At 30.5% G+C, this 105,290-nt stretch carries 88 protein-coding genes, 6 tRNA genes, 2 rRNA genes, 1 pseudogene and 3 riboswitches; of the genes and pseudogenes, 9 read left to right on the forward strand and 88 right to left on the reverse strand.

Annotation, left to right across the window (positions count from 1 at the left end):
- A 16S ribosomal RNA gene (locus ACUSRV_RS13275) occupies positions 1–59 on the reverse strand; the annotation flags it as partial.
- Between the two features lie 273 nt (positions 60–332).
- Here ACUSRV_RS13275 and ACUSRV_RS13280 point away from each other — a divergent pair.
- Both ACUSRV_RS13280 and ACUSRV_RS13285 read left to right on the forward strand, forming a co-directional pair.
- Entirely contained in the window at positions 333–530 is a 198-nt protein-coding gene (locus tag ACUSRV_RS13280; RefSeq protein WP_490142455.1) for a hypothetical protein, read from the forward strand.
- Positions 531–788: 258 nt separating this feature from the next.
- Positions 789–1,571 carry a hypothetical protein gene (locus ACUSRV_RS13285; protein WP_490142456.1) on the forward strand — a complete coding sequence of 261 codons (783 nt, stop codon included), beginning with the start codon at positions 789–791 and terminating at the stop codon, positions 1,569–1,571.
- Positions 1,572–1,701: 130 nt separating this feature from the next.
- Here the strand turns inward: ACUSRV_RS13285 and ACUSRV_RS13290 are convergent, their stop codons facing one another.
- Entirely contained in the window at positions 1,702–2,793 is a 1,092-nt protein-coding gene (locus tag ACUSRV_RS13290) for a hypothetical protein (protein ID WP_490142457.1), read from the reverse strand.
- Between the two features lie 146 nt (positions 2,794–2,939).
- Between ACUSRV_RS13290 and ACUSRV_RS13295 the strand changes: the two genes are divergently transcribed.
- Positions 2,940–3,668 (forward strand): HAD family hydrolase, encoded by a 729-nt coding sequence (locus tag ACUSRV_RS13295; RefSeq protein ID WP_490142458.1) that lies wholly within the window; start codon positions 2,940–2,942, stop codon positions 3,666–3,668.
- 34 nt (positions 3,669–3,702) lie between these two features.
- Here the strand turns inward: ACUSRV_RS13295 and ACUSRV_RS13300 are convergent, their stop codons facing one another.
- The 25 genes and pseudogenes from ACUSRV_RS13300 to ACUSRV_RS13420 form a co-directional block, all read right to left on the reverse strand.
- Positions 3,703–5,463: an NADH-dependent [FeFe] hydrogenase, group A6 gene (locus ACUSRV_RS13300; RefSeq protein ID WP_490142459.1), complete on the reverse strand. Its 1,761-nt coding sequence runs from the start codon at positions 5,461–5,463 to the stop codon at positions 3,703–3,705.
- Between the two features lie 20 nt (positions 5,464–5,483).
- Complete coding sequence (locus ACUSRV_RS13305) at positions 5,484–7,361, reverse strand: NADH-ubiquinone oxidoreductase-F iron-sulfur binding region domain-containing protein (RefSeq protein WP_490142460.1); 1,878 nt, start codon at positions 7,359–7,361, stop codon at positions 5,484–5,486.
- 23 nt (positions 7,362–7,384) lie between these two features.
- Positions 7,385–7,867, reverse strand: coding sequence for an NADH-quinone oxidoreductase subunit NuoE (nuoE, locus tag ACUSRV_RS13310; RefSeq protein WP_490142461.1), 483 nt, complete (start codon positions 7,865–7,867; stop codon positions 7,385–7,387).
- Between the two features lie 324 nt (positions 7,868–8,191).
- The gene (locus ACUSRV_RS13315; RefSeq protein ID WP_490142462.1) at positions 8,192–8,680 is read right to left on the reverse strand and encodes a hypothetical protein; all 489 of its coding nucleotides are present in this window, start codon (positions 8,678–8,680) and stop codon (positions 8,192–8,194) included.
- A gap of 10 nt (positions 8,681–8,690) precedes the next feature.
- Positions 8,691–9,140 carry a tetratricopeptide repeat protein gene (locus ACUSRV_RS13320; RefSeq protein WP_490142463.1) on the reverse strand — a complete coding sequence of 150 codons (450 nt, stop codon included), beginning with the start codon at positions 9,138–9,140 and terminating at the stop codon, positions 8,691–8,693.
- Entirely contained in the window at positions 9,115–9,966 is an 852-nt protein-coding gene (locus ACUSRV_RS13325) for a DUF5685 family protein (protein WP_490142464.1), read from the reverse strand. Before ACUSRV_RS13325 ends, ACUSRV_RS13320 begins: the two co-directional genes overlap by 26 nt.
- A gap of 12 nt (positions 9,967–9,978) precedes the next feature.
- Complete coding sequence (locus ACUSRV_RS13330) at positions 9,979–10,440, reverse strand: metallophosphoesterase family protein (RefSeq protein ID WP_490142465.1); 462 nt, start codon at positions 10,438–10,440, stop codon at positions 9,979–9,981.
- Between the two features lie 166 nt (positions 10,441–10,606).
- Positions 10,607–14,374: a phosphoribosylformylglycinamidine synthase gene (locus tag ACUSRV_RS13335; protein ID WP_490142466.1), complete on the reverse strand. Its 3,768-nt coding sequence runs from the start codon at positions 14,372–14,374 to the stop codon at positions 10,607–10,609.
- Between the two features lie 19 nt (positions 14,375–14,393).
- Positions 14,394–15,647, reverse strand: a complete 1,254-nt coding sequence (gene purD / locus ACUSRV_RS13340) for a phosphoribosylamine--glycine ligase (protein WP_490142467.1) — start codon at positions 15,645–15,647, stop codon at positions 14,394–14,396.
- Between the two features lie 10 nt (positions 15,648–15,657).
- The gene (gene purH, locus ACUSRV_RS13345; protein WP_490142468.1) at positions 15,658–17,190 is read right to left on the reverse strand and encodes a bifunctional phosphoribosylaminoimidazolecarboxamide formyltransferase/IMP cyclohydrolase; all 1,533 of its coding nucleotides are present in this window, start codon (positions 17,188–17,190) and stop codon (positions 15,658–15,660) included.
- On the reverse strand, positions 17,183–17,776 hold the full coding sequence (purN, locus tag ACUSRV_RS13350; RefSeq protein WP_490142469.1) for a phosphoribosylglycinamide formyltransferase: 594 nt from the start codon (positions 17,774–17,776) through the stop codon (positions 17,183–17,185). Before purN ends, purH begins: the two co-directional genes overlap by 8 nt.
- Positions 17,770–18,801, reverse strand: a complete 1,032-nt coding sequence (purM, locus tag ACUSRV_RS13355) for a phosphoribosylformylglycinamidine cyclo-ligase (RefSeq protein WP_490142470.1) — start codon at positions 18,799–18,801, stop codon at positions 17,770–17,772. Before purM ends, purN begins: the two co-directional genes overlap by 7 nt.
- On the reverse strand, positions 18,794–20,161 hold the full coding sequence (gene purF / locus ACUSRV_RS13360; RefSeq protein WP_490142471.1) for an amidophosphoribosyltransferase: 1,368 nt from the start codon (positions 20,159–20,161) through the stop codon (positions 18,794–18,796). Before purF ends, purM begins: the two co-directional genes overlap by 8 nt.
- A 14-nt stretch (positions 20,162–20,175) precedes the next feature.
- On the reverse strand, positions 20,176–20,874 hold the full coding sequence (purC, locus tag ACUSRV_RS13365) for a phosphoribosylaminoimidazolesuccinocarboxamide synthase (protein WP_490142472.1): 699 nt from the start codon (positions 20,872–20,874) through the stop codon (positions 20,176–20,178).
- A gap of 5 nt (positions 20,875–20,879) precedes the next feature.
- Complete coding sequence (gene purE, locus ACUSRV_RS13370) at positions 20,880–21,356, reverse strand: 5-(carboxyamino)imidazole ribonucleotide mutase (RefSeq protein WP_490142473.1); 477 nt, start codon at positions 21,354–21,356, stop codon at positions 20,880–20,882.
- A gap of 243 nt (positions 21,357–21,599) precedes the next feature.
- A complete protein-coding gene (locus tag ACUSRV_RS13375; protein ID WP_490142474.1) occupies positions 21,600–22,928 on the reverse strand; it encodes an NCS2 family permease in 1,329 nt (442 codons plus the stop codon).
- Between the two features lie 208 nt (positions 22,929–23,136).
- A complete protein-coding gene (locus tag ACUSRV_RS13380) occupies positions 23,137–24,477 on the reverse strand; it encodes an NCS2 family permease (RefSeq protein WP_490142475.1) in 1,341 nt (446 codons plus the stop codon).
- 15 nt (positions 24,478–24,492) lie between these two features.
- Entirely contained in the window at positions 24,493–26,028 is a 1,536-nt protein-coding gene (gene guaA / locus ACUSRV_RS13385) for a glutamine-hydrolyzing GMP synthase (protein WP_490142476.1), read from the reverse strand.
- 1 nt (position 26,029) lies between these two features.
- Positions 26,030–27,493, reverse strand: coding sequence for an IMP dehydrogenase (gene guaB / locus ACUSRV_RS13390; RefSeq protein ID WP_490142477.1), 1,464 nt, complete (start codon positions 27,491–27,493; stop codon positions 26,030–26,032).
- Positions 27,494–27,762: 269 nt separating this feature from the next.
- Positions 27,763–27,864, reverse strand: a riboswitch (purine riboswitch).
- Positions 27,865–27,903: 39 nt separating this feature from the next.
- A pseudogene (larC, locus tag ACUSRV_RS13395) lies at positions 27,904–29,096 on the reverse strand (nickel pincer cofactor biosynthesis protein LarC).
- 13 nt (positions 29,097–29,109) lie between these two features.
- Positions 29,110–29,859, reverse strand: coding sequence for a nickel pincer cofactor biosynthesis protein LarB (gene larB, locus ACUSRV_RS13400; RefSeq protein WP_490142478.1), 750 nt, complete (start codon positions 29,857–29,859; stop codon positions 29,110–29,112).
- A gap of 97 nt (positions 29,860–29,956) precedes the next feature.
- Positions 29,957–31,579 (reverse strand): chaperonin GroEL, encoded by a 1,623-nt coding sequence (groL, locus tag ACUSRV_RS13405; protein WP_490142479.1) that lies wholly within the window; start codon positions 31,577–31,579, stop codon positions 29,957–29,959.
- A 60-nt stretch (positions 31,580–31,639) separates the two neighbouring features.
- Entirely contained in the window at positions 31,640–31,924 is a 285-nt protein-coding gene (groES, locus tag ACUSRV_RS13410; RefSeq protein ID WP_490142480.1) for a co-chaperone GroES, read from the reverse strand.
- Between the two features lie 235 nt (positions 31,925–32,159).
- The gene (cls, locus tag ACUSRV_RS13415) at positions 32,160–33,650 is read right to left on the reverse strand and encodes a cardiolipin synthase (protein ID WP_490142481.1); all 1,491 of its coding nucleotides are present in this window, start codon (positions 33,648–33,650) and stop codon (positions 32,160–32,162) included.
- Between the two features lie 8 nt (positions 33,651–33,658).
- Positions 33,659–34,537 (reverse strand): DNA-3-methyladenine glycosylase family protein, encoded by an 879-nt coding sequence (locus tag ACUSRV_RS13420; protein ID WP_490142482.1) that lies wholly within the window; start codon positions 34,535–34,537, stop codon positions 33,659–33,661.
- A gap of 168 nt (positions 34,538–34,705) precedes the next feature.
- On the opposite strand from ACUSRV_RS13420, the gene ACUSRV_RS13425 reads away from it, so the two are divergent.
- Together ACUSRV_RS13425 and ACUSRV_RS13430 are read left to right on the forward strand one after the other, a co-directional pair.
- Positions 34,706–35,365 carry a deoxynucleoside kinase gene (locus ACUSRV_RS13425; RefSeq protein WP_490142483.1) on the forward strand — a complete coding sequence of 220 codons (660 nt, stop codon included), beginning with the start codon at positions 34,706–34,708 and terminating at the stop codon, positions 35,363–35,365.
- A complete protein-coding gene (locus ACUSRV_RS13430; protein WP_490142484.1) occupies positions 35,358–36,026 on the forward strand; it encodes a deoxynucleoside kinase in 669 nt (222 codons plus the stop codon). The genes ACUSRV_RS13425 and ACUSRV_RS13430 overlap by 8 nt, the downstream gene beginning before the upstream one ends.
- A gap of 60 nt (positions 36,027–36,086) precedes the next feature.
- Here ACUSRV_RS13430 and carB read toward each other — a convergent pair whose 3' ends face one another.
- The 13 genes from carB to ACUSRV_RS13495 all read right to left on the reverse strand — a co-directional run bounded on the left by carB (position 36,087) and on the right by ACUSRV_RS13495 (position 51,440).
- Entirely contained in the window at positions 36,087–39,293 is a 3,207-nt protein-coding gene (gene carB / locus ACUSRV_RS13435) for a carbamoyl-phosphate synthase large subunit (RefSeq protein ID WP_490142485.1), read from the reverse strand.
- Between the two features lie 16 nt (positions 39,294–39,309).
- Positions 39,310–40,356: a glutamine-hydrolyzing carbamoyl-phosphate synthase small subunit gene (gene carA / locus ACUSRV_RS13440; protein ID WP_490142486.1), complete on the reverse strand. Its 1,047-nt coding sequence runs from the start codon at positions 40,354–40,356 to the stop codon at positions 39,310–39,312.
- A 10-nt stretch (positions 40,357–40,366) separates the two neighbouring features.
- Complete coding sequence (pyrF, locus tag ACUSRV_RS13445; protein ID WP_490142487.1) at positions 40,367–41,080, reverse strand: orotidine-5'-phosphate decarboxylase; 714 nt, start codon at positions 41,078–41,080, stop codon at positions 40,367–40,369.
- A 148-nt stretch (positions 41,081–41,228) separates the two neighbouring features.
- Positions 41,229–41,801 (reverse strand): orotate phosphoribosyltransferase, encoded by a 573-nt coding sequence (pyrE, locus tag ACUSRV_RS13450; RefSeq protein WP_490142488.1) that lies wholly within the window; start codon positions 41,799–41,801, stop codon positions 41,229–41,231.
- A 12-nt stretch (positions 41,802–41,813) separates the two neighbouring features.
- Entirely contained in the window at positions 41,814–42,716 is a 903-nt protein-coding gene (locus ACUSRV_RS13455) for a dihydroorotate dehydrogenase (RefSeq protein WP_490142489.1), read from the reverse strand.
- A complete protein-coding gene (locus ACUSRV_RS13460) occupies positions 42,709–43,401 on the reverse strand; it encodes a dihydroorotate dehydrogenase electron transfer subunit (RefSeq protein ID WP_490142490.1) in 693 nt (230 codons plus the stop codon). Before ACUSRV_RS13460 ends, ACUSRV_RS13455 begins: the two co-directional genes overlap by 8 nt.
- A complete protein-coding gene (locus tag ACUSRV_RS13465) occupies positions 43,394–44,563 on the reverse strand; it encodes a dihydroorotase (protein WP_490142491.1) in 1,170 nt (389 codons plus the stop codon). The genes ACUSRV_RS13460 and ACUSRV_RS13465 overlap by 8 nt, the downstream gene beginning before the upstream one ends.
- On the reverse strand, positions 44,556–45,479 hold the full coding sequence (gene pyrB / locus ACUSRV_RS13470; protein WP_490142492.1) for an aspartate carbamoyltransferase: 924 nt from the start codon (positions 45,477–45,479) through the stop codon (positions 44,556–44,558). Before pyrB ends, ACUSRV_RS13465 begins: the two co-directional genes overlap by 8 nt.
- A 190-nt stretch (positions 45,480–45,669) precedes the next feature.
- Positions 45,670–46,701, reverse strand: a complete 1,032-nt coding sequence (locus ACUSRV_RS13475) for a C40 family peptidase (protein ID WP_490142493.1) — start codon at positions 46,699–46,701, stop codon at positions 45,670–45,672.
- A gap of 294 nt (positions 46,702–46,995) precedes the next feature.
- Positions 46,996–47,859 carry an amidohydrolase family protein gene (locus ACUSRV_RS13480; RefSeq protein WP_490142494.1) on the reverse strand — a complete coding sequence of 288 codons (864 nt, stop codon included), beginning with the start codon at positions 47,857–47,859 and terminating at the stop codon, positions 46,996–46,998.
- Between the two features lie 84 nt (positions 47,860–47,943).
- Entirely contained in the window at positions 47,944–49,191 is a 1,248-nt protein-coding gene (locus ACUSRV_RS13485; RefSeq protein ID WP_490142495.1) for a Glu/Leu/Phe/Val family dehydrogenase, read from the reverse strand.
- Between the two features lie 143 nt (positions 49,192–49,334).
- Entirely contained in the window at positions 49,335–50,141 is an 807-nt protein-coding gene (locus ACUSRV_RS13490) for an ATP-binding protein (RefSeq protein ID WP_490142496.1), read from the reverse strand.
- 198 nt (positions 50,142–50,339) lie between these two features.
- On the reverse strand, positions 50,340–51,440 hold the full coding sequence (locus ACUSRV_RS13495) for a CapA family protein (RefSeq protein ID WP_490142497.1): 1,101 nt from the start codon (positions 51,438–51,440) through the stop codon (positions 50,340–50,342).
- Between the two features lie 194 nt (positions 51,441–51,634).
- On the opposite strand from ACUSRV_RS13495, the gene fdxA reads away from it, so the two are divergent.
- A complete protein-coding gene (gene fdxA, locus ACUSRV_RS13500) occupies positions 51,635–51,805 on the forward strand; it encodes a 4Fe-4S ferredoxin (protein ID WP_490142498.1) in 171 nt (56 codons plus the stop codon).
- A gap of 33 nt (positions 51,806–51,838) precedes the next feature.
- On the opposite strand, the gene ACUSRV_RS13505 is transcribed toward fdxA, so the two are convergent.
- Complete coding sequence (locus ACUSRV_RS13505) at positions 51,839–52,468, reverse strand: redox-sensing transcriptional repressor Rex (protein WP_490142499.1); 630 nt, start codon at positions 52,466–52,468, stop codon at positions 51,839–51,841.
- A gap of 153 nt (positions 52,469–52,621) precedes the next feature.
- On the opposite strand from ACUSRV_RS13505, the gene abc-f reads away from it, so the two are divergent.
- Positions 52,622–54,538: a ribosomal protection-like ABC-F family protein gene (gene abc-f / locus ACUSRV_RS13510; RefSeq protein ID WP_490142500.1), complete on the forward strand. Its 1,917-nt coding sequence runs from the start codon at positions 52,622–52,624 to the stop codon at positions 54,536–54,538.
- Between the two features lie 105 nt (positions 54,539–54,643).
- A complete protein-coding gene (locus tag ACUSRV_RS13515; protein ID WP_490142501.1) occupies positions 54,644–56,017 on the forward strand; it encodes an MATE family efflux transporter in 1,374 nt (457 codons plus the stop codon).
- A gap of 102 nt (positions 56,018–56,119) precedes the next feature.
- On the opposite strand, the gene ACUSRV_RS13520 is transcribed toward ACUSRV_RS13515, so the two are convergent.
- The 21 genes from ACUSRV_RS13520 to ACUSRV_RS13620 all read right to left on the reverse strand — a co-directional run bounded on the left by ACUSRV_RS13520 (position 56,120) and on the right by ACUSRV_RS13620 (position 85,429).
- Positions 56,120–57,826, reverse strand: coding sequence for a phospho-sugar mutase (locus tag ACUSRV_RS13520; protein WP_490142502.1), 1,707 nt, complete (start codon positions 57,824–57,826; stop codon positions 56,120–56,122).
- A gap of 20 nt (positions 57,827–57,846) precedes the next feature.
- Positions 57,847–59,691 carry an alpha-amylase family glycosyl hydrolase gene (locus ACUSRV_RS13525; protein ID WP_490142503.1) on the reverse strand — a complete coding sequence of 615 codons (1,845 nt, stop codon included), beginning with the start codon at positions 59,689–59,691 and terminating at the stop codon, positions 57,847–57,849.
- 25 nt (positions 59,692–59,716) lie between these two features.
- Positions 59,717–62,167 (reverse strand): glycogen/starch/alpha-glucan phosphorylase, encoded by a 2,451-nt coding sequence (locus tag ACUSRV_RS13530; RefSeq protein WP_490142504.1) that lies wholly within the window; start codon positions 62,165–62,167, stop codon positions 59,717–59,719.
- 34 nt (positions 62,168–62,201) lie between these two features.
- Positions 62,202–63,647, reverse strand: a complete 1,446-nt coding sequence (gene glgA / locus ACUSRV_RS13535; protein WP_490142505.1) for a glycogen synthase GlgA — start codon at positions 63,645–63,647, stop codon at positions 62,202–62,204.
- A 13-nt stretch (positions 63,648–63,660) separates the two neighbouring features.
- Positions 63,661–64,788, reverse strand: coding sequence for a glucose-1-phosphate adenylyltransferase subunit GlgD (gene glgD, locus ACUSRV_RS13540; protein WP_490142506.1), 1,128 nt, complete (start codon positions 64,786–64,788; stop codon positions 63,661–63,663).
- A gap of 12 nt (positions 64,789–64,800) precedes the next feature.
- Positions 64,801–65,946 carry a glucose-1-phosphate adenylyltransferase gene (locus ACUSRV_RS13545; protein ID WP_490142541.1) on the reverse strand — a complete coding sequence of 382 codons (1,146 nt, stop codon included), beginning with the start codon at positions 65,944–65,946 and terminating at the stop codon, positions 64,801–64,803.
- Positions 65,947–65,952: 6 nt separating this feature from the next.
- On the reverse strand, positions 65,953–67,848 hold the full coding sequence (glgB, locus tag ACUSRV_RS13550) for a 1,4-alpha-glucan branching protein GlgB (RefSeq protein WP_490142507.1): 1,896 nt from the start codon (positions 67,846–67,848) through the stop codon (positions 65,953–65,955).
- Positions 67,849–68,009: 161 nt separating this feature from the next.
- Complete coding sequence (gene tsaD, locus ACUSRV_RS13555) at positions 68,010–69,023, reverse strand: tRNA (adenosine(37)-N6)-threonylcarbamoyltransferase complex transferase subunit TsaD (RefSeq protein ID WP_490142508.1); 1,014 nt, start codon at positions 69,021–69,023, stop codon at positions 68,010–68,012.
- 15 nt (positions 69,024–69,038) lie between these two features.
- Positions 69,039–69,485, reverse strand: coding sequence for a ribosomal protein S18-alanine N-acetyltransferase (gene rimI, locus ACUSRV_RS13560; RefSeq protein WP_490142509.1), 447 nt, complete (start codon positions 69,483–69,485; stop codon positions 69,039–69,041).
- Positions 69,475–70,194, reverse strand: a complete 720-nt coding sequence (gene tsaB, locus ACUSRV_RS13565; protein ID WP_490142510.1) for a tRNA (adenosine(37)-N6)-threonylcarbamoyltransferase complex dimerization subunit type 1 TsaB — start codon at positions 70,192–70,194, stop codon at positions 69,475–69,477. The genes rimI and tsaB overlap by 11 nt, the downstream gene beginning before the upstream one ends.
- Positions 70,194–70,646 carry a tRNA (adenosine(37)-N6)-threonylcarbamoyltransferase complex ATPase subunit type 1 TsaE gene (gene tsaE, locus ACUSRV_RS13570; RefSeq protein ID WP_490142511.1) on the reverse strand — a complete coding sequence of 151 codons (453 nt, stop codon included), beginning with the start codon at positions 70,644–70,646 and terminating at the stop codon, positions 70,194–70,196. Before tsaE ends, tsaB begins: the two co-directional genes overlap by 1 nt.
- Before the next feature lie 107 nt (positions 70,647–70,753).
- Positions 70,754–71,368 (reverse strand): ECF transporter S component, encoded by a 615-nt coding sequence (locus tag ACUSRV_RS13575; protein WP_490142512.1) that lies wholly within the window; start codon positions 71,366–71,368, stop codon positions 70,754–70,756.
- A 110-nt stretch (positions 71,369–71,478) separates the two neighbouring features.
- Positions 71,479–71,595, reverse strand: a riboswitch (FMN riboswitch).
- A 60-nt stretch (positions 71,596–71,655) separates the two neighbouring features.
- Complete coding sequence (locus ACUSRV_RS13580) at positions 71,656–72,816, reverse strand: amidohydrolase (RefSeq protein ID WP_490142513.1); 1,161 nt, start codon at positions 72,814–72,816, stop codon at positions 71,656–71,658.
- Between the two features lie 64 nt (positions 72,817–72,880).
- Positions 72,881–75,022, reverse strand: coding sequence for a Tex family protein (locus ACUSRV_RS13585; RefSeq protein WP_490142514.1), 2,142 nt, complete (start codon positions 75,020–75,022; stop codon positions 72,881–72,883).
- Between the two features lie 63 nt (positions 75,023–75,085).
- A protein-coding gene (gene prfB, locus ACUSRV_RS13590) for a peptide chain release factor 2 (protein ID WP_490142515.1) occupies positions 75,086–76,190 on the reverse strand; the annotation gives its coding sequence in 2 pieces (ribosomal slippage) (positions 75,086–76,114 and positions 76,116–76,190; 1,104 coding nt in all).
- Between the two features lie 18 nt (positions 76,191–76,208).
- On the reverse strand, positions 76,209–78,887 hold the full coding sequence (gene secA / locus ACUSRV_RS13595) for a preprotein translocase subunit SecA (RefSeq protein WP_490142516.1): 2,679 nt from the start codon (positions 78,885–78,887) through the stop codon (positions 76,209–76,211).
- A 188-nt stretch (positions 78,888–79,075) separates the two neighbouring features.
- The gene (gene hpf, locus ACUSRV_RS13600; protein ID WP_490142517.1) at positions 79,076–79,645 is read right to left on the reverse strand and encodes a ribosome hibernation-promoting factor, HPF/YfiA family; all 570 of its coding nucleotides are present in this window, start codon (positions 79,643–79,645) and stop codon (positions 79,076–79,078) included.
- 711 nt (positions 79,646–80,356) lie between these two features.
- Positions 80,357–81,091 (reverse strand): ComF family protein, encoded by a 735-nt coding sequence (locus tag ACUSRV_RS13605; protein ID WP_490142542.1) that lies wholly within the window; start codon positions 81,089–81,091, stop codon positions 80,357–80,359.
- Positions 81,087–83,312, reverse strand: a complete 2,226-nt coding sequence (gene recD2 / locus ACUSRV_RS13610; protein WP_490142518.1) for an SF1B family DNA helicase RecD2 — start codon at positions 83,310–83,312, stop codon at positions 81,087–81,089. The genes ACUSRV_RS13605 and recD2 overlap by 5 nt, the downstream gene beginning before the upstream one ends.
- Positions 83,313–83,431: 119 nt before the next feature.
- Complete coding sequence (gene metK, locus ACUSRV_RS13615) at positions 83,432–84,625, reverse strand: methionine adenosyltransferase (RefSeq protein ID WP_490142519.1); 1,194 nt, start codon at positions 84,623–84,625, stop codon at positions 83,432–83,434.
- 161 nt (positions 84,626–84,786) lie between these two features.
- A riboswitch (SAM riboswitch) is annotated at positions 84,787–84,889 on the reverse strand.
- 102 nt (positions 84,890–84,991) lie between these two features.
- Positions 84,992–85,429 (reverse strand): COG2426 family protein, encoded by a 438-nt coding sequence (locus tag ACUSRV_RS13620; RefSeq protein ID WP_490142520.1) that lies wholly within the window; start codon positions 85,427–85,429, stop codon positions 84,992–84,994.
- Positions 85,430–85,588: 159 nt separating this feature from the next.
- Between ACUSRV_RS13620 and yyaC the strand changes: the two genes are divergently transcribed.
- Complete coding sequence (yyaC, locus tag ACUSRV_RS13625) at positions 85,589–86,098, forward strand: spore protease YyaC (protein ID WP_490142521.1); 510 nt, start codon at positions 85,589–85,591, stop codon at positions 86,096–86,098.
- Positions 86,099–86,164: 66 nt separating this feature from the next.
- Here yyaC and fabZ read toward each other — a convergent pair whose 3' ends face one another.
- The 26 genes from fabZ to rrf form a co-directional block, all read right to left on the reverse strand.
- Complete coding sequence (gene fabZ, locus ACUSRV_RS13630) at positions 86,165–86,599, reverse strand: 3-hydroxyacyl-ACP dehydratase FabZ (RefSeq protein ID WP_490142522.1); 435 nt, start codon at positions 86,597–86,599, stop codon at positions 86,165–86,167.
- A gap of 33 nt (positions 86,600–86,632) precedes the next feature.
- Complete coding sequence (locus ACUSRV_RS13635) at positions 86,633–87,658, reverse strand: rod shape-determining protein (protein ID WP_490142523.1); 1,026 nt, start codon at positions 87,656–87,658, stop codon at positions 86,633–86,635.
- 126 nt (positions 87,659–87,784) lie between these two features.
- A complete protein-coding gene (gene spoIIID / locus ACUSRV_RS13640) occupies positions 87,785–88,051 on the reverse strand; it encodes a sporulation transcriptional regulator SpoIIID (protein WP_490142524.1) in 267 nt (88 codons plus the stop codon).
- 99 nt (positions 88,052–88,150) lie between these two features.
- Positions 88,151–88,831 (reverse strand): peptidoglycan DD-metalloendopeptidase family protein, encoded by a 681-nt coding sequence (locus tag ACUSRV_RS13645; protein ID WP_490142525.1) that lies wholly within the window; start codon positions 88,829–88,831, stop codon positions 88,151–88,153.
- 130 nt (positions 88,832–88,961) lie between these two features.
- Positions 88,962–89,999, reverse strand: a complete 1,038-nt coding sequence (gene spoIID / locus ACUSRV_RS13650; RefSeq protein ID WP_490142526.1) for a stage II sporulation protein D — start codon at positions 89,997–89,999, stop codon at positions 88,962–88,964.
- A gap of 68 nt (positions 90,000–90,067) precedes the next feature.
- A complete protein-coding gene (murA, locus tag ACUSRV_RS13655) occupies positions 90,068–91,321 on the reverse strand; it encodes a UDP-N-acetylglucosamine 1-carboxyvinyltransferase (protein ID WP_490142527.1) in 1,254 nt (417 codons plus the stop codon).
- Positions 91,322–91,338: 17 nt separating this feature from the next.
- Complete coding sequence (locus ACUSRV_RS13660; protein WP_490142528.1) at positions 91,339–92,082, reverse strand: YwmB family TATA-box binding protein; 744 nt, start codon at positions 92,080–92,082, stop codon at positions 91,339–91,341.
- A 113-nt stretch (positions 92,083–92,195) separates the two neighbouring features.
- Complete coding sequence (gene glmS, locus ACUSRV_RS13665; protein ID WP_490142529.1) at positions 92,196–94,022, reverse strand: glutamine--fructose-6-phosphate transaminase (isomerizing); 1,827 nt, start codon at positions 94,020–94,022, stop codon at positions 92,196–92,198.
- 240 nt (positions 94,023–94,262) lie between these two features.
- Positions 94,263–95,609, reverse strand: coding sequence for a phosphoglucosamine mutase (gene glmM, locus ACUSRV_RS13670; RefSeq protein WP_490142530.1), 1,347 nt, complete (start codon positions 95,607–95,609; stop codon positions 94,263–94,265).
- A gap of 166 nt (positions 95,610–95,775) precedes the next feature.
- The gene (locus tag ACUSRV_RS13675; RefSeq protein WP_490142531.1) at positions 95,776–96,321 is read right to left on the reverse strand and encodes a 2-oxoacid:ferredoxin oxidoreductase subunit gamma family protein; all 546 of its coding nucleotides are present in this window, start codon (positions 96,319–96,321) and stop codon (positions 95,776–95,778) included.
- Position 96,322: 1 nt separating this feature from the next.
- Complete coding sequence (locus tag ACUSRV_RS13680) at positions 96,323–97,075, reverse strand: thiamine pyrophosphate-dependent enzyme (RefSeq protein WP_490142532.1); 753 nt, start codon at positions 97,073–97,075, stop codon at positions 96,323–96,325.
- Positions 97,075–98,142 (reverse strand): 3-methyl-2-oxobutanoate dehydrogenase subunit VorB, encoded by a 1,068-nt coding sequence (locus ACUSRV_RS13685; protein WP_490142533.1) that lies wholly within the window; start codon positions 98,140–98,142, stop codon positions 97,075–97,077. The genes ACUSRV_RS13680 and ACUSRV_RS13685 overlap by 1 nt, the downstream gene beginning before the upstream one ends.
- Positions 98,143–98,164: 22 nt before the next feature.
- On the reverse strand, positions 98,165–98,380 hold the full coding sequence (locus ACUSRV_RS13690; protein WP_490142534.1) for a 4Fe-4S dicluster domain-containing protein: 216 nt from the start codon (positions 98,378–98,380) through the stop codon (positions 98,165–98,167).
- Positions 98,381–98,422: 42 nt separating this feature from the next.
- Positions 98,423–99,100 carry an ATP-binding protein gene (locus ACUSRV_RS13695; RefSeq protein WP_490142535.1) on the reverse strand — a complete coding sequence of 226 codons (678 nt, stop codon included), beginning with the start codon at positions 99,098–99,100 and terminating at the stop codon, positions 98,423–98,425.
- 37 nt (positions 99,101–99,137) lie between these two features.
- Complete coding sequence (buk, locus tag ACUSRV_RS13700; protein WP_490142536.1) at positions 99,138–100,217, reverse strand: butyrate kinase; 1,080 nt, start codon at positions 100,215–100,217, stop codon at positions 99,138–99,140.
- A gap of 26 nt (positions 100,218–100,243) precedes the next feature.
- On the reverse strand, positions 100,244–101,152 hold the full coding sequence (ptb, locus tag ACUSRV_RS13705; protein ID WP_490142537.1) for a phosphate butyryltransferase: 909 nt from the start codon (positions 101,150–101,152) through the stop codon (positions 100,244–100,246).
- Entirely contained in the window at positions 101,152–102,240 is a 1,089-nt protein-coding gene (gene buk / locus ACUSRV_RS13710) for a butyrate kinase (protein WP_490142538.1), read from the reverse strand. Before buk (ACUSRV_RS13710) ends, ptb begins: the two co-directional genes overlap by 1 nt.
- Before the next feature lie 131 nt (positions 102,241–102,371).
- Positions 102,372–103,559, reverse strand: coding sequence for a CdaR family protein (locus ACUSRV_RS13715; protein ID WP_490142539.1), 1,188 nt, complete (start codon positions 103,557–103,559; stop codon positions 102,372–102,374).
- The gene (cdaA, locus tag ACUSRV_RS13720; RefSeq protein ID WP_490142540.1) at positions 103,556–104,395 is read right to left on the reverse strand and encodes a diadenylate cyclase CdaA; all 840 of its coding nucleotides are present in this window, start codon (positions 104,393–104,395) and stop codon (positions 103,556–103,558) included. The genes ACUSRV_RS13715 and cdaA overlap by 4 nt, the downstream gene beginning before the upstream one ends.
- A 266-nt stretch (positions 104,396–104,661) precedes the next feature.
- Positions 104,662–104,738, reverse strand: a tRNA-Arg gene (locus ACUSRV_RS13725).
- Between the two features lie 11 nt (positions 104,739–104,749).
- Positions 104,750–104,824, reverse strand: a tRNA-Gly gene (locus ACUSRV_RS13730).
- A 5-nt stretch (positions 104,825–104,829) separates the two neighbouring features.
- A tRNA-Asp gene (locus ACUSRV_RS13735) sits at positions 104,830–104,906 on the reverse strand.
- Positions 104,907–104,911: 5 nt separating this feature from the next.
- Positions 104,912–104,987, reverse strand: a tRNA-Val gene (locus ACUSRV_RS13740).
- A 6-nt stretch (positions 104,988–104,993) separates the two neighbouring features.
- Positions 104,994–105,068 (reverse strand) — tRNA-Glu (locus ACUSRV_RS13745).
- A 12-nt stretch (positions 105,069–105,080) separates the two neighbouring features.
- Positions 105,081–105,155: transfer RNA gene (locus ACUSRV_RS13750), tRNA-Asn, on the reverse strand.
- Positions 105,156–105,160: 5 nt separating this feature from the next.
- Positions 105,161–105,277: ribosomal RNA gene (gene rrf / locus ACUSRV_RS13755) — 5S ribosomal RNA — on the reverse strand.
- Positions 105,278–105,290 lie beyond the last annotated feature (13 nt).

Here is a 105,290-nt window from a genome sequence, read left to right on the forward strand (position 1 = left end):
TGCATGTGTTAGGCACGCCGCCAGCGTTCATCCTGAGCCAGGATCAAACTCTCATGATAAACTTGGCATTACTTTTAAATAAATGGTGTTTAATTATCCTACTGTTTAATTTTCAAAGTTCAATTTTTTGCCCTTTTCGAGGACAAGTATTATATTATCATTTATAAATTGTTTTGTCAACTTATTTTTTAACTTCTTTATCCTTTTCTCGAGGACAAGTAATACTATAACATGCTATTTTATATCCGTCAATATTTTTTTGAATTTTTTTCTTGGATACAAAAAACTTTTTTACAAATAATATATATAAATAATTCTTAGGAGGTTTTAAAATGAAACATTTAAAAGCTAAAAATGCTGGTGTTCAATTAGAAAAGACTATAGACGTTGACCAATATAAAGATTGGTCAAGAGAACTAAGAGACTCTTCAGTTATGCCTCTTGATATGAAAAAAGATGTAGATTATATAGATCCATCTCATTTTTACGATGCACCTGTAGAAAACGACACTCATAATACTTCAAAATAGCATTTCATTTGACATTTCGTGTTAAATTTTCATTTTTAAAGACATATTTCCCGAGAAATATTCATATCTAGAAATAAAAATCGACCTGTTATAACAGGTCGATTAATTTTATAATCAAATATTTACCCATAACCTATACAAAATCTCAAAGTACATTAAAATTACATAAAAACATGCACATAATATTCCTTAAATTAATATATATATTATAAAGGCTTTGCATAAGTACTTAAATTTTTTTTGGGAGGTAATATTAATATGAAGTGTGATAAAAAGTACATGAATTGCAATTATAATAATATGTACAGCGATAATAATTACATGTATCCAATGCCTTATATAAATCCTATGATGTATAATATGATGAATCCTATGATGGATATGGATACGCACCAAGATATGGATATGGACGACGCAGTAATGCATAACATGATGATGAATCCTTATATGATGTATATGAACCCTTACATGATGCAACCAATGCCTAATATGGCTCAACATGTAAATATGCAGATGCCTGGTATGCAAATGCCTATGCCTAACATGAATATGGTTCCAAATATGAGCATGCAGATGCCTGGTATGCAAATGCCTATGCCTAATATGGATATGGCTCCAAATATGAGCATGCAGATGCCTGGTATGCAAATGCCTATGCCTAATATGGATATGATGCCAAATATGAACATGCAGATGCCTGGTATGCAAATGCCTATGCCTAATATGGATATGATGCCAAATATGAACATGCAGATGCCTGGTATGCAAATGCCTATGCCTAATATGGATATGAACGAAATGACGATGCAACAACCTATGGGTAATCCTTTTATGATGCAACCTTTCATGCATCCAGCCATGTTATATAATATGATGGGTCTAAATCCTTCTTGGTTTAACTGTATGTCTGGGTCGGGTGGGGCACCATTTGGAATGCCATCTAATATGCCTAATATGAATATGATGCCAAACATGATGCCTCCAAATATGAATATGATGCCAAACATAAATATGGAAGAACAAGACGAAGAGGAAATGTAAAAAGTTCTAAAAAATTTCTAAATTAATGTATATATTTATAATATCGGTTAATAATAACATATGTATTCTTCATAATATTCCCCCAATATTATAAATACCAATAGATAAAGCCGTGATATTAATCACGGCTTTATAGGTTTTTGTCTATAAAATTATAAAAATCATTTTCTTGAGATTCTACAAATTCATATAACATACTCCCCTCAAATAAATATTCATTTTCTTTTTTTATATAATTCTCGTATTTGACATTTAATATCTTATCTATATATATTTTGTCTCTTTCATTATAACTAGCAACTAAGAATTTATCATTTGTTACATAATAAAGTGACTTTATATCATCACTAATTAAATATGTATCTTTTTGCACATGATTATTATTGAAATTAAATCTAGTAAATAATACTCCATTTTCTAGACTACTTTTCAGGGTAAAAGGATTATCATTATAAAATTTATCTGAAAATCGGTTTTGATTATTTATATTGTATACAACTAGGTATTCATTTTTTATCATTTCATCTAAAACATATATATGATCTACATATTCTCTATCAACAACTATCAACGATCTTATTTTATATTCTTCATCTATTATATCTATATTAAATGCCAGTTTGCACTTATAATATCCATCATTATCTTCATACATAGATTCACATATATATTTATTATTTTCTTTTGATATAACCTTATTTTTTAACAATACTCCATTTATATTAGTTATGTGCATATTAGCTATATCTTTATTAACAGAAAAATATCGTAAAGCCTCTTTATCTCTTGCTATAAATCTCATGGTCATATAATTTATAAACTCTATATCAGTTTCAATAGCTTTACATAACTTAGGAAATATATGTTCAAATGTTATATCTGACTTATATTCTTCTATTATATAACTATATTCCTCTATTTGACCTGGCAATTCCTTATCATATATGATTGTTTTATTTCCAAAGTGATTAACTAAAAACAACGCCTCTTCTTTAGATATATAAATTCTATCGGCTCCAAGGCCACCCATTAAACGTTCTTGTTCCATGTATAGTTTATGTTCGCTGGCATTTTCTAAGCTAACATAATCTGCTATTCCTATTCCTTCAGCATCTAATAAAAAATATTGATTATAAGCATGTCCACCTTTATCCCAAGATATTATAAGTCCCATACTTCCCATTAGCCTAGAATTAGTTATTTTTGCATACATAAATTTCATTGTACCACTTCCTTTATCTGTACATACTATATTAATATACTATCAAATTTATCTAAAAATAATTATAAATTTATATGATATATATTAACAAAATTGGATAAATTTATAATATAATGTATTAAACTATTAATCTGAGGTGATTTTAAATGAAAAAAATAGCAGCTTTCTTTGATATAGATGGAACATTATATAGAGATTCCCTCATGGTAGAACATTTCAAAAAATTGATAAGGTATGAAATAATTGACCCCAAACTGTGGCATGAACATGCCAAGGATACATTTTTGAATTGGGATAAAAGACAAGGGAATTACGATGACTATCTTCTTGAAATATGCGATATATATGTAAAATCTATTATAGGATTAGATAAGTCCTGTATAGAATTTACTAGCGAACAGGTTATAAAGTTAAGAGCAGATAGAGTATATAAATATACTAGATCTCAAATACAGTGGCATAAGGACCAAGGTCATATAGTTATATTTATATCTGGAAGTCCAGATTTTTTGGTAAACAAAATGGCACAAAAGTACAATGTAACAGATCGTATAGGAAGCCAGTATATCCTTGAGAATGGAGTATTTAATGGTACAGTTATCCCAATGTGGGATTCAGCAAGTAAAAATGTAGCAATTGATAAATTTATCGAAAAATATAATATAGACTTATCTAAATCCTATGCTTATGGAGATACAAATGGAGATATAAATATGTTAAGAAGGGTTGGAAATCCTGTTGCTATAAACCCTACAAAAGAACTACTTGCAAATATAAATAACGACCCTATTATATCTAATACTGCTAAAATCATAGTTGAAAGAAAAGATATAATATATGAATTACCTACAAATATAAGTATATATGATATATAAAAAATAAAGGTGTGCATTTTGCACACCTTTATTCTTATAGTTTATCTTTAGGAGAATATGATGTATGCAGTAAATGATGAGCTTTTTCACTCATTGGTTTTCCTAAAAATGTTTCGTATAACTCTATTACCGCTGGATTTTCATGTGATTTTCTTATATGCTTATTATCATCTTCTTTTAATAATGCTTCTCTACGTTTAGCAACTATATCTATATTGTTATTGTAGAATGGTTGACCTCCACCACCTACACATCCTCCAGGACATGCCATTATTTCTATAACATGTAAATTACGAGGATTTCCATTTCTTATTTCTTCTAATAATGTTCTTGCATTACCTAGACCATGAGATATTCCGACGTTTATTTGTAAATCTCCAAAATCTACAGTTGAAACTCTTATACCGTCTAAGCCTCTTACGGATTCAAATTCAACCTTTTTTAAGCTTTTACCCGTATATACTTCATATGCTGTTCTTAATGCAGCCTCAGCGACCCCACCTGTTTGGCCAAATATAACAGCAGCACCAGTTGACTCTCCTAGTGGTTTATCAAAATCTTCATCTTTTAATTCACGGAAATTTATATTAGCCATTTTTATCAACTGAGCTAATTCTCTAGTTGATATAGAATAATCAACATCAGGATTTCCATCCACTGAAAATTCCTCTCTTGAACATTCAAACTTTTTAGCCAAACATGGCATTATAGATACAACTACCATTTTTTCTCTATCTATTTTTAACTTTTCAGCAAAATAAGTTTTAGCAATAGATCCAAACATTTGTTGAGGAGATCTTGCTGTCGATGGTATATTTAATAAGTCTGGAAATTGACTTTCAAAAAAGTTTACCCATGCTGGACAACAAGATGTTAATATAGGAAGTTTAGTTTCATCTCCTTTTAAAAACTTATCTAACCTACCAAGTAATTCTGCGCCTTCTTCCATTATTGTTACATCTGCAGCGAAATCTGTGTCAAATACATAATTAAATCCTAAATTCCTTAGAGCGGCTACCATCTTACCCGTTACTAAAGTCCCTGGTTTCATGCCAAATTCTTCACCTAAAGCTGCTCTTACTGCTGGTGCTGTTTGAACTACAACAACCTTTTCTGGATCTGCTAAATCTTGTATAGCTCTCATAATATGGCTATTTTCACTTAACGCACCAACAGGACATACAGAAACACACTGTCCACAGTGAACGCATACTGAATCGTCTAAATTTACTTCAAATGCAGGTGCTATGGCTGAGCTAAATCCTCTATTTATAGCAGATAGCGCTCCAACAGTTTGAACTTTGTTACACATAGTTTCGCATCTTCTACACATTATGCACTTTTCCATGTCTCTTATTATTGATGATGAAAACTCTTTTCTAAATTCCATCCTTCCGCCTTCGTCGTATCTTACCTGTGTTACCCCAAGTTGTTGTGATAGATATTGAAGTTCACATTCTCCTGACTTAGAACATGTTAAGCAATCTTTTGGATGATTAGATAATAATAATTCTAAAACTGTATTTCTTGCATTCATAACTTCCATTGTATTGGTTTTTATAACCATTCCATCCTGAACTGGAGTTGCACACGCTGGCACTAGAGTTTTTCTTCCTTCAACATGCACAACACAGATTCTACATGAAGCACTGTTATTTACTAATTTTATGTTGTGTAAGTTTAGATGACAAAGAGTTGGTATATTTATTTCTACTTTTTTTGCTGCATCTAATATAGTTGTACCCATCGGCACTTTTACTTCTCTTCCATCTATAGTTACTTTAAATTTTTTCATTCCTATTGCCCTCCTTTAGACTATCCTCTTGTAATAGCAGAGAACTTACATTTATCTATACATGCACCACATTTTATACACTTATCTTGATCTATAATATGCGTTTTCTTAACTTCTCCAGATATAGCACCTGTTGGACATATTCTAGCACAAGCTGTACACCCTATACACGTCTCTAGTGTTTCATACTTTAATAAGTTAGTACATTGTCCCGCTGGACACTTATGATCTCTTATATGAGCTATATATTCTTCTTCAAATTCTCTAATGGTAGACAATATTGGATTTGGAGCTGTTTGTCCTAATCCACATAAAGACGTCTTTATTATAACTTGTGACAAATCTTTAAGTTTTTTAAGATCTTCCATTGTACCATTGCCTTCTGTTATCTTATCTAACATTTTAGATAGCCTTCTAGTACCTACTCTACAAGGAGTACATTTACCACAAGATTCTTCTTCTATAAACTCTAGATAGAACTTAGCAATACTTGGCATGCAGTCATCTTCATCCATAACTATCATACCACCTGATCCCATCATAGAACCTTTAGATACTAATGTATCAAAATCTATTGGTGTATCCAAATCCTTTTCTGTTAAACACCCTCCAGATGGCCCTCCTGTTTGTACTGCTTTAAATTTCTTGCCATCCGGTATTCCTCCACCTATATCAAATATTACATCTCTTAAAGTTGTTCCCATAGGTACTTCTACAAGGCCTATATTATTTATTTTACCTGCTAGTGCAAAAACCTTTGTGCCTGATGATTTTTCTGTCCCTATAGACTTAAACCATTCTGCACCTTTTAATATTATTTCAGGAATATTTGCTAAAGTTTCTACATTGTTTACATTTGTAGGTTTGCCTTTATATCCCTGTTCTGCTGGAAATGGAGGCTTGCTAGATGGTTCCCCTCTTTCACCTTCCATAGAGTGTATTAATGCAGTTTCTTCTCCACAAACAAATGCTCCAGCTCCATATTTTATATCTATCTTAAAATTAAATCCTGTTCCTAATATGTTTTCACCTAATAATCCATATTCTTTAGCTTGTTTTATAGCTATTTTCAAACGATTTATCGCCAATGGATATTCTGCACGTATATACACTTTGCCTTCATCTGCCCCTATAGCATACCCACAAAGAGCCATAGCTTCGATAATAGAATGTGGATCTCCCTCTAATATAGATCTATCCATGAATGCACCTGGATCTCCTTCGTCTGCATTACAAACTACATATTTCTTGTCGGATTTATTTTTATATGCAAATTCCCATTTTAATCCTGTTGGAAATCCTGCTCCACCTCTACCTCTAAGCCCAGAATTCTTAATAATATCTATAAGTTCCTGTTCTTTCATATTTGTTAAAACTTGACCTAGGGCTCTATATCCATCATTACCTAAGTATTCGTCAATATTTTCAGGGTTTATTAATCCGCAGTTTCTTAATGCTATACGCATTTGCTTTTTATAAAAAGACATATCATGATGTTTTTGAACTTTTTTATGTTCAGATGGTTCTTCGAATAAAAGCCTTTCTATAACTCTATTATTTATAATATGTTCGTTTATTATTTCACTAACATCTTCAGGCTTTACTTTTACATAAAATACATCGTCTGGCATAACCTTAACTATAGGACCTTGTGCACAAAAGCCAAAACATCCTGTTAGGTCAACTGCAACTCTATCTGCAATTCCAGCGCTTTTTATATGTTCATTAAAATTTTCTATTATTTCTTTACTTCTAGATGCTTGACATCCTGTTCCACCACAAACTAGTAATTGTTTTTTATTATCTTTTACATCATTATTTTCATGTCTTAAAGCTAGTAAAGGCTTACATTTATCTATAACCTGAGTAAGTTCATCAAAGGATTTTATCTTAGCCATTTCCTATACCTCCATGTTTATTTTTATTTATACTCATCTATAATAGCAGCAACATCTTTAGGAGTTACATGTCCATAAACCTTTTCGTTAACCATAACAACTGGAGCTAATCCACATGCCCCTACACAACGCACTGTATCAAGTGAAAAGTTTCCATCTTCAGTAACTTTGCCAACTTCTATATTAAGATGTCGCTTAAATTCATCTACTACTTTTTGTGCTCCCTTTACATAACAAGCAGTACCTGTACATACGGACACTTGATATTTTCCTCTTGGAACCATCGTGAAATATGAATAAAAACTTACAACTCCATATACCTTTGATGTAGGAACATTTAAATTTGCTCCAACAAATTTTTGTACTTCTAAAGGAAGATATCCGAATATACTTTGAGCTTTATGTAGACACTCTATCAAAGCACCTTCTTTATCTTCTAAACTATCTATAAATGCTTCTAATTCTTTAAACTTCTCTTCACATAAAAAGTCATTTCTAGCAGTCATAATACACCCTCCTCGTAGTTTAATAATTATATCTAACTATAGTAAATTATTATCTGTTTTTTAATTTTCATTCAGTTTATAGAGTTATTTTATTTATTATTAGTTATTTGTTGTTAGTTATTTATTTAACGAATCTTTTCTTGTATACATTATACTACATGATTCTTTCTAAAACAACAAAATTTTGCAAAAACAATAAATTTTTCAAAAAATCTTATTGTTTAGATTTTAATTTGTATTCTTATAATTCAAATTATGTTTTATCTTAGTTACGACACATAAAAAAGACTACTTGTTGAAGTAGTCTTTTTTATTTAGAAGATCTTATTTTATTATGTTTTTTCTTATTTTTTCATAGTAATAATTTATAGCCAAGCTATAAGAATAATCGTATATAAGAAATACTACCTGGGCAAGTAATGCTGTAATTATATTGAAAGGTATATTAATAAATTCTTTTATAAAGAAATATCCTGTACCTATTATTATATTAAAGATTGCTAACTTTAATATATATTCTATAAGTAGATTTCTATCTCTTTCAATAAAATACTTTATTATCCCATATAATCCAAAAGTAAAAGTATAAGTAATCCAATTTAATTTATCTGGCATAAACAAAAAACTCAGTATACCAGATGCTATATAAAAAACTATCCCCCATTTAATTCCTTGTTCTATTATAACTATTGATATAGGAAGCGATGCCAATCCCATAAAAAATAAGGTATTTGTAGGTATAACAAAAGACAGTATTAAAAGAACTATGTTAAGCGCTAATAACAAACCACTATAAGCCATATTTTTACTCATAAAATTTCTCCTAACAACAGTCTATAAAGTCTCCTCCAAAGGATTCACATAAACAATCAGCACAATATAATTTGCCGCATACTCCACAACAGTCATCACCTGGACAACAACAGTCACAACATGAATCAGCACAACAGCAACAAGCAAAGTCATTGTAATGATTTCTACGACTTCTATGGTAATTATTAGACCTGCTTCTATAAGCCTTATGTGTATTTTTTAGGTCATTAAACCTAGTAGTATATTCTAAGTTATTAGGATCCATAAAATGTGCCCTTTTTACATAATCCTCGCCTTGTTCATAATATCCTAAATTCATAGAACATAGACCCATTAAGTAATTCCATTCAGCATTTCTATTATTGATATAATTGAGAACCTCATAAGCACCCTTATAATCTCCTCTATTTATCTTATCTCTTGCAGCACGGAAATCATTGTATTGATGGTTGTTGTACACCTTTATCACTTCCTTTTAATATGTTTTTATATCTTAAATACATACCAGAATATACTATATTATCTATTATACTTATATTATTTTTTATATGTAGTTTATCTATTTCTTGTGATAAAAATCCTAATATATACATCATTAAATTATCTACTTTAAGTTTAAGTTCATCTTTATTATTTATATATTCTATAAATGGATTATATCTTCCCTTTTTATGATCTTTTTCTAAGTCTTCATACGCATCTAAAATATATACATATTTTCCTATATTAAATCCTATATTCTTAAGCATATTAGTATGCTCATCTTCTTTATAATTAAATATTTCACTCATTATATATCCAAATACATTTGATACCTCATCTATATTCCTTACTTTATCTTTTTCTAATTTATGAAGTTCCTCTAGTCTATTTTTTATATAATTTGATTTATCAGTATATTTACTATATGATTTTTTAAATATAGGTTTATATAAGTAATATGCTATTTTATCTCTTAATCTTTTATCATCATTAATATTATCTTCTAATTTATAGTATGTTAGTAATATATTCATATCAGCTGCATATTCTGTTATTTCATTTGTTATTTTCATTTTTTTCTTAAGCGGATTTGCTAAGCACCGTTCATTAACAACACTTGACTTTGTTTTATATAATGAAGATAGCAATAATATTAAAAATGTTATATCATAATTTAGAGACAAAGTCGACGTTCTTCCTCTACTTTCCTTTAAGTTTTTGCAGAGTCCACAGTAATACCCTTTATATATGTCAAATTCTCTAAACGTTAAATCCATTTTATTTATTCTCACATAACCAAACATACTATTTCCTTTCTAATTTATATTTATAAATTCAATATAATAATTATTATAATTTTCTATTTTTAAAATAGCTATAGTAATAGGTAGCTTGAATCTTTTGCGACCTGCTCCTCCTGGATTTATATATAGTATACCACTTTTTTCATATTTATCGTATTTATGAGAATGCCCATATACAACTATATTTATATCTTCTCTTTTTAAATCTATGTCTATAGTTTTTATATCATGTACAATATAAATATTTGTATTATTAATATTAATTATTTGACTAAATGGCAAACTTTCTAACTTTTTATCTTTATCACAATTTCCTTTAACTGCAAATACATTTGATATATTTCTTAATTCTTCAAGAACTTCTACTTTTCCTATGTCTCCAGCATGAATAATTAAGTCACAATCTTTTAAATTTTCTATAGCCTCTTTTCTTAATAACCCATGGGTATCTGATATAAGCCCTATTTTTTTCATATTTAATCATCCTTAAATTCATAATTAAAATTTTTCTTCTCTCATGCCGCCAACAACCTTGAGATGCAGGGGTCTCGTTCAAGTTTATTAGTTAGATATTATAATTTATCCATAGACTGATTAAATTATAATATCATTGTAATTAAAAAAGCTAGGTTTATAAAACCTAGCTTTTAAAATAGTTTACTCCACATTCAAATATTTTTTGATCTTTTTCCCCTATTATATTCTTTATAACGTTTTGCCCTAGTCTTTCTGAATGACCCATTTTACCTAATATTCTTCCGTCAAGGCTGGTTATACCCTCAACAGCATAGAATGAACCATTAGGATTAAATTCTATATCATAAGATGCATTTCCATCAAAATCTACATATTGAGTAGCTATTTGCCCTTTTGATATTAGTTTATCCATCACATCTTGTTCACATACAAATCTTCCTTCTCCATGAGATATGGCTATACTGTGTATATCCCCTACATTGGTATTAGAAAGCCATGGAGATAAATTAGAAGCTATTCTAGTTTGAACTATTTTAGATTGATGTCTTCCTATCTTATTGTAGGTTAAAGTTGGAGCATTTTCATCTATATCTCTTATTTCCCCATAAGGAAGTAATCCTAATTTTATAAGAGCTTGGAATCCATTACATACACCTAACATTAACCCATCTTTATTTTTCAAGAAATTCATAACTGCTTCTGCAACTTTTGGATTTCTAAATATAGTTGCTATGAATTTTCCTGAACCATCAGGTTCATCCCCTGCACTAAATCCACCTGGAAGCATTATTATTTGAGATGAATTTATTTCTTTTACTATTGTATCTATCGAATCCTCTATATCCTTATAATTTAAGTTTTTAAACACTTGTATACTAGTTTTTGCACCTGTCTTTTCAAAGACTCTAGCACAGTCATACTCACAGTTAGTTCCTGGGAATGCTGGAATAAATACCTTCGGAGAGCTTAAATTTAATCCTGATGAATTTTTGTTATTCCTAGTCATAAATGTTATATTTTCTATCTTTTCTTTTAATTCATCAGCTTTTGTTGGAAATACTGATTCAAGAGGTTCACAGTATTTTCTATAAATTTCATCTATGTTTATAGAAATATCATTAACTTTTATATTATTTTCGCTAGTAGTTATACCTAATAATTTGTAGTTATATGATGCTAATTCACTTTCCATATCTACATCATTAGATAATTCCAATATTATAGATCCATACTTAGCCTCAAATATTTCTGTATTATTTATTTTATTAAACTCAAATCCTATCTTATTTCCAAAAGCCATTTTACTTATAGCCTCACATATTCCACCATTAGTTACTACATAAGATGATAAAACATTTTTATCCTTTATCATTTGATTTATCTTTTCTAAATTTTTCTTTAATTCATCAAAATCCAAAGTCTCATCTTCATTCTTTGAAGTATTGATTATTACTACTTTAGAGTTTACATTCTTAAATTCAGGAGATATAACATTATTAGCATCTACTATATTTACTGCAAATGATACTAATGTAGGTGGAACATCTATATCCTTAAATGTACCAGACATACTGTCTTTCCCACCTATAGCTGGTATATCTAGTTTATTTTGGGCATAGTACGCACCTAATAATGCGCTAAATGGTTTACCCCATTTTTCTGGATTACTGCCTAATTTTTCAAAATACTCTTGTAGTGTTAACCTTGTTGTTTTATAGTCTCCGCCTATAGCCACTATTTTACATACAGATTCGACTACTGCATACATAGCGCCATGGAAAGGACTCCATTTACCTATTTTAGGATTATATCCATAAGTCATTATTGTAGATGTATTAGTTTCTCCATTTAGTACAGGTATTTTAGCGACCATCCCCTGTACTTCAGTGGCCTGATACTTACCTCCAAATGGCATTAATACAGTATTCCCGCCTATTGTACTATCAAATCTTTCTACTAATCCTTTTTTAGAACATACATTTAAATCTTGTAATGTATTTATCCAATTTTCTTCTATATCAATATATTCTTTATTTCTAAAACATTTTACATTTTCTGAAGGAGATTTTACGGAAACCTCTGCGCTTTGTTTTATTCCATTAGTATCTAAAAATTCTCTACTTATATCTACTATAGCTTTATCATTCCAAAACATTCTCATTCTACCATTATCTGTAACCTTCGCCACAGCTGTTGCTTCTAGATTTTCAGATTTTGAAATTTCTATAACCCTATCTGCATTTTTAGGACTTACAACTACGGCCATACGTTCTTGAGATTCTGATATAGCAAGTTCAGTTCCATCTAACCCATTATATTTTTTAGGCACTAAATTTAAATTTATGTCAATACTATCGGCTATTTCACCTATAGCAACGCAAACTCCTCCAGCTCCAAAGTCATTACATCTTTTTATCATCTGCGCTAATTCTTTATTTCTAAACAATCTTTGGATTTTTCTTTCCGTTGGAGCATCTCCTTTTTGAACTTCTGCAGAGCAAGTAAGTATTGACTCTTCGCTATGTTCTTTAGATGAACCTGTAGCTCCTCCACATCCATCTCTTCCTGTTTTTCCGCCTAATAATATTATAATATCGCCTTGAGACGGAACTTCTCTTACAACATTTTCTTTTGGAGTTGCTGCTATAACAGCTCCAATTTCCATTCTCTTTGCTACAAAGTCCTCATCATAAAGTTCTGCAACTTGTCCCGTAGTAAGTCCTATTTGATTTCCGTATGAACTGTATCCATGTGCAGCTCCTGTTGTTATTTTCTTTTGCATAAGCTTGCCCGGTAAAGTGTCTTCTATAGATGTTCTAGGATCTCCACTGCCAGTAACACGCATGGCTTGATATACATAACTTCTTCCTGATAATGGGTCCCTTATCGCTCCACCTAAACAAGTAGCTGCCCCTCCAAAAGGTTCTATTTCTGTTGGATGGTTATGAGTTTCATTTTTAAACATAACTAGATACTTTTCTATTTTCCCATCTATTTCAACATCTACATTTATACTACAGGCATTGATTTCTTCTGATACATCTAAGTCTTCTAATAACCCTTTTTTTCTTAGCTCTTTCATAGCCATAGTAGCTATATCCATTAAGCATATATCTCTATCTTGATTGCCATATACATATTCCCTTGAATTTATATACATATCATAAGCTTGTTTAACTATGTCACTGTATTTCCCTGATTCTATTGTTATATTTCTTATATTAGTTAAAAATGTAGTGTGACGACAATGATCCGACCAATAAGTATCTACAACTTTTATTTCTGTTATAGTAGGATTTCTTTTTTCTATATTATTAAAATAATTTTGAATATGTTTTAAGTCATCAAATGTCATAGCTAAATTATTTACTTTCATAAAATCTAGTAACTCTTCATCAGTATAATCTATAAAACCATCTAAAATTTTAACTTCTGTTGGTATATCTGTTCTCATTATTAAAGTATCTGGTTTTTGAAGGCTAGCTTCTTTAGAGTCTACTGGATTTATACAATATGATTTTATTTTATTAAATTCTTCATCAGTTATATCTCCACTTAATACTATTACCTTTGCTGTATTTATATTAGGTCGTACTCCATCGTTTACAATTTGTATACATTGAGAAGCCCAATCTCCTCTTTGATCATATTGGCCAGGAAGATATTCTACTCCAAACACTTTAGTATTATCTTCAAATTGCATTTCTTCATAATATATATTGTCTACATTGGGTTCCGAAAATATTGTTATAGCTGCCTTTTTATATACTTCATCTGATATACCTTCAATGTCATATCTATTTATAATCCTAACTTTAGTTAAGCTATTTATATTTAATCCCTCTGCTATATCTTTATATAGACCAGTTGCTTCAACATCAAATCCAGGTTTTTTTTCTATTAATATTCTTCTTACTATATTATTAATCATTATCCCCACCTGCCTTAATTTATTTTAGTCCTATATCATTTCTATAGTGAGCACCTTCAAATTTAATTTTTGCTACATTCTTATAAGCCTTTTCAGTTGCTTCCTCAAGAGTTTTTCCCTTAGCTGTAATTCCTATTACCCTTCCTCCATTAGTAACTAAGTTATCATTTACTAATTTAGTTCCACTATGAAATACCATTATATCTTCGTCGACAGAATCAACATCACTTATAATTTTTCCCTTTTCATAATTATCTGGATACCCTTTTGATGTAAGCATTACACATACAGTAGCACAATCCTCATATTTTATATCTATATTTTTCAAATCATTATTTAATATAGAATCTATAATATCTGTTAAATTTGTTTTAAGCCTTGTGAGTACAACTTGAGTCTCAGGATCTCCAAATCTAACGTTATATTCCAATACCTTGGGTCCATCATTTGTCATCATTAAGCCTATAAATATAACTCCCTTATAGTTTAATTTATCCTTTTTTAGACCATCTAATGTTCTTTGTAATACTTGTTCTTTTATAATACTTGATAATTCCTCAGTATATATGCTACTTGGAGAAAACGTACCCATTCCTCCTGTATTAGGCCCTTCTTCATTATCATATATTCTCTTGTGATCTTTAGCACTTACCATAGGAACTATGGTGTCACTATCTACAAAAGCTAGTATAGAGGTCTCTATTCCACTTAAGTATTCTTCTATAACTACTTTATTTCCAGCTTCTCCAAACTTTTTTTCTTCCATCATTTCTTTTAAAGTATTTAATGCCTCTTCCCTATTCTGAGCTATAACTACTCCTTTTCCAGCAGCTAACCCATCTGCTTTTAAAACCACAGGGTATCCAAAGTTATCAATATCTTTTATAGCACCATTTATATCAATATATTCTCCATATTTTGCCGTTGGAATATTATGTCTTATCATAAAATCTTTTGAAAATGATTTACTGCCTTCTAACTGTGCACATTGTTTATTCGGTCCAAATATTTTAAGACCAAGAGCTTGAAACTTATCAACTATTCCATTAACTAACGGAACTTCTGGTCCAACTATAGTTAAATCTATATTATTAGTTAAAGCAAAATTCGATAATCGTTCAATTTCATTGTCACCTATATTTACACACTCAGCTATTCTAGATATTCCCGCATTACCCGGTGCACAATATATCTCTTTTACCTTGTCTTCAGCCTTTAATTTCCATATTATGGTGTGTTCTCTTCCTCCACTGCCTATAACTAAAATCCTCATATTGACCCCCTTAGTGTTTGAAGTGTCTTATTCCTGTAAATACCATAGATATATTATTCTTATCACAGGCCTTTATAGAATTTTCATCTCTCATTGATCCGCCAGGTTGTATTATCCCTTTTATTCCATATCTAGCCGCTAAAGTTACACAATCTTCGAATGGAAAAAATGCATCAGATGCCAGTATTGCACCTTCAAAATTCTTATCAATATTATTTTCTATAGCATTTTTAAGTGCCCATATTCTAGATGTTTGCCCACATCCTAGTGCTAATGTTTGCCCATCTTTAACTATTGCTATAGCATTAGACTTCATATGTTTAACTATTTTAAGTCCAAATTCCATATCCTTTATTTGCTTAGAAGTTGGAGCATTTACTGTAACTACCTTATAACTTTGTGCTAAAGATTCATTTTTATCTTGTGCTAGCAATTTACCATCTAAATATTTAAAGTCATAATTTTGATTACTTCCTTCTAGATTGTTTATCTTTAATATCCTTAGGTTTTTCTTTTGTTTTAATATTTCTAAAGCCTCTTCTGTAAAGTCATACGCTACTATTATCTCTAAAAATATCTCATTCATTTTTTGTGCCGTTTTTTCATCTATGCTATCTGTAATTCCTACTATGCCTCCGAATATAGATGTTTTATCACCTTCATAACACTTTTGATAAGCTTCAAAAGAATCGACACCCATTCCAACACCACATGGATTTGTATGTTTTATTGCAATACAAGCTATTTCTTCATCATTTTTAAATTCTTTCATAATTTCTAATACTGAGTTCAAGTCGTTTATATTATTAAAAGATAGTTCTTTTCCATTTAATTGTTCAAAATTTAATATAGAATTTTGTGCATTGCTTTGTTTATATAAAACAGCATCTTGGTGTGGATTTTCTCCATATCTTAAATTACATTCTTTTTCAAACGTTAAGTTTAAGTACTCTGGATATTTTTCATTTAGTACATTTGCAAAGTAGCTAGATATTAAAGCATCATAGCGTCCAGTTAGAGAGAATGCTTTAAACGCAAGTCTCTTTCTATCTTCTAAAGTTAATCCCCCATTTTCTAGCTTTTCTATTATAAAATTATAATCTTTTACATCTACAACTACTGTTACATCTTTATAATTTTTAGCAGCCGATCTTATAAGCGTTGGCCCACCTATATCTATATTTTCTATCATTCCATTGTGATCTTTTCCGCTTTTTAATGCCCCTTCAAAATCGTATAAGTTTACAACTACCATGTCTATAGGAATTATTCCATGTTTTTGTATAGTTTGTAAATGCTCTTCTTTATCTCTTTTATATAATATACCTCCATGTATATATGGGTTTAGAGTCTTAACTCTTCCATCTAACATTTCTGGGAAATTTGTAACTTCGTCAACTTGTATAACATCTATATTGTTTTCTTTTAATATTTTGTATGTGTTTCCTGTAGATATTATTTCATATCCAAGTCTATTTAGGTTCTTAGCAAAATCAACTACTCCATCTTTATTTGTAAGACTTATTAGTGCTCTTTTATTCATTTATAAACACTCTCCCACTATGAAAATTTATTTTATTATCACAGAAAAGTTTAACTGATTTTTTAAGTATTTCATGTTCTATATCCAAAACTTTCTTTGCCAAAGTATCTACTGTGTCATCTTCTAAAACGTCTATACATTTTTGCATTATTATAGGTCCAGCATCCGCTTTCTCATTTACAAAATGCACTGTAGCTCCTGTTATTTTTACACCGTAATCAAGGACAGCTTTATGAACTTTTTTACCATAGTATCCTTCTCCACAAAAAGATGGTATAAGTGATGGATGTATATTTATTATTTTATTTCTAAATTCATCAACAAACTTAGGACTTATAATTTTTAGATATCCTGCTAATACAACCAGTTCTATGTTTTTTTCTTTCAATAAACTTATTACCTTTTCCTCATCACCTTCACATATAGCTTCTATATTGTTTTTCCTAGCACGTTCGAGTCCATAAGCATCTTTCTTATTAGATATTACTAATTTTATTTCTCCGTTTATTTCATTCTTAATACTAGCATCAATAAGAGATTGTAAGTTTGTTCCCCCTCCAGACACAAGAACCGCTATATTTAGCATAATTCAACTCCGACCTGGCTTTTAGTAACATGACCTATTATATATCCTTTATCCATAGAGTTTATACATTTCAGTATTTCATCAGCATTTTCTTGTTTTACTACAATAACTAAACCTATCCCCATATTGAAGCTCTTGTGTAACTCTTTTTCTCCAATGTTATTAATACTTTCTATAAGATTAAATATAGCTGGTTTATCCCATGATTTTTTGTTTATACTTACTCCTAATCCCTTTGGTATAACTCTAGGTATATTTTCTATAAGTCCCCCTCCAGTTATATGAGCTATTGCTTTTATATCATATTTACTTAATAAATCCATAACTAGTTTTACATATATTTTAGTTGGTTCTAATAATGTTTCTCCTAGTGTTTTTCCTAATTCAGGTACATATCTATTTAAATCCCACTTAAGTGTCTCTAAAAAAATCTTTCTTACAAATGAGTATCCATTGCTGTGTATACCACTTGAGGATATCCCTATTAATACATCTCCTTCTTTAACATCACTTCCTGTAACTATCTTTTCTTTATCACATATTCCAACTGAAAACCCAGCTAAGTCATATTCTCCATTAGAATACATTCCTGGCATTTCAGCCGTTTCTCCACCTATTAAAGCACAATTTGCAAGTTTACATCCATCTACTATTCCACCTACTATGCTTTCTACCTTCTCAGCCTTTAATTGCCCTGTTGCTATATAATCTAAGAAAAATAAAGGTCTTGCTCCTTGACATATAAGATCATTAACACACATTGCAACCAAATCTACACCTACAGTATTGTGTATATCCATCATTTGAGCAATTTTTAATTTAGTCCCAACTCCATCAGTTGAAGAAAGCAATACTGGTTCTTTCATTCCTACAAATTCTTTTAAACTATATAACCCACTAAAGTTACCCAAATCTCCTATTACATTGCTGTCATAAGTAGATTTTATTTTATTTTTGATTAAATCTACCGCCTTATTTCCTTCATCTATATCAACACCTGAATCTCTATAAGTTATATTAAGCATCGACATCTTCCCCCTTATCTGTAATTTCTACTGGATAGCTTCCATCGAAACATGCTTTACAGAATATATTTTGATTATTTCCTGCTTCTAAAATTCCATCTATATCTATAAACTTAAGACTATCGGCTCCTATAGATTTACAAATCTCATCCACCGAATTATTAGCTGCAATTAGATGTTTGCGATTTGGAGTATCTATTCCATAGAAACATGGATACTTTACAGGAGGAGATATTATTCTTACGTGAACTTCTCTAGCTCCTGAATTTTTTAGTGAATCTATTATTTTTTTAGAAGTAGTTCCTCTAACTATCGAATCATCTACTAATATTATAGATTTACCTTTAACTACTGAAGTTAACGGGTTGAGCTTTATTTTAACACCTATTTCACGTTCAGCCTGAGTAGGCTTTATAAAAGTTCTTCCAACATATCTATTCTTTACTAATCCTTCAGCTAGCGGTACATTACTAGCTCTTGAATATCCAATTGCTCCCGACCAACCTGAATCTGGAACAGGAACTACTATATCCGCATCTATATCGTCTTCCTTTGCAAGTATTTCTCCACACCTAACTCTAAATTCATAAGCATTTATCCCATCTAAAGTTGCGTCATTTCTAGCAAAGTATATATGCTCAAATATACAAGTTTTCTTTAATTCCTTGTAATTTTCCCTATAATTATAAGATTTCAATTCATTATTTTTTATAACTACTATTTCTCCAGGCTCTATATCTCTAATTATTTCTCCACCTATTATATCTATTGCACAAGTTTCAGATGCGACTATATAAGTATCTCCTTTTTTACCTAAAACTAGTGGTCTAAATCCATGAGGGTCTCTTACAGCTACCATTTCATCTTCGCTCATTATAACTAGAGAATAAGCTCCCTTTATATAATCCATTGTTATTTTTATACTTTCTACAATATCACCTTTATAATACCTAGCTAGTATATATAATATAACCTCAGAATCTATATTAGTTTGGAACATAAAACCTTCATCTTCTAGAGTTGTTCTTAAATATTTTTCATTTACCAAATTCCCATTGTGTGCTAATGCCAACTTTCGCCCTCTACATATACCAACTAAAGGTTGACAATTAGATACATGACTTCCACCGGCTGTTGAATATCTAACATGGCCTATCCCAAAATTACCATTTAACTTTTCTAACTCTTCTGCCTTAAATACTTCTCCAACTAATCCCATATCTTTTTTGTATTCTATTCCGTTATCTGATGATACAGCCATTCCGCAGCTTTCTTGACCTCTGTGTTGTATTGAATATAAAGCATAATATAGCTCTTTTGAAACATCCTTATTTGAATATACACCCACTATACCGCACATATTTATTCCCCCTATTAGCAACCCATTCTAGTTAAGACTTCTTTGTAACCTTCTATTACATTTCCTAAGTCCCTTCTAAATCTATCCTTATCATATTTTTCGTTAGTATTAGCATCCCATAACCTACAAGTATCAGGTGATACTTCATCTGCAAGTATTACTTTTCCATCTGATGTTTTTCCAAATTCTAATTTAAAATCAACTAATTTTAGATTCATATCTTTGAAAAACTTCTTCATAACATTATTTATTCTAAAAGTTTGCTGTTTTATATAATCTATTTCTTCTTTAGTGGCTAGCTTCATAGCTATAGCATGATCATCATTTATTAATGGATCTCCATATTCATCATTTTTATAGCATAATTCAAATACAGGTTCTTCAAATTGCATTCCTTCTTCTAATCCTAACCTCTTACACATAGACCCTGCTGATATGTTTCTAACTATAACTTCAAGAGGAAGTATTTCTACCTTTTTCACTAACATTTCTCTATCAGATATGTTTTTAATATAGTGTGTTTCTACTCCCTCTTTTTCTAGCATTTCGAATACTATAGAAGATATCTTATTGTTTATTATACCTTTTTCATATATTTCATCTTTTTTAATTCCATTAAAAGCAGTTGCATCATCTTTAAAATAAACTATATATTCATTGTTGTTTTCTGTTATAAATACTCTTTTTGCTTTTCCCTCGTATAGTAATTTCATTTTAATTACCCCCTTAATTTTTCATCATCTTCTAATACCTTGTTTTCCATTTCAATTCTATAGCTTTTTAGTTTTTGTTTTAATTCTGGGTATTTTATAGACATTATTTGAATTGCCATAAGAGCTGCATTTAACCCTGAATCTATTGTTACCGTTGCAACAGGTATTCCTTTAGGCATTTGAACTATCGAAAGAAGTGAATCTAATCCATCTAGAGTAGATGACTTTATAGGCAACCCTACAACCGGGATTAACGTGTGTGAAGCTATTACCCCTGGAAGATGTGCTGCTTTTCCAGCTGCCGCTATTATAACATCTGTATCATTTTCTATCTCGTTTAAAAAATTCATTAATTGTTTTGGGGTTCTATGCGCTGACAATGCTCTAACCTCAGTTTCTATTCCAAATTCTTTAATTAGCGCTATCCCTTCTTCTAACTTCGGATAATCTGATTTAGATCCCATAATTATTGATATTTTCATGTTTCTACCTCCTTTTAAATTTGATTCTATTATTTTTTAAATCATATGCACAATTTTTAATATTATAGTTCGCTTTATTCCTAACGTTTATAACTATATGTTATTACATTATACGTATATAGTCAACAATAAATGCGTATATTTTTTATAAATAAATAAATATAATTCGCTATATATAGGAGTATAAAAAAATAACATACATTAAATAATGTATGTTATTTCAAGTTTAAACTATTAGTTTGTTTACAATAAAGCAAATTTGGCTATAAATAAAATCGATAGTACAATTAATGAAATTTGAACTTCTTTAGTTCTTTTAGTCAATAATTTTATAACTGTATAAGATACTATTCCAAACATTATTCCATCAGCTATACTATAAGCAAATGGCATAATTACAACTGTTAAAAATGCTGGTACTGCATCTGTGAAATCATCAAAGTTTATATTAAGCAATGAACTTGCCATCATAACGCCTACTAGTATTAATACTGAAGCTGTTGCTTGAGCTGGTATTGCTATAAATATTGGAGCAAAGAATAATGATATTAAGAACAATATTCCTGTTGTTAAAGCTGTAAGTCCTGTTCTCCCACCTTCAGCTATGCCTGAAGCACTTTCTATATAAGAAACTACTGTAGATGTTCCTAAAACTCCAGCTGTTGTAGTCCCTATTGCATCTGCAAGTAATGCTTCTTTCGCTCTAGGCAATTTTCCATTTTCATCTAACATACCTGCTCTACTAGCTAATCCAACTAAACATCCTACTGTGTCAAATAAGTTAACAAATAAGAATGTAAATACTATTATTACCATATCTAAGCTAAATAGCTTCGACTGTTCTACGTCCATAAATTGCATAAATACTGGCTTTAAAGATGGTACTGACGACACTATTCCTGTAGGTAATCCTACTATATTTATTGCCATTCCAATTGCTGAAGTTACTAATATTGATATTAAAAATGCACCTTTAATATTTTTTGCTAATAATATCGAAGCTAATATTAATCCGAATATTGCTAATAATACAAGTGGTGACTTTATATCTCCTAATGTAACTATTGCTCCACCTTGTTTAATTATTCCTGCATTTACTAATCCTATAAATGCTATAAAGAATCCTATTCCGCCTGTAATTGCGTGTTTTAAAACTGTTGGTATACAATTTATTATTTTCTCACGAACATTTGTAAGACTCAGTACAATAAATATTATTCCTTCTATAAAAACTGCGCATAAAGCAAATTGCCAGCTATATCCCATTCCTAAAACTACTGTATAAGCAAAGAATGCATTTAGTCCCATACCTGGAGCTAGCGCTATTGGATAATTCGCAATAAGTGCCATGGCTACAGATCCAATAAATGAAACCAATGCTGTAGCTGTAAATACAGCTCCTTTATCCATACCAGTTTCTCCTAATATCATCGGATTTACAACTAGTATATATGCCATTGTCATAAATGTAGTTATTCCAGCTAATACTTCTGTTTTAACATTTGTATTGTTGGCTGATAACTTAAATAACTTCTCTAATAATCCATTTTGAGTTCTAGATACTTGAGACATTTTTGTTTACCTCCTAGTAATATCGTTTTTTATTTTTATGATCTTAATATTCATATTATATCTAACGTTTATATTTCAATTATACAATATCATACGTACATTTTCAATATAAATTACGAATATTTTTCACAAATTTCAATAAATAATTCGAATGTGCACATAAAAAAATTGATATATATTAGGTTTCCCAATATATATCAATTTCATTTTAAAGAAATATAAATTTTAATACAAACAATACAGATAGTATCATTAAAGTTAAGTTAACTTCTTTTCTTTTATTAGCTAAGACTTTTATAATCGTATAAGATATTATACCTAACATGATTCCATCAGCTACACTATAACTTAATGGCATTAATATAAATGTTAAAAATGCCGGTATTGCATCTGTGAAATCATCAAAGTTTATTTTTATTAATGAACTAGCCATCATTACTCCTACTAATATAAGTACTGGAGCTGTTGCTTGTGCTGGTATAGATATAAATATTGGAGCAAAGAATAATGATATTAAGAACATTAATCCTGCTACACAAGCCGTAAGACCTGTTCTTCCTCCCTCTGCTATACCTGCTCCACTTTCAACAGTTGTTGCTAGCGTAGATGTTCCTAAAAGAGCCGCTGTGGTAGTTGCAACAGATTCAGCTAATAAGGCCTTTTCTACTCTTGGCAGTTTTCCATTTTCATCTAATAAATTAGCTTTACTAGCTATACCTAATAAAAATCCTATAGAATCAAACATATTAACGAATAATAAAACAAGAACTACAACAGCCATATCTAAGCTAAATAATTGAGCTTTATCTACATTAAATAGCTGCATAAATACTGGCTTTATGGATGGTACTGATGATACTATACTACTTGGCATAGGCACTATACTAACAATTACACCTATGATAGTTGTCACTATCATAGATATTAAAAATGCACCCTTTACATTTCTCGCTAATAATACAGATGCCAATATGAGCCCGAATAAAGAAAGTAATACAAGTGGAGATGATAATTTACCTAATGATATTATAGCTCCTCCACTAACTATTATACCTGCGTTTACAAATCCAATAAAAGCTATAAATAATCCTATACCTGCTGTAATTGCATGTTTTAAAACATCTGGCATGCAATTTATTATTTTTTCACGAACATTAGTTACAGTTAATAATATAAATATACAACCTTCTATAAATGCTGCACACAAGGCAAATTGCCAGCTATAACCCATAGTTAAAACTACTGTATAAGCAAAGAATGCATTTAGTCCCATACTAGGCGCTAATACTATAGGATAATTAGCAAGAAGACCCATAACAAGACACCCTATAAACGAAGCAACAGCAGTAGCTGTAAATACAGCTTCTTTATTCATTCCTGCTTCTCCTAGTATTGTAGGATTTACAACTAATATATATGCTATAGTCATAAAAGTAGTTATACCTGCTAATACCTCAGTCTTAACATTTGTGTTGCTTTCCGATAACTTAAATACTTTATCCAGTATACCTTTTTCATTTTGGGTTTTATTTTCTTGAGATAAACTCATTTATATTACCTCCTTTTATTCCCACTCTATAGTTCCAGGTGGTTTAGAAGTTATATCATATACAACTCTGTTTACCCCATCAACTTCATTCACTATTCTATTTGATATTTTTTCTAACACTTCATAAGGCATCTTATACCAATCTGATGTCATTCCATCTGAAGAAGTAACGGCTCTTAAACCTACTAGATATGCATAAGTTCTTTCATCTCCCATAACTCCTACAGTTTTTACATCTGGTAATGTAGCAAATGCCTGCCATATTTCTCTATATAATCCTACATTTTTTAATTCTTCCATATATACAGCATCTGCTTCTCTTAATATATCTAATTTTTCTTTTGTAACATCTCCTATAACCCTTATACCAAGTCCTGGGCCTGGGAATGGATGTCTAAATATTAATCCTTCTTCTATTCCAAGTTCTAATCCTATTTTTCTAACTTCATCTTTGAATAGTTCTCTTAAAGGTTCTACTATTTCAAACTCTATATCTTCAGGTATTCCACCAACATTGTGATGCGATTTTATAGTAGATGCTCCACCTTCGCCATGTCCGCTTTCTATAACATCTGGATATATAGTTCCTTGAACTAGGAAATCCATTTTTCCTAATTTATTTGATTCTTCTTCAAATACTCTAATAAATTCTTCACCTATTATTTTTCTCTTAGCTTCTGGTTCACTAACTCCAGCTAATTTGCTTAAAAACCTATCTTCGCAGTTAACTCTTATTAAATTTATATCAAATTTTTCTCTAAATATTCTTTCTACATCGTTACCTTCATTTTTCCTAAGCAATCCATGATCCACAAATATACAAGTTAAATTATCTCCTATTGCTCTATGAACAAGAACTGCTGCAACAGATGAGTCTACTCCACCACTTAAAGCACATAATACTTTTTTGTCTCCAACCTTTTCTTTTATTTCTTTAATTTTTTGATTTATAAAAGAATCAGAAGTCCAATCTCCACTAACTTTACAAACATTGTATAAGAAATTTCTTAATATCTTATCTCCTTCTATACTATGTTCAACTTCTGGATGGAATTGTACTCCATATAGACCTAATTCTTCATTTTCCATAGCTGCAATAGGACATTCAGAAGTTTTTGCACTTACTTTAAATCCTTCTGGCATTTTATCTATTAAATCGGTATGACTCATCCACACTATATTGTCCGTTTTTATATCATTAAATATTGGAGATTGTTCGTAGTTTATTGTTGTTTTTCCGTATTCTCTTTTATCTCCTCTTCTTACATTTCCACCTAGTTTATAAGCCATAAGTTGAGCTCCATAGCATATCCCCAGTATAGGTACTCCTAATTCAAAGATTTCTTTAGATATAGTTGGAGCATCTTCTGCATAAACACTGTTAGGTCCACCTGTGAAAATTATGCCTTTAGGATTTTTTTCTTTTATTTTTTCTATTTTATAAGTATGTGGTATTATCTCACAATACGTATTATTTTCTCTAACTCTTCTAGCTATTAATTGGTTGTATTGCCCACCAAAATCTATTATAAGTATTAATTCCTTTTTCATATTACATTTCGCCTCCCGTACTGTAATTTGGTGCTTCCTTAGTTATAGTTATATCATGAGGATGACTTTCTTTTAAAGCTGCAGCTGTTATTTTTATAAATCTTGAGTTTTCTATTAAGTCTTTTATAGTTGCTGTACCACAATATCCCATACCGGCTCTTAATCCACCGATTAACTGGTATATTATATCTTCAACCTTTCCTTTATATGGGACCATACCTTCTACACCTTCTGGAACTAACTTCTTAGCATCATTTTGGAAGTATCTATCTTTAGATCCTTGTTCCATAGCTCCTATAGACCCCATACCTCTATAAGATTTAAATGCTCTTCCTTTATATATTATTCTTTCTCCTGGACTTTCTTCTGTTCCAGCAAACATAGATCCCATCATACAAACAGATCCACCTGCAGCTATTGACTTTACAACATCACCAGAGTATTTTATTCCTCCATCAGCTATTATAGGTACTCCATATTTACTAGCAGCTTCAGCACAATCCATAACTGCAGTTACTTGAGGAACTCCTATACCAGCTACTACTCTTGTTGTACATATAGATCCCGGACCTATACCAACTTTCACACAATCAGCTCCAGCAAGTATAAGTTCTTCAGTAGCCTCATAAGTAGCAACATTTCCTGCTATAATTTGAAGATCAGGATAACTTTCTTTTACTTTCTTTACTGCATCTATAACCCCTTTTGAATGACCATGTGCTGTATCTAAAACTATAACGTCAACTTGAGTTTTAACTAGGGCAGCAACTCTATCCATCATATCAGCTGTTATACCTACTGCAGCCCCACATAACAGTCTTCCACCTTGATCTGTAGCTGAATTAGGATATAATATTTTCTTTTCTATATCTTTTATTGTTATAAGTCCTTTTAAGTAACCTTCATCGTCTACTAAAGGTAACTTTTCTATTTTATTTCGTTTTAATATATCTTGAGCATCTTCTAAACTTATACCTTCTTTAGCTGTTATTAAATTATCTTTTGTCATAACCTCATCTATTTTTTTATTAAAATTCTCTTCAAATCTCATATCTCTATTTGTTATTATTCCTATTAGCTTATTATTTTCATCTACTATAGGTACCCCAGATATTTTATATCTTCCCATTATTGCATCTGCATCTGCTATAGTATGTTCTTTAGATAAGTAAAAAGGGTCTACTATAACTCCACTTTCACTTCTTTTAACCTTGTCCACTTCTAGCGCTTGTTCTTCTATACTCATATTTTTGTGTATTATTCCTATACCACCTTGTCTAGCCATAGATATAGCCATTTTTGACTGTGTAACAGTATCCATTCCAGCACTCATTAACGGTATATTTAACTTTATATTTTTTGTAAGATTAGTTGTTAAGTCTACGTCCTTTGGTAATACTTCAGATTTCTGTGGTACTAATAGAACATCGTCAAATGTTAAACCTTCTTTTAGTATCTTAGCCATTTTATTTCCTCCTTAGTATTATAATATATAGTATGAACCAATTAATAACACTTTATAAAAATATAAATTAACGAACTTTCATGCATTAATTTTATATTGTAGTTCGTATTTCAAAAAAGTTAAAAAAAATAATTATTTATACAAAAAGACCTATATAATAATTTCTATAAGTGAAATTATTATATAGGTCTTTTAATATCTATATCGAAAGCAAACCCTTAGGGATTTATAATCAGCCTAAGAACTCACTTTTTATATAATAGATATTATCCTATAATAACTTCACTCATAGTCAGTACATTTACGGTGTACCGGTAGATACTCTCAGCCCATATCGCTGAGTATATATGAGTGATATTAAATTTTATATCTTTCGAGTTGTTGTATACTAGATTATCAAAATTTGTCGACTATGTCAACATATTTGATTTAAAATATTCATGTATGGCAACATTTACATCATTGTATACTTTGTTCAGAGGTAAGTTTGATTTTTTAGCTATTAATTTACAATCTTCATATTCTGGAGTAATTTTTATCAATTTTTCATCATAGTATCCTAATTTAACTTTTACCTTACCATATATTGTGTTTATCATTTTTATTTTTCTATAAAGTATCTTTCTATTATATTTATTAAATCTAACTCCAAATGTGCTAGTTTCCTTCAAAATAACTTCTATGATATTTTCTAAGTCATCTTCAATACATATTACAGATAATTTAACAGCAGGTCTATTTTTTTTCATATATATACTTTGAGTATATATATCTAGTGCTCCTATCGATAGTATTTCTTCGTATAAATACGAAAATATTTCTGATGACATATCATCTATATTCGCACTTACTTCATATATTATTTCCTCTTTTTTTTTACTCCAATTATAGCCCTTAGCATATTTGGCACTTCAAATTCCTTTTTACCCATCCCATAACCTATTTTCTTAACTTCAAATTCTATATCATCTACAAATTCAGATACTAATGTCTTTGCTATTGCTGCTCCTGTGGGAGTTGTGCATTCTCCACGCACACTATTTAATTTAACTCTTGCTCCTTTTAATATTTCTATAGTTGCCGGTGCTGGAACAGGCATTATTCCATGGTCACACTTTACAAACCCAGATCCTAATGGAATTGTTGATGCATAAATTTTATCTACGTTTAATAAATCTATAAGAATACAAGAACCCACTATATCCACTATAGAATCTATAGCTCCAACCTCATGAAAATGAACTTTATCTATAGTTGTTCCATGCACCTTGGCCTCTGCCTTAGCTATAGTCATAAACATGTTCTTAGATAATTCTTTTATGTTTTCATCCAACTGGCTTTTGTCTACGATATCATATATGTCGATTAAGTTCCTGTGATTATGACTTATATTATTATTTTTAATTATAACTTCTACATTTTTTCCAATTATACCATTTACCTCTTTGGAAGTTAATTTTATATCATATTCATTGGCTAAATTTAACTTAGATAATTCCTCTAAAAATATTTCTTCTGGTATTCCTAAATCTAGTAGAGATGCCAATGTCATATCTCCTGAGATTCCGTTTACCATATCTAAATACAATATTCTTTCTTCCATGTTTATCTCCTATCTACAACTTATTTATCATACTGGCTAAGTATCCTGCTCCAAAACCATTATCTATATTAACAACAGATATCCCTGATGCGCAGCTATTTAACATAGTAAGTAAAGCCGATATTCCACTAAAATTTGCTCCATATCCTACAGATGTAGGAACTGCTATAACAGGAACATCTACAAGACCTCCTACTACACTAGGTAAAGCCCCTTCCATGCCCGCTACAGCTACTATCACTCTAGCAGAATTTAAAACATCTGAATTATTCAATAATCTATGTATACCCGCTACTCCTACATCATATAATCTTTCTACATCATTTCCTAGAAAGTGTGCTGTATGATATGCTTCTTCTGCTACTGGTATATCAGATGTCCCTCCTGTTACTACTAGTATTTTTCCCTTGCCCTTTATTTGAATTGGTTCACTTTGTAATTTTATTATTCTAGCAGGTTCATCATATTCTAGATTAGTATATATTTTGCTTAATTTTTCATATGATTCTTTTCTACACCTAGTCCCTAATACATTGGAGCCCTTTTCAATCATCTTTCCTATTATACCTATTATCTGCTCATCTGTTTTTCCTTCGCAGTATATAACTTCAGGATATCCAGTTCTTAGTTTTCTATGATGATCTACTTTTGCATACCCTATGTCTTCAAAAGGAAGGGTTTTCAGTTTATTTAATGCATCATCTAGATTTATATTATCATCCTTAACATTTTGAAGTATGTCCTTTATATATTCAATATTCATTAAGTCTTCACTCCCTAAAAGTATGGCGTATATTAATTTTACCATATTTTATATATATTATATATTAAAAAAGAGTGACCAAGTCACTCTCTCTTCATTACATCATTGGCATTCCGCCGCCCATTCCAGGCATTGGCTCTTCTTTTCCTGGTATATCAACTACAGCAGCTTCTGTTGTTAAGAATACAGCAGCTATAGATGCAGCATTTTGTAAAGCTGTTCTTGTTACCTTAGTTGGATCAACTATACCAGATTCTATCATATTTACATATTTTTCGTTTAATGCATCAAATCCCATTTCTGGATCAGAATTCATAACGTTTTGTACTATAACAGCACCTTCAAGGCCTGCATTTGTAGCTATTTGTCTTAATGGCTCTTCTAATGATTTTCTTATTATTTGAGCACCTATTTTAATTTCTGCTTCTAATGATTGAACTACAGATTCTAATGCCGGTATTACACTAACAAGTGCTGTACCTCCACCTGCTACTATACCTTCTTCAACAGCAGCTCTAGTAGCGTTTAGTGCATCTTCTATTCTTAGTTTTCTTTCTTTTAATTCAGTTTCAGTAGCTGCCCCAACTTTTATAACAGCTACTCCTCCAGCAAGTTTAGCTAATCTTTCTTGTAATTTTTCTTTATCAAATTCAGAAGTAGTTCCCTCTATTTGAACTTTTATTTGGTTTACTCTATCTTCTATAGCCTTTTCATCTCCAGCACCACCTATTATAGTAGTGTTGTCTTTATTTACCTTAACAGTACTAGCTCTACCTAACATAGATAAATTAGCTTCTTTTAAATCTAATCCAACTTCTTCAGATATAACTTGACCACCTGTTAAAATAGCTATATCTTCTAACATAGCTTTTCTTCTATCACCAAATCCTGGAGCTTTAACACCTACGACTTCAAAAGTACCTCTTAACTTATTAACTACTAATGTAGATAAAGCTTCACCTTCAACATCTTCTGCTATTATTAATAATCTTCTTCCTTGTTGTACTATTTGTTCAAGTAGTGGTAATAATTCTTGTATATTAGATATCTTTTTATCAGTTATCAATATGTAAGGATCGCTCAATACAGCTTCCATTTTTTCAACATCTGTTACCATATATGCAGAAACATATCCTCTATCAAATTGCATACCTTCTACAGCATCTAACTCAGTATGCATTGTCTTAGACTCTTCTACAGTTATAACTCCATCTTTTCCTACTATTTCCATAGCCTCAGCTATTAAATTTCCTACTTCTTCATCTCCAGCAGATATAGAAGCAACCTGAGCTATAGCTTCCTTAGTTTCTACGATTCTTGATTGTTTCTTTAGTTCTTCAACTGCTACATCAACAGCTTTTTGTATACCTTTTCTTAGTAATATTGGATTAGCTCCAGCTGTTACATTTTTTAATCCTTCTCTTATTATAGCTTGAGCAAGAACTGTAGCTGTTGTTGTCCCATCTCCAGCTACATCATTAGTTTTAGTAGCAACTTCTTTAACTAATTGAGCTCCCATATTTTCGTATGGATCTTCTAATTCTATTTCTTTAGCTATAGTAACACCATCATTAGTTATAAGTGGTGAACCAAATTTTTTATCTAATATAACATTTCTTCCTTTTGGTCCTAATGTAACCTTAACTGTATCTGCTAATTTATTAACACCAGTTTCTAAAGCTTTTCTTGTAGCTTCTGAAAATCTAATTTCCTTAGCCATAACAAACCCCTCCTATTGTTAATTTCTCAATATTTTTATATATGCATAAGTTAAATTTTATTATTCTACAACTGCTAATATGTCACTTTGTTTTAATATAGTGTATTCTTCTCCATCTAGCTTAACTTCTGTTCCAGCATATTTAGAGAATATAACTTTATCTCCAACTTTTAATTCCATTGTAACTTCTTTACCGTCTATTAATCCTCCAGCTCCTACTTCTACAACCTCAGCCATTTGCGGTTGTTCTTTAGCTGTTCCTGGTAATACTATACCACTTCTAGTTTTCTCTTCAGCTTCTACCTTTTTAATAACAACTCTGTCCCCTAATGGTCTTATTTTCATATTTATCCCTCCTATTAATATTTTATATTTTTATGTAAATTCTTATCATTTAATACGATTTTGTGTTAGCACTCCTTAGCATCGAGTGCTAATAATTATTATATTATATTAATTGGTTATTTTTTGCAAGTATTTTTTGATTTTTTTACCATAAAAAATTCGCTTCACTCATGTCACCAACAACCTTAAAAGAGTGGTCTGTTGCTCAAAAAAAACTGCTTATAATAGCAGTTTTTTATAAGAGCGGAGAAAATAATCTGGCTGCAGATTCCTTTATCTTCTTTATAGTAGGCCTATTATAATATTTGTCAATTGTAATTTCCTCGCTATTTTTTAAGTCCTCATTGAAGTCGTTTATCACCCATTTCACTGTTCTTTCATCATATAAAAATGCATTAACTTCAAAATTTAACATAAAGCTTCTTAAATCCATATTAGCAGAGCCTATAGATGCCAATTTATTATCTATTATTATAACTTTGGAATGTATAAATCCTTTGTTATATAGATACACCCTGCCACCAGCCTTTAGTATATCTCCAAAATAGGAGTACGATGCTTCATGAACTATCCTATGATCTGCAACCTTTGGAAATATTATTCTAACATCTACTCCACTTAAAGCTGCAGATTTCAATGCCTTTAGTATGCTTTCGTCTGGTATAAAATAAGGTGTTTCTATATATATTTTTTCTTTTGCTTCACATATAGCTGTAAAATATGCATAGTGTATAGCTTCCCAGTCGCTATCAGGTCCACTAGGCACTACTTGAACCATACTGTTACCTTTATTGTTCATACTTGGAAAATATTTTTCTTCAAATATAGCTTCTTTCGTTGTAAAATACCAATCCATTAAAAATGCCATTTGAAGCATATAAACAGATGTTCCTTCTATTCTTATATGGGTATCTCTCCAATAGCCAAATTTATTATTCTTTCCTAGATATTCATCTCCAATATTAATTCCACCTGTGTAACCTATACATCCATCTATAACAGCAATTTTTCTGTGATTTCTATAGTTTAATTGACTACATATAACAGGAAATTTAGCTGGTAAAAAAGGGTACACTAGTATACCTTGCTTCCTCATATCATAAAAAAATTTCCTGTTAAACCAAAGTCTCCAACACCCAACATCATCGTATAGTATTTTTACCTCTATACCTTCTTGTGCTTTTTGGATTAAGATTTCTTTTATTATATTTCCAACATCGCTATATTTTATTATGAAATATTCAAGATGTATATGAGATTTTGCATTTTTCAAGTCTTCTATAAGTGCAGTGAATTTTTCATTTCCGTCTCTGAATATTTTCACATCATTGTTTATAGTAAATGGAAATCTACCTGTATTTAAAAGCAAATTCACAACTCTTCTCTTTGTATCGCAACTATCTTCACTACTTAATAGTTTTTTTTCTGCTATAGCCTTTTTTTCCATCATAACCAATTCTTCAAACTCTTGAAGGTTTTTAAATAAGTTAGCCTCTCTAATATCATCTACCATTTGCTTTGTTTTAAATATCTTTCTTTGTCTTATGTTTCTTCCAAAGAAGATATATACTATTAAACCAGCTATAGGAATCAATATAAATATAAGTAGCCACGCTATAGTTTTGGACGGATCTCTATTTTCCAAAATTATACTTATAGATACAAATATTGCAGATATATAAGATAAAATTATCATTGTCATAAATATAGTTTCTACAATATTCATGTAACCTCCTATCCCCTTCCTATGCCTAACTCCCTAGCATAGTAAAAAAGGTATTGTTGTGCAAATCCTGATAACCCTCCAAATTTTTCTATTGCATATTCTCTCATTTTCTTTAAACTCATATCTTCAGATACATAAAATTCTTGCATAACTCTTTTCACCCAGATATCAACCGGAAAAGTGTCATACTTTTGCATAGAAAATAACGCTATACAATCACAAACTTTTGGACCTACTCCACTAAATTTAAGTAGCTCTTTTCTACACATATCCGTATCTAAGTTTTTGTATTTATATAAATCATAATTGTAAGAAATTACAGCATAAGCTGTATCTTTTATATATTGTGCTCTAAATCCAGTTTTACAAGCCCTGATGTCTTCTTCACTTATTTTATTTATTTCATCTGGGGTCGGAAATGCATAATGTTTCTTTCCTCTATACTCTCCTATATATTCTCCATATCTAGCTGACAAGTTTTCTATGGCCTTTTTTATCATAGGTATTCTATTATTAGCCGATATTATGAATGATATAAGCATTTCCCATTCATCTTGTTGCAGAATTCTTATTCCATAGCCGAATTCTGTGGCTGTATCTAGATATTTATCCATTTTCTTCAGTTCTTTTTTTATTTCTTTATAATCTCTATCTAAGTCAAAATATCTATACCATATACTATGAAATTCTTCTAAATTTGTATTATCAAAATACACTTTATTATCTTCTTTTTTTACATTTATTATTTTCGATTGGGCTACTCCTGTATATGACCCATCTTCTTCAAGATACCATCTAAAGCATTGCCCACATTCAAATATATGCTTAAGATCAAAATCAGATAAATCTTCTACAATAACTTTATTATTTTCCTCATACATTTTCATAACATTTCTCCTTTCACACACCTTATATAGTTAATTTACCCAAATTTATACAAACTTAATTACATATTCCTATTTAATTTTCCATTATTTAATTAAATCTATATGGTAGCATTAATATTTCTTTTTTGATAAAATACTTTAGACACTATTTTTAGAAGGTGATTGACTATGATGAATAAAGGCATATTTATATCTATCGAAGGGCCTATAGGTGTAGGCAAAACTACTTTAGCAGGCATATTGAATAAACATTTTAACGCCATATTATTAAGGGAAATTATTGAAGAAAATCCATTTTTATCTAAGTTTTATACTGACATAAAGGAATATGCTTTGCAAACAGAGTCGTTTTTCTTATTTAACAGGATAAAACAACTTGAAGATGCTGGAAAAGTACTTCATAAAGGTCAAAACGTAGTCAGCGATTATAACATAATAAAAAATCTAGTATTTGCAGGACTTACTTTAGATAAAAAACAATTTCATAGGTATAAACAAGTTTATAATATATTTGTCAGTGATTTACCTCAATCTGATATTATAATTTATCTTAATTCTAATACTGACACTCTTATGAAAAGAATAGCTACGAGAGATAGAAGTTTTGAAAGACAAATGGATCAAAACTACATAGATACTCTTAGAAAAGAGTATAAATACTATTTTGACCCACTTTCCATAAAACATCATTTCGGAGATAAGATTCCTTTAATAATAGAAATAGATAATTCTAATCTCGATTTTCTTAATAATGAAGAAGATAGAAAAATGTTAATAAAAAAGGTAGAGGACGCAATTAGCAACTTAGGAGGTACCCTTAATGTTTAAACTTATAGACAACTGTGAACTTAAATACGAACGAGATCCTTATATAAATAGATTTATAACTGTAGCTGGTAATGTTGGAGCCGGAAAGTCTACATTGACAGAACTTTTAGGAAAGTCTCTTGGTTTTAGAACTCATTTTGAAAAAGTGGATAATAATCCTTATTTATCAGATTTTTACCTAGATCAAAAACAATGGGGATTTCATTTACAGTTGTATTTCTTAGCTCAAAGATTTAAACAACAAAAAGAAATAGAATTAAATACATTTAATAATATTCAAGATAGAAGTATATATGAAGATGTTGAAATATTTGCTCAAGCTTTATATGAAGATGGAAAAATGAATGAAAGAGACTATATAACTTACAAAGAATTATTTTATGATATGTTGCCTTATTTAAGAAAACCTGACTTAATGATATATCTTGATGGTTCTATAGACACTATACTTCATAGAATAAATCTTAGAGGTAGAGAAATGGAGAAAGCTGTAGACAGGGGCTATTGGACAAATCTTCACAGTAGATATGAAGGTTGGATATCTAACTATAAACAATCTCCGGTTTTATATGTTGATATAAATAAGGTCGATTTGATAAATAATCCAGAACATCTAAGTATTTTAAATGATGAAATAAAAAATATATTAAATTTAAGATAAACTTTTCATAAATAAAAGGCGAGGTTTCTATATAATATAGAAACCTCGCCTTTTGCTATTTTATTCTGCAATATTAAATATTGTTAAGTTTTCATTATGCATATATTTTTTCATAATTCCTATCATTGACTTCAATGTATCTAGTGATGTTATAACTTCTGTCCCAAATTCTATGGCTGTTCTTCTTATTTTAAATCCATCTCTAGTTGAATCATTTCCTTTAGTTGGAGTATTTATAACCATATCCACTTCTTTATTTCTTATAACATCTAATATATTAGGATTTTTCTCTCCAACCTTATTTACAGTGGTTGCTTTTATTCCATAGCTTGACAGTATATCTGCCGTACCTTTAGTAGCTATAAATTTAAATCCTAAATCGTCTATTTCCTTTGCTATATCTATAAACTCCTCTTTATCATAATCGTTTATAGTTGCTAATACAAAGCCTCTATTTTTCACCATTTCCTTGCCTGATGCTATGAATCCCTTATATAATGCTTCTTCTATAGTTGTCCCAATTCCTAAAACTTCGCCTGTTGATCTCATTTCAGGACCTAAACTTACCTCTACTTTAGATAACTTTTCAGTAGAAAATACAGGAATCTTAACTGATATTAAATCTGGCTCTTTATATATACCAACTCCATAACCTAAATCCTTTAGTTTTTCTCCTAACATAGTTTTAGTAGCAAGTTCTACTATAGGCACATTACTTACCTTACTTATATACGGAACTGTCCTACTGGCTCTTGGATTAACTTCTATTATATATAATTCTCCATTATATTCTATAAACTGTATATTAATCATCCCCAATACGTTTAACTCAAGAGCTATACTTTTAGTATAATCTAATATTTTTTGTTTTATATCTTTAATTATATTTTGACTAGGATACATAGTTATGCTATCTCCTGAGTGTATACCCGCTCTTTCTAGATGCTCCATTATCCCAGGTATTAATACATCTTCTTTATCGCATATAGCGTCTACTTCTATTTCTCTACCAATTAAGTATTTATCTATAAGAATAGGATTTTTCTTATCTCTATCAAGTGCATTTTTTAGATATTCTATTAATTTATCTTCTTCATATGTTATCTCCATACCTTGACCACCTAATACATACGACGGTCTAACTAATACTGGATATCCTAAATTCTTAGCCTCTTTTATTCCCTCTTCTATTGACCATATAGCTTTTCCTTCAGGTCTATTTATATTAAGTTTTTCAAGTAAATCTTCAAATTTTTCTCTATCCTCTGCAGTATCTATATCTTCAAACTTTGTACCAAGTATATTTATGTTTTTTTCATGTAAAAACTTAGACAATTTTATAGCCGTTTGACCACCAAACTGAAGTATAACTCCATATGGTTTTTCTTTTTCTATTATATTTAGAACTTCTTCTTCTGTAAGCGGTTCAAAGTATAACTTATCTGATATATCGAAATCTGTACTTACTGTTTCTGGGTTATTATTGATTATTATGGTTTCTATGCCCATTTTTTTAAGAGCTTTAACAGAATGTACAGAACAATAATCAAATTCTATACCTTGGCCTATTCTTATAGGCCCTGAACCTATAACAATTACTTTCTTTTTATTGCTAACTTCTACTTCATCATACATTTCATAAGTTGAGTAATAATAAGGAGATATTGCATCAAATTCTCCCCCACAAGTATCTACCATTTTATATACCGCATTTATATTGTACAATTTTCTAAGTTCATATACTCTTGCTGGACTTATCTTCATTAAATCAGATATACCCTTGTCTGAAAATCCTTTTTTCTTAAGTTTATATAAATATTCTTTAGATAAATCTTCTATTTTACATTTTTTTAATTTTTCTTCTTCATCAACTATCCATTTTATTTTGTTTATAAACCATTTATCTACTCCTGTTATTTCTGAAACCTTATCTATTTTATATCCTCTTCTTATCATTTCTGCTAGGTCAAATATTCTTTCATCATCTGGGACTATTACTCTAGATTTCAGCTCATCTAAAGTACGATTTTCGGACTCATTATGAACCAGTGAGTACTTACCTATTTCTAGAGATCTTATACCCTTGAGAAACGCCGCTTCAAAATTACTTCCTATAGCCATAATCTCTCCCGTAGCCATCATCTTAGTTCCTAGTTTTCTATTGGCATTGTAGAACTTATCAAATGGCCACTTAGGTATTTTAACTACTATATAGTCTAGTGTAGGTTCAAAACAAGCGTATGTCTTCTTAGTAACTGCATTTTTTATTTCATCTAATCCATATCCTAACGCTATCTTAGCTGCAACCTTAGCTATAGGATATCCAGTTGCTTTAGATGCCAAAGCCGATGATCTACTTACCCTTGGATTTATTTCTATAACAGCATATTCGAAACTATTTGGATTCAATGCAAATTGTACATTACATCCACCTTGAACTTCTATGGTATTTATTATATCTATAGAAGCTTTACGCAACATCTGATATTCTTTATCACTTAACGTTTGACTTGGAGCAACTACTATACTATCTCCAGTATGTATACCAACCGGATCTATATTTTCCATGTTACATACAGTTATACAGTTGCCATTAGAGTCCCTCATTACTTCATATTCTATTTCTTTCCAACCTTTTATAGACTTTTCTAATAATACCTGTCCAACAGGGCTAAGTTGTAATCCCTGAGTCAATATTTCCAATAATTCATCTTTGTCTTCTGCTATTCCCCCACCAGTTCCACCTAATGTGTATGCAGGTCTTACAATAACTGGATATCCTATTGTATTTGCAAATTCCATACCTTGCTCTATATTAGTTACTATCTCGCTTTGAACTACAGGTTGTCCTGTAGCTCTCATTAAATCTCTAAATGTGTCTCTATCTTCACCTTTTTTTATAGATTCTATAGAAGTCCCTATGACTCTTACATTGTATTTATTAAGGATTCCTTTATCATATAATTCCACAGCTAAATTTAAGCCTGTTTGTCCTCCCATTCCAGCTAATAAGCTATCCGGTCTTTCTTTTTCTATTATCTTTTCTATAAACTCTGGTGTTAATGGCTCAATATATATTTTGTCAGCTATTTCTTTATCTGTCATTATAGTAGCTGGGTTGCTATTTATTAAAACTACTTCTATTCCTTCTTCTTTTAATGCTTGACAAGCCTGTGTTCCTGAGTAATCAAACTCAGCTGCTTGGCCTATTATTATAGGTCCTGATCCTAAAACTAATACTCTTTTTATACTATTATCCTTTGGCATATATATCTCCCCTTATCTATATTAATTTTAAGAACTTATCAAATATATAATCATTATCTTTTGGTCCAGGACAAGCTTCTGGATGATATTGCACACTATATATAGGAAGTACCTTGTGTCTCATCCCTTCTACTGTATTGTCATTTAAGTTTATGTGAGTAATTTCCATATTTTCTGGCATACATGAAACATAATAGCCATGGTTCTGCGATGTTATAAACACTCTATTTTCCTCTATATCTTTTACTGGATGATTTCCACCTCTATGGCCAAACTTAAGTTTTGATGTTTGTCCTCCTAAACTAAGAGCTAATAATTGATGTCCTAAACATATACCAACTATAGGTTTTTTACCTACTAGTTCTTTTATTGTTTGTATAGTATCAGTTAAATCCTCTGGATCTCCAGGTCCATTTGATAAAAATATTAAATCTGGATTTATACTTAATATTTCTTTACTAGTTACACTGGCTGGAAAAACAGTTATTTTACAGTCTCTATTTCTAAATGATCTTATTATATTTTGCTTTATCCCAAAGTCCATAATAGCAACGTGTTTTCCACTTCCATCTATTGTGTATATATCTTTAGTAGTCACATTGCTTACAGCATCAACATTGCTAAATCTATCTAGCTTATCTTTAACCTCTTCTAAATTGCTACTTTCTAAAGATATTATCCCTTTCATTGTTCCGTTATTTCTTAGTATTTTGGTTAGAGCTCTTGTATCTATACCTTCAAGTCCTATTATTTTATTTTGTTTAAAATACGTTTCTAAATCAAGTTCACACCTAAAATTATTAGGGCTATCGCTTTTTTCTCTTACTATAAATCCATTTACGTGAACCCCTTTTGATTCAACATCTTCTAGGTTTATTCCATAGTTTCCTATAAGGGGATAGGTCATAACTACTATTTGTCCATAATAAGATGGATCTGTTAAAACTTCACCATATCCTGTCATAGATGTATTAAATACTACTTCGCCAACACTTTCCTTTAAATATCCGAACGCTTTTCCTTCAAATATAGTCCCATCTTGTAATATAAGTTTAGCTTTCATACTTAACCTCCTATGCATTTTCTATTTCTTTTATTATATTTAGTGCAGATTCTTTAGGGTCACCCGATTGTGTTATAGGTCTTCCAACTACTAAATAATGAGCTCCATTTTGTATTGCTTTGGCTGGAGTTACTACTCTCTTTTGGTCTCCAACAGTTCCATTTTCAGGTCTTATTCCTGGACATACTGTAACAAAATCAGCTCCCACAGCTTCCACTATATAACTAGCTTCCTGTGCTGAACATACTACCCCATCTATTCCCGCTTCTTTGGCAAGTTTAGCTCTTTTTATAACAGCTTCTTCAATATTTAAATTGCATCCTAAATCTTTTAAGTCATTTTCATTCAATGATGTTAATACTGTAACCCCTACTATTATAGGTTTTGTTATATTTAGTTTTTCAGATTGTTCTTTTGCTATTTGAGCTACCTGTCTCATACCTTCCATATCAGATACATGTATAGTCATCATCCATACATTATCCTTTACTACCTCTCTAACTGCAGACTTCATAGTGTTTGGTATATCATGAAATTTAAGATCTAAAAATATCTTTTTATTTTTATTGTTTAGATATTCTACTATCTTTCCTTTCGTTGCTATATACTGTTCTAGTCCTACTTTGAATATATCTACAACCTCATCTAGGTTATCTATCAAATCTTTAGCTTTATTAAAGTTATCAGTATCTAGCGCTACTATTAGTCTTTCTCTTCCCTTCATAATAACATCTCCTTTTATTTATAATAAAAAACTCCTTTGCTTTAGAGACAAAGGAGTTTTAACATAGATATTGTACATAATAATGTATAATATCTATGTTTTGCCTTTTCTAGCCTCTCTGGACTAACTTAAAAGTTTATATTTAGTTTTATTTAAATTCTCTACTTCCAGGTTTTTCTATAGATATATTCGATTTGCATAAAGGACAGTTTTCTGGATCATGAACTTCTATATCTATTTTTATGGCACTATATATAGGTATTCCTATATCTACACTTGTTCTGTCTGCTATACAAGCTACTCCTATTACTTTTCCACCTAAGCTTTCTATAACATTTTTTGTTTCGATAGTTGATTTACCTGTTGTAACAACATCTTCTGTAATTAAAACCTTAGCTCCATTAGGTATTTCAAATCCTCTTCTTAGCTGCATAGTATTATCTTTTCTTTCTGTAAATATAGATTCTTTATTTAACTGTCTTCCTATTTCATAAGATACTATAACACCACCCATGGCAGGTCCTACTACTATGTCTATATCTAAATTTTTCACTTGTTCTACAACAGTACTTAGTACTGCTTCCGCATATTTAGGGAATCTAAGCACCTTAGCACACTGTATATATTTATTGCTGTGTTTACCTGACGATAGTAAGAAATGTCCTTCAAGTAAAGCATCACTTTTCTTTAATATCTCTTCTATATTTATAACTTTTTCCATGTTATTTACCTCCTATATTATTCCTCTTATTTCGCTTAGAGAATTTATATTTTCTTTTTCCATAAAATTATTAATTTCATCTATTATTTGTAGACCTATTCTAGGATTTATGAAGTTTGCTGTTCCTATCTGTATGCAAGTTGCTCCTGCCATTATAAATTCTACAGCATCTTTCCCATTAGTTATTCCACCCATACCCATAACTGGTATAGACACATTTTTGCATACTTCATGAACCATTCTAAGAGCTATTGGTTTTATAGCTGGTCCTGATAATCCAGCATATATATTTTCAAATACAGGTGTTTTCTTGTTTATATCTATAGCCATAGCTTTAAAGGTATTTACCAAAGATACACCATCAGCGCCTTCTTCTTCACATACCTGTGCCATTTTTACAATATCCTCAGCATTTGGAGATAACTTTACTACCAAAGGAAGGCTTGTTGATTTTCTTACCTCTTTTATAACTTCTCTAGCTACTTCGGCTTTTATTCCAAAAGCCATGCCTCCCTGCTTTACATTAGGGCAAGATATATTTAGCTCTATGATATCTACAGGTTGGCTCTCGATAATTTCTATAGATTTGACGTAATCTTCTATTGTTGACCCGCCTATATTAACTATTTTTACTAAGTCTAAATTTTTAAAATAATCTAGTTCGCTATCTATAAATCCTTGTATCCCTGGATTTTCTAAGCCTACACTGTTTAACATTCCAGATGGTGTTTCATATACCCTACATCCATTATTACCATCTCTTTTATTTAAAGTTAACCCTTTGCTACTTATACCACCTAGTTTTTCTATATTGTATATTTGTCCATATTCTCTTCCAAATCCAAATGTTCCCGATGCCATTATTATAGGATTTTTAAATACTATATCTTTAAACTTAACTTCTAAATTAGCCATTAAATATCACGTCCTCTCCCCAGAAAACAGGGCCTTCTTTACAAGTTTTTCTGTTTCCAATTTTAGTTTTACATGTACATACTAGACAAGCACCTACTCCACATGCCATTTTACTTTCCATAGATACCATAATTTTTGTATTAGTTTTCTTACACATATCTACTAACTTTTTCATCATCATTTCAGGGCCACAAGTTATTATATAATCGTAATTTTTCACGTCTATTATATCTGTAACAAATTTATCTCCTTTAGCAATATAAACATTGTTTGATATATGTTTATATTCATCTAATAATATAGCTTCATTTCTAAATCCCATATATACATCTACATTATCTAAAGTTTTAGCAGCAAGATATAGAGGAGCAACGCCCATACCTCCACCAACTAAAGCTACCTTGCCACTTATATTTTCAAATCCATTACCATAAGGACCTTCTAATTTTATACTATCATTTGGCTTTAAAGTACTTAAGATTTGTGTTCCTTCCCCAATTACCTTATATAAAAAACTTATATTATTTATTTCTATATCATGTATACTTATAGGTCTAGATAACAAAGGGAAGTTATCCCAAGCCCTTACCATATAAAATTGCCCCATATTGCCTTTAAAATTACCTTCTACTTTTAGAAGATACATACCTTCTCCCATATAATCATTACTTAACACTTTATACATTTTGAGTCCCCCTAACATCATAGACTATATTTCCATCCTTTATAGTAGTAACTACTTTTCCTTTTACTTCGTAACCATTAAAGGGATTATTCTTTCCTTTTGAAATAAATTCATCTGTATTTATTTTGTATTCTTTATTTATATCAATAAAAACTAAATCTGCTTTATATCCTTCTTTTATAAGTCCACTATTCATACCTAATATATTTGCTGGATTGTATGACATCATTTCACTTAATTTATTAAGTGATATATTATTTTCGCTAAATACTTTATAAATCATACTAAATGCAACTTCTATATTAGATATTCCAGGTGCTCCATTTATTTTGTCTTCTTTACTATGAGGAGCATGGTCAGTTCCAATAACATCTATATATCCGTCTTTTATTCCTTTTATAAGAGCATATAAATCTTCTTTTTTTGCAAAAGATGGATTTACTTTATAATCAAATTCATATGAAAATATGTGATGTGGGCTAATTTCACAAGTAAAGTTTATCCCTTCATCCTTATATTTTTTAATTTCTTCTAAAGTATCTTCTAAGCTTATATGGCATATATGTAAATTGCCGCCTATAGTCTTTAATAGACTTAAATCCCTACTTACTATTTCATATTCAGGTTGACAGTGAGTAAGTAATTTAAAGTTATGCTTTGAAGATAACCTTAGCGCTTCTTTCATTATTTCTTCATTTAGTATTGTATTTCCATCGTCTGAAAATAGTTCTGTATAGTTTCTCATTGAAGAAATATCTACTATTTCTTTTCCATTTAAATTCTTACTTATTGAACTTACTTGCTTTATATTACATAAGTTTAGTTCTTTAGATTTATTTATTATATATTCTATGGTTTTTGTATTATCACATACAGGTTTTGTATTTGCCATTGAACATAATGTCGTGTATCCGCCTTTTAGAGCTGCCCTTTGTCCACTTTCTAAGTCTTCTTTATAAGTGTATCCAGGATCTCTTAGATGGGTATGCATATCTATAAACGATGGCATAACTATATAACTTGTTTCACGTATAACATTATAGTCATCTGCATTTATGTCTTTATCAATTTTAGTAATTATTCCATTTTCTATTAATATGTCGCTGTATATATCTTGTTTTGCATCTATTATATGAGCATTCTTTATTATTAAATTACTCATTGATATCAACTCCTAATAGCTTAATTATAAGTGCCATTCTAACATACATTCCATAGTTGGCTTGTTTGAAATATACAGCTCTAGGATCTATATCGATTTCTTCTTCTATTTCATTATTTCTTGGTAACGGGTGCATAACTAACATATCTTTTCTAGCTTTATCTAATTTAGATTTGTTAAGCATCCAAGATTCCTTTAAATTTATATATTCTTCTTTATTATTAAATCTTTCTTTTTGAACTCTAGTCATATAAAGTACATCTAGGCTTCCTATAGCTTCATCTAAATTAGATGTTTCATAGTATGCATGGCCTTTTATACTTTCTTTTATATATTCAGGCATTTTCAATTCTTCAGGAGATATAAATACGAATTTTGTGTTTTTATACCTAGCCATGGCTTTTACTAAAGAGTGTACTGTTCTGCCGTATTTTAAGTCTCCGCATAAACCTATAGTATTATTTTCCAATGTTTTTTTAAGGGATTTTATTGTAAAAAGATCTGTAAGAGTTTGAGTTGGGTGTTGGTTGTCACCGTCTCCTGCATTTATAAAGGGTATATTAGCAAACTTTGATGCTTCCAGAGCTGCACCTGATTTTGGATGCCTCATTACTATTGCATCACAGTAAGAAGCTACAGTTTTTATAGTATCTCCTAAACTTTCTCCTTTTGCCACAGATGATGCATTAGGTTCAGAAAATCCTATAACTCTTCCACCTAATCTAGACATTGCAGCTTCAAAGCTAAATCTAGTTCTAGTTGATGGCTCATAAAATAAAGTTGCCAGTAATTTACCTTCACATACACGAGAGTATTTAGATTGGTTTTGTATTATATCTTGAGATAAAGATAGAATTTTGTTTAATTCTTCTATAGAAAAGTCTTCTGGTTGGATTAAATGTCTTCCTTTTAACATTATTATGTCCTCCTTTTTAGCCTCTCTGGACTAATTTAAAGTATTGTTTTCTTTTTTTGTTATCATATCATTATTATAATTATATGTCAACATTGTTTAAATCAAAAAATTTACGTTGCTCAAGTTTATAAGTTAAAAATAACAATTTTCTTAAATATAAAAAGTCGTTGGATTATCCAACGACATTATATTACAATACTCTTTTTGCCCCTTTATAAACACTTGAATAGAATGCAGAATTTAAGCTAGATACTGTTACACCTTTACTTGAAGATGCATGTATAAACTGTCCTCCACCTACGTATATACCAACGTGGCTTATATCGCCATCTCTATCTGAGTCAAAGAATACTAAGTCTCCTGATTTTAATTCACTTTTGCTAACAGATACACCAACTCCTGCTTGAGCTATTGATGTTCTTGGTAATGAAATTCCTGCCCCATTTCTAAACGCGTAAGAAGTAAATCCTGAACAGTCAAATGAATTTGGCCCTTCAGCTCCCCATACATATGGTTTACCCATTTTAGAATAAGCTGTATTTATTATAGAACTAGCTTTTGATGATGAATAATTAGTATTGCTTTGAGTTCTAACTTCTTCTTTTGTAGATGTTTGTTTCGAAACATTAGAAGAAACTCTAGTTGACGTGCTTCTTGAAGTTTCTTGTGGTTGTGCTTCTTCTGTTTGTTCTTCTTCTATTTCTGGTTTTTCTTCAGAAATATATAAAGATCTTATATATCCTTCTTTTCCATCTACTTCTATTTTAATCCAATTACCTTGTTCCTCTATAACTTTTATTGAATCTGCAAGTTCTAATTCATCGTATAACTCTGATTCAATATTAGGTTCTGATCTAAAGTTAACCTTTTCAGCATTTATATAAGCCGTTGCATTTTTTAATTCTAAATATCTAGCTGGCGCCCATCCTACTGTTTCCTCATCTAATTTTACCTTTAACCATTCACCTTGTTGGCCTATTACTTTTAAAGAATCCCCTTCATAAGCAACATCTTGAACTTGTCCTACTTTTCTTATTTTAACAGCAGTTCCTTCTTTAACGTCTGCAACCTTAAATGATAATTCCTTATATTCTTCTGTCCCATTGTCTTGTGTTTCAGTTGAACTATTAGTTTTATCTACGTCTTGGTCTGCAAATGCAACAGAATTAATTGATAAAGCCATAAATGACGCAAACATCGGTACTAATATTTTTCTCTTCATAGTTTTTTCCTCCTAAAAATTCATCATAAGAATGTCCTTATATGGTATTTTTATAGATGAAACTTATGTAGGATAAAATACTAATACACAAGATATTTAAAAAATGTTTGTAACTCTTTTGTAACTAATCATTACATTTTTTATTGTATTATTAATATGTAAAAATATAATATCTTGTATATCAAAAAATAAAAATTTAATTCAAAATGTATTATTTTATCCAAATATCACCTAAACATGTACTCAATCTATATAATATACTATTTTTGGAAAATAGTAAAGTTTTTTGTCGATTTACAACCCACATGCTATCTTTCCGTTATCTATATTCATCCTAATTATCTCTTCTTTTTTTATTCCACATTTACAAAAATGATTTATTTCATCTAATAACCCTTGACCATGAAAGACTCTATAACACCCACTATCGCTTCCAATAGCCATTTTCACATTTAAATCATAGGCCTCTTTTACCATATTTAAATGTTCATTATATATACGTTCTATAATATACATATTTTTATCAAACTTTTTATCCTTCTTATCAATAATATTCCCTAATGGAGATAATGTTGGAACCCAAATTATCTCTTTTTCCTTTATTACTTGTAATTGTTCTTTCGTGATAAAGTATCCATGTTCTATAGTGTTAACTCCACATTTAATTGCCATATTTATTCCTTCTACAGAATTTACATGTGCCATTATAGGCAAATTATTGTACTTTGCAAGTTTTACCATATAATCTAATTCACTATATTTAAAACCTATATCTCCTATCTTTTTATATTCATCAAAACTAACGACTCCACTTATTATTACCTTTAAATGATCTATTTCTTTATTTTTAAGTTCCTCAAATAAATTCTTAAAATCTGCTATATCACTTACTCCTTTTCCTAAAAAGTTTCCATAATATCCTTTTTTATATACTGCATATAATGGAGTTTTTAGTATCATTCCTTCCTCTTTAGCTATATCTCTCGCTATATAAGATATGCCTAAACTATCGCCACCGTCTCTCAATACAGTTATATTTCGTTTTTTATATTCTAAAAGTGTGTTTCTAATATGTTTTTTTGTGTCTTTCATCAAATCTTCCCTATATTTTTTAAAATCCATTCCATTTAAAGATATATGAATATGGCAATCTATCATATAATCACCTCTATAATAAAACAAAAGGCTGCATCAAATGCAGCCTTTTTATTTTATATTAAAATTCATAGGACTTACTATTTCCTAGTACCATCCTCTTAATTTCATAGCATCTGCTATTCTCTTTATAGACATCATGTATGCAGCAGTTCTCATATCAACACTGTGCTCAGTCTTTAAGTTCCATATTTCATTGAATGCTTTAACCATTAATACTTCTTGCTTTTCTTGAACTTCTTCAAAGCCCCAGTTGTATCTCATTAAGTTTTGTACCCATTCAAAGTATGAAACTGTAACTCCTCCACTATTTGCTAGGATATCTGGAATTAATACTACTCCATTTTGAGCGAATATTTTATCAGCTTCTGGAGTTGTTGGACCATTAGCACCTTCAGATACTATTTTAGCTTTTACATCTCCTGCATTAGCTGAAGTTAATTGGTTTTCTAATGCACATGGCATTAATATATCAACGTTCATAGTTAATATATTCTCAGCAACTTCTACTGCGCCTTCGAATCCTTTTATACATCTATGTTGTTTAGCATAAGCCATTAATTCTTTTACATTTATACCACTTTCGTTGTATAGTGTAGCAGTGTGGTCAGATATTGCAACTACTTTAGCTCCCATTTCTTCCATATACATAGCAGCAAAGCTTCCTACGTTACCAAATCCTTGAACAGCTACTTTAACAGTATTTAAGTCTAAGTTTATTTTCTTAGCAGCTTCTCTTGCCATCATAGCTACTCCATATCCTGTAGCTTCATTTCTAGCTAAAGAACCATAGAAATCAACTGGTTTTCCAGTGAATACTCCAGGAGCAAATTCTCCTGTTACGTTTGCATACTCATCAACCATCCAAGCCATTATTTGACCATTAGTGTTTACGTCTGGAGCTGGTATGTCTTCTTTTTCTCCTATTATTGGAGCTATAGATTTTGCAAATCCTCTAGATATTCTTTCTAATTCACCTTCAGAAAAATCTCTTGGATCGATGGCCATACCACCTTTACCACCACCATATGGTATACCAGTTACTGAACACTTGAATGTCATCCAAGTAGATAAAGCTTTTACTTCATCTATGTTTACATCTGGATGGAATCTTAAACCACCTTTAAATGGTCCACAAGCGTTATTATGTTGAGATCTGTATCCTGTAAATGATCTTACAGTTCCATCATCCATTTTAACTGGGAATGATACTTCTAATACTCTCATTGGGTTTTTTAATATTTCGTAAACCGCTGGATCTGCACCTAATTTATCACATGCAGTTTTTACTTGTGTTCTTGCAATTTCAAACGGATTTAAAGTTTTTTCAGCCATTTTAAAGCCCCCTTTATATATTTTGCCGCTAAGCGACATCTAATCATAAGCCCCCTGAAAACGATTGCTACCGCTTTCAACTAGATTATAGCATATTTTGTCGTAATGTGAATATATTTTTTAAAAATTAGTTTGACTATCTTTTAACGTAATTTATTTAAGTAAATGTCGATTTTTGTCACATTCATTAAAGTCATTTGACTTAATATATTGTATATATTTTTTTGAAGTGATTCACAAAGTTCTGCTATATTACAACTTTTAATATCTATATTTACACTGATTTCCATGTTTTGCTTTATATTATTAATGTTTATATTATTTAACTTGCATATATGCTCATATTTACTTATTTCATAGCTAACAATTTGTTTTATTGCAGAAGATGTTATATAATATTTTCCCATATAACTAAATGTCGGTCTAACTACAGTCTTTTCAACTTCACTAGTTTGTTGATTATTTTTATTTTTTAAAAATAATTTTATAGGGTTTGTAGTTATTCCAAAAAAACGTTTCTTTACTTCTAATGTAGGTACAGGTATTATATGGCTCCCTTCCTCTAACCTAGATTTCTTTGCACCTTCTATCTCCTGTATTGTAGCTATATCGTATATACTTATTTCTATGTTTATAGGCCCTAATTCTAATCTATTCGCTATTTGATTTACCATTTTTTTAGAAGTACCTATTAATAATATCTTTTTTATATCTTGTAATTTTATTATGTCTTTTACTTCTTCCCTGTGTTGTTCATTATCAAATATAGCCCTTCTAACAGCTTCCATTTTAGTATCTGCCTGCTTTGCTGATCTTCCGCCTAATATCTTATTTTTATGTATTAATATGCCATCATCAATTATGTATTCTATATCGTTTTCATATGCTACCTTTATAGCTCTATAACTTTTTCCAGTTCCACTAGGGCCTATTAATGCATAAACTTGCATAGTCCCCCCTCCTCTTTAAATTGATAAAAAACTATATCATATAATTCTACATGCACTATAGTTTTTCTTTTATTTTATTAAATTTTCACCCAATTTTTTCTAATTCTTCTATTAACTTTCCCTTTCATGTATAGTTTATTAATTAACCATCTTATATTTAAATATAAAAAAGTTGCCGTATTAACGACAACTTTAAAATTATTTATTATTATCACTTAGTGGCTCACTAAGACCTTTTATCTTATTTAATAATCTCTCCTTTTCCAATCCTTCTAAAATGGTAGGTTTATAGTCATTTCTAGAATTTGTAGAAGATATAGAACAAGGAATTATATTAGGTTGAGATGCCTTTGTTAGTTTATTATCATTAAAAGTAAATGTTTGTTGGTATATAAATGTATCCTTATCTCTTGGGTTTTTGTTTCCTCCAAAGGAGAAATTTCCTAAACTATATGCTATAGTTTTTCCTTTATATTGTTCTATTCCTTGAACTACATGAGGATGACCCCCTAATACTACATCTGCACCATTATCTATTACGTAATGTGCGAAATCTTTTTGAGCCTTTTCTGGATAGTATTGATTTTCATTTCCCCAGTGAAAAAATACTATAGTCATATCTGCATTTTCTCTCATATATTCTAAATCATTTTTTATTTTATCTAAATTTTCTTTAGTATAATATTCTGGCCATCCCTTATAACCTAACATTCCTATTTTTATACCTTTTGACTTTAATATATCTTTTTCATTTAAACCAAAATAACTTATATTATTTTGATTTAATATTTGTTTAGTATCGCTAAAACCTTTATCATAATAATCATTTGAGTGATTATTTGCTAAGTTTGCAGCCTCTATATCTCCTTCTCTTAGTATATTTACATACGAAGGATCTCCTTTAAATGCAAATTGTTTAATTTGAGCCTCGCTAGATTTAGTCAATGGTCCTTCTAGATTTATTATTGATAAATCATCATTTTCAAATACAGACTTTACATTTTCGAAAAAGTATGAAAAGTTGCCATTTTGGTTCTCAAATTCTTGGTCAAAGCTTCCATAATAAGATCCGCCTTTATAGTTCCCCATAGTTACGTCGCCTGCAGCACTTATTGTTATACTTACTGGTTTTATCTCTTCTTTTGGTTTTTTTATAGATGTCTCTTGTTTTTTTGAATCAGCCAATTTATCTTCTTCAAGTTTTTTATTAAAATTCATTATTGTAAAATAACATATTCCTACTAATGATCCTATAACTAAAAAAACCAAAGACAATCTTAATTTATTTACTTTTCTCATATACAGATTCTCCTTTCCTATGATTTAATTCATATTATCTATTATAAATAATTGCCTATATAAATCAAATTACAATTTTGTAATTGATTTATATAATTTTTTTCTGTTAGCTAATATAATTTCATTGTTATTTATAAAAAGTTTTGTTATAATTATAGCGAGTAAAAATTTTTATTATCAAGGAGGAATTTACAATGTCTTACATAATATCAGATGCTTGTATAAGCTGTGGAGCTTGTGAACCAGAATGTCCAGTTAACTGTATAAGTGCAGGAGATGACAAGTACCTAATAGATGAAAACGTTTGTATAGAATGTGGAGCTTGTGCTGGAGTATGTCCAGTAGATGCACCTCAACCAGAATAACAAATTAAAAGCTACCTACATAGTAGGTAGCTTTTAATTTTCTTCACTCATTAAATAAGATAATGTAAATAGACTTTCTGTTAGATTAACATTTTCTACAACAATATCTTTTGGAACTTCTAAATCAACTGGTGCAAAGTTCCATATACCTTTTATACCTGCATTTATAAGCTTTTCAGCTACTTCTTGTGCCCCACCTTTAGGTATACATAAAACACCTATAGTTATGTCATTTTCTTTTATATAACTTTCTATATTTTCTATATCTAGTATTTCTAAGTCCCTCATTTTTAGACCAATCAGTCTTGGATTTATATCGAAAAGGGCTTTTATCTCATATCCAGACTTTGTAAATCCAGCGTAATTTGCTATAGCATGACCCAAGTTCCCCGCACCAATAACTATAGTATTGTATTTTTTATCTAAGCCTAATATTTTGCTTATCTCCCCGTGCAATTCTTCTACATTATATCCATAACCTTGCTGACCAAATCCTCCAAAGTTATTTAAATCTTGTCTTATTTGAGAAGCTGTAAATCCTATTATTTCACTTAGCTCTTTAGAAGATATTCTATATATCTCTTTTTCCAATAGGTCTCTAAGATATCTATGATATTTGGGCAGCCTTCTTATTACTGCCATTGATATGTTTTTATTATTCATATTTAAAAGCCTCCTGTCAGAATATTAACATAATAATTATATTAAAAAATATAACAGATATTATTTTATTGGTCAACTTTTATTCTATGCAATTACAACCTTGATTATATTGTATCCAAATATTATAATTTAAAATAGCCAAGGAGGTATAAAATGATAATTTTAGCATGTAATAACTTAAATAAAAGTTTTGGCATAGATAATATATTAGAAAATATTAGCTTTACTGTTAATGAGGGTGATAAAGTAGGAATAATAGGCGTTAATGGTACAGGTAAAACTACCCTATTTAAAATACTCTCTGGAGAATATGGATATGATAGCGGAGAAATCTATACTTCTAAAAATATAGAAATAGCATACCTACAACAAAATACAAACTTTCAATCATCTAAAAATATATTAGATGAAGTTTTGGAAGTATTTAGCGACCTTATGAAAATGGAAGAATATCTTAGAAAGCTAGAGCTTAATATAGCTGAAGAAAGCCAAAAAAGTGGCTCAAGCACTCTCCAAAGTCTCATGGATGAATACGCTAACAAGTTAGAGTCATTTTCTGAGCAAAATGGATATGGTTATAAGTCTGAAGCCAAAGGTGTTCTCAGAGGACTAGGATTTAGTGAGGAAGACTTTTCTAAACCTATAAACATACTTTCTGGTGGAGAAAAAACAAGGGTTCTTTTAGCAAGATTACTTCTAAAAAAACCTAATTTACTTCTTCTTGATGAACCTACTAACCATCTAGATACAGATGCCATAGAATGGCTAGAGATATTTCTTAAACAGTACAAAGGTACTGTACTTATAATATCACATGATAGATACTTCTTAGACCAAGTTGTAAGTAGAATATTCGAAATACACAATAAAAAATTAAAGTCTTATAACGGCAATTATACAAACTTCATAGATTTATCTCAAACGCAACGAGATATAGAATCAAAAAAGTATGAAGAACAACAAAAAGATATAAAAAGGCAAGAAGAATCTATTCAACAACTAAAGGCTTTCGGAAGAGAAAAACATGTAAAGAGAGCTCGTAGTAAAGAAAAGGCCTTAGATAAAGTAGAATTAGTAGATAAACCTGAGGAATATCGCAAAAAATCAAAGATAAAGTTTGACCCTGCAGTAATTAGTGGAAATGATGTACTTCAAATTAGAGATTTAACTATGGGTTATGGAAGTAGAATATTATTTAAGGATATAAACTTAGATATATATAGAGGTGAAAAAGTAGCACTAATAGGGTCTAATGGTATAGGTAAGTCTACATTATTTAAAATAATAACTAATGAGATAATTCCATTATGCGGAAATATAAGTTTAGGTGCAAATGTAACTGTAAATTATTTTCATCAAGAGCAAAAAACTCTAAATTTAGATAATACAATAATAGATGAAATATGGGATGATAACCCTAGGCTAACTCAAACAACTATAAGAACTATGCTTGGAGCATTGTTATTTGAAGGCGACGATGTATTCAAAAAAATATCCACTTTAAGTGGTGGAGAGCGTGCTAGAGTTGCTATATTAAAGCTTATATTATCAAAATCTAATTTATTATTACTTGATGAGCCTACAAATCACTTAGATATAGATTCTAAAGAGGTATTAGAAGACGCTCTAGTAAATTATTCAGGTACACTGTTTGTTATATCTCATGATAGATATTTTTTGAATAAAGTTATAGATAAAATACTTGTTTTGGATGAACTTGGAATTACTGAATATCATGGAAACTACCGTTACTATACGGAAAAGAAAAAACAATTAGAAGAACTTAGCCAACCTATGGCACTAGAAGAAAAAACTAAAACGCAAATAAAAGAAGAAAAAAGAAAAGAAAAAGAGAAAAGGGAAGAAGGAAAAAAGGTTAGAATCCAAAGGCAAAATATAGAAAAGGAAATCATGGAAATAGAAGATAAAATAGAAGAATTAGATAATCTTATGTGTAATGAAGATGTTTATTCTAATCCCGGTAAATCTAGGGAAGTTAATCAAACTAAATCTGAACTTGAACAAAAACTAGAAGAACTTTATGAAAAATGGGAAGGGCTTATTGAATAATAAGCTCTTTTTTATATACTTATTTGTTTTTACTTGATAATACAAGCCTAGATGTATTATATTGTATAGATGAACTAAATAATATAAAACCGTTGGGGTGATGTAGTGCAAAATATATTATCGTGGAATGATGAAAACAAAAAATTCTATAAAACATTAATATTTCTATGTATACCAATAATAATTCAAAACCTTATATCTAATTCTGTTAATGTTATAGATACAATTATGGTCAGTAATTTAGGAGAAAAATCTATAGCTGCAGTAGGTGTAGCCAATCAATTTTTCTTTTTATTCGCAATGGTAACTGGAGGTATATTTAGTGGTTCGGGTATATTCATATCTCAGTTTTACGGTAAAGGTGATTATAAAAACATAAAAAAAACAACTGCTTTGTCAGTTACTTTAGGATTAGCGTTTGGTTTATTCTTTGCAATTCCTGCTATATTTTTTCCAGAAACTATAATTCATTTTTTTACATATGACGAAACTGTTGTAGATTTATGTTCATCTTATTTAAAGATAGTTGGATTTTCTTATCCTCTAACTTGTATAAGTCTCGCTTTTTCTAATAGTTCAAGAAGTATAAGAAATCCTAAATTAGGTATGATATGCAGTTTAGTAGCTCTTTTATCTAATACTATACTTAATTACCTACTTATATTTGGTAACTTTGGAGCTCCTAAACTTGGTGTTTCAGGTGCTGCCGTTGCAACACTTATATCTAGGGCTATAGAGTGTTCTCTTATGGTTTCTTATGTATATTTTTATAAAAAAGATTATGTTCTTAAATTTAGACTAAAAGATATTAAAAATATAAATAAAAACTTTATAAGTTCATTTTTTGATAAAAGTTCTCCTGTAATAATAAATGATGCAACATGGGCCTTAGGAACTGTTTTATACTCCGTTGCTTATTCAAAAGCGGGTACTTCTGCAATAGCAGCCAGTCAAATAGCTACTAGTGTTCAAAACTTCTTTATAATGACATCTGTTTGTATTGCAATAGGAAGTTCTATTATGATAGGTAATGAACTAGGCGCAGATAATAAAAAAGTTGCTGTAGATTATGCTAAAAAATTTTCAATTCTCATATCTATAGTTGGTTCTATATTTGGCTTAATTCTATATCTGAATATACCTCTACTACTGAAATTGTTTAGCGTATCTAGCGATTTATCAAGTGGTATAAGTAATATATTTATTGTTATGGGATTATTTATGGGACTTAGAGCATTTAATATATTCCTTATAATAGGTATGCTTAGAAGTGGCGGCGATACTAAATTCTCTTTATTCTTAGAATTAGGATGTATGTGGTTATTTTCAATACCCCTTACTTTCTTAGCTGCATATAACGGGGCTCCAGTATATATCTTAGTATTAATTAGTTATACCGAAGAAATAATTAAATTTATATTTGGAATACCTAGAGCAATATCTAAAAAATGGGCAAATAACATAGTAGAAAACATGTAAAAATTCGCCTTGCTCATGTCGCCAAGACGAAGATGGGACCTTGCTTGAGCTTATTATATTTATATTGTAATTTAAAAAGGTATCTCAATTGAGATACCTTTTTTATACTAGTTTATCTAATATACTTTTTATATCAGTCTTTAAAGTTGCTAATTTGTTACTAGAAGAATCTTCTGCATTATCAGATACAGCCAAGTAGAATTTTAACTTTGGCTCTGTCCCTGAAGGTCTTATAGCTACCCAAGAATCATCTTGAAGTATATATTTTATTACATCAGATTTTGGAAGGTTATCTATTCCACGGCTATAATCTTTAAATTCCTTTACATTTATTCCACCTATATTTTCTAGCTTGTTTTCTCTAAAGGACTTCATTATCTCCTTTATTTTCTCCATTCCTTCTATACCTTTTAATGTTACAGATATCATATCTTCTTTGTAGTATCCGAACTTACCATATAATTCTATAAGTCCTTCATATAAACTCATTCCTTTAGAATTATAGAAAGCTGCCATTTCCGATATAAGCATAGATGCTACAACCCCATCTTTATCTCTAGCGTGTGTACCTACTAGGTATCCATAACTTTCTTCATATCCCATTATAAAGGAATATTCATTTGTTACTTCAAATTCCTTTATTTTATCTCCTATAAACTTAAAGCCTGTTAGTACATTTAAACAATCTACTCCATAATGCTTTGCTATTTTATAACCTAATTCAGATGTAACTATGGTTTTTATTATAGTTCCGTTTTTAGGAATTTCATTTTTCATAGATAAGCTTTCTAGTATATAATTAGCTAATAATGCACCTATTTGATTTCCTGTTAATAATACGTATTCTCCAGTATTACTTTTAACTGCTAACCCAACTCTATCACAATCTGGATCTGTCGCTATAACTATATCTGCATTTTCAATTTTAGCTAATTCTATCCCTTTATTTAAAGCTGTCTTTTCTTCTGGGTTTGGATATTCAATTCCTGCAAAATTCGGATCTGGATTTGCTTGTTCTTTTACCACTATAACATTTTCAAATCCTGTTTCTTTTAATACTCTTCTTATGGGTATATTGCCCGTTCCACTTAATGGAGTATATACAATTTTAAACTCTTTTCCTACTTTATCTATTATATCTCTTCTCAATAATTGTCTCTTAACTTCCTCTATAAATGCTGTATCTATTTCTTTATCTAAAACTTGTATTAGTTCCTTTTGTATACCTTCTTTTTCATCTAAAGTTGGTATTATACTATAATCAGTTATACTGTTAACTTCTTGTATTATATCTTTAGCTATATGTGGCATAACTTGAGCTCCATCTTCCCAATATACCTTATAACCATTGTACTCAGGTGGATTATGACTTGCCGTTATGACTACCCCTGCTATTGTATTTAAATGTCTTATTGCAAAAGATAATTCTGGAGTTGTTCTTAAATCATCAAATATGTATGCTTTTATTCCACAAGCCGCTAGAGTTCTTGCAGTCTCTAAGCAAAATTCCCTTGATTTATGTCTATTATCGTATGCTATTACTACTCCTCTTTTTTTTCCTTCTTCTCCAACATTTTTTATTATATAATTAGAAAGTCCAAAGCTCGCTCTTCTAACAGTATATTTATTTATTCTATTGCTCCCAGCACCTATTATTCCTCTTAATCCTGCTGTTCCAAATTCTAAATCCTTATAAAATCTTTCTTTTATTTCTTTTTCATCTTCTTTTATATCTATAAGTTCTTTCTTTGTATTTTCATCAAAATAATCATTTTCTAGCCATATATTATAGTTTTCAATATGTTTCATATCTCTACCTCCGACACTAGTTATATTAACTCTATTATTTTAAATGATTTTCCTTTTATTAGCAACTCACTACAAATTTCTTCTTTATTAGAAAACAAGTCCTTTGTAATATTAATGTTACTAATAAAATTCAAATTTAAAATATAGTCATGTTCACTTCTGTTAAATACGACTAGTATACTATTTTCATTAGTATATCTTATATAAGAAAATACATTTGCGTCTGTTTTTAAAAACTTAGTTTTTCCTTCTACCAAAACATTGTTTTCTTTTCTTAAAGATATTAGTTTTTTGTAAAAATTTAATAAATCATGATCTTCTTTTCCCCAAGGATAAGTTCTTCTATTATCTGGATCTTTTTCTCCACGAATTCCCGTTTCATCTCCATAATATATATATGGAACTCCTTCAAATGTCATCTGTAGTGCTACAGCCATTTTTAATAAATTTCTATCTTCACTTAACTCGCTATTTAATCTCCTAACATCGTGACTTCCAAGTATATTTAAATTTGATTTAAATTTTTCCTCAGGGTAATTTTCCATTATTGTCATAAACTCATTATATAAATAATTAGAATCATGCTCCCCCTTTAAAAATTTTAAGACTAAATTTCTAAAGGGATATCCAGTTACACTGTCTAATTGATTTCCTAAAAGATAATTTCTTCTTGTTTCATAACTTATCTTGTTAGAAGCATCTTCCCAAACCTCTCCAAATAAAATGGAATCTTCATCTATTTTTTTTATCTCTTTTCTAAACTCTTCTATGAACTTAGAAGGCAATTCATCTGCTACGTCAAATCTCCATCCTTTTATTTTGAGTTTCATCCACTTTTTTAACACGCTATCGTTATCGTATATTATATAATCCATATATGATGGGTTCAATTCATCTACATTAGGCAGTGCTTTTATACCCCACCAACAGTCATACTCATCTGGATAATCCTTAAAATTATACCAATCATAATACTCCGATTCCTTTGATTCATATGCTCCACTAGCGTCATAATTTCTATATTTGTTAAAGTATATGCTATCAGCTCCAGTGTGGCTAAATACTCCATCTAGTACTACTGATATACCCCTTGATTCACATTCTTGAATGAATTTTTTAAAAATCCTTTCATTTCCGAACATAGGGTCTATTTGTTTATAATCTCCAGTATCATACTTGTGGTTGCTTGTGGCTTTGAATATAGGACTTAAATATATTATTGTAATACCTAAATCTTTTAGATAGTCTAACTTTTCAGTTATTCCCTTTATATTTCCTCCATAAAAGTCCCACCTAATTATATCCCCTTTGTTATCTTTTATATACATAGGTATATCTTCCCAATTTGCATATATAAAACTATTTGACTTAGGGTTATCTACCTTTCCACTTTTATTTCCATTATTAAATCTATCTACAAATATATGGTAGAGTATGCCTTCCTTAAACCAATTAGGTACTTTCTCATTTTTATAAATTGTCAACTGATATAAATTCAAATCATTTAAGGATTGGTATTGACGGATATGCCCTTCAATACCATCTTTTCCATAGTAATGGATTTCTTCATTTTGATCTATTACTTCAAAATAATAAAAATATAAGCTTTCTTTATGATTTACTTTGAAGTTTAATTTAAAATAATCGCCATCTTTTCCCATGGGAAGTTTTGTAGTTTCTTTTACATTTTCTATATTTTTATTTATAATATTTTGATTATCTTCAATTAATACTAAAGTTATAGATTTAATATTAATATAATGATTTACTTTTACTTTTATATCTATATTTTCATTAATTTTTATAGCCCCGAATGGAAATTTAAAATCTTCACTCCATGAGTCGTATTTTATTAAGTTATTCATTTGTTCCCCCTCTTTTGAACACATCTTATGTGGTTATTCCAACACTACTTGTGTTCTTATACCATATGTCCTCTGCATATTCTTGTATAGTCCTGTCAGTGGAAAATATACCCGATCCGGCTATATTAACAAGTGCCATCTGATTCCATTTATACTTGTCTTGATATATTTCACCAATCTTTTTTTGTGCTAATCTATAGTTATCAAAATCTCTTAAAACAAAAAACTCATCGTTATAAGTTATAAGTGAATCATATATTTCTTTGCCCTCTATTCCTATTGAAGGTATAAATCCATTTACAAGATCATCTATGGCTTTCTTTACATTATTATCTGAAATATAGACATCCGTCGATGAATAACCTCCATGTGTATAATAATCTAATACCTGTTCTGATGATAATCCAAATGTAACTATATTTTCATTTCCTACTTGATCATATATTTCTATATTTGCTCCATCCATAGTAGCTAATGTGATTGCCCCATTCATCATAAATTTCATATTACTAGTCCCTGATGCCTCTTTAGTTGTAGTAGATATCTGTTGACTCACATTTGCAGCTGGTATTATCTTTTCTGCTAGTGAAACACCATAATTTTCTATAAATATTATTTTTATTTTTTCCCTAGCTATAGGATCATTATTTATTTTCTCTGCTAACGAATTTATGAACTTTATTACACTTTTTGCAAAGTGGTATCCTGGCGCTGCCTTAGCTCCAAATATAAATGTTCTAGGTTGTATTTGCATTCTTGGATTTTCAAGTATTTGATGATATAGATGTAGTATATGAAGTGAATTTAGAAGCTGTCTTTTATATCCATGAAGTCTCTTTACTTGAACATCGAATATTGAGTTTTCATCTATAACTATATTATTTTTCTTATATATTAATTTTGTAAGATCCATTTTATTTTGTTGCTTTATCTTTTCAATTTCTTGTAGTACAATTTTATCATTTTCATACTTTCTTAAATTCTGCAATTCCATTGTATTAGTTTTCCATGATTCTCCGATTAATTCTGTAATTAAATTAGATAGCCTTGGATTAGAAAGAATTAACCATCTTCTATGAGCTATTCCATTAGTTTTGTTGTTGAATTTATCTGGTGTATGATAATAGAAGTTGCTAAGTACTTGTTTTTTTAGCAATTCTGTGTGTAATTTGGCAACTCCATTTACACTGTAGCTACCTAGTATTGATAAATTAGCCATATTTATATAGTCGTTGGATATTATAGCCATATTGTTTATTTTTTCTTGTTGGTTATAATATTTTCCTAACAACTCCATACAATGCCTTCTGTTTATTTCTTCTATTATCATATAAATTCTAGGTAAAATACTTTTAAACATACCCACAGGCCATTTTTCCATAGCCTCAGCCATTATTGTATGATTTGTATAAGATATAGTATTTTTAGTTATATCCCATGCTTCATCCCATCCAAAGCCTTCTTCATCCATTAAAATTCTCATAAGTTCTGGTACACATAGGGATGGATGAGTATCATTTATATGTATCCCTATCTTTTGTGAAAATTCTTTAAATGAAAGTTTCGAAACTTTAAACCTTCTTACTATACTTTGAACTCCAGCTGAAACTAAGAAGTATTCTTGTTTTAATCTAAGTAATCTTCCTTCATGGTTAGAATCATCCGGATATAGAACTTGAGATATAGCTTCTATATCGTATTTATGTTGTAGTGCTTTTTGATAAGAACCCGACATTTTTCTAGCATCTTTTAGAGATATATCATAATCTTCTCTAGGTATTTCTGCACTCCAAAGCCTTAGTGTATTTATTGTTTCGTTTTCATAACCTATTATAGGTATATCATAAGGTATAGCCATTACCGGAATATAATTTTTATGGATAACCTTTAATCTGTTATCTTCATTTATTAATTCTATATCTCCTCCAAATTTTACTATTAAGGATTTATTTGGTCTTCTTACTTCCCATGGATAATATCCTTCTTTTAACCAATATTCGGGCATTTCTATTTGATATCCATTTACAAATTTTTGTTCAAATAAACCATATTTATATCTTATCCCACATCCATGTCCCTTAATTCCTAAGGAAGCCATAGAATCTAAAAAACAAGCTGCTAATCTCCCTAATCCCCCATTCCCAAGGGCAGGGTCTACTTCCGAGTCTTTAATTTCTTCAAAGTTTAATCCAAGTTCTTCTATACCTTGTTTTACTATATTTTTAATTCCTAAATTTAAGAGATTAGAACTAAGTTGCCTCCCTAATAAAAACTCTATACAAAAATAATACACTTGCTTTCCTGTATCCTTATTTATATTTGCTTCAGCCCAATTCTTTGATATATAATCCTTTATTACACACGATAACGCTGTAAAAAGTTGTTCATTTGTAGCACCTTCAATTGACTGAGCGTATAGGCTATACATTTTACTCTTAAAATCATTTTTAAATTCCTCTTTATCTAAGTTAATCAAGCAATCCCCCCCTTTCTATATAACTATACAATATTTACTTTGATGATATATTTTCATAAAGGTCTATATACTCTCTTGCAGATCTTTCCCAACTATTGTCTGTATTCATTGCATTATTTACTACATCGTTCCATTTTTCCTTGTTGTCGTATATTTCTATACCTCTTTGTATAGCATCAAACATCTCATGAGCGTTATAATTTTCGAAACTAAATCCATTCCCTTCACCGGTATACTGATTGTAGGAATCTACAGTATCCTTTAGCCCTCCAGTTTCTCTTACTATAGGCAAAGTTCCATATCTCATAGCTAGCATTTGGCCTATTCCACAAGGTTCAAATAAAGACGGCATTAAGAACATATCTGAACCTGCATAAATTTTTTGAGCTAAAGCACTATCAAACATTATTCTTGAAGCCACTTTATCAGGATAATTCCATGAATGATAATTGAACATAGATTCGTATCTTTCATCTCCTGTTCCTAAAACTACAAGCTGTAGTTTTTTCGCTATTATCTCTGGCATCATATATGATATTAGGTCCATCCCCTTCTGAGATACTAATCTAGATACAACACCTATTACAGGAATATCCTCATCTACCTCAAGAGCCATTATTTTTTGTAATTCAATTTTATTTTTTGATTTATTTTTTATAGTATCAAAATCATAATTTACATATAGATTTTCATCTGTAACAGGATTGTATATATCATAATCTATTCCATTTAATATACCTTTTAATTTATATGCGTAGTCTTTTAAAAGACCATGTAGTCCCTCTCCATAATATTCAGTCTGTATTTCTTCTACATATGTAGGGCTTACTGTTGTAATTGCATCTGAAAATACAATTCCAGACTTCATAAAATTTACCCCACCATAAAACTCTAAGTGCCCTTCATCTAAATACCAATCTGGTAATGATAATACATCGCTAAGCACTCTTCTTGGAAATACCCCTTGATATTGTAAATTATGTATTGTAAATATAGTCTTTATATTTTCAAACCCTATTCTATATCTATAATGTTCATTTAATAGAGCAGGTATTATACCTGTATGCCAATCATTACAATGAATTACATCAGGATAAAAATCTATTCTAGATATAGTTTCTAGAGCTGCATTACAGAAAAATGTAAATCTTTCTGCATCATCTCCATATCCATACAGATATGTGTACGGACCTTCTCTTTTAAAATAGTATTCATTATCTATAAAGTAAAATATTATTCCATCATGCTCTAATTTATATAATCCGCAATATTGGTTTCTCCAGCCTACATTTACATTAAATATAGCTACTTCTTCCATTTTTTCTTTTAAATAATTTGGTATATTTCCATACTTAGGCATTATTACCCTTGCATCAACACCTTCTTTTTTTAAAGCTTTTGGCAAAGCATACGCTACATCCCCTAGTCCACCTGTTTTTGCAAATGGCCAACATTCTGCCGTTACAAAAAATACTTTCACAAATATAACCCCCTTAAATTCTAGCGTTCTTATCAACTATAATAGGCATCTTCTTATCCCCTTTTAGTTCTTTACCCTTTGAGATTACTACATTCTTATCAAAAACTACATTGTCTAGTTTAACATCTCTTTTTATTATACAATTTTGCATTATTATAGAATTTTCAATTACAGCACCTTTTTCTACATTGACCCTTCTAAATAATATACTATTTTTTACAGTCCCTTCTATTACACACCCATTAGATATAAATGAATTTTCAACTTCTGAATTTGATGCGTAAAATGTAGGTGGCTCATCTTTTATCTTTGTTAATATTTTTCTATATGAGTAAAATAATTCCTCAGAAACATTAGTTTTTAGAAAATCATTATTAGCTTCGAAATAAGACTGTATAGAGTTTATACATTTTAAATATCCTCTGAAGTTGTATCCTTCTAAATTAAATCTATTTATATTACCCTCTATGAAACTATCTATAGTACTATATTCACCTGTTGATATTGACTCATATATAAGATTTAAAAATAGGTCTTTAGACATAACATACATTTCCATAGATATATTGCAATCTTTCCTTGCTCCAGTATTATTTCCTATACTTACAACCTTTCCTTTCTCATCTATATTCAACGTACTACATTTTAGAAAGTCATCCTGTGCATTGTATACTTCCTTATATACTACTGTTATGTCACAATTAGATTTTTTATGTTGATCCAATATATCCTTATAATTTATATTGCATACCATATAGCTTGGAGATATTAAAACATACTTTTGTCTGCTTTTTTCTATATAATCTATATTTGAAAATATATTATATATATCTCCACTTTTTATGGCATAGGAATTATTTTTTGACTTGTTTTCTGGACTAAATATAAAAAGTCCATCTATCTTTCTATTTAAATCCCAGTGCTTTCCATTATCTAAGTGATCTATTAATGATCTGTGCCTATCATCTGCGAATATTCCTATATTTTGTATCTCTGAATTTACCATATTTGATAATGCAAAATCTATAACACGGTATCTTCCACCTATAGGTATAGATGCTACAGGTCTGTTATGAGTTAGTTTACTTATAGAACTACCTCTTTTATTTAAATTTATTATCCCCATACACTCTTTGTTCATTTTTTATCCCCCTTAAGCCAACTCAGTATCCATAGATATTTCCTGTTTTTCTGCTATAACAGTTATGTCCCCATTTCCGCTATCTATATTACAATTATCTTTTATTATGGCCCCTTCTCCTATCATAGCCTTATTTATAATAACGTTTTTGCCTATTTTTACATTTGGCATTATTACTGAATCTTTTATTATGCTTCCTTCTTCTATACGTACTCCATATGATATTACTGAGTTTTCTATATCTCCTAATACAACAGATCCATCAGTTAAAATAGATTTATTTACTTTAGAGTTTTTACCTATATATTGGGGTGGCATAGCTAAATGATCAGTGTATATTTTCCAATTAGAATCATACAAGTTAAAATTATTTTCTGTGTTTATTAAATCCATATTTGCTTGCCATAAGCTATCTATAGTACCAACATCTCTCCAATATCCTTCAAAAGGATAAGCTACCATATTTATCTCATCTTGTAACATCTTTGGAATTATATCCTTACCAAAATCATCATAATTTGTTTCTTTACTTTCACCTTCTAATAAATATTGTTTTAATAGTTGCCAATCAAATATATATATTCCCATAGAAGCTAAATTGCTTTTTGGATTTTCTGGCTTTTCATCAAATTCATAGATTTTTCCATCAGATTCAGTATTCATTATCCCAAACCTAGATGCTTCTTCCCAGTCAACTTCTATTACTGCGATTGTAGCCTTTGCCTCTTTTTCCTTATGATATTCTAGCATTTTGCTATAATCCATTTTATATATATGATCCCCTGATAAAACTAAAAGATATTCCGGCTTATATCTATCAATAAAATGCATATTCTCATATATAGCGTGTGATGTTCCTCTATACCAGCTTCCTTCTTTTTCTTTTGTATATGGCGACAATATAGATACCCCTCCATTTTGTCTATCTAAATCCCATGGACTTCCTATTCCGATATGGGAATTTAATATTAATGGTCTATATTGAGTTAAAACCCCTACAGTATCTACTCCTGAATTTGAACAGTTGCTTAATACGAAATCTATAATTCTATATTTTCCTCCAAAAGGAACTGCTGGTTTTGCCAAATTTTTCGTAAAACTTCCTAACCTTGATCCTTGACCCCCAGCCAATATCATAGCCATCATTTCCTTTTTTATCATAACCTAAAACTCCCCCTCTACCTCATCTTTCATAGTATCTTCATCTACTATCTTTATTCCCTTTATAAAAGTAGCCCCTAATGGAGGTACTTTTATTGTTATTGAGTAGTCCTTATTATGCCATTTTTGTTTTTGTGAATATAACTTAGAATCACCCATAGTTTGTCCTGATCCCCAATATTTTTCGTCGTCACTATTAAATACTTCTTGATATACTCCCTCATAAGGAACCCCTATTCTATAATCGTAATAAACTACAGGAGTAAAGTTTATTACTGCAATTATAAAATCCTTTTTATCTTTTCCTATTCTCATAAGTGTAACTACACTTTGTTCATTATTATGAGGATCTATAAAATCAAATCCACTATTACTGTAATCTATTTCATATAAGGCTTTTTCATCTACATATAATTTATTTAAATCCTTAACATAATCTTGCATCTTTTTATTTTCTTCTTGTAATAGTAGTTCCCAGTCTAAGCTATATGAATATCTCCACTCTAAGTATTGTCCAAATTCACTTCCCATAAATAAAAGCTTCTTTCCAGGATGGACCATCATATATGAATATAGCAACCTAAGCCCTGCAAATTTTCTCCACTTATCTCCAGGCATTTTATCTATTAAAGATTTTTTGCCATGTACTACTTCATCATGAGAGAGTGGAAGTATGAAGTTTTCAGAAAAAGCATATGTAAATGAAAAAGTAATTAATTCATGATGATATTTTCTATATATAGGGTCCATTTCCATGTATTTTAATGTATCATTCATCCATCCCATATTCCACTTATAATTAAACCCCAATCCACCTTTATATGTAGGTCCTGTAACCATTGGCCAAGAAGTAGATTCCTCTGCTATAATAAGGGGATTTTTAATGTTTTTGAAAATAACTTCATTGAACTTTTTTAAAAATTCTACAGCCTCTAAGTTCTCTCTTCCTCCGTATATATTTGGTTTCCAATGTCCTATGTCATAATCTAAATAAAGCATACTTGCAACAGCATCTACTCTTATTCCATCTATATGAAATTTATCAAACCAAAATAAAGCATTTGATATTAAAAAATCTTGAACTTCTGGCTTTCCTAAATCGAAATGTGCTGTACCCCACCCAATATTTTCAGCTTTTGTAGGGTCACTATATTCGTATTGTGATGTTCCATCAAATTTATAAAGTCCATGTTCATCTTTACAAAAGTGACTATATGCAAAGTCCAAAATTACTCCTATATCATTCATATGGCACCTATCTATAAATTCCATAAAACCCTTAGGAGTTCCATATCTACTAGTTACACTATAATATCCTATAGTTTGATAACCCCACGACTCATCTAGTGGATGTTCAGTTATTGGTAGTATTTCTATATGTGTATAGCCCATATCTTTTACATAATCTATAATTTCATAAAGTTCTTCAAAATTTGAAAATTCTCCATCCCATCTTCTTTTCCATGACCCTAGATGAACTTCATATATGTTTATAGGTTTTTCATATATATTATCTTTTTCTCTATCTATCATCCACCTCGCATCATTCCACTTATAACCTTCAACTTCATATATTATGGAAGCATTATTAGGCCTTTTCTCACTAAAGAATCCATATGGGTCAGATTTCATCCTAGATATTCCATCTTTTCCTATAATTATATATTTATATGCAATACCTTCATTTATATTCTCAATAAATATATGCCAATTCCCGGAATTTATTCTTCTCATTGGATGGGATTTTTTATTCCAATTGTTAAAGTCTCCGACCAAATATACCCCTTTTGCATTAGGGGCCCAAACAGTAAAACTTACTCCTTTTTTATTTTCTAGCTCTACAAAATGTGCTCCCATAAAATCATACGATTTAAAACTATTTACTTTACTTATTTTCATAATCTATCCCCAATTAATAAAAGTATTTTAATATATAAAAGTATTATAATACATACCTCATGTCGAAAAAAAATATAACGCGCGCAAATAATTAATATGTTTTTGTTGAATTTTATATTATAAAAAAAATAGCAAAAAAAAGCACCCACATTTTATGGATGCTATTGCCCTAATTTTAAATTTGATATTGCATTTAAACTCATATCGTGAGTCTTACCTTTTATATAATTATAATACCCTGCACAGCCTATCATAGCCGCATTATCTGTGCATAAGTCTATAGGTGGGTATTTTATAGTTATATTTTTACTACTTCCCAATTCTTGTAACTTTTCTCTCAATCCTGTATTTGCTGCAACTCCTCCAGCTAAAACGACTTTATCATATCCTTTTTCTAATGCTGCTTTTATAGCTTTAGTAGCTAATACTTCAACAACAGCCTCTTGAAATGATGCAGCTACATCTTCTACTATTAGATCTTCATTTTTCATTTTTTTAGAATTTATATAATTTAGTACAGATGATTTTAATCCACTAAAACTAAAATCATATCCATTATCTATGTAAGCCCTTGGAAAACTTATTGCATTTTTATTTCCAACTTTAGAGAGCTTGTCTATTATAGGTCCTCCTGGATAACCTAAATTTAGAGCCCTAGCTATTTTGTCAAATGCTTCGCCTGATGCATCGTCTCTAGTTTTACCTAGTATATCATAACTACCGTAATCCTTAACCTCAACTAAATGAGTATGTCCTCCAGACACTATTAAACATATAAATGGCGGTTCTAGTTTTTTATCTTCTATATAATTTGCACTTATATGTCCCTCTATATGATTAACTCCAACTAAAGGTATCCCCAGAGTATAAGCTAAAGCTTTTGCAGTAGATAATCCAACAAGTAGTGCACCAACTAATCCCGGTCCATATGTTACTGCTATATTGTCTATGTCATTAAAACCTATATTAGCATTATCTAAAGATTCTTGTACTACCATATCTATATTTTCTATATGTTTTCTAGAAGCAACCTCAGGAACTACTCCTCCGAACTTTTTATGTAGTTCAATTTGAGTAGAAACTATATTTGACAATATTTCTCTACCATTTTTTAAAACTGCTGCTGAAGTTTCATCACAACTAGTTTCTATAGCTAAAGTTATTATATCTTTCATAAATACACCTCTTTTTTATAAATGCTTCCACATTATAAGAGCATCTTCTTTATTGTCACTGTAGTATTCTTTTCTAACACCAGCTAACTTAAAACCATATTTTTTATATAGGTTTTGAGCTACAATATTTGATACTCTAACTTCTAAAGTCATAGCCTTAATTTTATTATCATTACATTCATCTATAAGGTATTTTACTATTTTGTCACCTATTTTTTGACCCCTGTATTCTGGGCTTACAGCTACATTAGTTATATGTGCCTCATCTATTATAAACCAAGCTCCAACATAACCAACTACCTTGTCCTCTATCTGTGCAACCAAATACTTTGCTAATTTATTTTGTATCTCTTTCTTAAATGATTCTTTACTCCAAGGATCTGGAAAACAAGACTTCTCAACGTTATATACTCCATCTATGTCTTTAAGTTTCATATCTCTTATTATTAAGTTATTGTTCATTCTTCTGTATCCTCATCATTTTTTCATCATATTGAACTTCAGCTTGAGATTTTCTTATATACATTGGATTTATAGTATAGCAATTATGAACGTCTATATTTCTATTGTATTTATCAATAGCTAATTCACATAAGCTACTTGCTCTAGATATATTGTGAGATTTAGGTGATATATTTATATTTTTAATATTTTCAAGATTTTCTTTATATAAATTTATAGCTTCTCCTAATAAAATTACTTCTTCAGCTCCATTTTTTATATTTTCTACTAGTTCATCTATTGATACTACATTTATATCATCTATTGATATTAATTTATTGTCTTCCCATGTATACTTACTAGTATATACTTGATTTCTTTGGGCATCTATTATAGGAGATATAGTGAACTTAGATAAATTCATATTAAATGCCATGGATTCTAATGAGTTTACTCCAACAATAGGTATATCCCTAACATGTGCTATGGCCTTTGCTGTCGCCATCCCTATTCTAAGCCCTGTAAACGATCCTGGACCTATACATACACCTATTAAATCTATCTCATCTATTTTAACATCGCTTTCATTAAACATCTCTTCTATCATCGGCATAAGTTTTTGAGAATGAGTTTTCTTAGTATTTATAGTGTATTCTGCTATTAATTTTTCATTGTCCATTATAGCGATACTAGCAGTTTGTGAAGATGTATCTATGCCTAATACTTTCATTAAATCAACAACTCCTTAATAATTTCTTCGTATTTTTCTCCTTTTGGGTTTAATATCATTTCTCGCCCATTTTCTTTGTATTTAAGGTCTATATATAAATATTCATCAGGAAGTATATCCTCAATTAAATTTGCCCATTCTATTATACAAACTCCATCTGAGTTTATGTACTCATCAAATCCTATATCGTACATTTCATCACTACTTCCTATTCTATATACATCAAAGTGGTATAGAGGTACTCTACCTTCATATTCGTTTACTATTGTAAATGTAGGACTAGTTATATAATCATCGACTTCTAATCCTTTAGCTATACTCTGTGTCAAAGTAGTTTTTCCTGCTCCTAAATCTCCTATTAAGCATAAAATACTTTTTTTATCTAGTAATTTCCCTAATTTATATCCTATATCTTTTGTCTTTTCTTCATTTTCTAAATATATTTTCACCATTCAACCATCTCCATTATAAAGATTAACTATACTATTATATTATAACCAACTATTTTAATAAAGCTTTGCAAAATAAAAAAAGCGCTTTAAGCGCTTTTTTATCTTTTTTATCCTTTTTTCAATATAGGTTCTACTTTCTTATATATTAATACTATTATTATTGACATTAAAATTCCCTTTATTATATTAAAAGGTGATACCATCCATAGTATATAAGTAGGTAAATCTACAATCTTAGGATTTAATGCACTTCCCATACCTATTATAGCTTCCATTGGCATAAAGTTTGTATAGAATGGTATTAGTATATAGTAATTAGCTAATGCCCCTACTGCAGTCATAAATATAGTACCTAGTATAAGAGCTATTATAGACCCTTTTAACTCTTTTTTTCTTCTATATATAACTGATGTTACTAATACAAATGAACCACCAATTAAAAAGTTAGCTAGTTCTCCTACTCCACCTGTTTGAGTATTTGTTAAAGCTTGTAATATATTTTTTATAAGTTCAATTGTTATTCCAGCAACAGGTCCTAATGCCATACCGCCTAATATAGCAGGAACGTCTGATATATCTATCTTTAAAAAGTCTGGGAAAAGTGCTGGTATTGGGAATTGTAGAAACATAAGAACATAACATATCGATGATAGTATAGCTACTTTAACTAAAGTTGATGTTGAAAAATATCCAGTTTTATATTGTTTTGTTATTTCTTGCATTGTGAATACCTCCTAAATAAATTTTTGATTAGAAAATAAATAAGTCCGAAGATAAATCTTCAGACTTTTGTTCACAATGAATATAAATACATAATAAATATAATTATGCACTTAATCTTCTTTCATCCAGACTTTACTGTCGGCCTTGGAATTTAACCAAGTCAGCTACATAGTAGCTCGCGGGCTATACCGCCGGTCGGGAATTTCACCCCGCCCTGAAGATTTATCTTTTATTTAATTTTTTCTTGTTATAATTATATTTTATACTGAATAAAACTATTCGTCAATTATAATTTTTTATATACAACTTTTCCATCTATTAATGTATATTCTACATAACTTTGAACATCTAAAGGTTCATTATCCCATATAACTATATCCGCATCTTTTCCCACTTCTATAGACCCTACTCTATCTTCTATTCCCAAAACCTTTGCAGGATTTATAGTTATAGATTCTATAGCCTTTTCTTTTTTCATACCATGTTTTATAGCAATGGCAGCACATAGTGGCAAGTACTGAATAGGTATAACTGGGTGGTCTGTCATTAAACATACATCAAGTCCAGCATTAGATAGTATCCCGGCAGTATCAAAGGTTAAATTTCTTAGTTCTATCTTTGACCTTTCAGATAAACTTGGCCCTACTATAACAGGATATCCTTCTTCAACTAGTTCATCTACTATAAGGTGTCCTTCAGTACAATGGTCTAATGATAATCTTATATTAAATTCCTTTGCTATTCTTATAGCTGTAAACATATCGTCTGCTCTATGGGCATGTACTTTAAAAGGTATTTCTCTTCTAAGCACAGGCAATAGCGATTCCATCTTTATATCGTATTCTGGCTTTTCATTGTCTTCATCTTCTTCTTGAGCAACAATATCTTCTAAGTACTCTTCTGCCTTTTTAAGTGTTTCTCTTAAAAGTGCAGCTATAGCCATTCTAGTTTGAGGCATTTTGTCATCTTTTCCATATACATTCTTTGGATTTTCACCAAAAGCTATTTTAGAAGCAACAGGGTTTTTTATAATCATTTTATCTATTCTCTTACCATGAGTTTTTATAGCTATACATTGCCCTCCCATGACATTTGCACTTCCGGGAGTAGTACATGCAGATGTTATTCCTCCAGATACAGCTTCTGCAAAAGTTCTATCCATAGGATTTACTCCATCTATGGGATTTAAATGTGGAGTTATTGGATCTGTTTCTTCGTTTCCATCTGCCCCTTCAAAGCCCATACCATCTTCCCATAAACCTAAGTGTGTATGAGCATCTATAAATCCAGGATATATATACTTTCCTGTAGCATCTATAACTTCAACATCTAGTGGGACTACTATATCCTTTCCAATTTCAACTATCTTTCCATTTTCTATAAGAATATCTCCCTCTATAACTCCATTAGTCACAGTATTAATAATACCATTTTTTATGAATAACATTATACTTCCTCCTGATTTAACTATACATACTCCTTATTATAACATAAATACATTCTTTATTATTTTATATAGACTTCATAGATAAAGATACACGTTGTTTACTTAAATCTACAGATATTACTTTAATATCTACAGTATCTCCTATAGATACTATATCCATAGGATTTTTTACAAACTTATCACTCATCTCTGATTTATGAACTAATCCATCATTTTTAATTCCTATATCTATAAAAGCGCCGAAATCTACAACATTTCTAACTGTTCCTTTAAGTATCATGCCTGGTTTTATATCCTCTATTTTTAATACATCACTTCTAAATATAGGCTTCATACCTTCTTCTCTAGGGTCTCTACCTGGTTTTTTAATCTCATTTATGATATCTTTTAATGTAGGTGTCCCTACATTAAGTTCTTTGCTTAAATTTTCTATACCTACCTTATTAATTTGAGCGTCTATATCTTCTATATTTTTATTTGATATATCATCTAATTTATATCCTAGTTTTTCTATTAGTTTTTTGCATATATCATAACTTTCTGGATGTACTCCTGTATTATCTAGTGGATTTTTAGCATCTGATATTCTCATAAACCCTGCACACTGTAAAAATGCTGAAGGCCCCAACCTTTTAACCTTTTTCAATTGAATCCTTGAAGTAAACTCTCCATTTTCTTCTCTATAACTTACTATGTTTTTAGCTATAGACTTAGTTATACCTGCAACATATTGAAGTAAAGAATAAGATGCAGTGTTTAAGTCTACACCTACACTATTTACAGCATCTTCTACTACTCCCGATAAAACTTCCTCTAATCTTTTTTGATTTAAATCATGTTGGTATTGTCCTACACCTATACTCTTAGGGTCTATTTTTACAAGCTCTGCCAATGGATCTTGTATCCTTCTACCTATAGATATAGCACCTCTTAAAGACACATTTATATCTGGATGTTCTTCACTCGCAAGCTCAGATGCAGAATAAACTGAGGCACCAGCTTCACTTACGATTATATATCTTACTTCACTATCTATTTCCTTTAGTATATCTGCAACAAATATTTCTGATTCCCTTGACGCAGTACCGTTTCCGATAGCTATTATATCTACTTTATAATTTCTTATAATATTAGTAAGTTCTTTTTTTGATTTTTCTACTTCATTTTCAGACATCGTAGGATATATAGTTGTAGTATGTAGCAATTTTCCATTTTCATCTACTATAGCTATTTTACATCCAGTCCTAAAAGCTGGGTCAAATCCCATTACAACCTTACTTTTTATAGGTGGCTGTAATAATAAATTTTTGACGTTTTTACCAAATACGCTTATTGCTCTTTCTTGAGCTATATCTGTTAAATAAGTTCTTATCTCTCTTTCTATAGATGGATATATTAGCCTTTTATAAGAATCTTCTATAGAATTTTCTATATAGTGACTACATTTTTTATTTATATCTTTTATATACCTTTTCTTTATATTATCTATTATCTTTTCACTATTAATTTCTACTTTAACTTTTATGTATTCTTCTTTTTCTCCTCTATTTATGGCCAGTATTCTATGTGGTGCTATAGTTTTTATATTTTCACTATAATTATAATACATATCGTATACTGACTTTTCATCCTTGGAGTTTTTTGTATTAATTAATCCTTCGCTTAAAGCTAGATTTCTTATATACTTTCTAACATATGAATCCTCAGCTATTATTTCAGCTATTATATCAGATGAACCTTTTATAGCATCTTCAAAAGTATTTACTTCTTTCTCTGGGTTTATATATTTATTTGCTTCAGTATTTATATCTATATCTTTGTTTAATATATCTAAAGCTAAAGGCTCTAATCCCTTTTCTTTTGCAATAGTCGCTCTAGTTCTTTTTTTAGGTTTAAATGGTGCATATATATCTTCTATTTCTTGAAGTGTAGTTGCTTTTTCCACATTATTTGTTATGTCTTCACTTAATTTTCCTTGTTCTTTTATTAATCTAATTATATCTTCTTTTCTATTTTTAAGATTTCTTAAATATACAAGTCTATCATAAAATTGTCTTAAAACTACATCACTAAGTTCACCTGTTACTTCTTTTCTGTATCTAGCTATAAAAGGTATTGTATTTCCTTCATCTATGAGTTTTATAGTGTTTTCTACTTGAAAATCTTTTAAGCTGAATTCATTTTTTAACATATAATTTATATTCATAATTTCCTCCTACTACAAATTCAAAAATGGGACCTAAGAATAATCTCTTAAGCCCCATCTAAGCTATTTTTTACTCATCTTTAAATACTCATTTATAAACAAATCTATATTTCCATCCATAACAGATTGAACATTGCCTATTTCAGCATTAGTTCTATGATCTTTTACTAATGTGTATGGTTGAAAAACATAAGACCTTATTTGACTTCCCCATGCTATTTGAGAATACTGACCTTGTAAGTCTTCTATTTTTTCTTTTTGTTCTATTTCTTTAATTTCTATAAGTTTCGCCATAAGCATCTTCATTGCTCTATCTTTGTTAATGTGTTGTGATCTTTCACTTTGGCATTGAACAACTACTCCAGTAGGTATATGTGTTATTCTAACTGCAGACTCAGTTTTGTTTACATGCTGCCCGCCTGCACCAGAAGCCTTATATGTATCTATTTTCAAATCGTTAGGGTTTATATCTATTTTTATACTATCATCTAATTCTGGAATAATATCCACTGATGCAAAAGATGTATGTCTTTTTCCAGATGAATCAAAAGGAGATATTCTAACTAGCCTATGAACTCCTTTTTCACTTTTTAAATATCCATATGAATTTAATCCTTCTACTAGTATTGTTACACTTTTTATCCCTGCTTCAGGGTCTGCAATTATATCTAGTGTATTAACCTTATATCCTTTTGATTGTGCCCACCTATCATACATTCTCAGAAGCATCTTTGCCCAATCTTGAGCATCAAGTCCACCTGTTCCTGCATGTATAGATATTATAGCATTATTTCTATCGTACTCTCCATTTAAAAGAGTCTTTATTTTAATAGAATCTATTTTGCACTCTAATTGCTCTATAGATTCTATTATTTCCTTTTCTAAAGATAGGTCGTTTTCTTCTTCTGCAAGTTCCATAAGAATAATTATATCATCTAGTGAACTTTGCAAATCATTAAATTCATCTAAAGAATCTTTTAAAGACTTATTTTCTTGAAGTATTCTCTGTGCCTTTTCATTATCATTCCAAAAGTTCTGGTCGCTCATCTCATTTTCATAGGCTTCTATTTTTTCATTAATAGTTCCTATGTCAAAGAGAAGCCCTCAATTCTTTTATATAGTCTTTCATAGTATCTATCTTCTGTCTATATTCTTGTATATTAAGCATATAATACCTCCAGATGCCTTATTTACCACAACACTTTTTGTATTTTTTGCCGCTTCCACAAGGACATATTGCGTTTCTTCCCGCTTCATCGTCCTTTGTTATAGTTTTATTAACTGGTTGATCTGATGCATTAGAAGATATATGGTCTACATCTATAACCTGTTTTCTTTGTATAGGTTCTTCTATTGTAAAGTTAAATAGATATCTAACAGTATCATCTTGTATAGATTTATTCATAGCTTCGAACATATCGAATCCTTCTATAGTGTATGCCCTTACAGGATCCTCTTGACCTATTGCTCTAAGGCCTATACCTTGACGTAATTGATCCATAGCATCTATATGATCTACCCAGTGAGAATCTACAACTTGAAGAAGTATAACTCTCTCTATTTCTCTCATTCTCTCAAATCCTACTATATCTTCTTTAGCTTCATATATCTTAATAGATAAATCAAGTATTTGTTGTTTTATATCTTCTCTAGAATAGTTATCTAAGCTATCTATTTCTATACTTCCTTTTGGTAAGAATGTTTGATAAAGATGATCTTTAAGATTATCTAAGTTCCAAGATGATTTATCTTCTCCCATATAAATATTTAAAGCGTCTTCTATTGTGTTTTCTATCATAGCTTCTACATTTTCTTTTAAGTTTTCGCCTTCTAATACACGTCTTCTCTCTGCGTATATTATTTCTCTTTGTTTATTCATAACATCATCATATTGAAGTACGTGTTTTCTTATACCAAAGTTCTTTCCTTCTACTTTCTTTTGTGCATTCTCTATTGATCTAGATAGTATTTTATGTTCTATAGGCATGTCATCTTCCATACCTAACTTTTCTACAATACCTAGTACTCTCTCAGTTCCAAACAACCTCATTAAGTCATCTTGTAAACTTATATAGAATCTAGAGTTACCTGGGTCTCCTTGACGTCCAGCACGACCACGAAGCTGATTATCTATTCTTCTAGATTCGTGTCTTTCGGTACCTATTATGGCAAGTCCTCCAGCTTCTATAACTTTTAATTGTTCATCCTCAGTTTTTTTCTTAAATTCTTTATATAATCTTTCATAATTTTCTCTAGCTTTTACTAATTCTTCATTTTGTAAATCTTCTTCATCTTCTAATGGGCTCGCTATTTTATATAAAATACTATCATCATATCCCATTCTTTTCATTTCTCTTTTAGTTAAGAATTCTGGATTTCCACCTAGCATTATATCCGTACCACGACCAGCCATATTAGTAGCTATAGTTACAGCTCCTATTCTACCAGCTTGAGCTATTATTTCAGCTTCTTTTTCATGATACTTTGCATTTAATACCTCGTGTTTTACTCCTCTTTTCTTTAACATAGATGATAATAATTCAGATTTTTCTATAGATACTGTACCTACAAGCATAGGTTGTTGCACCTTATTTCTTTCTACTATTTCTTCTACTACTGCTTTAAATTTACCTATTTCATTTTTATATACAGCATCTGACATATCCGTTCTTACAATAGGTTTATTTGTAGGTATTTGAACAACATCCATTCTGTATATAGATCTAAATTCTTCTTCCTCTGTTTTAGCTGTACCTGTCATCCCAGATAATTTTTTATACATTCTAAAATAATTTTGGAATGTTATTGTAGCTAAAGTCTTAGACTCTCTCTGAACTTTTAACCCTTCTTTTGCTTCTATAGCTTGATGCAATCCTTCAGAGTATCTTCTACCAAACATTAATCTTCCTGTAAACTCATCTACTATAACTATTTCTCCATCTTTATCCACATAATCTACATCTCTTTTCATCATCTTATGTGCTTTTAATGCTTGATTTATATGATGGAATAGTTCAGTATGTGATATATCCGTTACGTTTTCTACATTAAAGTATTTTTCTGCCTTATCTATACCTGATTCTGTTAAAGATACTGCTTTTTGCTTCTCATCTTTTTCGTAGTCTGATTCTTTTAACGTTAGTATAAACGTATTTGCATCTGTATATAAATGGGTAGACTTATCTCCAGGTCCCGATATTATAAGTGGCGTTCTAGCTTCATCTATTAATATAGAGTCAACTTCATCTACTATAGCATAGTTGAGTTCTCTTTGTGCCATTTGCTCTTTATGTATTACCATATTATCTTTTAGGTAGTCAAATCCATATTCATTGTTTGTCCCATAAGTTATATCACAAGCATATTGAATTTGTCTTTCTTCTGGTGACTGACCATGTACTATAACTCCTACGCTCATTCCTAAAAACTCATATAGCTTACTCATAGTTTCTTTATCACGCTTTGCAAGATAGTCATTTACTGTAATTACATGAACTCCTTTGCCTGTTAATGCATTTAAATATACTGGACTCGTTGCAACTAATGTTTTACCTTCTCCAGTTTTCATTTCAGCTATTCTTCCTTGATGTAGCACAATTCCACCTATAAGTTGTACTCTATAATGTCTCATGCCTAAAACTCTTTTTGAAGCTTCTCTAACTACAGCAAAAGCTTCAGGAAGTATATCATCTAGTGTTTCTCCATTATTTAATCTCTCTTTAAATATATTAGTCATATTTTTAATTTCTTTATCACTCATAGATTCAAATTTAGTTTCTAAATCATCTATTTTATCAACTATAGAGCTAAACTTTTTTAACTCTCTTTTTTCTGCCATATTGAATATATTATCCAAAAAACCCATAATTGTTCCCTCATTTCATACATTTTTATATACGATATAATTTTACCATAAAATAAAAAGCTACCGAAAATTATTTTGACATCCGCTAAAAATAACTATATACCTTAATATATATGAGTTGCATTATTAAAACAAGATTTTTTAACAAAAAAGGCTACTGACTATATAATCAGTAGCTTTTATAAAAATTATTCATGTTCTATAAGACCATACCCACCAATTTCTCGTCTATATACAGTACTTATTTCATCAGTATCCATATTTCTAAACATATAGAAATCATGTCCTAAAAGTTCCATTTGAAGCACGGCTTCTTCTGAACTCATAGGCTTCATATCAAATTTTTTTCTTCTTTCTATAACTATGTTCATTGGTTCTTCATTTCCATTATGATAACTATCATCATCCATGTCTTTAAAATCGCCTAATTCTTCTACATTTCCAAATCTTATACTTCTATGGTCTTGATGTTTATTCATCATTTTTGTTTTATATTTTCTTATTTGCTTATAAAGTTTGTCATGTACTATATCTATAGCTGCGTATAGATTTTCTTGTCTATCTTCTGCTCTTATTATTGGTCCGCTTATAGGAAAGATTGTAACTTCTATTGCATGTCTAGTTTTTGTAGCACTTACTGTGACTTTAACTTGTGTTTCTGGATGAAAATATTGTTCTATTCCTCCCAGCTTTTCTTCTATTGCATTTCTTATACCATCTGTTAATTCTAATTGTTTTCCAGATAAAATTAGATTCATGACAACATCTCCCTTCAAGTTATTATATACCACAGATACTACCTTTTAATCTAATATTTTGATTTAGTATAATATGAAAGTTTATGCTTTATAATTAGTTCTATAAAAACATAGTCATTCCTTTAATTTTTATTTTTAACTTTTGTAGAATTTATATTCTCTCTATATATTATTAATTTTTGCTAATTAATATTGTTAATATGTTTAAAGTAATATTAATGAAAATTGTGGATAATGTGCATAACTTTGTTAATAACTTTAAATTTCAATATATATAGCTATTTACATTTATCCACAAATTAATCACAATAATGTTAATTATTTGTTGTTATTTGTTGAAAATAGAAAATTCGCCACGCTCATGTCTTAATCGGCATTAAAAATCAGGTCCGATGCTCAAGTATATGAGTTGGATATTATAAATTATAATATCCTTGTAAATAAAAAAAGCACCTATTAAGGTACTTTTGGGATATTATAGCTGACCTGATCTTTGCCCCCACACTCGCCTGCTGGGGATTTCGCTTGGGGTTGCCGCACTATTAACCCTCTCGATTTTATATCGGCAGGACTTACTTCTAAGCCGCACCATGCTCATTAATTCAATTTTTGAATTAACTTACGTGGGTCCTTTTGCCTGCGACTGGCATGGACTTTCAACCACAGACCTATAACATCACTTATTTATTCTAATAGCATCTCATATTTATGTCAATATAAATTTCTTCCAGTTAATACACAGCATACATATATATTATTAACATTGTTATCTTTTAGAAGTTTGCTTATTTCATTAACAGTGCTCCCTGTTGTGAATATATCGTCTATTAATAATATGTTTTTATTATATATCTCTTTTATATTATCCTTTACTTTAAATGCACCCCTTAATTCTTTGCTTCTTTCATTTTTACTTAATTTAGATAAATATCTAGTTTTATTTTTTCTATATAAACAATTAATTACTTTTTTATTTGTAAAACTTTCTAGATTTTTAGCAATTAATTCACACTGATTAAATCCACGTTTTTTATATCTACTTTTGTGAAGAGGGACGTATACTATAAAGTCAAAGTTTATATTTTCATATTTTAACTTATCCCTTATTATTTGTGCCATGTGATAAGAGATGTATGTTTTTCTACCATATTTCAAGTTATATATAAGTCTACTTGTGGTCTCATCATATTCTATACAGGATATAGCTTTATTAAAATAAAAATCCTTATCACTACAATAGCTGCACTCATCAATGGTACTTATGCTATTATTATTTTCAATAGGTTTCCCACATTTTATACACCCATCTTTTATAAAAGAAATATTATCAAAACAGCTTTTGCACAATGAGTAGGTGTTATTCTTATCTATAGGATTATTACACAATATGCACTTTATGTTTTTGGGATATATATAATCTAATATTATACTTATTACATTTTTAATTTTTTACCAACAGCCCTTCTCTTTTAAACCTAGATAATTTTCCATGTAAATTAGAATATCTATTTTGTGTCTTGTTATTTTTTATCATATACTCGAGATACTTAGTCTGCCCTACCAATATAACCAACTTCTTAGCACGTGTTACAGCTGTATATAATAAGTTTCTACTTAATAACATAGGAGGAGCCCAAGATATAGGTATTACAACTACTGGAAATTCACTTCCCTGACTTTTGTGTATAGTAGTACAAAAGCTATGCTCTATTTCATCTAGTTCATTATAGTCATAATTAACTATCTTAATTTCATCGTATACTACATATATATTTTTATTTTCCTTATCTATATGATATACATATCCTATATCTCCATTATATATACCTTCTCCAGTTTCACTTTTATCTTCATTTTCCCATTTTTTATTATAGTTATTTTTTACTTGCATTACTTTGTCCCCAACCCTAAGTATTCTTCTTGTAAAGTTTTCTTCAGTCTTAAATTTTCCAGGTGGGTTTAAATATTTTTGTAATTCTATATTTAAATTTGTAACTCCTAAATCTCCTTTTCTCATAGGAGATAATATTTGTATATCTCTTATTTTATCTACCTTATAATATTCTGGTAGCCTTTTATCCACTAAGCCTATTATTTCACTTATAATATTCTCATTATCTTCTTTTTTGATAAAATAAAAATCCTTATTTTTTGAATTTAAAAATAATGGCTGACCTTCATTTATTCTGTGCGCATTTACTACTATCATACTCTCCTGAGCTTGTCTAAATATTTCTGTTAATCTAACTATCTTTATAACATCTGAATCTATAATATCTCCTAGAACGTTTCCTGCACCTACTGAAGGTAATTGATCACTATCTCCAACTAATATTACTCTAGTTCCAGGTTTAATGGCCTTTAACAAACTATACATAAGATTTATATCTACCATAGACACTTCATCGACAATTACTACATCAGCTTCTATAGGGTCATCTTCGCTTTTCATAAATACCATCTCTTCATCATTATTAGAATATCCCATCTCTAATAATCTGTGTATAGTTTTAGCTTCTTTATTAGATGTTTCGCTCATTCTCTTAGCAGCCCTTCCTGTAGGAGCAGCTAAAATAACTTCCATTTTATTATTTTCAAATATTTGTATTATAGTATTAATAGTTGTTGTTTTACCAGTTCCTGGCCCACCTGTTATAACCATAACCCCATTGTCTATAGCTTGCTCAACAGCTTTGAACTGATTTTTTGCTAATTTTATATTATTCTTATTCTCTAAGTTAATTACTTCTCTATCTATATTTATATGTAAATCTTCAAATTCATATTGAGATAACCTCACAAGTTGTTTACATACTCCATTTTCGGATATATAATACGGTATTAAATATATAATATCTTCTGTAAGGCTTTTTTCAATTTGTATTTTCTGATCTAATGCTAATTTTAATATTCCTTCTTCTACATATCCTTTTTCTATATTTAAAAGTTGACTAGCTTCGTTCATTAATAAGCTTTTAGGTAAATATGTATGTCCATTTGTAAGAGCATGATTTAATGTATATATTATACCTTGGGCTATTCTATCTTCTGAATATTTATCTACCCCTATTTTCGATGCTATATTATCAGCCAATTTAAATCCTATACCTCTTATATCTTCTGCTAGTTTATATGGATTTTCATGTATAGTTTGGATGGCTTTAGATTTATATTTTTTATATATTTTTAAGCAATAGTTAGGGCTTATACCGTATTTAGATAGTTCTATTATTAAATTTCTTAATTCTCTATTTTCTTGAAAACCTTTTACTATTTGATCTACTTTCTTCTCTCCTATACCTTCTACTTCTTGTAATCTTTCTGGGGTATTTTGTATTATTTCTATAGTATGTATTCCGAACTTTTCTATTATTTTTTTTGCCATTTTATCCCCTATACCTTTTATCATGCCAGATGTTAAATAAGCATATATCCCATCTACTGAAGATGGAGTAATTGGAATAAAATTATCTACTTCAAATTGTAATCCATATAACTTATGACTTGTCCATTTTCCTTCTATTTCTATACTTTCACCTATTGTTAACGTCGGCATACAACCTACTATTGTAACTTCATCGTTTTCATTTGTTAAGTTTGCTATTGTATATCCATTTTCTTCGTTCTTAAATATTATATCACTTATAGTTCCCTGCAATTTTTCCATACCGATTCTCCTACCATTTTAGTGATACGGTTATAATTTACATAATTTGTAACTATTATACAGGTATATTAACATAAAATAAAGCCCTGTATAATATACAGGGCTTTAAATAATTTATATTATTCACCTAAAGCTTCTTTTCTTAATATATCCGCTTTATCTGTTCTTTCCCATGTTAAATCTACATCAGTTCTACCAAAGTGTCCATAAGCTGCAATTTTTCTATAGATAGGTCTTTTTAAATCTAAGTCTCTTATTATTGCACCTGGTCTTAAGTCAAAATGCTTTTTAACTAATTCTACTAATTTTTCTTCGCTAACTTTTCCAGTTCCAAAAGTTTCAACTAGTATAGATAAAGGTTGTGCAACACCTATAGCATAAGCTAATTCTATTTCACACTTATCAGCAAGGCCAGAAGCTACTATGTTTTTAGCAACATATCTTGCAGCATAAGCAGCAGATCTATCAACCTTTGTTGCATCTTTTCCTGAGAATGCTCCACCGCCGTGTCTAGCATATCCACCGTAAGTATCTACTATTATCTTTCTTCCTGTTAATCCAGTATCTCCTTGTGGCCCACCTATAACGAATCTTCCTGTTGGGTTTATATATACTTTAGTTTCAGAATCCATTAAGTTATTTGGTACTACTTTACTTATTACGTGATCTCTTAAATCTCTTTCTATTGTTTTATTATCTACTTCTGGACTATGTTGAGTAGATATTAAAACAGTGTGTACTCTAACTGGCTTGCCATCTTCATATTCAACAGTAACTTGAGTTTTACCATCTGGTCTTAGATAATCTAACATTCCATTTTTTCTAACTTCTGTTAGTCTTCTAGCAAGTTTGTGAGCTAAAGATATTGGTAGAGGCATTAATTCTTCTGTTTCATTACATGCAAAACCAAACATTATACCTTGGTCCCCTGCTCCTACATTTTCTAGCTCTTCATCTGTATCTTCGCCTTTTTTGCTTTCTAGAGCTTCGTCTACACCCATAGCTATATCCGAAGATTGCTCATCTATAGAAGTTATCACAGCACAAGTGTCAGCGTCAAATCCATATTTAGCTCTTGTATATCCTATGTCTTCTATTGTACTTCTTACTAATTTTGGTATATCAACATATGCTGAAGTAGATATTTCTCCTGCTACTAATACAAGTCCTGTAGTAACTGTAGTCTCACATGCAACTCTGGCTTGAGGATCTTTCGCTAATAATGCGTCTAATATAGAATCTGATATCTGATCGCATATTTTGTCTGGATGTCCCTCTGTAACTGATTCTGATGTAAATAAGTGTCTTGCCATTTTTGTTCCTCCTCTTATGTATATAAGTTATAAATTTATACTTCTATAGTCTCTACTATATTATTGACAATTATTACGTTTTATTTCGATGCATCGTAACTTTTTTAAAACAAAAAAACCTCTTTAAACATAAAGAGGTTAATTACATAGTTAATTAACTAACCTCATCTTCCAGAATAAAATTCTGTAGGATTTAGCACCATTTCCCAATTGGGTGGTTGCTGGGCTTCATAGGGCCTATCCCTCCGCCGCTCTTAATAAGGTAATTAAGATTTCATAAGTTTTTAGTACAGAATTTATATTACTATTTTATTTATTATATGTCAACATTTTTTTTACTATTTATCAACTTTTTTGCAAAACACACTATATAATCTTTAATGATATTGCTGATACAATTATACCTGAGAGCATATTCCCTATGAATATACCTAGTACTGCATCTCTAATTCTCATCTTAAATATAGATGCTATTGCTGCTGCAGTCCATGCCCCAGTGGTAGGGAGTGGCACTCCTACAAACAGTATTAGGCCTATTATAGTTACATTTTTCATTTTTTTCACTCTTCTATTTATTTTATTATCTATAAAATAACCTAGCTTATACATTTTTTTGTGCCTTTTGAGCTCATGTAAAATCTGCCTAAAAGTTATAATAAGCGGTATTGATATAAGTGTGGATCCTATAACACAACATATGTACACATAAATCAAATTTAATCCCCATGATATTCCTACTGGTATAGCCCCTCTAAGCTCTATGATAGGGACAGATGACATTATCATAAGCAATATATATTTCAAATTTTATCCCCTCCCTAACTACATCTTCTTAAATAGTTTTTCTATTAATTAAATTATATGATTAGTTATACTAGGAATTGCTTAAAAATTGCTAACTAGAATGGGTATAGGTCTTTTTTTATATATAATTTCATATATTTTAGGTAAGGAGGTGTATCGATGTATCTAGTTAAAACGAATTATAAAGAAGAGAATGTCATACAAAATCTTAGTGAAGTTTTAAAAAATATAATAAAAGAAAATACCATAATCGTTTGTATAGGAACTGATAGAGCCATAGGAGATGCTTTAGGTCCTTTGGTTGGAACTATGTTAAAAAATAGTGATTTTAAATATCCTGTATATGGAACATTAGATAAACCTATACATGCGTTAAATATATTTGAATCTTTAGAGCATATAAAAAATAAGCATCCAAAGGGAAATTTCCTAGCTATAGATGCATGCCTAGGATCAAAAGACAATATAGGGAATATTCAAATACGAGAAGGCCCTATACTTCCTGGAAAAGGTGTTGGCAAAAAACTTCCTGAAATAGGTAACTATTCTATAGTTGGTATAGTAGATAGAATAGATGAAAACAATAAGTTTTCATTTAATAATATAAGACTGAGCTTTGTAGTTGAGCTAGCTGAGATAATTGCTTTATCCACTATACTTGCAACATAGAGGTTATTACCCCCTTACTTTGAAAAAAGTCCCAATAATTATATTGGGACTTAATATTTTTAAAAATTATTTTTGTTTTTCAACTAAGGCAAACATCAATTCTCCACTGCAGACTAATTCTTCACCAACATAAGCACTAGCACTAGCTTTCCCAATGCTTCTTCTAAATGAATTTAATTCAACTTCCATTCTCAATGTATCTCCAGGTCTTACTTCTCTTTTAAATCTAACACCATCTATTCCTGCAAATACTCCTAATTTACCTTTGTTTTCTTCCATAGACATCATAGCAACTGCTCCTACTTGTGCCATAGCTTCTATTATTAAAACTCCCGGCATTAGTGGATAGCTTGGAAAGTGGCCTTGGAAAAACGGTTCATTAACGGTAACATTTTTTATACCGATAGCCTTTTTCCCTGGATCTAATTCAACTACTTTATCTACTAATAAAAATGGATATCTGTGCGGTATTAATTCCTTTATTTGATCTACATTTAGCATAATTACCCTCCCTTAGTATTTTCGTATAATTATCTATTTCTTTCTAAAAGGAATAGTTCCTCCTGTTTCTAATAACTTTAAAGATTTTAAAGCTTCTCCAGTACCTTTTGCAACGCAAGATAAAGGGTCTTCAGCAATGTGTACTTCCATCCCTGTTCTCTGCTTTATAAGCTTGTCCAAACCGTATAATAAGGCTCCTCCACCTGTCATTATTATACCTCTATCACTTATATCTGCTCCTAGCTCTGGAGGTGTTTTTTCTAGAACTGAATGCGCAGTCGCAGCTATTTGCTCAACACTCTCTTTTAATGCTTCTAATATCTCAGTAGAGCTTATTTGTATCGTTTCAGGAAGCCCTTTAACTAAGTTTCTACCACTTACATTCATAAACTCTTCTTGCTCTCTTGGGAATGCCGTTCCTATATTTAATTTTACCTGTTCTGCAGTTCTTTCTCCTATTAGTAAGTTGTGTTGTTTTCTCATATATCTAACTATGGCCTCGTCAAATTTATCCCCACCAACTTTTAGAGATTCACTTACAACTACACCGCCTAGAGATATTACAGCTATATCAGCAGTTCCTCCACCTATATCTATAACCATATTCCCATCTGGCTGAGCTATGTCTATACCTGCCCCTATGGCTGCTGCTATAGGTTCTTCTATGATATATACTTCTCTAGCTCCAGCTTGTCTTGTGGCTTCCTCTACTGCCCTTTTTTCTACTTCAGTAACTCCTGATGGCACACAGACCATAACTCTAGGCATAAAAAACCTTCCAAAACCTTTTTTGTCTACCACCTTCTCAACGAAATATCTTAACATTTTTTCTGTAATATCATAATCTGATATAACTCCATCTTTTAACGGTCTTATAGCAACTATATTTCCTGGCGTTCTACCTATCATTCTTCTAGCTTCTTCTCCAACTGCTAGTACTGAATTGCTTCTTGTTTCTATGGCAACTACAGACGGCTCCCTTAAAACTATCCCTTTGCCACCAACATAAACAAGAACATTTGCTGTACCTAAGTCTATCCCAATATCAGCTCTTGCCATTATCTCCAACTCCTTATCATTCGTTTATTATCTATATGAACTAAAATTAGTTTTTTACTTAAAATAGCCCTACCTACAAAAATATACAAAAAACAAATTTTAGTCAAGAAAAAAATGTAGGTATTTTTAACCTACATCTTTTTGATCCTTTATTTCATACTTTAATTTTGTAGCCATCCCGCCTCTTAAGTGACGTTCAGATTTATTTTTTTCTAAAACCATCTTTACTTCTTTTGCTAAAGATGGATTTATCTCCTCTAATCGCTCGGTTACATCTTTATGTATAGTACTTTTGCTTACCCCGAAGGTTTTTGCTGTCTGTCTAACAGTTGTTTCTTTCTCTAGTATATATTTGGCAACAACTATAGCTCTTTCTTCTATATGGGATCTCAATTCTTCCCCCTCCTTACTATATTTCCTTAATCATATATATGAGGTTTCTAAAAAAAATAGAACAGACTTGATCAAATTGATCAAGTCTGTTCTTTAAAATTATTTTATTAAATCCATTGGATTTATAGATTTTCCATCTTTGAAAGCTTCTAAGTGAAGGTGTGCACCCTCAGCACTTTCAACTGTAGAAGTATTTCCTATTTTCGCTATAGTATCTCCAGCTTTAATACTTTGACCAACTTTAACATTAACATCTTTATTTAAGTTGCTATAGACTAAAACTGTCTTGTTAGAAGATTCTATTTTTACACTTGTTCCATACTTATCATTGTTAGATACATCTATAACCTTCCCGCTTGCTATAGATTTAACTGTAGTTCCAATTTTAGCTTGTATGTCCACTGCTTTGTGTATTTCCCATTGATCTAATGTCTTATTATAGCTAGGTTCTTTTTGTGCATATTCTCTTGAAACTTCACCTTGAACAGGCATTAAATTTTTAGCTACTACTGTACTCTCTTTAGCCTTTTCTTCTTTTGCTTTTGCTAAATTTTGATCTGAATTAGTTGTAGTTGGAACTGATTTATCCTTTTCTTTTATTAGATGTACTTCATCGTCCCCTTTTGCTAATTCATCATCGCTGTAGTTCACAAAACCATTTGTAGCTAAATCGTCTATGCTATTCTTAGTAACCCAAACAGCGCCTACAGCTACTAGACATACGCATAAAAATAGAGCTAAATAAAACCCATCTCTCTCTAGTATTTTTTTGTTTTTCATATTACACCTCCATATGTATTTCTACATTTGTATTGTGTACTTTTTTTTCTAGTTTTATACATTTTATAAATAATTTTCATAAAAAAATGGAAAAGTATTATTACTTTTCCATTTTATATAACATTATTATTTAATATTTGTCTTTTATATCTGATCCAGTATAGTAATGTTTAAGTATTTTATCATATTTATATCCTTCATCAGCCATTCCATTTGCTCCCCATTGACTCATACCAACACCATGTCCATAACCCTTAACTAGAATATCTATATAATCATTTTTTATACTAATATCAAAATTAGTGGAATTTAAATTAAATGAGCTTCTCATATCTCTACCGCTTAGTTGTTTATCTCCTATTTTAATCTTCTCTACAGAACCACCTTCTGTTCTTTCTATAATCTTTATATTAGAATCTAATGTAGCTGTAGATAAATTTATATTATATGACTTTTTTATATGTTTTACAAACTCATTTTTACTTATTTTATAATTAGATATATATTTAGGCGATGATTTATCATATGGACTTTCAACAGACCTTAGATAGGGCTCCTTACTACTAAATACCTCTTCGCTATTTTCTGTTCTTCCTGCTGCAGTTGAAAAGTACATTGGTAATATAGCTTTATCGTCATAAACTAATATTTGCCCTCTTGTTTGATCTACAGCTTTCTTAATTTTTGTCCAGGATTCTTTAATCCATTTATCCCCATGAATTTTTTTCAATTCCTTTTCACTTAAATATTCTTGACAGTGGTTAAAATTAGTACATACATCTGCCCCTTTATGTTTTGGGTCTTTATTTGAATCATGTTCTTTTTTATAGTATACAAAGGTTCTTGCAGCCACAGCTTGTGCTCTTAGGGCCTCCTCTTCGAAATCTGAAGGCATTTCACCCGCTACTACACTATATAAGTATTCTTCTATATCTATATTTTCTACTTTGTCTTTTTTATGATTATATACCTTTATTTTTGGAGACTCCTTATTTACTTTCTCGTATATATTGTTTTCTATGTATTCACTATCATCTTCTTGGGTTAACTTACCTTTTGTATTAATTTTAAATTCATCCTTATCATCATACACAGTTATACTCAATATTATAGGTACGGTAACCATGATTACTATTGAGCATATTAAAATTAATAAAGGGTTCTTCATATACTTTCCTCCTTAGATAGTTTCTAATCAGTAAAGTATATGAACAACCCTAATAAAATATCACATTTTTAATCTTCTATTATCTCTATATTTCCACCTAATGCTCTTATCTTCTTGTCTATATCTACATAACCTCTCTGTATGTGATATATTTCTCCAATTGTAGTTTCACCTTCAGCTAATAAGCCACATAATATAAGTGCAGCACCTGCTCTTAAATCCGTTGCATTTACATTAGATCCATGTAATTGATTAACTCCGTGAACTACAGCACTTCTTCCTTCAATCTTTATATCCGCTCCCATTCTATTGAATTCAGCAACGTGCATAAATCTATTTTCAAACACAGTTTCTATTACAACACCTGTACCATTAGCTACAGTTAGCATAGCCATAAACTGAGCCTGAACATCTGTTGGGAATCCTGGATGAGGTAATGTCTTTATATCTATTGATTTTATAACTTCAGGGCCTATAACCCTAACGCTATTTTCCATTTCTATAACTTCACAACCAGCTTCCTTTAACTTTGCAACAACAGGCTTTAAATGCTCTAGAATTACATTTTCTATTGTTATATCTCCTTTAGTCATAGCTGCTGCAACCATAAATGTAGCAGCTTCTATTCTATCTGGGATAACTGTATGTGTAGCTCCTTTTAGCTCTTTTACACCCTTTATCCTTATTGTATTCGTACCTGCACCTTTTATATTTGCTCCCATTTCATTTAAGAAGTTTGCTAAGTCTACTATCTCTGGTTCTTCTGCAACATTTTCTATTATAGTTGTACCTTCAGCTAATGTTGCTGCCATCATTATATTTTCCGTAGCACCAACAGAAGGGAAGTCTAAGTATAACTTAGTCCCAACAAGTTTATCAGTTTTTGATTCAACGAATCCATGTTCCATTATAACCTCAGCGCCTAATGCCTTAAATCCCTTTAGATGTAGGTCTATAGGTCTAGTACCTATTGCACAGCCTCCAGGCATGGATACCTTTGTATTATTAAATCTAGCAAGTAATGGTCCCATAACTAAAAATGAGGCTCTCATTTTTCTTACTAATTCATATGGAGCCTCACATGTGTTTATATTAGTGGCATCTACTGTTAATGTATTTTCATTATATTCTACTTTAGCTCCTAAATGTCTTAATAAATCAGATATAACATGTACATCCTTTAAGTTTGGAACCCCTTTTATAATTGATGTTCCTTTAGCTAATAAAGTTGCTGTTATTATAGGTAAAACTGCATTTTTTGCACCATCTATTTTAACTGTACCGTTAAGTGAATTACTTCTTTTTACAAGTATTTTAGCCATAAGTTTTTATTCCTTTCTTAGTAATCTAGTTTTATCAATGGAGTCGCAACGTAAATAAGTGTTTTTTGATCATATTCACTATATCTCATTCCAATATTTAAGTTAATTTTCTTTCCAAGGTATTCTATATTCGTTCCATTTAATTTTTTGCTATATGCCGTTATAGACATAAAATTATCGTCTTCTATTCTTTCAATCTCTTTTGCATTTAAATTATTTAATATATTTGTAACTATATTATTACATCTATTTAAAGATATTTTTTTATCGTATTCTCCTATTAAACAAGTATATATATCTACTTTATCTGAATACTTTTCTAAGCTTTTTTGAAGCTTAGCATAATTGCCCACTATATTTTTATATACTTTATTTTCATTTATGTCAACTATTATATACGATTCTCCTTTATTTTCTTTAGAATTATTTTCTATAATAACTGACATATTTATATTATCTTTATTTGATTGAGCGTAGATTTGATTTAATCCATCTTCTGTAAGTTGACTCAATTTAACACCATCTTCATTAAATCCTAATTCTTGATTCAATTCTATAGCTATGTCTTTCATTTCTTGTATATTTAAGTCTTTATCTATAGTTATTGATGCCTTCATATTATAATATTTAAATTCAGCATTACTATTTTCAAATGTATTTATAAGCTTATCATATCCATAGTTTTCGCTGTACCCTGCATATGAATTTATTATTCCAAAAAATAATATTAACACAATAGATATACTAAATAACTTCTTCATGAAAATACCCCCTTAAAAATCAATAATTATACTTTAATTATTGACATTTTTAAGGAGGTTATACATCATTTTATAGTTTATAAACTTAGTATTATTGTTGCTTAGTTAAAATATTATTCAACTGTTACTGATTTTGCTAAATTTCTTGGTTTATCTACATCACATCCTCTTATCACAGAAACATGATAAGATAATAATTGAAGAGGTATAACAGTTAATATACTAGATAATATATCATCTACCTTTGGTATATATATTACCTTGTCTGCAGCATTCTCTACTTCTTTATTTCCATCTTGAGCAATTGCTATTACATAAGCTCCTCTAGCTTTAACTTCTTGCATATTTGAAACCATCTTTTCAAATAAGTTTTCCTGGCTCGCTATTGCTATAACTGGAGTGTTCTTTTCTATTAAAGCTATAGTTCCATGCTTTAATTCTCCAGCTGCAAAGGCTTCTGCATGTATATAAGATATTTCTTTTATTTTTAGAGCACCTTCCATAGCTATATTATAATCAAGCCCTCTTCCTAAATAAAAGGCACTGTTAGCTTCTTTTATAGACTCTGCTACTTCTTTTAGATAATCATCTAACTTTAATACTTCGTCTACCTTTGAAGGCATATCCTTTAGTTTATTTATCATATCTCTATAGAATTCGTTTGTAATAGTTCCTTTCTTAATAGCAAAATCTAGTGCTATCATATATAAAGAAACTAATTGTGTTGTATACGCTTTAGTAGATGCAACTGATATTTCTGGTCCTGCCCAAGTATAGAATACATCGTCTGATTCTCTAGCTATAGAAGATCCAACAACGTTAGTTACAGCTAATATTCTAGCCCCTTTGTCTTTAGCTTCTCTTAGAGCTGCTAATGTATCTGCAGTTTCTCCAGATTGACTAACAACTATTACTAAAGTATTTTCATCTACAAATGCATCTCTATATCTAAATTCTGATGCTATATCAGTTATAACTGGTATCTTAGCAAATTTTTCTATTGCATATTTTCCAACTAAACCTGCATGGAAAGCTGTTCCACATGCAATTATATAAACTTTGTTTATCTTATCTAAATCTTCTTTAGACATTTTTATATCATCTAATTTTATATTTTCATTTTCATCTAATCTTCTTATTAAAGTTTCTTTTACTCCACTTGGTTGTTCATATATTTCCTTTAGCATAAAATGAGGGTATCCGCCCTTTGATGCTGCTTCAACATCCCAAGTTACTCTAAATACATCCTTATTAACTTCTTCTTTATTTTCATTATATACTTTTACATTATCCTTAGTTAAATAAACAACTTCTCCATTTTCTAAAAAGTATACATTTCTAGTATATTTTAATATTGCTGGTATATCAGATGCTATAAAGTTTTCATTTTCTCCAAGTCCTACTACTAATGGACTGTCCTTTCTAACTGCTACAAGTTCGTCAGGATTATCTTTACATATAACACCTAGAGCATAAGCCCCTCTCAATCTATCTAGAGCCTTAAATACAGCTTCTAATAAGTTTCCTTCATAATATTTATCTACTAAATGAGCTACAACTTCTGTATCTGTTTGTGACTTAAATACAACTCCTTGAGCCATTAACTCTTCTTTTAATTCGATATAGTTTTCTATTATTCCATTGTGAACTACAGATATTGTTCCAGCCATATTTGAATGGGGATGTGAGTTAACATCTGAAGGTGCACCATGAGTTGCCCATCTAGTATGCCCTATACCTAAATTACCATTAATAGGGTTTTCTTTTAGATCATCTGCTAATACGGCTAATCTTCCTTTAAATTTTCTAACTTCTAGCTCTTCATTTCTATTTATAGATACTCCAGCTGAGTCATAACCTCTATACTCAAGTTTTGAAAGCCCTTCCATAAGAACTTCTGTAGCCTCTCTAAATCCTACATATCCAACTATTCCACACATATTAAATTATCCTCCTTAAAAATATAATTAGGTATATAATTAAAGAGAAAAGGTCAGTTTACCCAACTTCATTTGTCCATACAATCACTTGTATTCTTTGTGAAGTCTTTATCGGTGGCAAAACACCGCAGAGCATCCGCCGATTACTCGATTAACTCTGTCCTCGTCAACTTAAAATAATATATTTTAAGTCCTGGCGCTTATAATGTGAATACACTTATTGTGTATTCACTATTATCATTAAGATAACTTACTGTGTATAAGATTAGCTAAATTTGTAGCTAATTCTCTTAATTGACCTTCCTCTTTACCCTCTAACATTACTCTTACTAATGGTTCTGTTCCTGATGGTCTTATTAATACTCTTCCTTCTCCAGATAATAGAGACTCTATTCTTTCTATCTCAGCCTTTATTTCAGGATCATTCATATACTTATCTTTATTTTCATTTTTTATCTTAGCATTTACTAATACCTGTGGGTAATTAGTCATAATAGATGCTAATTCTGATAAGGGTTTATTTTCTTTAGCTATTATTGATGATAATATTAGAGAACTTAGTATTCCGTCTCCTGTAGTATTGTAATCTAGGAATATCATATGACCTGATTGTTCTCCTCCTAAATTATAATCACCTTTTACCATTTCTTCTAACACATATCTATCTCCAACTGATGTTGTAGCAAGATTTATATTGTTTTCTTTAGCTGCTATAATAAGTCCTATGTTACTCATAACTGTTACAACTAAAGTATCTTTAGCTAGTTTATTTTGTTTCTTTAGAGATAATGCACTCAATATCATTATATGATCGCCATCAACAATTTGACCCTTTTCATTTACGGCAATTAATCTATCGGCATCACCATCATATGCAAGACCTATATCTGCATTATTATTTATAACTTCTTGTTGTAAATCTTTAGGATGAGTCGAGCCACAGTTTAAGTTTATATTATTACCATTTGGATTATTATTTATCGCTATAACTTTTGCTCCTAGCTCTTCAAAAACTATAGGAGCTGATTCATAAGCTGCACCATTTGCACAGTCTAGTACTACTTTTAGGTTGCTAAAATCAACATCTGTTGTTGACTTTAAAAAGTTTACATAGTCTCTTACTGCATCATGCTTATAAACTTTAGTTCCAACTTCTTCTCCTATAGGATGGTAATCTATTTTATCTAAATTTTCTATATACTCTTCTATTTTTAATTCTATTTCATCATCTAACTTATATCCATCTTTATTAAAAAACTTTATTCCATTATATTCTACTGGGTTATGAGAAGCCGATATAACAACACCGCAATCAGCGCCATAGAACCTAGTTAAATATGCTACAGCAGGAGTAGGTGCTACACCAACACATACTACATCTCCTCCAACAGACATTATGCCTGATATAAGAGCAGCTTCTAACATATCTCCCGATATTCTAGTATCTTTTCCAACTACAACTTTTAGTTTTTTCTTTCCCTGCGTAAGAACATATCCACCAGCTCTTCCTAATTTATATGCAAGTTCACAAGTTAATTCAGTATTAGCTATACCTCTAACTCCATCTGTACCAAAATACTTTCTCATTGAGAAATCTCCTTTCAAAAAAAGAAAAATGCGCAATATCACACTTAGTAATAATACCATACATTATATGAATAAATCAATAATATAGTTACCCTGTAGTGTCTATACGGATTTGTGCGAAAAAAAGGCAATAACCCACATGAGCTATTGCCTTTCATATATTAAACTATTTTCTTACAGCTTCAGCACCTTTTAATAATGCTTCTCTGTTTAATGGAACGAATTTCTCTTTGCTTGGTCCGAAAACTTTTTTGAAAGCGTCTAAAACTGATTCAGTTTCTACAGCTTTGTTTACTTCAAGGAAAGCACCTAACATAACCATGTTAGCAACTTTTGGGTTTCCAAGCTCTGCAGCTAATTCATTAGCTGGTATATAATAAGCTGTTACGTCAGTTCTTTCAACTTTTTGCTCTATTAATGAAGTATTTACTAATATATTACCACCAGCAACTACATCATTTTCGAACTTTATTAATGAAGGTAAGTTCATAACTACTGCGCTAGTAGCATCATTAGTTATAACTGGAGATCCAACTGGAGTATCTGATACTATAACTGCACAGTTAGCTGTTCCTCCACGCATTTCAGGTCCATAAGATGGTAACCAAGAAACTTCTTTACCTTCTAACATCCCTGCATACGTTAATAATTGGCCCATAGACATAACACCTTGTCCACCAAATCCTGCACATATAACCTTATTTACTGCCATATTATTTCGCCTCCTCATTAGTAATGTCTTTTAAGTTTCCTAATGGGTATTTAGGCATCATATTGTCTCTTAACCATTGTAATGAATCTACTGGATGCATACCCCAGTTAGTTGGACATGTAGATAATACTTCTACTATACCAAAGCCTTTTCCAGCTATTTGAACTTCAAAAGCTTTCTTTATAGCTTTTTTAGCTTTTCTTACGTTAGCTGGTGTGTCAACAGAAACTCTTTCTACAAACACTGCACCATCTAAAGTAGCTAACATTTCAGAAACTTTTATTGGAGAACCTTGAGTTTCTACACTTCTACCATAAGGAGCTGTAGTAGCTTTTTGACCAACTAATGTAGTTGGAGCCATTTGTCCACCTGTCATTCCATATATAGCATTGTTTACGAATATAGTAGTTATTTTCTCTCCTCTAGCAGCAGCATGAACTATTTCAGCAGCACCTATCGAAGCTAAGTCTCCATCTCCTTGATAAGTAAATACTACTTTATCAGGATGAACTCTTTTTACACCAGTAGCAACTGCTGGTGCTCTACCGTGAGATGCTTCGTGCATATCACAGTTAAAGTAGTCGTAAGCTAAAACTGAACATCCAACTGGAGCAACACCTATAGTATCACCTAATACGTTTAATTCTTCTAAAACTTCACCTACTAGTCTGTGTATTAAACCATGAGTACACCCTGGACAGTAGTGAGTTTGTTTATCTGTTAAACCTTGAGTTTTTTGGAATACAACTGCCATTATTTAGCACCCCCTGTAGCTTGTACTATTTCTTTAGCTTTATCAGCTATTTCGTCTGGAGTTGGTATTATACCACCAGTTCTTCCATAGAAGTGAACTGGAAGTTTTCCAGCTATAGCTAATTTAACGTCATCTATCATCTGTCCCATACTCATTTCTACAGTTAATAAATCTTTAGCTGCAGGTATTTCATCAAAAGCTTTCCATGGGAATGGCCATAAAGTCTTAGGTCTTATAAGACCAGCCTTTACTCCTTCTGCTCTTAATGCTACAACAGCATTTTTAACTATTCTTGAAGTAGTTCCATATGCAACGAATACTATTTCAGCATCTTCAGTTTGGTACATTTCGTATTGAGTTTCATTAGCTTCTATTTCTTTATATTTAGCATCTAATTTAAAGTTGTGATCTTCTAATTGTTGAGCATCTAGGTATAAAGAGTTTATTACATTAGGTTTTCTTTCTCCTTTAGTACCTGTTGTAGCCCAAGTTTTTGCTTCTAAATTTCTAGCTTTTGGAGGGTTGAATTCAACTGGTTCCATCATTTGTCCTATCATACCATCAGCAACTATCATAACTGGAGTTCTGTAGTAATCAGCAACGTTGAAAGCTTCCATAGTCATATCAACAGCTTCTTGAATTGTAGCAGGAGCATATACTGGAGTTCTGTAGTCTCCATTTCCTCCTCCTCTTGTTGACATAAAGTAGTCAGCTTGTGATGGTTGTATTCCACCTAGTCCTGGTCCACCTCTCATTATGTTAACTATAACACATGGAAGTTCAGCACCAGCTATATATGTTATACCTTCTTGCTTTAAAGCTATACCAGGAGAAGATGACGAAGTCATAACTCTAGCTCCAGCTCCAGCTCCACCGTAAACCATATTTATAGCAGCTACTTCTGATTCAGCTTGAACAAAAGCTCCACCAACTTTTCCTAATTCTTTTGCCATATATTCAGGTAATTCATTTTGAGGTGTTATTGGATAACCGAAGAAATACTTACAGCCAGCTTCCATAGCTGCTTTACCTATAGCTTCGTTACCCTTCATTAATATCTTAGCCATTATTTAGTCCCCCTATCTATTATTAGTCTCTTTCTACTGTTATAACTGAGTCTGGACACATTAAAGCACAGCTTGCGCATCCTATACATTTGTCCATTTCTTTTACAGTTGCAGGATTATATCCTTTTTTATTCATCTTTGCTTTATCCAGAGTTATTATTTTAACTGGACATACAGCTACACAAAGTTCGCAACCTTTACAAATATCTTCATTAAAAGTAACTTTTCCTTTAGCCATTTTCTAGACCCCCTTGCCATTATAGTAGTAGTATTATATTACTTACATCCAAGGATCCCTCATATATAATTTTATAGGGAATACTTGGCCCTCTATATTTTGAGGTAATTTATCTATAAAAGTCTCTAGACATACAACATACTTTATTGGTATGTTTGTCATGCTAGATACTCTTTTAGCTAGTTCTTGTCCTTTTAATACATCATCTATAGTTGTTTCTCTCACAAGATGTGTATTATTTATAAGTCCTGTAACCTTTAACTTAGAAGTTCTTTCTATAGATCTTATATGTTCTATTACCTGTTCAGGTGTAGTAGTTTCTTCTCTATTTGCATTAATTACAAAGAACATATCATAATCTTCATTTGTTATATGACTACTGAATCTTCCAAGAACTCTTGCTCCTACAGAGTCTCCACCTACATCCATTAGATAATTATAACTTGGATCACCTGCTGTAGATGCTATTTGAGGAGATACTGCTGGAACATCTAAAGTTGAAGCCCTTACTGAACTATCTATTACTGTTATACCTTTAGATTCTAGAAGTTCTCTTTTTTCTCTAGTTCTAAAGTATACATTAACTACATCTAGGTCTGCAATAGCAACTTTGCCATCAACTAACTCTCTTAATTTAGTTATATAGTTCATGGAAAACTCTGATTTTCCACTTCCATAATGTCCTGTAATGATTCTTATTCTTTTGTCATCAGTTATCATATAATCACCTACTAAAGTGTGTCTTTTATATTAAATCCTATACTTCAGGATATACTTGAGCTTCTTCTTCACCTTTTAAAACTCTAAGTCCACCTTGTGCTAAAGCTAACATTTCATCTTCACCTGGATATACTTTTATATCTGCTATGAATGCTACTCTTTCTTTTATCATGTCTACGAACATCTTAGAGTAAGATATTCCTCCAGTTATTAGTATAGCATCAACTTTACCTTTTAGTACAGCAGCACAAGCTCCTATTTCTTTTGCAACTTGGTATGCCATAGCTTCATAAACTAATTCAGCTTTTTTATCTCCAGCTTCTATCATAGCTTCAACATCTCTACCATCACTAGTTCCAAGATATGCTACTAATCCACCTTTACCTGTTATCTTTTTCTTTATTTCATCTAGAGTGTATTCTCCACTGAAGCACATTTTTGCTAAATCTCCAACAGGAAGTCCTCCACTTCTTTCTGGAGAGAATGGTCCTTCTCCGTCTAATGCATTTGCAACTTCTACAACTCTTCCATTTTCGTGTGCACCAACAGATACACCGCCACCTAGATGAGCTACTACAAAGTTACATTCAGCATATGATTTTTCCATTTCTACAGCTGCTCTTCTTGCAATTGCTTTTTGATTTAATGCATGGAATATACTAGCTCTTTCTATTTCTGGCATACCAGATATTCTAGCTACATCACTTAATTCATCTACAACAACTGGATCTACTATATATGATGGTATATTAACTGAATCAGCTATTTCTTTAGCTATTACTCCACCTAAGTTAGAAGCATGTTCTCTTGGGCCTTCCATTAAATCATGCGTCATGTTCTTGCTTACTGCATAAGTTCCACCCTTTATAGGTCTTAAAAGTCCACCTCTACCAACTACAGCATCTAATTCTTCTGCTTTGATATTAGCTTCTTTTAAAGCATCTTCTATAACATTTTTTCTGAATTCAAATTGATCTGCTATTTTAGCATATTGACCTATTTCTTCTGCAGAGTGTCTTAGAGTCTTTTCAAATACTTCTGTTTCGTTGTCATATACAGCTATTTTAGTAGAAGTAGATCCTGGGTTTATAGTAAGTATTCTGAATACATCTTTCATCTTGGTGTTTCCTCCCGTTGAATATATTAGTTTGTAGCCTTAGCCGCAATTAATACGCCTAGTGCTATAGAATTTAATTTTGTTTCTTCATTGTCTGCTCTAGAAGTTAATATTATCGGAGCTTTTGCACCAACTATAACTCCTGCATTCTTAGAATTTCCAAAGAATACCATTGATTTGTATAATATATTTCCAGCTTCAATATCTGGAGCTAAAAGTATATCTGCCTTACCTGCAACTGGATGATCTATTCCTTTGTGTCTAGCTGCTTCTACTGATACAGCATTATCTAGTGCAAATGGACCACCAACTAAACATCCTTTTATTTCTCCTGCATTACACATATCTTCTAATGCTTTTGCATCTACTGTGTCAGGCATCTTAGGATTAACCTTTTCTTTAGCGCATATAACAGCTACCTTTGGCTCTTCTATATCTAATGCATTAGCTATTTGACAAGCATTTTCTATTATTAGTTTTTTAGCTTGTAAATCTGGAGCTAAGTTCATTGCTGCATCAGTTACAAAGAATAATCTATCATATCCTGGCACATCAAATACAGCAACATGACTTAGTACGCTACCTGTTCTAAGTCCTATTTCTTTATCTAATACAGCCTTTAATATTATAGATGTATCAACAAGTCCCTTCATAACCATATGCGCTTTACCAGTAGATACTAGTTCAACTGCTTTTCTAGATGCTAATCCTAAATCTTTTTCTTCTATTGTTTCATAGTTATTTATGTCTATACCTATTTCATTAGCTATTTCTATAGTTCTTTCTATGTCTCCAACTAATATAGCTTTAGCTATTCCTTCTTTTCTAGCCATTTCTACAGCCATTAAAACTTCTTTGTCTTGAGAACAAGCTACTGATATAGTCTTAGGGCCTCTTTCTCTTGCGAATTTTATTACCTCTGAAAAACTTCTCATTACAACTTCACCTCATATTCGTATATTTTAGCTATTTCTTCCTTATTTATGACTCTAAGAGCACCTTCATTTAATGCCCTCATTTCATCTTCACCAGGCTCTATATATACTGGAGATATAAACTCCACCATATTCTTTATATAATCAGTTAAATATTTTGAATATGCCAGTCCACCTGTTATCACTATTGCTTCAGTATCTCCGTTTAGCACTGTAGCCATAGCTCCGATTTCTTTTCCTATTTGATATCCCATAGCATTAAAAACTAATTCTGCATTATTATCTCCATTTTCTATCATTTTCATGACTTCTCTTGCATCATTAGTGCCTAAATATGCTGTAAGACCACCTTTTCCTCTTAACTTTGATTTTATTTCTTTTTCTGTATATTTTCCACTAAAGCATAATTTAACTAAATCTCCAACAGGTAACCCTCCAGTTCTTTCTGGAGAAAATGGCCCCATTTCATTTGCATTATTATAATCTATCGCTTTACCATTTTTAAGAGGTGCTATACTTATACCTCCACCTAAATGTACAACTATCATATTTGTTTCATCGAAGTTTTTTCCTAGCGATTGCGCTACTCTTCTTCCAATTGCCTTTATATTAAGGGCATGTCCCTGTGATTTTCTTTCTATTTCTGGTATACCTGATATTCTAGCTACGTCTTCAAACTCATCAACAGCAACTGGATCTACTATATAACTTTCTATATTTTCTATATCTCCTATTGATTTTGCTATTAATCCTCCTAAATTTGAAGCATGTTCTCCTTGTACACCTATTTTTAAATCATCTACCATTTTTTCTGTAACTTTATAAGTTCCCCCTGGCATAGGTCTCAGCATTCCACCTCTACCAACAACAGCAATTAATTGCGATGTAGAATATCCCTTTTCATTAACCCATTCTAATATGGTATTTCTTCTCATATCTAATTGATCGTATATTCTGTCAAATTTTGATATTTCTTCAGAAGAATGATTTATATTTTCTTGAATAACGTTTTCTAAACCTTTAAAAAGTGATACTTTTGTAGATGTTGACCCTGGATTTATGACCAAAATATATTCCCTTTTCATCATTATCCCCTCTTTAATAAATTTCTTTTTTTGTATACTTTATACCTCTATAATATACCTAAATCAAAAAAGATGCAACAGAAAAGGACATATTTTGGATTCCTTTTTTGTCGCATCTTGATGTTAATTGTCTATTAGCGTGCCAGGGTAACGTTTTCAGGCTCTATGGTTACTTTATTTACCTCATAAGGTATATTATGATTAATTTTGTATTTATTATCTCCTAAGGAATTATCTTCTAAATCAACATATAATTTTATGTCATTCTGATTTAGGTTTTCTATTTCGTCAGAATAACTTACAGTTATCTTAATCTTATCTGGAAGGTTATTTTTATTTGTATCTATATTTCCATTATTATTTATAAAAGATACATTACCTTTAGATATCTCAAATGTACTAGATATATTTTTAGATATATCTAGCTTTACAGCTATGTATTTACTATTTGACGACACGTCTTCTGGCAACTGTAACTTAATATCTATATTAGTATCTTTATCAATGCTACTTAAATTAATTGGAAAGGTATCTATACTATCTATTTTAGATAAAACATCCTCTTTTCCCCTTATTATTATGTTTTGCTGACTTAAGTTATATTCTCTTAATTCATATCCATCAGGTAAATTCCCATCAAATTTAATATTAACAGGTACTTGTTTTGATTCTAGCAAAGTTGCATTGACTATAATTGATTTATCCTGTATACTTACATTTTTTACTTCTTTTCCATATTTATCTACTGCCATTAGAACTATCTTATATGAGAGATTTTCTGTTTTATCTTCTACTTTTAAAACTCCTACTACTTTATCTACCTTATTTACTAGACTTCTTGGGCCATATACATATGTAGTACTCTTACTCATTTGTATATCTCCTATTTCATTAGATGACCTTCCTTCTAATTTCACTTCTATCTTCTTATTAAGACTAATTTGCTTTTCTAAATCTACAGTAACCATTTGTGGATTAAGTTGATAAGTTGCACCATTGGGTAAATCTGCTTCTAAATCTACTACATTTTTACCATCTCTTGGTTGGTCTACCTCTCCGTGTATATATATATCTGATTTCTTTATTCTTTTTAATGATGACATTCTTCCTTTTATGTATATGTCAGTATTTAAATCTGAACTTGAGTATATAGATAAATTCTCACTTTTTATATCATCCACATTAGTTATAGTAACAGGTACATCCCTGTATGATTGAACTATGACGGGGTCTACCACAGTCATAACGTACAACCATAATACTATTGCACTGAATAAAGATATTATCTTCATTCTTGTATTATGTTTCAATTTATTCATCATTTAAATATACCACCTTTGAAAAAACTTTTTTCATCGTTAAATTTCAGATTACTACGCAATATATTTGTTAATCTTTCTTTAGATAAATTTCTATACAGTTTACCTAGTCTAGCAACAGATACTGCACCTGTCTCCTCTGATACTGTAAGTGCTAGACAGTCTGATATTTCACTTATCCCTATCGCAGCTCTATGTCTTGTACCCAAATCCTTACTCAAGTCTTTACTTTCAGTTAGTGGTAAGAAACAAGCAGCCGCTTTTATCTTATCACCTCTGATTACTACTGCCCCATCATGTAAAGGAGTGTTAGGTATGAATATATTTATAAGTAATTGCGTAGATATTTCACCATCTATTATTGTTCCTGTATTAATTATTTCTCCTATTTTTGTCTCTCTCTCTATAACTATTAAAGCACCTATTTTTTGTCTAGATAGAGAATATATAGCCTCTACCATTTCTTCAATGCTCTGTTTTAACTGATCCTCTGATATACTTATACTGTTTTTTCCTATAAAATTAAATCTAGCTCTTCCTATATGTTCAAGTCCTGCTCTTAATTCAGGTTGAAATATAATTAGAAATGCAATAACTCCAACTTGTAATGTATAGACTAATATCCAATTTAAAGTATGAAGTTGTAAAATTTCACTTGCCTTTGTGGTTACAAGTAAAAACAACATTCCTTTTAAAACTTGCTCAGCTCGTGTATCTTTTATAAACATAAATATTTTATAACAAATATAACATACGATAGCTATATCTATAATGTCTGTTATACCCATATTGAATATAAGGCTTGTTAAATCATACCAAATGGCATTTATATTAGACAATTTATAATCCTCCTATTGTATATCTATTTAACATATATATTAAATATTATAATATAATTGCAATACTAAATTCAATTGATTTAAAATTTATACTTATTTTCAAATAATACTATACTATAATATTATTTTATATTTAGAGTGATATATTCATATATAAAAATTTCCCGACCGTCATGTCACCAACGACCTTGAGCAGCTGAGACCTTGCTCGAGTTTATCAGTTGGAAATTAAAAAAAAGAGTTTCACATCAGTGAAACTCTTTTACTGGCGTGCCAGCAGGGATTCGAACCCCGGACACACGCCTTAGAAGGGCGTTGCTCTATCCAGCTGAGCTACAAGCACATATTTTTTATTGGAGCGGGAGACGAGATTCGAACTCGCGACTTCCACCTTGGCAAGGTGGCGCTCTACCACTGAACTACTCCCGCATTTATGGCGACCTGGAAGGGACTCGAACCCTCGACCTCCAGCGTGACAGGCTGGCATTCTAACCAACTGAACTACCAGGCCGCAAATGGTGGGATTAACAGGGTTCGAACCTGTGACCCCCTGCTTGTAAGGCAGGTGCTCTCCCAGCTGAGCTATAATCCCAAATTTTGGTGACCCATAGGGGAATCGAACCCCTGTTACCGCCGTGAAAGGGCGGTGTCTTGACCGCTTGACCAATGGGCCTTATTAAATTAATGGCTCCGAGGGTGGGGCTCGAACCCACAACCTACCGGTTAACAGCCGGTTGCTCCACCGTTGAGCTACCTCGGAACATTATCTGGCTACGTCCTACTCTCCCAGGCAGCTTCCCACCAAGTACCATTGGCGCTAAAGAGCTTAACTTCTGTGTTCGGAATGGGAACAGGTGTATCCTCTTTGCTATTGTAACCACATTATATTGAAATT

It is taken from the genome of Sporacetigenium sp. TC11 (assembly GCF_058146105.1).

Bases quoted from the DNA above. Each gene is read 5' to 3' on its own strand.
- ACUSRV_RS13660 (WP_490142528.1), bottom strand. From the start codon at position 92,082: ATGAAGAAGTTATTTAGTATATCTATTGTGTTAATATTATTTTTTGGA.
- tsaB (WP_490142510.1), bottom strand. From the start codon at position 70,194: ATGAAAGTATTAGGCATAGATACATCTTCACAAACTGCTAGTATCGCT.
- larB (WP_490142478.1), bottom strand. From the start codon at position 29,859: ATGAATATTGAATATATAAAGGACATACTTCAAAATGTTAAGGATGAT.
- ACUSRV_RS13380 (WP_490142475.1), bottom strand. From the start codon at position 24,477: ATGAGTTTATCTCAAGAAAATAAAACCCAAAATGAAAAAGGTATACTG.
- ACUSRV_RS13375 (WP_490142474.1), bottom strand. From the start codon at position 22,928: ATGTCTCAAGTATCTAGAACTCAAAATGGATTATTAGAGAAGTTATTT.
- ACUSRV_RS13475 (WP_490142493.1), bottom strand. From the start codon at position 46,701: ATGAAGAGAAAAATATTAGTACCGATGTTTGCGTCATTTATGGCTTTA.
- ACUSRV_RS13585 (WP_490142514.1), bottom strand. From the start codon at position 75,022: ATGAATATAAATTATATGTTAAAAAATGAATTCAGCTTAAAAGATTTT.
- ACUSRV_RS13425 (WP_490142483.1), top strand. From the start codon at position 34,706: ATGATGAATAAAGGCATATTTATATCTATCGAAGGGCCTATAGGTGTA.
- ACUSRV_RS13575 (WP_490142512.1), bottom strand. From the start codon at position 71,368: ATGCAAGAAATAACAAAACAATATAAAACTGGATATTTTTCAACATCA.
- glmM (WP_490142530.1), bottom strand. From the start codon at position 95,609: ATGAGAAAGTATTTTGGTACAGATGGAGTTAGAGGTATAGCTAATACT.
- purN (WP_490142469.1), bottom strand. From the start codon at position 17,776: ATGCTAAATATAGCGGTTCTTGTGTCTGGAGGGGGAACAAACTTACAA.
- ACUSRV_RS13295 (WP_490142458.1), top strand. From the start codon at position 2,940: ATGAAAAAAATAGCAGCTTTCTTTGATATAGATGGAACATTATATAGA.
- ACUSRV_RS13300 (WP_490142459.1), bottom strand. From the start codon at position 5,463: ATGAAAAAATTTAAAGTAACTATAGATGGAAGAGAAGTAAAAGTGCCG.
- ACUSRV_RS13315 (WP_490142462.1), bottom strand. From the start codon at position 8,680: ATGAGTAAAAATATGGCTTATAGTGGTTTGTTATTAGCGCTTAACATA.
- purH (WP_490142468.1), bottom strand. From the start codon at position 17,190: ATGAATAAAAGAGCACTAATAAGTCTTACAAATAAAGATGGAGTAGTT.
- tsaD (WP_490142508.1), bottom strand. From the start codon at position 69,023: ATGAAAGATATAATAACTTTAGCTATAGAAACTAGTTGTGATGAAACT.
- fabZ (WP_490142522.1), bottom strand. From the start codon at position 86,599: ATGCTAAATGTAGATCAAATAAAGGAATTAATACCGCACAGATATCCA.
- fdxA (WP_490142498.1), top strand. From the start codon at position 51,635: ATGTCTTACATAATATCAGATGCTTGTATAAGCTGTGGAGCTTGTGAA.
- ACUSRV_RS13715 (WP_490142539.1), bottom strand. From the start codon at position 103,559: ATGATGAATAAATTGAAACATAATACAAGAATGAAGATAATATCTTTA.
- ACUSRV_RS13325 (WP_490142464.1), bottom strand. From the start codon at position 9,966: ATGTTTGGTTATGTGAGAATAAATAAAATGGATTTAACGTTTAGAGAA.
- ACUSRV_RS13280 (WP_490142455.1), top strand. From the start codon at position 333: ATGAAACATTTAAAAGCTAAAAATGCTGGTGTTCAATTAGAAAAGACT.
- ptb (WP_490142537.1), bottom strand. From the start codon at position 101,152: ATGAGAAGTTTTTCAGAGGTAATAAAATTCGCAAGAGAAAGAGGCCCT.
- carB (WP_490142485.1), bottom strand. From the start codon at position 39,293: ATGCCAAAGGATAATAGTATAAAAAGAGTATTAGTTTTAGGATCAGGA.
- metK (WP_490142519.1), bottom strand. From the start codon at position 84,625: ATGGCAAGACACTTATTTACATCAGAATCAGTTACAGAGGGACATCCA.
- purM (WP_490142470.1), bottom strand. From the start codon at position 18,801: ATGCTTAATATAACTTATAGAGATTCAGGTGTTGATATAGATGAAGGA.
- nuoE (WP_490142461.1), bottom strand. From the start codon at position 7,867: ATGACTGCTAGAAATGACTTTTTATGTGAAGAGAAGTTTAAAGAATTA.
- ACUSRV_RS13685 (WP_490142533.1), bottom strand. From the start codon at position 98,142: ATGGCTAAGATATTAATGAAGGGTAACGAAGCTATAGGTAAAGCAGCT.
- groES (WP_490142480.1), bottom strand. From the start codon at position 31,924: ATGAAAATAAGACCATTAGGGGACAGAGTTGTTATTAAAAAGGTAGAA.
- ACUSRV_RS13480 (WP_490142494.1), bottom strand. From the start codon at position 47,859: ATGATAGATTGCCATATTCATATATCTTTAAATGGAATGGATTTTAAA.
- ACUSRV_RS13335 (WP_490142466.1), bottom strand. From the start codon at position 14,374: ATGATTAATAATATAGTAAGAAGAATATTAATAGAAAAAAAACCTGGA.
- rimI (WP_490142509.1), bottom strand. From the start codon at position 69,485: ATGAACAATAACTTAATAATAAGAGATATGAAACTTAAAGACATAGAT.
- purD (WP_490142467.1), bottom strand. From the start codon at position 15,647: ATGAGGATTTTAGTTATAGGCAGTGGAGGAAGAGAACACACCATAATA.
- ACUSRV_RS13330 (WP_490142465.1), bottom strand. From the start codon at position 10,440: ATGAAAAAAATAGGGCTTATATCAGATACCCATGGGTTATTAAGAAAA.
- purC (WP_490142472.1), bottom strand. From the start codon at position 20,874: ATGAAATTACTATACGAGGGAAAAGCAAAAAGAGTATTTATAACAGAA.
- ACUSRV_RS13305 (WP_490142460.1), bottom strand. From the start codon at position 7,361: ATGGCTAAGATAAAATCCTTTGATGAACTTACTCAGGTTATAGATAAA.
- ACUSRV_RS13495 (WP_490142497.1), bottom strand. From the start codon at position 51,440: ATGAGAAAAGTAAATAAATTAAGATTGTCTTTGGTTTTTTTAGTTATA.
- ACUSRV_RS13645 (WP_490142525.1), bottom strand. From the start codon at position 88,831: ATGAAAAACAAAAAAATACTAGAGAGAGATGGGTTTTATTTAGCTCTA.
- ACUSRV_RS13490 (WP_490142496.1), bottom strand. From the start codon at position 50,141: ATGCAAGTTTATGCATTAATAGGCCCTAGTGGAACTGGAAAAAGTTAT.
- ACUSRV_RS13485 (WP_490142495.1), bottom strand. From the start codon at position 49,191: ATGGCTGAAAAAACTTTAAATCCGTTTGAAATTGCAAGAACACAAGTA.
- ACUSRV_RS13465 (WP_490142491.1), bottom strand. From the start codon at position 44,563: ATGAGTAATTTAATAATAAAGAATGCTCATATAATAGATGCAAAACAA.
- pyrB (WP_490142492.1), bottom strand. From the start codon at position 45,479: ATGTTAAAAGGAAGACATTTAATCCAACCAGAAGACTTTTCTATAGAA.
- ACUSRV_RS13635 (WP_490142523.1), bottom strand. From the start codon at position 87,658: ATGGCAAGAGCTGATATTGGGATAGACTTAGGTACAGCAAATGTTCTT.
- ACUSRV_RS13680 (WP_490142532.1), bottom strand. From the start codon at position 97,075: ATGGCAGTTGTATTCCAAAAAACTCAAGGTTTAACAGATAAACAAACT.
- ACUSRV_RS13520 (WP_490142502.1), bottom strand. From the start codon at position 57,826: ATGAAACATATTGAAAACTATAATATATGGCTAGAAAATGATTATTTT.
- glgD (WP_490142506.1), bottom strand. From the start codon at position 64,788: ATGAACAAAGAGTGTATGGGGATAATAAATTTAAATAAAAGAGGTAGT.
- pyrF (WP_490142487.1), bottom strand. From the start codon at position 41,080: ATGAAGGGAAGAGAAAGACTAATAGTAGCGCTAGATACTGATAACTTT.
- ACUSRV_RS13580 (WP_490142513.1), bottom strand. From the start codon at position 72,816: ATGTTATTCATAAAAAATGGTATTATTAATACTGTGACTAATGGAGTT.
- guaA (WP_490142476.1), bottom strand. From the start codon at position 26,028: ATGAAAAAGGAATTAATACTTATAATAGATTTTGGTGGGCAATACAAC.
- cls (WP_490142481.1), bottom strand. From the start codon at position 33,650: ATGAATATTGTAGAAACTATATTTATGACAATGATAATTTTATCTTAT.
- hpf (WP_490142517.1), bottom strand. From the start codon at position 79,645: ATGAATCTAATTTTATCTGGAAAACAATTAGAATTAACAGATGGTATA.
- ACUSRV_RS13695 (WP_490142535.1), bottom strand. From the start codon at position 99,100: ATGATAACTGATGACAAAAGAATAAGAATCATTACAGGACATTATGGA.
- buk (WP_490142538.1), bottom strand. From the start codon at position 102,240: ATGATGAAAAGGGAATATATTTTGGTCATAAATCCAGGGTCAACATCT.
- purE (WP_490142473.1), bottom strand. From the start codon at position 21,356: ATGAAAATATCAATAATTATGGGATCTAAATCAGATTATCCGAAGTTA.
- abc-f (WP_490142500.1), top strand. From the start codon at position 52,622: ATGATAATTTTAGCATGTAATAACTTAAATAAAAGTTTTGGCATAGAT.
- ACUSRV_RS13460 (WP_490142490.1), bottom strand. From the start codon at position 43,401: ATGTATAAAGTGTTAAGTAATGATTATATGGGAGAAGGTATGTATCTT.
- yyaC (WP_490142521.1), top strand. From the start codon at position 85,589: ATGTATCTAGTTAAAACGAATTATAAAGAAGAGAATGTCATACAAAAT.
- guaB (WP_490142477.1), bottom strand. From the start codon at position 27,493: ATGGCTAAGATACTAAAAGAAGGTTTAACATTTGACGATGTTCTATTA.
- ACUSRV_RS13505 (WP_490142499.1), bottom strand. From the start codon at position 52,468: ATGAATAATAAAAACATATCAATGGCAGTAATAAGAAGGCTGCCCAAA.
- purF (WP_490142471.1), bottom strand. From the start codon at position 20,161: ATGTGCGGTATAGTGGGTGTATATTCAAATAAGGATGTTTCAAAAGAG.
- ACUSRV_RS13690 (WP_490142534.1), bottom strand. From the start codon at position 98,380: ATGGCTAAAGGAAAAGTTACTTTTAATGAAGATATTTGTAAAGGTTGC.
- recD2 (WP_490142518.1), bottom strand. From the start codon at position 83,312: ATGGAAAAATTGCAGGGAACTATAAGTGATATAATATTTAAGAACGAA.
- murA (WP_490142527.1), bottom strand. From the start codon at position 91,321: ATGGCTAAAATACTTGTAAAAAGAAGTAATTCACTTAACGGTACAGTT.
- carA (WP_490142486.1), bottom strand. From the start codon at position 40,356: ATGAAAGCTAAACTTATATTACAAGATGGGACTATATTTGAAGGAAAA.
- glmS (WP_490142529.1), bottom strand. From the start codon at position 94,022: ATGTGTGGAATAGTTGGATATGTAGGATTTAGAGAGGCTACAGAAGTT.
- ACUSRV_RS13525 (WP_490142503.1), bottom strand. From the start codon at position 59,691: ATGAATAACTTAATAAAATACGACTCATGGAGTGAAGATTTTAAATTT.
- glgB (WP_490142507.1), bottom strand. From the start codon at position 67,848: ATGAAAATAAGTAAAGTAAATAGTTTTAAATCGTATGATTTTATGGGA.
- ACUSRV_RS13420 (WP_490142482.1), bottom strand. From the start codon at position 34,537: ATGAAAATGTATGAGGAAAATAATAAAGTTATTGTAGAAGATTTATCT.
- ACUSRV_RS13430 (WP_490142484.1), top strand. From the start codon at position 35,358: ATGTTTAAACTTATAGACAACTGTGAACTTAAATACGAACGAGATCCT.
- ACUSRV_RS13675 (WP_490142531.1), bottom strand. From the start codon at position 96,321: ATGGCAGTAAATAAGGTTATATGTGCAGGATTTGGTGGACAAGGTGTT.
- tsaE (WP_490142511.1), bottom strand. From the start codon at position 70,646: ATGGTGAAAATATATTTAGAAAATGAAGAAAAGACAAAAGATATAGGA.
- buk (WP_490142536.1), bottom strand. From the start codon at position 100,217: ATGAAAGATGTATTCAGAATACTTACTATAAACCCAGGATCTACTTCT.
- secA (WP_490142516.1), bottom strand. From the start codon at position 78,887: ATGGGTTTTTTGGATAATATATTCAATATGGCAGAAAAAAGAGAGTTA.
- ACUSRV_RS13285 (WP_490142456.1), top strand. From the start codon at position 789: ATGAAGTGTGATAAAAAGTACATGAATTGCAATTATAATAATATGTAC.
- ACUSRV_RS13290 (WP_490142457.1), bottom strand. From the start codon at position 2,793: ATGAAATTTATGTATGCAAAAATAACTAATTCTAGGCTAATGGGAAGT.
- pyrE (WP_490142488.1), bottom strand. From the start codon at position 41,801: ATGGAAAAAGTTATAAATATAGAAGAGATATTAAAGAAAAGTGATGCT.
- ACUSRV_RS13455 (WP_490142489.1), bottom strand. From the start codon at position 42,716: ATGGCTAATTTAGAAGTTAAGTTTAAAGATATAGTATTTAAAAATCCT.
- groL (WP_490142479.1), bottom strand. From the start codon at position 31,579: ATGGCTAAGGAAATTAGATTTTCAGAAGCTACAAGAAAAGCTTTAGAA.
- spoIID (WP_490142526.1), bottom strand. From the start codon at position 89,999: ATGAAGAACCCTTTATTAATTTTAATATGCTCAATAGTAATCATGGTT.